The sequence below is a fragment of the Pseudomonas promysalinigenes genome (genome assembly GCF_014269025.2).
Classification (GTDB): Bacteria; Pseudomonadota; Gammaproteobacteria; order Pseudomonadales; family Pseudomonadaceae; genus Aquipseudomonas; species Aquipseudomonas promysalinigenes.
Genome location: NZ_CP077094.1, coordinates 2,854,829 through 2,966,657, shown reverse-complemented (window position 1 = coordinate 2,966,657; position 111,829 = coordinate 2,854,829). Strand labels below are relative to the sequence as shown.

Annotated in this window: 107 protein-coding genes, 1 tRNA gene and 6 pseudogenes (2 of these 114 cut by a window edge); 56 read left to right on the top strand and 58 right to left on the bottom strand. The window is 56.8% G+C overall.

From position 1 onward, the window contains the following. The 3 genes from speB (HU725_RS13550) to HU725_RS13540 all read right to left on the bottom strand — a co-directional run. Positions 1-400, bottom strand: partial view of an agmatinase gene (gene speB / locus HU725_RS13550; protein WP_186478139.1) — the 5' portion only. 515 nt of this gene lie to the left of the window's left edge; 400 of the gene's 915 nt are visible here — the first part of the coding sequence; its start codon is at positions 398-400; its stop codon lies beyond the left edge, outside the window. Positions 401-636: 236 nt separating this feature from the next. Beyond that, positions 637-1,758 (bottom strand): aminotransferase, encoded by a 1,122-nt coding sequence (locus HU725_RS13545; RefSeq protein ID WP_186478140.1) that lies wholly within the window; start codon positions 1,756-1,758, stop codon positions 637-639. A 36-nt stretch (positions 1,759-1,794) separates the two neighbouring features. Next, complete coding sequence (locus HU725_RS13540) at positions 1,795-3,186, bottom strand: amino acid permease (RefSeq protein ID WP_186478141.1); 1,392 nt, start codon at positions 3,184-3,186, stop codon at positions 1,795-1,797. Between the two features lie 301 nt (positions 3,187-3,487). Between HU725_RS13540 and HU725_RS13535 the strand changes: the two genes are divergently transcribed. The 3 genes and pseudogenes from HU725_RS13535 to HU725_RS23175 all read left to right on the top strand — a co-directional run bounded on the left by HU725_RS13535 (position 3,488) and on the right by HU725_RS23175 (position 5,870). Then, positions 3,488-3,844, top strand: coding sequence for a RidA family protein (locus HU725_RS13535; RefSeq protein ID WP_186478142.1), 357 nt, complete (start codon positions 3,488-3,490; stop codon positions 3,842-3,844). Between the two features lie 142 nt (positions 3,845-3,986). After that, positions 3,987-5,012: pseudogene (locus HU725_RS23180) on the top strand (HAMP domain-containing protein); the annotation flags it as partial. An 18-nt stretch (positions 5,013-5,030) separates the two neighbouring features. Continuing rightward, positions 5,031-5,870 (top strand): methyl-accepting chemotaxis protein, encoded by an 840-nt coding sequence (locus tag HU725_RS23175; protein WP_437180335.1) that lies wholly within the window; start codon positions 5,031-5,033, stop codon positions 5,868-5,870. Positions 5,871-6,048: 178 nt separating this feature from the next. Here HU725_RS23175 and HU725_RS13525 read toward each other — a convergent pair whose 3' ends face one another. The 13 genes from HU725_RS13525 to speB (HU725_RS13465) form a co-directional block, all read right to left on the bottom strand. Beyond that, positions 6,049-6,834 carry an SDR family oxidoreductase gene (locus tag HU725_RS13525; protein ID WP_186478144.1) on the bottom strand — a complete coding sequence of 262 codons (786 nt, stop codon included), beginning with the start codon at positions 6,832-6,834 and terminating at the stop codon, positions 6,049-6,051. Between the two features lie 106 nt (positions 6,835-6,940). Further along, positions 6,941-8,425 (bottom strand): aldehyde dehydrogenase, encoded by a 1,485-nt coding sequence (locus HU725_RS13520; protein WP_186478145.1) that lies wholly within the window; start codon positions 8,423-8,425, stop codon positions 6,941-6,943. 32 nt (positions 8,426-8,457) lie between these two features. Next, a complete protein-coding gene (locus HU725_RS13515; RefSeq protein ID WP_186478146.1) occupies positions 8,458-10,068 on the bottom strand; it encodes a 5-guanidino-2-oxopentanoate decarboxylase in 1,611 nt (536 codons plus the stop codon). Between the two features lie 39 nt (positions 10,069-10,107). Further along, entirely contained in the window at positions 10,108-10,839 is a 732-nt protein-coding gene (locus tag HU725_RS13510; RefSeq protein ID WP_273014253.1) for an amino acid ABC transporter ATP-binding protein, read from the bottom strand. 10 nt (positions 10,840-10,849) lie between these two features. Next, positions 10,850-11,590 carry an amino acid ABC transporter permease gene (locus tag HU725_RS13505; protein ID WP_186478147.1) on the bottom strand — a complete coding sequence of 247 codons (741 nt, stop codon included), beginning with the start codon at positions 11,588-11,590 and terminating at the stop codon, positions 10,850-10,852. Positions 11,591-11,614: 24 nt separating this feature from the next. Next, entirely contained in the window at positions 11,615-12,433 is an 819-nt protein-coding gene (locus HU725_RS13500; RefSeq protein ID WP_186478148.1) for a transporter substrate-binding domain-containing protein, read from the bottom strand. A 78-nt stretch (positions 12,434-12,511) separates the two neighbouring features. Next, complete coding sequence (locus HU725_RS13495; protein ID WP_186478149.1) at positions 12,512-14,047, bottom strand: purine-cytosine permease family protein; 1,536 nt, start codon at positions 14,045-14,047, stop codon at positions 12,512-12,514. 230 nt (positions 14,048-14,277) lie between these two features. After that, complete coding sequence (gene speB / locus HU725_RS13490; protein ID WP_186478150.1) at positions 14,278-15,228, bottom strand: agmatinase; 951 nt, start codon at positions 15,226-15,228, stop codon at positions 14,278-14,280. 26 nt (positions 15,229-15,254) lie between these two features. Continuing rightward, on the bottom strand, positions 15,255-16,574 hold the full coding sequence (locus tag HU725_RS13485) for an aspartate aminotransferase family protein (RefSeq protein ID WP_186478151.1): 1,320 nt from the start codon (positions 16,572-16,574) through the stop codon (positions 15,255-15,257). After that, the gene (locus HU725_RS13480; RefSeq protein ID WP_186478152.1) at positions 16,571-17,638 is read right to left on the bottom strand and encodes a phosphotransferase; all 1,068 of its coding nucleotides are present in this window, start codon (positions 17,636-17,638) and stop codon (positions 16,571-16,573) included. Before HU725_RS13480 ends, HU725_RS13485 begins: the two co-directional genes overlap by 4 nt. A gap of 137 nt (positions 17,639-17,775) precedes the next feature. Further along, on the bottom strand, positions 17,776-18,501 hold the full coding sequence (locus HU725_RS13475) for an MBL fold metallo-hydrolase (protein WP_186478153.1): 726 nt from the start codon (positions 18,499-18,501) through the stop codon (positions 17,776-17,778). Positions 18,502-19,088: 587 nt separating this feature from the next. Further along, the gene (locus tag HU725_RS13470; RefSeq protein ID WP_186478154.1) at positions 19,089-20,573 is read right to left on the bottom strand and encodes an aldehyde dehydrogenase; all 1,485 of its coding nucleotides are present in this window, start codon (positions 20,571-20,573) and stop codon (positions 19,089-19,091) included. A 382-nt stretch (positions 20,574-20,955) separates the two neighbouring features. Continuing rightward, entirely contained in the window at positions 20,956-21,915 is a 960-nt protein-coding gene (gene speB, locus HU725_RS13465) for an agmatinase (protein WP_186478155.1), read from the bottom strand. Between the two features lie 419 nt (positions 21,916-22,334). Between speB (HU725_RS13465) and pdxR the strand changes: the two genes are divergently transcribed. From pdxR to HU725_RS13445, 4 genes and pseudogenes are all read left to right on the top strand, one after another. Beyond that, a complete protein-coding gene (pdxR, locus tag HU725_RS13460) occupies positions 22,335-23,798 on the top strand; it encodes a MocR-like pyridoxine biosynthesis transcription factor PdxR (protein ID WP_186478156.1) in 1,464 nt (487 codons plus the stop codon). Between the two features lie 111 nt (positions 23,799-23,909). Further along, entirely contained in the window at positions 23,910-24,794 is an 885-nt protein-coding gene (locus HU725_RS13455) for a DMT family transporter (RefSeq protein WP_186478157.1), read from the top strand. A 2-nt stretch (positions 24,795-24,796) separates the two neighbouring features. Continuing rightward, a complete protein-coding gene (locus HU725_RS23040) occupies positions 24,797-25,183 on the top strand; it encodes a helix-turn-helix domain-containing protein (RefSeq protein WP_186478158.1) in 387 nt (128 codons plus the stop codon). A gap of 87 nt (positions 25,184-25,270) precedes the next feature. Continuing rightward, positions 25,271-25,501: pseudogene (locus tag HU725_RS13445) on the top strand (transposase domain-containing protein); the annotation flags it as partial. Positions 25,502-25,854: 353 nt separating this feature from the next. Here HU725_RS13445 and HU725_RS13440 read toward each other — a convergent pair. Then, positions 25,855-26,199, bottom strand: a complete 345-nt coding sequence (locus HU725_RS13440) for a YuaX family protein (RefSeq protein WP_496197686.1) — start codon at positions 26,197-26,199, stop codon at positions 25,855-25,857. Positions 26,200-26,358: 159 nt separating this feature from the next. Here HU725_RS13440 and HU725_RS13435 point away from each other — a divergent pair, with 159 nt between their 5' ends. Further along, positions 26,359-27,138 carry a CHAD domain-containing protein gene (locus HU725_RS13435; RefSeq protein WP_186478160.1) on the top strand — a complete coding sequence of 260 codons (780 nt, stop codon included), beginning with the start codon at positions 26,359-26,361 and terminating at the stop codon, positions 27,136-27,138. A gap of 270 nt (positions 27,139-27,408) precedes the next feature. Here HU725_RS13435 and HU725_RS13430 read toward each other — a convergent pair whose 3' ends face one another. Further along, positions 27,409-27,639 (bottom strand): hypothetical protein, encoded by a 231-nt coding sequence (locus tag HU725_RS13430; protein WP_186478161.1) that lies wholly within the window; start codon positions 27,637-27,639, stop codon positions 27,409-27,411. A gap of 197 nt (positions 27,640-27,836) precedes the next feature. On the opposite strand from HU725_RS13430, the gene HU725_RS13425 reads away from it, so the two are divergent. Continuing rightward, positions 27,837-28,259: an arsenate reductase ArsC gene (locus tag HU725_RS13425; RefSeq protein WP_186478162.1), complete on the top strand. Its 423-nt coding sequence runs from the start codon at positions 27,837-27,839 to the stop codon at positions 28,257-28,259. A 478-nt stretch (positions 28,260-28,737) separates the two neighbouring features. Here HU725_RS13425 and HU725_RS13420 read toward each other — a convergent pair whose 3' ends face one another. From HU725_RS13420 to HU725_RS13400, 5 genes are all read right to left on the bottom strand, one after another. Continuing rightward, positions 28,738-29,352 carry a helix-turn-helix transcriptional regulator gene (locus tag HU725_RS13420; RefSeq protein ID WP_186478163.1) on the bottom strand — a complete coding sequence of 205 codons (615 nt, stop codon included), beginning with the start codon at positions 29,350-29,352 and terminating at the stop codon, positions 28,738-28,740. A 177-nt stretch (positions 29,353-29,529) separates the two neighbouring features. Continuing rightward, a complete protein-coding gene (locus tag HU725_RS13415; RefSeq protein ID WP_186478164.1) occupies positions 29,530-30,504 on the bottom strand; it encodes an ornithine cyclodeaminase family protein in 975 nt (324 codons plus the stop codon). A gap of 112 nt (positions 30,505-30,616) precedes the next feature. Next, positions 30,617-31,399 (bottom strand): ABC transporter substrate-binding protein, encoded by a 783-nt coding sequence (locus HU725_RS13410; RefSeq protein ID WP_186478165.1) that lies wholly within the window; start codon positions 31,397-31,399, stop codon positions 30,617-30,619. Between the two features lie 77 nt (positions 31,400-31,476). After that, entirely contained in the window at positions 31,477-32,604 is a 1,128-nt protein-coding gene (locus HU725_RS13405) for a succinylglutamate desuccinylase/aspartoacylase family protein (RefSeq protein WP_186478166.1), read from the bottom strand. Positions 32,605-32,739: 135 nt separating this feature from the next. After that, complete coding sequence (locus HU725_RS13400) at positions 32,740-34,011, bottom strand: HAD family hydrolase (protein ID WP_186478167.1); 1,272 nt, start codon at positions 34,009-34,011, stop codon at positions 32,740-32,742. A gap of 340 nt (positions 34,012-34,351) precedes the next feature. Between HU725_RS13400 and HU725_RS13395 the strand changes: the two genes are divergently transcribed. Continuing rightward, on the top strand, positions 34,352-35,131 hold the full coding sequence (locus HU725_RS13395) for an SDR family NAD(P)-dependent oxidoreductase (protein ID WP_186478168.1): 780 nt from the start codon (positions 34,352-34,354) through the stop codon (positions 35,129-35,131). Positions 35,132-35,534: 403 nt separating this feature from the next. On the opposite strand, the gene HU725_RS13390 is transcribed toward HU725_RS13395, so the two are convergent. Beyond that, the gene (locus tag HU725_RS13390) at positions 35,535-36,623 is read right to left on the bottom strand and encodes an asparaginase (RefSeq protein WP_186478169.1); all 1,089 of its coding nucleotides are present in this window, start codon (positions 36,621-36,623) and stop codon (positions 35,535-35,537) included. Between the two features lie 443 nt (positions 36,624-37,066). Here HU725_RS13390 and HU725_RS13385 point away from each other — a divergent pair, with 443 nt between their 5' ends. The 3 genes from HU725_RS13385 to HU725_RS13375 all read left to right on the top strand — a co-directional run bounded on the left by HU725_RS13385 (position 37,067) and on the right by HU725_RS13375 (position 40,613). Then, positions 37,067-37,435, top strand: coding sequence for a histone-like nucleoid-structuring protein, MvaT/MvaU family (locus HU725_RS13385; protein ID WP_186478170.1), 369 nt, complete (start codon positions 37,067-37,069; stop codon positions 37,433-37,435). A 653-nt stretch (positions 37,436-38,088) separates the two neighbouring features. Beyond that, positions 38,089-38,589 (top strand): hypothetical protein, encoded by a 501-nt coding sequence (locus HU725_RS13380; RefSeq protein WP_186478171.1) that lies wholly within the window; start codon positions 38,089-38,091, stop codon positions 38,587-38,589. A 281-nt stretch (positions 38,590-38,870) separates the two neighbouring features. After that, on the top strand, positions 38,871-40,613 hold the full coding sequence (locus HU725_RS13375) for an ATP-binding protein (RefSeq protein WP_186478172.1): 1,743 nt from the start codon (positions 38,871-38,873) through the stop codon (positions 40,611-40,613). A gap of 99 nt (positions 40,614-40,712) precedes the next feature. Here HU725_RS13375 and HU725_RS13370 read toward each other — a convergent pair whose 3' ends face one another. The 3 genes from HU725_RS13370 to HU725_RS13360 all read right to left on the bottom strand — a co-directional run bounded on the left by HU725_RS13370 (position 40,713) and on the right by HU725_RS13360 (position 43,255). Next, positions 40,713-41,309, bottom strand: a complete 597-nt coding sequence (locus tag HU725_RS13370; RefSeq protein ID WP_225915486.1) for an HNH endonuclease family protein — start codon at positions 41,307-41,309, stop codon at positions 40,713-40,715. Next, the gene (locus HU725_RS13365) at positions 41,299-42,633 is read right to left on the bottom strand and encodes an AAA family ATPase (RefSeq protein ID WP_186478174.1); all 1,335 of its coding nucleotides are present in this window, start codon (positions 42,631-42,633) and stop codon (positions 41,299-41,301) included. Before HU725_RS13365 ends, HU725_RS13370 begins: the two co-directional genes overlap by 11 nt. A gap of 247 nt (positions 42,634-42,880) precedes the next feature. After that, positions 42,881-43,255: a hypothetical protein gene (locus HU725_RS13360; RefSeq protein WP_186478175.1), complete on the bottom strand. Its 375-nt coding sequence runs from the start codon at positions 43,253-43,255 to the stop codon at positions 42,881-42,883. A gap of 39 nt (positions 43,256-43,294) precedes the next feature. On the opposite strand from HU725_RS13360, the gene HU725_RS13355 reads away from it, so the two are divergent. Genes HU725_RS13355 through HU725_RS13340 form a run of 4 tightly spaced genes read left to right on the top strand, consistent with a single transcriptional unit; the run spans position 43,295 to position 48,734 of the window. Further along, complete coding sequence (locus HU725_RS13355; RefSeq protein ID WP_186478176.1) at positions 43,295-44,587, top strand: site-specific integrase; 1,293 nt, start codon at positions 43,295-43,297, stop codon at positions 44,585-44,587. Then, positions 44,581-46,293 carry a hypothetical protein gene (locus HU725_RS13350; RefSeq protein WP_217872346.1) on the top strand — a complete coding sequence of 571 codons (1,713 nt, stop codon included), beginning with the start codon at positions 44,581-44,583 and terminating at the stop codon, positions 46,291-46,293. The genes HU725_RS13355 and HU725_RS13350 overlap by 7 nt, the downstream gene beginning before the upstream one ends. Next, entirely contained in the window at positions 46,286-48,280 is a 1,995-nt protein-coding gene (locus tag HU725_RS13345; protein ID WP_186478178.1) for a hypothetical protein, read from the top strand. The genes HU725_RS13350 and HU725_RS13345 overlap by 8 nt, the downstream gene beginning before the upstream one ends. A 1-nt stretch (position 48,281) precedes the next feature. Continuing rightward, entirely contained in the window at positions 48,282-48,734 is a 453-nt protein-coding gene (locus HU725_RS13340; RefSeq protein ID WP_186478179.1) for a hypothetical protein, read from the top strand. Positions 48,735-49,002: 268 nt separating this feature from the next. Here HU725_RS13340 and HU725_RS13335 read toward each other — a convergent pair. Beyond that, positions 49,003-49,293, bottom strand: a pseudogene (locus HU725_RS13335) (asparaginase domain-containing protein); the annotation flags it as partial. On the opposite strand from HU725_RS13335, the gene HU725_RS13330 reads away from it, so the two are divergent. The 8 genes and pseudogenes from HU725_RS13330 to HU725_RS13295 all read left to right on the top strand — a co-directional run bounded on the left by HU725_RS13330 (position 49,292) and on the right by HU725_RS13295 (position 56,610). Next, positions 49,292-49,576 (top strand): hypothetical protein, encoded by a 285-nt coding sequence (locus HU725_RS13330; protein ID WP_186478180.1) that lies wholly within the window; start codon positions 49,292-49,294, stop codon positions 49,574-49,576. The pseudogene HU725_RS13335 and the gene HU725_RS13330 overlap by 2 nt on opposite strands. Before the next feature lie 79 nt (positions 49,577-49,655). After that, on the top strand, positions 49,656-50,612 hold the full coding sequence (locus HU725_RS13325; protein ID WP_186478181.1) for a sugar ABC transporter substrate-binding protein: 957 nt from the start codon (positions 49,656-49,658) through the stop codon (positions 50,610-50,612). Positions 50,613-50,632: 20 nt separating this feature from the next. Next, positions 50,633-52,186 carry a sugar ABC transporter ATP-binding protein gene (locus HU725_RS13320; RefSeq protein WP_186478182.1) on the top strand — a complete coding sequence of 518 codons (1,554 nt, stop codon included), beginning with the start codon at positions 50,633-50,635 and terminating at the stop codon, positions 52,184-52,186. Further along, on the top strand, positions 52,183-53,178 hold the full coding sequence (locus tag HU725_RS13315; protein ID WP_186478183.1) for an ABC transporter permease: 996 nt from the start codon (positions 52,183-52,185) through the stop codon (positions 53,176-53,178). The genes HU725_RS13320 and HU725_RS13315 overlap by 4 nt, the downstream gene beginning before the upstream one ends. A 4-nt stretch (positions 53,179-53,182) precedes the next feature. Next, positions 53,183-54,205: a LacI family DNA-binding transcriptional regulator gene (locus HU725_RS13310; RefSeq protein ID WP_060480477.1), complete on the top strand. Its 1,023-nt coding sequence runs from the start codon at positions 53,183-53,185 to the stop codon at positions 54,203-54,205. A gap of 11 nt (positions 54,206-54,216) precedes the next feature. Beyond that, positions 54,217-55,125 (top strand): ribokinase, encoded by a 909-nt coding sequence (gene rbsK / locus HU725_RS13305; protein ID WP_186478184.1) that lies wholly within the window; start codon positions 54,217-54,219, stop codon positions 55,123-55,125. Beyond that, complete coding sequence (rbsD, locus tag HU725_RS13300; RefSeq protein WP_186478185.1) at positions 55,122-55,520, top strand: D-ribose pyranase; 399 nt, start codon at positions 55,122-55,124, stop codon at positions 55,518-55,520. The genes rbsK and rbsD overlap by 4 nt, the downstream gene beginning before the upstream one ends. 84 nt (positions 55,521-55,604) lie before the next feature. Then, positions 55,605-56,610 (top strand): annotated as a pseudogene (locus HU725_RS13295) (nucleoside hydrolase). Here the strand turns inward: HU725_RS13295 and HU725_RS13290 are convergent. Further along, positions 56,582-56,794: a hypothetical protein gene (locus HU725_RS13290; RefSeq protein ID WP_186478186.1), complete on the bottom strand. Its 213-nt coding sequence runs from the start codon at positions 56,792-56,794 to the stop codon at positions 56,582-56,584. The pseudogene HU725_RS13295 and the gene HU725_RS13290 overlap by 29 nt on opposite strands. 260 nt (positions 56,795-57,054) lie before the next feature. Between HU725_RS13290 and HU725_RS13285 the strand changes: the two genes are divergently transcribed. Then, positions 57,055-57,375 carry an I78 family peptidase inhibitor gene (locus HU725_RS13285; protein WP_186478187.1) on the top strand — a complete coding sequence of 107 codons (321 nt, stop codon included), beginning with the start codon at positions 57,055-57,057 and terminating at the stop codon, positions 57,373-57,375. Positions 57,376-57,466: 91 nt separating this feature from the next. Here HU725_RS13285 and HU725_RS13280 read toward each other — a convergent pair whose 3' ends face one another. Further along, on the bottom strand, positions 57,467-57,679 hold the full coding sequence (locus HU725_RS13280) for a cold-shock protein (protein ID WP_003250656.1): 213 nt from the start codon (positions 57,677-57,679) through the stop codon (positions 57,467-57,469). A 158-nt stretch (positions 57,680-57,837) separates the two neighbouring features. Continuing rightward, the gene (locus HU725_RS13275) at positions 57,838-58,140 is read right to left on the bottom strand and encodes a hypothetical protein (RefSeq protein WP_060480250.1); all 303 of its coding nucleotides are present in this window, start codon (positions 58,138-58,140) and stop codon (positions 57,838-57,840) included. A 336-nt stretch (positions 58,141-58,476) separates the two neighbouring features. Here HU725_RS13275 and thrS point away from each other — a divergent pair, with 336 nt between their 5' ends. From thrS to HU725_RS13230, 9 genes are all read left to right on the top strand, one after another. Then, a complete protein-coding gene (thrS, locus tag HU725_RS13270; protein ID WP_186478188.1) occupies positions 58,477-60,399 on the top strand; it encodes a threonine--tRNA ligase in 1,923 nt (640 codons plus the stop codon). After that, positions 60,399-60,950, top strand: coding sequence for a translation initiation factor IF-3 (gene infC / locus HU725_RS13265; RefSeq protein WP_186478189.1), 552 nt, complete (start codon positions 60,399-60,401; stop codon positions 60,948-60,950). The genes thrS and infC overlap by 1 nt, the downstream gene beginning before the upstream one ends. 62 nt (positions 60,951-61,012) lie before the next feature. After that, complete coding sequence (gene rpmI, locus HU725_RS13260; RefSeq protein ID WP_003250667.1) at positions 61,013-61,207, top strand: 50S ribosomal protein L35; 195 nt, start codon at positions 61,013-61,015, stop codon at positions 61,205-61,207. 27 nt (positions 61,208-61,234) lie between these two features. Then, positions 61,235-61,591 (top strand): 50S ribosomal protein L20, encoded by a 357-nt coding sequence (rplT, locus tag HU725_RS13255; RefSeq protein ID WP_003250671.1) that lies wholly within the window; start codon positions 61,235-61,237, stop codon positions 61,589-61,591. A gap of 109 nt (positions 61,592-61,700) precedes the next feature. Then, entirely contained in the window at positions 61,701-62,717 is a 1,017-nt protein-coding gene (pheS, locus tag HU725_RS13250; protein WP_054887103.1) for a phenylalanine--tRNA ligase subunit alpha, read from the top strand. Between the two features lie 31 nt (positions 62,718-62,748). Continuing rightward, the gene (gene pheT / locus HU725_RS13245) at positions 62,749-65,130 is read left to right on the top strand and encodes a phenylalanine--tRNA ligase subunit beta (protein WP_186478190.1); all 2,382 of its coding nucleotides are present in this window, start codon (positions 62,749-62,751) and stop codon (positions 65,128-65,130) included. A gap of 4 nt (positions 65,131-65,134) precedes the next feature. Then, positions 65,135-65,437, top strand: a complete 303-nt coding sequence (gene ihfA, locus HU725_RS13240) for an integration host factor subunit alpha (RefSeq protein ID WP_003250679.1) — start codon at positions 65,135-65,137, stop codon at positions 65,435-65,437. Further along, positions 65,418-65,774, top strand: a complete 357-nt coding sequence (locus HU725_RS13235) for a MerR family transcriptional regulator (protein WP_008100384.1) — start codon at positions 65,418-65,420, stop codon at positions 65,772-65,774. The genes ihfA and HU725_RS13235 overlap by 20 nt, the downstream gene beginning before the upstream one ends. Before the next feature lie 112 nt (positions 65,775-65,886). Beyond that, positions 65,887-65,963: transfer RNA gene (locus HU725_RS13230), tRNA-Pro, on the top strand. A gap of 82 nt (positions 65,964-66,045) precedes the next feature. Here HU725_RS13230 and HU725_RS13225 read toward each other — a convergent pair. The 3 genes and pseudogenes from HU725_RS13225 to HU725_RS13215 form a co-directional block, all read right to left on the bottom strand. Continuing rightward, positions 66,046-66,618, bottom strand: a pseudogene (locus HU725_RS13225) (tyrosine-type recombinase/integrase); the annotation flags it as partial. A gap of 9 nt (positions 66,619-66,627) precedes the next feature. After that, positions 66,628-67,368 (bottom strand): annotated as a pseudogene (locus tag HU725_RS13220) (IS3 family transposase); the annotation flags it as partial. Further along, a complete protein-coding gene (locus HU725_RS13215; RefSeq protein ID WP_437180297.1) occupies positions 67,369-67,995 on the bottom strand; it encodes a GNAT family N-acetyltransferase in 627 nt (208 codons plus the stop codon). It lies immediately after the preceding pseudogene. Positions 67,996-69,041: 1,046 nt separating this feature from the next. Between HU725_RS13215 and HU725_RS13210 the strand changes: the two genes are divergently transcribed. The 4 genes from HU725_RS13210 (at position 69,042) to HU725_RS13195 (ending at position 73,861) form a co-directional block, all read left to right on the top strand. After that, on the top strand, positions 69,042-69,371 hold the full coding sequence (locus HU725_RS13210) for a YceK/YidQ family lipoprotein (RefSeq protein WP_060480247.1): 330 nt from the start codon (positions 69,042-69,044) through the stop codon (positions 69,369-69,371). A gap of 343 nt (positions 69,372-69,714) precedes the next feature. Continuing rightward, positions 69,715-69,945, top strand: coding sequence for a hypothetical protein (locus HU725_RS13205; RefSeq protein WP_186477995.1), 231 nt, complete (start codon positions 69,715-69,717; stop codon positions 69,943-69,945). A 150-nt stretch (positions 69,946-70,095) separates the two neighbouring features. Then, a complete protein-coding gene (locus tag HU725_RS13200) occupies positions 70,096-71,349 on the top strand; it encodes an HDOD domain-containing protein (protein WP_186477994.1) in 1,254 nt (417 codons plus the stop codon). A 28-nt stretch (positions 71,350-71,377) separates the two neighbouring features. Beyond that, complete coding sequence (locus HU725_RS13195) at positions 71,378-73,861, top strand: sensor domain-containing protein (protein WP_186477993.1); 2,484 nt, start codon at positions 71,378-71,380, stop codon at positions 73,859-73,861. 75 nt (positions 73,862-73,936) lie between these two features. Here the strand turns inward: HU725_RS13195 and HU725_RS13190 are convergent, their stop codons facing one another. The 3 genes from HU725_RS13190 to HU725_RS13180 form a co-directional block, all read right to left on the bottom strand. Continuing rightward, on the bottom strand, positions 73,937-74,281 hold the full coding sequence (locus HU725_RS13190) for a type 1 fimbrial protein (RefSeq protein WP_186477992.1): 345 nt from the start codon (positions 74,279-74,281) through the stop codon (positions 73,937-73,939). Between the two features lie 428 nt (positions 74,282-74,709). After that, a complete protein-coding gene (locus HU725_RS13185; protein ID WP_186477991.1) occupies positions 74,710-75,531 on the bottom strand; it encodes an amino acid ABC transporter permease in 822 nt (273 codons plus the stop codon). Further along, entirely contained in the window at positions 75,528-76,349 is an 822-nt protein-coding gene (locus tag HU725_RS13180) for an ABC transporter substrate-binding protein (RefSeq protein WP_060480242.1), read from the bottom strand. The genes HU725_RS13185 and HU725_RS13180 overlap by 4 nt, the downstream gene beginning before the upstream one ends. A 103-nt stretch (positions 76,350-76,452) precedes the next feature. On the opposite strand from HU725_RS13180, the gene HU725_RS13175 reads away from it, so the two are divergent. Next, positions 76,453-77,349, top strand: coding sequence for a homocysteine S-methyltransferase family protein (locus HU725_RS13175; protein WP_186477990.1), 897 nt, complete (start codon positions 76,453-76,455; stop codon positions 77,347-77,349). A 94-nt stretch (positions 77,350-77,443) separates the two neighbouring features. Continuing rightward, on the top strand, positions 77,444-77,668 hold the full coding sequence (locus HU725_RS13170) for a hypothetical protein (protein WP_060480240.1): 225 nt from the start codon (positions 77,444-77,446) through the stop codon (positions 77,666-77,668). Positions 77,669-77,749: 81 nt separating this feature from the next. Here the strand turns inward: HU725_RS13170 and HU725_RS22970 are convergent, their stop codons facing one another. Further along, positions 77,750-77,884, bottom strand: a complete 135-nt coding sequence (locus HU725_RS22970; RefSeq protein WP_261743581.1) for a hypothetical protein — start codon at positions 77,882-77,884, stop codon at positions 77,750-77,752. 87 nt (positions 77,885-77,971) lie between these two features. After that, complete coding sequence (locus HU725_RS13165; protein WP_186477989.1) at positions 77,972-78,691, bottom strand: SOS response-associated peptidase family protein; 720 nt, start codon at positions 78,689-78,691, stop codon at positions 77,972-77,974. Positions 78,692-78,793: 102 nt separating this feature from the next. On the opposite strand from HU725_RS13165, the gene HU725_RS13160 reads away from it, so the two are divergent. The 4 genes from HU725_RS13160 (at position 78,794) to HU725_RS13145 (ending at position 81,694) form a co-directional block, all read left to right on the top strand. Continuing rightward, the gene (locus tag HU725_RS13160; RefSeq protein ID WP_060480238.1) at positions 78,794-79,222 is read left to right on the top strand and encodes a LexA family protein; all 429 of its coding nucleotides are present in this window, start codon (positions 78,794-78,796) and stop codon (positions 79,220-79,222) included. Beyond that, complete coding sequence (locus HU725_RS13155; protein WP_186477988.1) at positions 79,212-80,486, top strand: Y-family DNA polymerase; 1,275 nt, start codon at positions 79,212-79,214, stop codon at positions 80,484-80,486. The genes HU725_RS13160 and HU725_RS13155 overlap by 11 nt, the downstream gene beginning before the upstream one ends. Before the next feature lie 81 nt (positions 80,487-80,567). Beyond that, positions 80,568-80,864 carry a hypothetical protein gene (locus HU725_RS13150; protein WP_186477987.1) on the top strand — a complete coding sequence of 99 codons (297 nt, stop codon included), beginning with the start codon at positions 80,568-80,570 and terminating at the stop codon, positions 80,862-80,864. 125 nt (positions 80,865-80,989) lie between these two features. Then, complete coding sequence (locus HU725_RS13145; RefSeq protein ID WP_186477986.1) at positions 80,990-81,694, top strand: lipopolysaccharide kinase InaA family protein; 705 nt, start codon at positions 80,990-80,992, stop codon at positions 81,692-81,694. 27 nt (positions 81,695-81,721) lie between these two features. Here the strand turns inward: HU725_RS13145 and HU725_RS13140 are convergent, their stop codons facing one another. Next, positions 81,722-82,885: an AAA family ATPase gene (locus tag HU725_RS13140; RefSeq protein ID WP_186477985.1), complete on the bottom strand. Its 1,164-nt coding sequence runs from the start codon at positions 82,883-82,885 to the stop codon at positions 81,722-81,724. Positions 82,886-83,256: 371 nt separating this feature from the next. Here HU725_RS13140 and HU725_RS13135 point away from each other — a divergent pair, with 371 nt between their 5' ends. Then, positions 83,257-83,769, top strand: coding sequence for a ProQ/FinO family protein (locus HU725_RS13135; protein ID WP_186478003.1), 513 nt, complete (start codon positions 83,257-83,259; stop codon positions 83,767-83,769). Between the two features lie 109 nt (positions 83,770-83,878). Here the strand turns inward: HU725_RS13135 and HU725_RS13130 are convergent, their stop codons facing one another. Beyond that, positions 83,879-84,070: a hypothetical protein gene (locus HU725_RS13130; protein ID WP_225915485.1), complete on the bottom strand. Its 192-nt coding sequence runs from the start codon at positions 84,068-84,070 to the stop codon at positions 83,879-83,881. Between the two features lie 167 nt (positions 84,071-84,237). Continuing rightward, entirely contained in the window at positions 84,238-85,620 is a 1,383-nt protein-coding gene (locus HU725_RS13125; RefSeq protein WP_186477984.1) for an aminotransferase-like domain-containing protein, read from the bottom strand. 121 nt (positions 85,621-85,741) lie between these two features. On the opposite strand from HU725_RS13125, the gene HU725_RS13120 reads away from it, so the two are divergent. Together HU725_RS13120 and HU725_RS13115 are read left to right on the top strand one after the other, a co-directional pair. Next, the gene (locus HU725_RS13120; protein WP_186477983.1) at positions 85,742-86,608 is read left to right on the top strand and encodes a DMT family transporter; all 867 of its coding nucleotides are present in this window, start codon (positions 85,742-85,744) and stop codon (positions 86,606-86,608) included. Between the two features lie 113 nt (positions 86,609-86,721). After that, positions 86,722-87,426, top strand: a complete 705-nt coding sequence (locus HU725_RS13115) for an SDR family oxidoreductase (protein WP_186477982.1) — start codon at positions 86,722-86,724, stop codon at positions 87,424-87,426. A gap of 76 nt (positions 87,427-87,502) precedes the next feature. Here the strand turns inward: HU725_RS13115 and HU725_RS13110 are convergent, their stop codons facing one another. From HU725_RS13110 to HU725_RS13095, 4 genes are all read right to left on the bottom strand, one after another. After that, positions 87,503-88,201: an anti-sigma factor gene (locus tag HU725_RS13110; RefSeq protein WP_186477981.1), complete on the bottom strand. Its 699-nt coding sequence runs from the start codon at positions 88,199-88,201 to the stop codon at positions 87,503-87,505. Beyond that, positions 88,198-88,746 carry a sigma-70 family RNA polymerase sigma factor gene (locus tag HU725_RS13105; RefSeq protein WP_186477980.1) on the bottom strand — a complete coding sequence of 183 codons (549 nt, stop codon included), beginning with the start codon at positions 88,744-88,746 and terminating at the stop codon, positions 88,198-88,200. The genes HU725_RS13110 and HU725_RS13105 overlap by 4 nt, the downstream gene beginning before the upstream one ends. Positions 88,747-88,846: 100 nt before the next feature. Next, entirely contained in the window at positions 88,847-89,374 is a 528-nt protein-coding gene (locus tag HU725_RS13100; protein ID WP_186477979.1) for a DUF3455 domain-containing protein, read from the bottom strand. Between the two features lie 178 nt (positions 89,375-89,552). Continuing rightward, a complete protein-coding gene (locus HU725_RS13095) occupies positions 89,553-90,440 on the bottom strand; it encodes an alpha/beta hydrolase (protein WP_186477978.1) in 888 nt (295 codons plus the stop codon). A 200-nt stretch (positions 90,441-90,640) separates the two neighbouring features. Here HU725_RS13095 and HU725_RS13090 point away from each other — a divergent pair, with 200 nt between their 5' ends. Further along, entirely contained in the window at positions 90,641-91,198 is a 558-nt protein-coding gene (locus HU725_RS13090) for a GNAT family N-acetyltransferase (RefSeq protein WP_186477977.1), read from the top strand. A gap of 134 nt (positions 91,199-91,332) precedes the next feature. Here HU725_RS13090 and glsB read toward each other — a convergent pair whose 3' ends face one another. The 3 genes from glsB to HU725_RS13075 all read right to left on the bottom strand — a co-directional run bounded on the left by glsB (position 91,333) and on the right by HU725_RS13075 (position 94,886). Beyond that, positions 91,333-92,241, bottom strand: a complete 909-nt coding sequence (glsB, locus tag HU725_RS13085) for a glutaminase B (protein WP_186477976.1) — start codon at positions 92,239-92,241, stop codon at positions 91,333-91,335. Positions 92,242-92,500: 259 nt separating this feature from the next. Further along, a complete protein-coding gene (locus HU725_RS13080) occupies positions 92,501-93,829 on the bottom strand; it encodes an MFS transporter (RefSeq protein WP_060478466.1) in 1,329 nt (442 codons plus the stop codon). 79 nt (positions 93,830-93,908) lie between these two features. Beyond that, positions 93,909-94,886: a hydroxyacid dehydrogenase gene (locus tag HU725_RS13075; RefSeq protein ID WP_186477975.1), complete on the bottom strand. Its 978-nt coding sequence runs from the start codon at positions 94,884-94,886 to the stop codon at positions 93,909-93,911. Positions 94,887-95,105: 219 nt separating this feature from the next. Here HU725_RS13075 and HU725_RS13070 point away from each other — a divergent pair, with 219 nt between their 5' ends. Further along, complete coding sequence (locus HU725_RS13070; protein ID WP_186477974.1) at positions 95,106-95,783, top strand: RraA family protein; 678 nt, start codon at positions 95,106-95,108, stop codon at positions 95,781-95,783. 85 nt (positions 95,784-95,868) lie between these two features. Further along, positions 95,869-97,095 carry an MFS transporter gene (locus HU725_RS13065; RefSeq protein ID WP_189658044.1) on the top strand — a complete coding sequence of 409 codons (1,227 nt, stop codon included), beginning with the start codon at positions 95,869-95,871 and terminating at the stop codon, positions 97,093-97,095. A gap of 3 nt (positions 97,096-97,098) precedes the next feature. Here the strand turns inward: HU725_RS13065 and HU725_RS13060 are convergent, their stop codons facing one another. Both HU725_RS13060 and HU725_RS13055 read right to left on the bottom strand, forming a co-directional pair. Continuing rightward, entirely contained in the window at positions 97,099-98,433 is a 1,335-nt protein-coding gene (locus HU725_RS13060; RefSeq protein ID WP_186477973.1) for an MFS transporter, read from the bottom strand. Between the two features lie 48 nt (positions 98,434-98,481). After that, positions 98,482-99,402: an SMP-30/gluconolactonase/LRE family protein gene (locus HU725_RS13055; protein WP_186477972.1), complete on the bottom strand. Its 921-nt coding sequence runs from the start codon at positions 99,400-99,402 to the stop codon at positions 98,482-98,484. Positions 99,403-99,860: 458 nt separating this feature from the next. On the opposite strand from HU725_RS13055, the gene HU725_RS13050 reads away from it, so the two are divergent. Further along, on the top strand, positions 99,861-100,577 hold the full coding sequence (locus HU725_RS13050; protein WP_186477971.1) for an IclR family transcriptional regulator: 717 nt from the start codon (positions 99,861-99,863) through the stop codon (positions 100,575-100,577). 132 nt (positions 100,578-100,709) lie between these two features. On the opposite strand, the gene gstA is transcribed toward HU725_RS13050, so the two are convergent. The 4 genes from gstA to HU725_RS13030 all read right to left on the bottom strand — a co-directional run bounded on the left by gstA (position 100,710) and on the right by HU725_RS13030 (position 105,451). Beyond that, entirely contained in the window at positions 100,710-101,315 is a 606-nt protein-coding gene (gene gstA, locus HU725_RS13045; RefSeq protein ID WP_186477970.1) for a glutathione transferase GstA, read from the bottom strand. Between the two features lie 108 nt (positions 101,316-101,423). Continuing rightward, positions 101,424-102,725 carry an ABC transporter ATP-binding protein gene (locus HU725_RS13040; RefSeq protein WP_186477969.1) on the bottom strand — a complete coding sequence of 434 codons (1,302 nt, stop codon included), beginning with the start codon at positions 102,723-102,725 and terminating at the stop codon, positions 101,424-101,426. A 9-nt stretch (positions 102,726-102,734) separates the two neighbouring features. Beyond that, positions 102,735-104,456, bottom strand: coding sequence for an ABC transporter permease (locus HU725_RS13035; protein ID WP_186477968.1), 1,722 nt, complete (start codon positions 104,454-104,456; stop codon positions 102,735-102,737). A gap of 224 nt (positions 104,457-104,680) precedes the next feature. Next, complete coding sequence (locus tag HU725_RS13030) at positions 104,681-105,451, bottom strand: SDR family NAD(P)-dependent oxidoreductase (RefSeq protein ID WP_186477967.1); 771 nt, start codon at positions 105,449-105,451, stop codon at positions 104,681-104,683. A 149-nt stretch (positions 105,452-105,600) separates the two neighbouring features. On the opposite strand from HU725_RS13030, the gene trbK reads away from it, so the two are divergent. Then, a complete protein-coding gene (gene trbK, locus HU725_RS13025; protein ID WP_186477966.1) occupies positions 105,601-105,780 on the top strand; it encodes an entry exclusion lipoprotein TrbK in 180 nt (59 codons plus the stop codon). Here the strand turns inward: trbK and HU725_RS13020 are convergent. Further along, complete coding sequence (locus HU725_RS13020) at positions 105,768-106,805, bottom strand: 5'-nucleotidase (protein WP_225915484.1); 1,038 nt, start codon at positions 106,803-106,805, stop codon at positions 105,768-105,770. The two genes, trbK and HU725_RS13020, sit on opposite strands and share 13 nt — an antisense overlap. A 365-nt stretch (positions 106,806-107,170) precedes the next feature. On the opposite strand from HU725_RS13020, the gene HU725_RS13015 reads away from it, so the two are divergent. Then, a complete protein-coding gene (locus HU725_RS13015; RefSeq protein ID WP_186477965.1) occupies positions 107,171-107,980 on the top strand; it encodes a formate/nitrite transporter family protein in 810 nt (269 codons plus the stop codon). On the opposite strand, the gene HU725_RS13010 is transcribed toward HU725_RS13015, so the two are convergent. Then, complete coding sequence (locus HU725_RS13010) at positions 107,977-108,963, bottom strand: D-2-hydroxyacid dehydrogenase family protein (protein WP_186477964.1); 987 nt, start codon at positions 108,961-108,963, stop codon at positions 107,977-107,979. The genes HU725_RS13015 and HU725_RS13010 overlap by 4 nt on opposite strands. Before the next feature lie 112 nt (positions 108,964-109,075). Continuing rightward, positions 109,076-109,987, bottom strand: coding sequence for a LysR family transcriptional regulator (locus HU725_RS13005; RefSeq protein WP_186477963.1), 912 nt, complete (start codon positions 109,985-109,987; stop codon positions 109,076-109,078). A 94-nt stretch (positions 109,988-110,081) separates the two neighbouring features. Between HU725_RS13005 and HU725_RS13000 the strand changes: the two genes are divergently transcribed. Together HU725_RS13000 and HU725_RS12995 are read left to right on the top strand one after the other, a co-directional pair. Next, a complete protein-coding gene (locus HU725_RS13000) occupies positions 110,082-111,266 on the top strand; it encodes an MFS transporter (protein ID WP_186477962.1) in 1,185 nt (394 codons plus the stop codon). Positions 111,267-111,455: 189 nt separating this feature from the next. Continuing rightward, positions 111,456-111,829 carry the 5' portion of a YebC/PmpR family DNA-binding transcriptional regulator gene (locus HU725_RS12995; protein ID WP_060478451.1) on the top strand. The gene runs 337 nt beyond the window's last position, so the window shows 374 of its 711 coding nt (coding positions 1-374); its start codon is at positions 111,456-111,458; its stop codon lies off the right edge, out of view.

Below are 111,829 nucleotides of genomic sequence, written 5' to 3'. Positions count from 1 at the left end.
CATCGAAATGTATTATTCGTACAGGTTTGCCAAGCCTCTTTTTTAGCGCTCTGAGGAGCGCCAGACTAATGCCATGGTCTCCGCCCAGAGCAATCAAATGCTTGATTGGGTGTGCCTGGGCCTCGATGAGTTCGAGACTTTGAACAACCTCACCCAATGCGATGTTAAAATCGCCTGCGTCTGCGAGAGCGAGGTTCAGCGGATCGAAGCCCGTTTCAGGATGTCCGCCATCTGCTAGCATCCGGCTGGCGCGACGTATCGCTGAGGGTGCCTCTCGGGCGCCGCCTCTATTGACGGTGGCGATATCGAGCGGCACACCCGCGATCACGTAGTCTGCATCAATATCCGTGCGTCTGACGCCAAGAAACGTGGGTAACAAGGAGAAAGTTGGCTTACTCATTTTTGCGCTCTACTTTGAGTGATGTCGGTAAAATTAAGCGTATTTTCTTGATGGTAAAAGATGATTGTCATCAAATAAATTGACAAGCTAACTCGTTGGAACGCCATCAAGTTGTAGGGGTAGGCGCAAGAGTGAGCAATCTTGATGAAGCGACGCCTACTGCTTGGGCGGCGCAAAGTGAAATGGGGTCGTAAAGATGAATGAAAGCCCGGAGGTTATCCGGGCTTTCATCTGGATCAGCGCAACTCGCGCAAGAATTCAGAAACCTTTTCCAAGCCTTCTTTCAACACCTCAGTGTTATTTGCATACCCAATCCGTACATAGCCTTCGATATCGAGCGCACTACCTGGAGTGAACATCACGCCTTTGGCATCCAGCAAGCGGACGCAGAAATCACGAGAAGAGATATCAGCATCGATCTTTAGCAGGGCAGTGGTGCCGGACTTGGGTTTGACGTATGAAACCTTCGGCTCGTCTGCAACCCAGGCGTCAAGAATCTCCAGGTTCGTACGGGTGAGAGCATGGTTACGAGCGAGGATCTTGTCACGGTTCTCCAGTGCGATGCAGGCAAAGTGGTCATCCAGCATGCCAACACTGATGGTGTTGTAGTCTCGGTGAATCGAAACGGCGTGGATCAACTCTACGGGGCCAACGATCCAGCCCAGGCGCAGGCCAGCGAGCGAATATGCCTTGGACATGCTCGCGGTGCTGATTCCTTTCTCGTACAGGTCAGCGATGGATACTGTGTAGCCATTTCCCACTTGGTCAGTCCCGCGGTATACCTCATCGCAAAGTAGCCAAGCGTCAACCGAACGTGCGACCTCGACGATCTGTTCAAGCATCGCGCGATCCATCAACGAGCCTGTAGGGTTGTTAGGATTATTGAGTGCGATCAATTTGGTGTTCTTGCGAACCATGCCACGGAGTTCTTCCAAGTCGGGCAGGAATGCATTTTCTTCGCGCAAGCGCAGAATCGAGACGTCGGCGCCGTAGCTTTCCGGAATCGAGTAGTGCTGCTGGTAGGTAGGTCCAACCGAAATGACATGATCGCCAGGCTCGACCAGCGTCTCATGCACCAGAGCGTTCGCGCCAATTGCCCCGTGAGTGATGATGACATTCTCGGGCGACTGGTTGTCGTAGAGCGATGCAACAACGTTGCGCAGACGGTCGGAGCCTTCGATTGCGCCATAAGTCATTTTCATCGGAAGCAGTTCAGAAAGGATGGTTTCTTTCTTGCCGGCAAAATCCAGCAATTGCTCGATGGTGATGGACTCGACGCAGGTTTCGGCCAAGTTGTATTTGCACTTGGTTTCGTAGGCGTTCATCCAGATTTCTACGCCGAACTCTTTAATCTTCATAGTGTGCTCTTATGATTTTCAGGGATGGTTGGGGGTTCAGGACACTGTGTCGCGGGCGTCGCTCAACGAGCGTGTGTTGTGCTTGGCTGCAACCCAGTTCTTGTACAGCTGAGTGGCGTAATAACCACCGTAACAAAGGGCAATGAAAGGCAGGCTCACGTACAACGCGATGCGCTGCTCAGGGTCAAAGCCGATCCCGATGCATGCTCCCAAGCAAGAGATCAGGGCGATTACAGGGACAACCGGGTACCAGCGCACGCGGTAACTCAGGTCTTCGACCTTGCCCCCGCGGCGGATGTGGTCTCGACGGAATAGGATTTGGCAGACAGCGATGCTGACCCACACCGCGACGATTGCGAATCCGCCGATAGATACCAGCACCAGATAGACCGTCTCAGCTGCCCATACGCTACTCATCAGTGCCGCGATTCCGCCAACCATGCTGAAAAGAATTGCAGTTGTAGGAGTGCCGCGTCGGTTCAGTCGGGCAAAGCTGCGGGGCAGTTGGCCTTGATCACCGAGTGTCCACAGCATGCGCGCAGCGGCGTAGAGGCCAGAGTTTGCAGCCGATACAAGCGCAGTGATGATTACGAAATTCATGATGTCAGCTGCGTAGGGGATGCCAATTTTGCTGAACACCACGACGAACGGGCTCTCGGATACGCCAGCCTGCTCTCGCGGTAGCATCATGCAGATGACTAGGATGGTCCCGATGAAGAAAAGCACCAGCCTCAATACAGTTCCATTCAGTGCACGAGGGATGGTGCGCTGTGGGTTTGCCGTTTCGCCAGCAGCAATGCCGATCACCTCGGTGCCCGCAAAACCGAATGCCACAGCCAGTAGCACGAGCCCGACGGAGCTGAAGCCAGTTGGGAACCAGCCTTCCCTAGTGAAGTTCGCCAGGCCTGTCGTCTGCGGGTCGCCGCCGGAGATCACGCCACTGATCGCCAGACCACCTACGACAATGAAGACGATTACCGTGATGACCTTGATCAGGGACAGCCAGAACTCTGTTTCAGCGTAGGCCCTCACCGAGGACAGATTGTTGACCGTGATCACCACTCCGAACATTGCCGCCCAGGCCCAGACGGGAACTCCGGGCAACCATCGTTCCATCAATACGCCTGCTCCCAGCAGTTCCGAGCCAATGGCAGTTGCCCAACTCAACCAATACAACCAAGCAACCGCGTAGCCCGAAGCAGGACCTACGAACCGTGTGGTGTACGCACTGAAGGAGCCTGTTTCCGGCATGTGCACGGCGAGTTCACCTAGACAGCACATGACGCAATAGACCATCACCGCGCAAATGACATATGCGATGACTGCACCTAAAGGCCCTGCTTGACCGACGGTAAAACCGGAAGCAAGAAACAACCCGGTACCGATGGTGCCACCGATGGCCAACATGACCAGGTGACGAGTCTGCATATCCTTTCGGAATTCATTCTTACGAGGAGGACGTTCGAGGGGACTTGTCATTCTTGTTTTCTCACGCTTGAGCTGCTGCTGGAGCGCCAGGTTGCTCAGTCGGCCCGCTATCGGCCATGGCCTGACGCGTTGATCGTTGTTGTGGGTTCATTTATATCCTAAAAGTCCAAGGTAGACAATAATTCCATTTGAAGGTAAAAAGTGGCTACCCCCGGCGGTGGCTGTTCTCACCTTCACCACAGCTGACGCTGGGCTGGTCTCATGAAATCGAGCTAGATCAACAAGATAAGGAATGACACGAATGGGTATTGAACGCCTGCACACCGACAAGCGCATGAGCTTGGTGGTGAAGCACCAAGGCACCGTCTATCTGTCCGGCGAGGTTGCGAATGACTTCCAAGCAGGCATCGCGCAGCAAACCCGGGAAACGCTGCAAAATATCGAGCGACTGCTGGATGAGGCTGGGACCGACAAGAATCACGTCCTGTCCGCGACTATTTATCTGAAGGACATCGACGCTCATTTCGGCGGCATGAATGATGTCTGGGATCAATGGGTGCCTGCCGGTAAGGGCCCTGCGCGTGCAACTGTCGAAGCGAAAATGTGCGAGCCTGGCATTCTCGTGGAAATCTCGATCGTTGCAGCTTTGCCAGCCTGACGGTCTTGCTGGGGCAGTAATCGGTAGGCGATCACTGCCTCGGTCGTGAAGACAAGAACAACAAAATCTCCGTTGCCCGTATCGGGTAGCTCAAGATGCCCGCCGACGGCAACGTTTCCGCATTCTTATCGGATCCTAAGGTATGGGCTTACATCTCAGGTTCGGGCACAAAATCGTGCTCGCGGCATCGGCGATCGTGCTCGTTGTGTTTTCATCGTTCGCCGTCATCAGCGAATCTAGACAGCGCGATGAAATCCGTAAAAGCGTTCAACAGTTCCTTCAGGCAGTAGGGTCGGATTCCGCCTCAAGCATCTCGCATTGGATATCGGGCAGGACATTGTTGGTAGAGAACCTCGCCCAGGCAGCTGCTCTGTCCCCTAATTCTCAGGCCGTGGCGCCATATCTTTCCTTGCAGTCAATGAAGCAAACCTTCTTAGCCTCGTTCGTGGGTTGGCAGGACGGTGCATTCGTGACGTTTCCGGATGACCCAATGCCAGTTGGGTACGATCCACGGTTACGACCGTGGTACGAGCTGGGCATGGCAGCATCTGGTGTGGCTATCACCGAGCCTTACGCAGACAGCATTACGCGTGAGTTGCTGGTATCGATCGTGGATAAAGTCCAGATCGGGGGACAGGTTCTGGCGGTCGCTGGAGCGGATGTGGCGCTCAAAAGTGTTGTAGACATCATCAACGCAGCAGATCTCAAAGGCATGGGGTACGCCTTCTTGGTGAGCGGTGACGGGAAAGTGCTAGTGCACCCTGACCCTTCCATGTCCATGCGTCGTCTTGAAGATGTGATCCCTGAAGCTCAAGCATCGTTGTTGGACCGTCTCCAGGAAATTTCGGGTGGTGATGAGCTATTGATGTTCATACCTGTACGAGGCCTTCCATCCCTGGATTGGCGCATTGGATTGGTAGTGGATAAACAGAAAGCTTACGCACCAGTAGAGGCTTCTAGAACCGTTACATACATCACTCTGATGGTGGCCGTTTTAGTCGTGATAGCCCTGTTGGGTGCACTGGTCCAAAGGTTGCTGCTGCCGCTGCGCACAATGAGTAATGCTATGCACGACATCGCTCAAGGGGAGGGGGACTTGACCGTCAGGTTGGTTAGCCGGAGCAATGATGAGTTCGGCGCACTCGCTCAATCTTTCAACCGATTCGTAGGCAGGGTTCATGAGTCCATGCAGCAGGTGGCCAATGCAACGAAGGCGGTAGATCAAGGCGTGCGTGCAGTTACGCAGGCGTCGGAAGCGTCGCTCAGTAGTTCATCCGAGCAAAGCACCCGGACAAGCAGCGTTGTGACTGCAATCCAACAGCTAGGTGCTGCTACACAGGATATTGCTCAGAATGCAGCGCTTGCGTCTCAACGAACTGTCAGTGCTCGCGACCAGGCAGAGTCTGGTTATGCAGTACTGACGGACACGATCGAAGCGATTGATCGTTTGACCCAGCTGATTGGCGCCTCTGGTAACAGCATCGACTTGCTTCATGCCAAGACGGCAGGCATTGGGCAGATACTCGATGTGATCACGGGTATCTCCCAGCAGACAAATTTGCTGGCTCTCAATGCTGCAATTGAGGCTGCAAGAGCTGGTGAGGCCGGACGCGGCTTCGCTGTTGTTGCCGATGAGGTTCGCAGTCTTGCGCACCGCACACAGGAATCTGCTCGCCAGGTGCAGCACCTCATTGAGGAGTTACAGGAAGAGGCGCAGCGCTCGGTTGCACAAATGCAGGACAGTCAGCATTACGGAAAAGAAAGCATCGACATCGCGCAGAAGGCTGGCGTCCGCCTTGGGAGCATCAATACAATTGTCGGTGAGATCGATGGCATCAATCATTCAGTTGCAGCTGCGACCGAAGAGCAGAGTGCTGTGGCTGACGTGATCAGTTCCGATACGACTGAACTGGATCTACTGAACAGGAGGGGAGTCGAGAACCTGCGTGAAACACTTGATGCTTGTGCGCGGTTACAGCAGCAGGTTGAGTGCCTCCGCGGGCTTGTGTCCGGCTTCAGGCTTTGATGTGAGAGAAGGAGGAAGGACGCAATTGGTGGCCGATCCTTCTGAAACCATGTGCAGATGTGTGCCCATCGACGACAACCTGGTCGGGAACCAGATGCGCCATGGGCACTCGGCCATACGACCGGTTTGTTATCTGGATTACTGCGCAGCCATATCCCATCCACTAACGCCATCGGGCTCAGGCGGTCCTGCAAAGGCCTCCATCAATTGCAATGCGTACGCCGGTGATGTATCCCGCCAGTGGGCTGCTTAGAAACGCAACCAGAGCGCCTAGCTCCTCCGGGGCGCCATAGCGACGCATTGGAATCTGTAGACTTTCTTCCGCCTCCAGTGCAGCAAGAGTGCGGCCAGATTCGATGGCAGCTCGGGTTAGCAGGTCGCGCGTACGTGCAGTGTCGAACGATCCGGGGAGCAGTGTATTCACCGTAATGCCGAAGGCCGCCAGTTCATTGGCCAAAGTCTTTGCCCAGTTGGCCAACCCTGCTCTGAGGCTATTCGACAGGGCCAAGCCCGGAATAGGCTCGACTACGCTAGTGGAGGCAATTAATACTACTCGGCCGAAGCCTTGCGCTTTCATCTGCGGCACAAAGGCATTCGCCATGGCAATGGATGACAACAATTGGCCTTCGACTTCCCTACGCCACAGGGCTGCATCGAAGGCGGCCGCTGCTGCTGGTGGAGGCCCCCCATTGTTCAGCAGCAAAATATTTGGCGTGCCCATTGCCGCGTGAATGGCATCGACGGTTGCCTGAATGGCATCTACATCGTAAAGGTCAGCCGCTACACTGACCGCGACGCCGCCACTCTCACGAATCTGGTCGACCGCCTGCCGCAGCTTTACCTCGTCACGTGCGACCAGGCAGACCTGCACACCTTCAGCCGCGAGTGCTTTGGCTGAGGCCAGCCCAAGCCCTGAGCTGCCGCCACCTATCACGGCCCGCAGACCTTCGAGCTTCATGTCCATAGATGATCTTTCCGGCGTTAGATTATTGGAGTACTCATCACCCCAGAGCGCTCGACGAACGCTGCGGAGGCCATCGTGATGGGATTGCGAGAAGAGAGCGGTTTAGCTAGTCGAGGTTGATCCAGGTGGCCTTAAGTTCACTGTACTTGTCGAACGCATGCAGCGACTTGTCACGGCCATTTCCCGATTGCTTGAAGCCGCCAAAGGGCGCGGTCATGTCGCCGGCATCGTATTGGTTGACCCATACGCTACCTGCTCGGAGCGCTTTAGCGACCCGATGCGCTCGTCCGAGATGAGTCGTCCACAAGCCTGCCGCGAGGCCGTATTCGCTGTCGTTGGCGATCGCAATCGCTTCGCTTTCATCTGTAAAGGTCAGCACGCTCAGCACCGGCCCGAAGATTTCCTCGCGGGATATGCGCATCGCACTGCTCACACCGTCGAAGATGGTCGGCATCACGTAGGTACCGCCTGTTTCGGCCATGGTCTGGACACCGCCGCAGCTCAACTGTGCGCCTTCATTCTTGCCGATCTGCACGTATTCGAGGATCTTTTCCATTTGCTGATGATCGACGATGGCGCCGACGCGGGTCTGCGGATCCAACGGGTGGCCCGGTTGCCAGGCTTGCAGTGCCTGATGCACTTTCGCCAGCAATTGATCCTTGACCGATGCGTCCACCAGCAGGCGAGAGCCTGCGGTACACACTTCGCCTTGGTTGAAAGCGATGCCGGCAGCGACGGCCTCGGCGGCACGGTCCAGGTCGGCATCGGCGAAGACGATGTGTGGGCTCTTGCCGCCGGCTTCTAGCCAAACACGCTTCATGTTGGACTGGCCTGCGGCTTCAAGCAGTACCTTGGCCACGGCAGTGGAGCCGGTAAACGCCAGCACGTCGATATCCTGGTGCAAGGAAAGTGCTTTGCCGACGCTGTGACCAAAGCCTGGCAGCACGTTGAACACACCATCCGGGATACCCGCCTGCTTGGCCAAGGCGGCGATACGAATGGCGGTCAGCGGCGACTTCTCCGAGGGTTTGAGAATCACCGAGTTGCCCATGGCCAGCGCCGGTGCAATTTTCCAGCACGCCATCTGAAGCGGAAAATTCCAAGGCACGATGGCGGCAACCACGCCCGCCGCCTCGCGGGTTATCAGGCCGAGTTGGTTGGTGGGGACCGGCGCAACCTCACCGTAGACCTTGTCAATGGCTTCGGCGGTCCAATCGATACACTCCCAGGAGCCGGGTATATCCAGGGCCAGGGAGTCACTGATGGGTTTGCCCATGTCCAGCGTTTCCAAGAGTGCCAGCTCCTCGGCGCTTGCCTCTATCAGTCGAGCGAGGCGTTGCAAGATTCTCTTGCGCTCGGCTGGCGCTGACTGACTCCACTCACCGCTGTTAAAGGCACGACGGGCAGCTACTACAGCGATCTCGACATCAGCCTGATCGCAGCTGGCGACCTGGGTCAACAAGCGGCCATCGACAGGACTGTGACAGGCAAATTGCTGGCCGCCCACGGCATCGAGGTATCTACCGTCGATGAATGCACGGCCTTCAAATTTCAAGACGGATGCTTTGCGTTGCCATTCACTTAACGACATTTGAACTCCTATTTTCAGCAACGATGCTCGACTTACTGCGCGGTGGCGAATGGTGCGGCTTCACAGACTTCAATAAGGGTCGGCACGCGACTTTGTGCGGCCTCGACCAACAAGCTAGAGAGGTCCTGGTGATCGCTGGCACGAACAGCCTTCCAGCCGAAGCCCTGGGCGATGGCTTTGAACTCTGGGGTGTAAATATCCACACCCAGTGGTTGGACGTCTCGGCGCTCCATCGCGGTCTTGATTTCGCCATATCCGTTGTTGTTCCAAAGCAGAACGATGATGGGGGCATTGGCTTCGATGGCGCTGCTCATTTCGCCCAATGTGAATTGCAGGCCGCCATCCCCAATCAGACAGACCACTGGCGATTGCGGGTCGGCAATCTTGGCGCCGATGGCAGCAGGCAATGCATAACCCAGCGTGCCGTAGCCTGTAGAGGCATTGAACCAGCGACGCGGGCCGTCTAGCTCGACCAAGTGGTTGCCGCTGTAGACGGTCTGGGTCGAGTCGCCAACGTAGCGCGCATCGGGGAGAGCCTGGTTGATCACGTCGAACAGGTGTGTGTAATCCGCCCACCCCTGTAGATCTTGGAGAATTTCTTCGCGCACAGCTGCTGCGCGCTGGGCGCCAACGCTTTCGTGGCTCAGGGTACGGACCGGCAAGTGCTTGAGCAGCGCATCGATGGCCAGCTCGGCATCTGCCGGCAGCGCGATGCTCGGCACGTAGTTGCGATTGAGCTGAGTCGGATCGACGTCGATACGGATGATCTTTCCATTTAGCTTGAAACCGCCGTTGAAGACCACGTCATAGTCGGTTTCTGCCAGTTCGGTGCCGATTGCGAGAATCACGTCGGCTTGGGCGGCAAGCCTGCGCACGGGGTCTAGTGACTGGTTGCTGCCTAGTGCCAATGGATGGCCGTTGGGCAGGACGCCCTTAGCATTGATCGTGCAAGCAGTAGGCGCATCGAGGGCAGCTGCCAGTAGGCGGACTTTCTCGAATGATGCCTGGCAGCCGCCCCCAACCAGCAGCAGCGGTCGCTCCGCGCTGAGCAACAGCTTGGCTGCTGCGCTGATCAGCTCGGGATCGGGGGCCAAGCGGCCTTGGCGCGGCAGTTCGAGAATCGGCAGGTGGCTGGCGTCGAGTTCTATCAGGTCCAGAGGGATCTCGATATGCACCGGCTGCGGGCGGCCGCTTCTGAACAGGCTGAAGGCTTGCAACAGAACCTGGGGCAATTGTTCGAGGCTCAGCACGGTATGACTGAACGCGGTAACACCCGCGATCAGATTGCGCTGACTTGGCAGCTCATGCAGGTAGCCATTGCCTAATCCCAATCGGCTGCGCTCGTTGACGCTGGAAATCACCAGAATAGGAATTGAGTCTGCGTAGGCCTGGCCCAATGCTGTGGCGATGTTAGTCATGCCTGGGCCGGTAATGCAGAAGCACACGCCAGGTTTTCCGGTTACTCGGGCGTAGCCGTCGGCCATGAAGCCGATGCCTTGCTCATGGCGTGGGGTAACATGGCGAATGCTGCTTTTGGGCAGGCCGCGATATAGACCAATGGTGTGCACCCCGGGTATGCCGAATACAGTGTCGACGCTCCAGGCCTGCAATTGATTAACCAAATACTCCGCACAGGTTGTCATTTGAATCTCCGCTTGGAAAACAGCCGCAACGGGCTAGGGTCAGTGGTGTATTTGCGACAGGAATGCGCGAGCGCGTGGGCTTTGCGGGGCTTCAAAAAAGGTTTTTGGAGGGGCGGTTTCAACGATCCGGCCAGCGTCCATGAACACCACTCGATCAGCTACCTTGCGAGCGAAGTCCATTTCATGCGTTACGCACAACATGGTCATACCGTCCTTCGCTAGACCGGTCATCACCTCCAGCACCTCACCGACCATTTCCGGGTCCAACGCGGAAGTCGGTTCGTCGAACAGCATCACCTTAGGACTCATGCACAATGCCCGGGCGATAGCTACGCGTTGTTGCTGGCCACCGGACAGTTGGCACGGCTTCTTGTGTGCATGGGTACCGATATGGACACGGTTCAGGTAACCCTGGGCCAGTGCTTCGGCGGCATCACGCGACAGGCCGCGGACTTTCATCGGCGCCAAGGTGCAGTTGTCGAGCACCGACATGTGCGGGAACAGGTTGAAGTTCTGGAAGACCATGCCTACTTCGCGTCGGGCGAATTGGCTGCCCCGGCTTTTGCTGATGTCGTGACCCTCGACGATGATCGTCCCGCTGTCGTGCGGTGCCAACCGATTGATACAGCGGATTAGGGTCGACTTGCCTGAGCCGGAGGGCCCGCAAATGACGATCTTCTCACCCGGTTGCACAGTCATTTCGATGTCCTGGAGGACATGGAAGTCGCCATACCGTTTGTTGACTTGGTGGAGCAGGATCATTTCGCTCATGCTGTCATCCTCATGCGCGCCGTAGGCGAGCCATGGTGCGTTGAACAAAGCTCACGCGAGTTATCGCTTCGGTGGGTGCATCCCAGGCCATGCGCCGTTCCAGGCGAGCTTGCAAGCCGCTCAGCGTGTAGACCATGACCAGGTAGTAGACCAATGCCACCGCGTAGTACTCCGAGAACTGGAACGTGGTGGAGACCGTCTGTGAAGTGACCGCCATCAGCTCTTGCAGGGAAATCACCGAGGCCAGCGAGGTGATTTTCAGCAGGGTGATGAACTCGTTGGCGGTCGGCGGAATACCGATGCGCGCCGCTTGCGGCAGAATCACATGGCGCAGCGTGTGCCAGCGCGAAAGCCCCAGCGCATGACCGGCGCTGTATTGCCCCGGATCAATCGCTTTGAGTGCCGCCCGGTTGATCTCAACTTGGTACGCCGCCTCATTCACGCTGAGGGCGATCCAGGCCGCGATGAATGGGGTGAACCACGCCTGCTGCAAAACGGGAAAGAACTGCGGCAGGGCGTTCCACACGAACAGCAGTTGCAGCAGCGTAGGCGCCCCACGGAAAACGCTAAGTACCGAGCGCAGCGCCGTCCGCCAGACTGTCGGCGGACCGTCCAGTGCCAGCGCGGCTGGGATCGATAGGGCGATCCCCACCGAATGTGACAACAAGGCCAGCGCTAGGGTGATGCACGCGCCCTTGAAGAACGCGTAAGAGGTCAGAGCGCTGATAAAAACATCGAAGTCGAAATGCATGGTCAATACCTCTCTTCGCCGAAGTTACGGGTTCAGTTGCTCCACGTTGACGCTGGGCAATTTCCATTTTTCGGCGATGGTCTTCATCTCACCTTGGCTGCGTAGCGCTGCCAGGGCTTGTTCCAGCGCTTTGACGTTGCCTTCGATCGGCCGGATGTAGACGCCGAAAATCTGCTTTTCCGGGAAGGTGTACAGGGTTTGTAACTGGCCTGGGTTCAACAGGTCGCGGTAGGCGTATTCGGTCGCTTGAGAGATTGACGCGGCTGCGCGGCCCAGCAGCAACTGCTGGATGGCATCGCTTTGTTTGGGATAGGTCTGGACGGTGGCCTGAGGTTTGCCGGCAGCAGCCAGGCGGTTGTTCAGCTCACTCATGATCTTGACGTTATTGGTACCGGACTGGATCGCCACGACCTGGCCACTGAGATCCTCAAGACTGGTCATTTTCAAGGTCGACTTGCTCGACCCGATCACCACATTGGATGTCGCCAGATAGCCAACCGCCTTCAGCTTCTGCGTCCGTTCTGGAGTGATCAAGGTCCCGCTGATCACGGCATCGCAGCGATTGGCCTCAAGCCCTGGGAGCAGTCCGGTAAACTCGGTTACGAAGAAACCTGGGCGGACGTCCCAGTGCTTTGCCAGGGCTCGCACCATATCGGCATCGAACCCGATGGGGTCTTTGTCGCCGGCCTTCTCGAAAAACTCCAGGGGCGGAAAGGATGGGTCCGAACAGACCTTGAATTCACCATCTGCGATGAAATCTGGTTTCAACATCTCATTGGCGTAAGCGCTGCCAAAGCCACTGACAATCGCGAACATGGACAAGGCAAGAGTGATTTTGCGCATGGATTTTTCCTCTGAGTTCGTAAGCCCAGTGCCGGGTCGGCACCGGGAGATCTGGGCAGACTTGAAGATGCAGGCTTTTCAGCGACCGATATGGCGCATTATTGTTTTTTGAGCATTCGGACTCAGGACGTCCGGTGATGGCAGGCCAAAGGGGCCTTTCGGGCCATACACGACAGAGGGTTCGGGGAAAAACATCAGCAATGTCCAGTAGAGAGCCGCCGAAAGCAGCAACGACACTGGCAGGCTGATATCGATATCGCCGGCCAGGCCTGCCAGCGGTCCTACGAACTGACCGGGGATGTTGACGAAGCACAGTCCAATGATTGCGCTTGGAATCCAGGCGCCCAGGCCGCGCCAGTTCCAGCCGTTGTGGAACCAGTAAGCACCGCCGCGAAGTCCTCGGGTGAATACTTGCAAGTCGTCAGCGTGATAGAAGCCCCTACGCACGATCAGCCCTAGGCCCAGGACAACCATCCATGGCGTAGTACAGGTGACGATCAGCACGGCAAAGGTCGAAACGCTCTGTACAAGGTTGAAGCCAAAGCGGCCGACGAAGATGAACGCTACCGCCACAAGGCCAATCACCAACGTGGCTTTGGCGCGGGTGAAAATGTTCGGCACCAGGCTAGACATGTCGAGGCCAACGCCATACAGGGAGGCCGTGCCGGTGGAGAAACCACCGATGAAGGCAATCATGGCCAGCGGCAGGAAGTACCAGCCAGGGGCTACGGCCAGCAGCCCTCCGATATAGTTGTTGTCTGCCATGTACTGCGGCGCGTGCTCCGCGACGATGCAAGCTGTGGCCAGGCCGAACAGGAAGGGTGACAGTGTCGCTAGTTGAGCGAGGATGGTTGCACCGATGATGCGGTACTTTGGGGTGGTGTCGGGAATGTAGCGCGCCCAGTCACCAATGGAGGCGCCGAACGAGATCGGGTTGCTCATAGCCAACAAAGTAGAACCGATGAAGGCTGGCCAGAAGGTGTCAGGATGCACCAACGATACGGTCCCGGCGAAGTCCGCATTGAAGGTGTCCTTGAAGGCAAAGATGCCGACGAAGAACAGGATTGTTGCGCTCCAGACCGCGATCTTGTTGACCCACAGCATGAACTGGAAGCCATAGATGCAGATCACCAGCACCAGTAGTGCAAAGAAGGCATAGATGGTGGCCAGTACCCAATCCGATTCCGGCAGGCCGATCATTCGATGGAGTGCGCCTAACAGTGCATCGCCGGCGCTCCAGACTCCGATCGAGAAAAACGCGATCGCTACCAATAGCGCCAGGAACGAACCCACGACACGACCGTGAACACCAAAGTGTGCGCCGGAGGAAACTGCGTTGTTGGTACCATTGATCGGCCCTAGCAGTGACACTGGCGATAGAATTATCGAACCCAGCAATACGCCGATTACGATGGATGCGGCCCCAGCCCAGAAGGACAAACCGAACAGAACCGGGAATGCACCCAGCATGCAAGTTGCAAAAGTATTGGCTCCGCCGAAAATCATTCGGAAGAGGTCAAACGGCGTAGCGCATCGCTCATGATCGGGAATGCGTTCAACACCAAAGGTCTCGATCTGGGTCAGCGAGACGTGACTATCCTGTTGATGCGACATGGGTCACCTCAAAGTGTAAGGGCAGATGTTTGTACAGACGCGCTTACGGCTCTGTGGCCGCTGGGCGTCTTGCGGTCAAAAAGGCAGTGTCAAAAAGGTTTTGCCTTCAAACGCGGGCGTGAAAACATCCAGCACTGAGGTGTCAGGTCGAACATTACGTGCCTTTTATTCTTGTACATGGCATGGGTTTCCTGATTGAAGGGGGGGCGCGTAACGCTCCCCGGCATGGACTACCGACGGATTACGCCTGGCAGTACACAAAGCATTTCGTAGAGCAGGTTGGCTCCCAGAAGAGACGTGTTGCCAGTCAGATCGTACGGCGGCGAGACTTCCACAACGTCACATCCGACCAAGTCCAAACCGTTGCAGCCACGAATAATTTCCATGGCCTGGATAGTGGTAAGGCCGCCGATTTCTGGAGTGCCTGTACCTGGCGCCCACGCAGGGTCGATGCCGTCAATGTCGAAGGACAGGTAGACCGGCCCACCGCCGACTTTTGCTCGGACTTCCTCCATCAGCGGCGTCAGTGATTTGTGCCAGCATTCCTCGGCCTGAACCACGCGAAAGCCCTGTTTGCGGCACCAGTTGAAGTCTTCGGCGGTGTAGCCTTGGGCACGCAGGCCGATCTGCACCACGCGATCGCAATCAAGTAGGCCTTCTTCCACCGCTCTGCGGAAGGTAGTGCCGTGGGCTAGCTTTTCACCGAACTGCTCATCGTTGACGTCGGCATGCGCGTCGATGTGCACCAGGCCGACCTTGCCATGCTTTCTGTGGATGGCACGGAGAATGGGCAGGGTGATGGTGTGGTCGCCGCCCAGCGTCATCGGAATGATGTCGTGCTCCAGGTAGCCGTGGTATGCCTCTTCGATGATTTTCACGGCGGCTGGAAGGTTGAACGTGTTGATCGCCACGTCACCGATATCAGCGATGCTCAAAGAGTCGAAGGGCGCGGCACCGGTGGCCATGTTATAGGGGCGGATCATCACCGATTCTGCGCGAATCGAGCGTGGGCCGAAGCGGGTGCCTGCCCGCAAGGATGTGCCGATATCGAGTGGCACACCGATGAATGCTACATCCAAGCCCTCGGGGGTTGGAAAATGTGGGAGGCGCAGCATGGTGGCGATGCCTCCGAAGCGTGGCATCTCGTTACCGCTGAGCGGTTGATGAAAAGTCTTGGTCATCGCGAGTGTTCCCCAGGGAAGTTGGTTTAAGGCAGTTCGCGCAGCACATGCTCCAGCGTTTCGATGAACAGGTCGGCGTGCTCACGCTGGAAGATCAGTTGTGGGCGTACCTTCAGGATGTTCTCCATGGGGCCGGCGGAACTGATCAGTACACCTCTATTGCGCAAGCCGTTTACAACTTGCGTTGTCGCCTTCGCTGCGGGTGCTTTGCTGGCACGGTCTGTCACCAGCTCTACACCGATGAAAAGACCGCTGCCGCGTACATCGCCGATTACGGGGTAGCGCAAGGCGAGTTCTGCAATACCGGCTTTGAGGTAGGCGCCAACATTTGCGCAGTTTTCCAACAGTCCTTCGTTCTCGATGACTTCCAGCACCGCGTTGCCAGCGGCACACGACACTGGGTTACCGCCAAAGGTATTGAAGTAGCGCGCCGTGCGACCGAACTCTTCGACAACTTCGGTGCGCATCACTGCTGCCGCAATCGGCTGGCCATTGCCCATGGGTTTACCCATGGTGACGATGTCAGGTTTTACTCCGTGGCGTTGGAAGCCCCACATGCTGGAGCCGGTCCTGCCAAAGCCTGATTGCACTTCGTCGGCGATGTACAGGAGGCCTTCGGACTGTGCAAGTTCGACTGCCTCCTTGGCGAAGCCAGCGGGATCGGATAGCACACCGTCGCTTGCAAAGATCCCATCAAACAGCAGGGCCGCAGGCTTGATGCCTGCACTGCGCATGTCGTCGATTGCTCTGCGCACGTCTTCGGCAAAAATCCGTGAGACATTTTCTGCACCTAAGCGATAAGCATCAGGGGCTCGCACGGTACGCACGCACTGGCCGAGAGGCACACCGGCGCCAAGTGAAGGTGATGTCGCTGCAACCTGCTCAGTGATTCCGTGGTAGGCGAGTTGAGTCACGATCACGCCGGTACCACCGGTGTATTGCCGGGCAATTCGCAGCGCCAGATCGTTTGCTTCGCTGCCTGTGCAAGTAAACATTACGTGATTCAGTTCGGCAGGGAACGTCGCCAACAGCTTCTCGGCGTAATCGAGAATGCCTTCGTGAATGTAACGGGTGTGGGTATTGAGCACGTGCGCCTGATCACAGATCGCTTTGACCACATGTGGGTTGCAATGCCCGACCGATGCGACATTGTTGTACGCATCCAGGTAACGTTTGCCCTCGGCATCATAGAGCCAGACGCCATCGCCCCTGACAATGTGCAAAGGGCGTTCGTAGAACAACCGGTAGGCAGGGCCCAGTGCGCGCTCTCGGCGGGCCACCAGTTCACGTTCTGACGCAGGCAGGCGCTCGGCATCTGCTGCGGTGAATCCGTTAACCATGGTCATTGCTGTGCCTCCTGAGCGCAGATTTGACGAATTTTCTGTTGTGCAGTCTGACGTGGAACCTGTCTGAATCTGCGCAGTGCGCTCCACGCCAGTGGCGCGTTACGTAGGATGTAGGCACTGTTTTCGGGGTACATCGAGGCGCGCCAATTGGTGATGACGACGGTCATCACCAAGCGTGCGGCAATCAGGTCAAAGAGAATTTCCTGCTCAATTTCTTCAAGTGGGCAGACGGTGTGGTAGGCCTGGATGAATGCAATGGCCTGGTCCAGCGGATCGCCCGTCTGACCCAACTGGTAGGATGCTGCAACTGCTAGATCGTTGATCAGTGGGGCGTGGACCATGTCGCCGAAGTCGAGGATGTTTCGAATGACTTCTGCGTTGTGGTCGTCGACGATGACATTATGAAAGTTAAGGTCGTTGTGAATAACCTGAGCGCGCAAGCGTTTGAGATGTGGCAGGGCATACTGCTCGAAGTTATCGAGGAAGTGCTCTGCAAGCTGGCGATCTTCGACATTCTCGATGTGCTCGACCAACCCCTTCAAGCGCGACGAATGCTTAATGTCCCAGAGCAGCTCATGGCCGGCAGCGGGATGGAAAAAGCCACGCAGGGCTATCCCGAGTCGAGCCAGATGATCGCCCAGCCCACTGCGAAGTTTCTGGCTCGGATGCTCGACCTTGTTCAGCGGTGTTCCTACAACGAACGAGAACAGGCGTACCAGAACGGTTTGGCCATCGAGGCTTACGAACACTTGATGAAGACCAGTAGTGGTCGGGTGGATTCGTTGGACAGGCAGCTCAGGGGCAGTGTGCTGAATGTGGAGCAATGCCTTGTTCTGGAAGTCGGTGACGTTTGGGTCTTCTGCCGGATTGGAAATCTTAAGCAGAAACTGACGGTCGTCGTCGCATCGCAGGTGGAAATTGAGGTCTCGCTCGCCAGCGAGTAACGAAGCGCAAGCACTCAGGCCATAGTGCAGCTTGGCGATCGCGCAGGCTTGCTCGTCAGAGGCATGGGCGCTGGCGGCTGTGAGGACATGATCCAATGCGGGTTTTGTTTGAATCGTCACTGAACAATCACTCTGTCGGTGGCATCGATAGCGGGTGATGTACCCGTCAACATGAGACCGACGATAGGGCAGAATGGCGGTATCACATATAGCCAGAAACGAGCATGTTATAAGTCCACTTTGCGCGGGAGGACTAACTAGCGATGACTTTCCAGCCACTGACCTATCAATGTTTTGAGCCGACTGCCAGAAAAGCTCGGGAAATGGCCACCGTGCACCGTCGTGACCGGCAGCTTTAGAAGCCGCTCCAGGCTCATGAGGTAGTCGTCTAAATTACTGTGGTAAGCATCTTCGATCAGAGGGCCGTCATAGATCACGTCGCCGCTGAATAGCGTTTGCGTGGAGCGCTCCCACAAGCTGATGCCTCCCGGAGAGTGCCCGGGGGTGTGTAGCACTTCAAGGACCCGGTTTCCGAGATCGATCACGTCACCCTCCTCAATCATTCGAGTCGCGGGCGCAGCGTTGACGCGATATTCGGCGTAGCACAACGGGCATTCTGGGTGGGCATCGAACATCTCATCGCCGACAAATTGCCTAGCCAATGTGTTGTCGGGATTGGGGTGGGCTAACACATGAGCTTCATTGCGATGGACCACTCGCTCACTGAATTCGTGATGGCCGGCGATATGATCGAAGTGAGTATGGCTAGCGATAGCGCATACGGGACGTTCCGTGAGCAGAGGTATCTGTTCGCGCAGGCTTACCAGCCCTGATCCGCTGTCGATAAGTGCGCCTTTGTCGCGTCCCAGGACATACCACATGTTGCAACGATAGAAAGGCTTGATCCAAGGTTCGTGGATCAGGCTAATACCGTCGGCCATATGTTGCAGCTCGAACCATCGATCTTGGCTCACGATTTTCATGATGACTCCACTGATCTCGGCCTGACCGCGAGTCGGTCAGAGAGCAGCAGACATTACCGGTTACTGGATGCAAGCTATAAGGCCAGATCAAGACCATATTTGAGTCCACTTAGTACGGCCGGTTTTGCCGATTTGCTTGTCAGTCAACTCACACGCAGTGGCAAGGCGACTTCACCGCGTCAGTTACATCGGCTCATTCATGCGTGGGTGCTTGAAGGGAATTTACCCATTGGCTACAGGACCCCATCGACGCGTATGCGGCCGATCTGATTGCAGGCCTTGCGTACCCCTGGTCATTGAACGGCGTTCGGGGGAGGGGGATAGCCGCATCAGGATCGAAGAGACTGGTTCTGCGGTAAGGCGGCTGCGATACCTTATGCGTCGGTCACGGGTTGATCACAATTCCGGGCTTGTTTCGCAGGCGTCTGGCGGTCACACCTTGCATGCCTGATTGTGGCAAGCAGCACCATTATCCAGGAAGTGCGTCAGCGGTAGGTGAGTTCGCCGGACGTATGCATTTTCGTGGGTGAGCGGCCCCCGAGGTAGCTGGCGGCCACCTTGAGGGTGCTCAGTTGTAACCTTCGGGATTAGTCGAGGCTGATCCAGGTTGCCTTCAGCTCGCTGTACTTATCGAAAGCGTGCAGAGAGCGGTCACGACCGTTACCTGATTGTTTATAACCACCGAAGGGAGCGGTCATGTCACCGGCGTCGTATTGGTTGACCCATACACTCCCGGCACGCAATGCCCGCGAAACACGGTGTGCTCGGGCGAGATCGCGCGTCCAGATGCCTGCGGCGAGTCCGTATTCAGAGTCGTTGGCGATGGAGACGGCTTGTGCTTCATCATTGAAGGAGATGACGCTGAGAACGGGGCCGAAGATTTCCTCGCGAGCGACACGCATATCTCCATTGGCTGCCTCAAAAATGGCGGGGCTAACGTAGGTGCCACCACTCTCGGATAGCACTTGGCATCCGCCTTCACGCAGCTTGGCGCCTTCTTGTTTGCCGATCTCCACGTACTCCAGGATTTTCTCCATTTGCTGGCGGTCGACAATTGCACCGACTCGCGTCGAAGGATCCAGCGGGTTACCTGGTTGCCAGGCGGTCATGGCGCTCGAAATTTTGTCCAGCAGCGCCTCCTTGATGGATTCATCGACCAGCAACCGGGATCCCGCAGTGCAGACCTCACCCTGATTGAATGCGATACCCGCTGCGACTGCCTCCGCTGCGCGATCTAGATCTGCATCGGCGAATACCAGATGTGGACTCTTCCCGCCGGCTTCCAACCAAACCCGCTTCATGTTTGATTTGCCTGAGGCTTCCAGAAGCTTTTTGGCAATCATGGTCGAGCCGGTAAAAGCCAAGACATCAACATCATTGTGGATGGCGAGGGCGTTGCCGATGGTGTGGCCAAAACCGGGAACCACGTTGAAAACACCACTTGGGATACCAGCTTCCTTGGCCAAAGCGGCAATGCGGATTGCGGTCAGCGGGGATTTCTCAGAAGGCTTCAGGATGACCGAGTTGCCAAGTGCGAGCGCTGGCGCGATCTTCCAGCAGGCCATTTGCAGTGGAAAGTTCCACGGTACGATTGCGGCGACTACACCGGCCGCCTCTCTCGTGATCAGGCCAAGCTGGTTCTCTGGAACCGGAGCGACTTCTCCATACACCTTATCGATCGCTTCGGCTGTCCACGCAACACATTCGTAAGAGCCAGGTACGTCCAGGCTCAGCGAATCACTGATTGGCTTTCCCATGTCCAACGTTTCGAGCAGCGCCAATTCTTCGGTATGCGCTTCCATGAGTTGTGCAAGACGCAGCAGCACTTTCTTACGCTCCGCAGGAGCCATACGACTCCATTCGCCACGTTCAAAAGCTTGTCGAGCAGCACTGACTGCCAACTCTGCATCGGCATCGTCGCAACTCGCAACCTGGCAAAGCAGGCGTCCGTCAATTGGACTTAGGCAGTCGAAGACCTCGCCGTTCAGGGCATCTCGGTATTCACCATCGATGAAGGCTCGCCCTTCGATGTTCAACGCTAGTGCCATTTTTTGCCAATCATGTACGGTCATGTGTACTCCTATCGAAAGTGGTCATTGGCTGAAGGATGTAAATTTTTTGCTTATAGGTAGAAATCAAGGCAGGTCGATTTGTCTTGCGAGCATCATTTTTCGCCGGGTGTGATTGGTGCTTGGCGGGCTCTGGGCATTTGGGGCCTTACACCTCCCCAGGCTCGGGTAACGTGACCAGAAGTAACCAATAGAGGATGGCGGGCGTGAACGATGAAGCTGACAGGCTGATATGGGCTGGGCCGGCCAGATTCGCGAGAGGATCGACGAATTGCGCAAGCCGAGCGCTGCACTTGCAGCCATCCGCCTAGTCCTCGCCAAGTCTTCTATTTCTGTACATGGCACGGCCTTCTACAGAAAAAGGGAGGCAGAGCCTCCCTTGTGGTTAACGGCGAATAACGCCCGGTAGTACGCAGAGCATTTCGTAGAGCAGGTTTGCTCCCAGAAGGGAGGTGTTGCCGGTGGTGTCGTAAGGCGGGGAGACTTCGACGACGTCGCAACCGATAAGATCGAGGCCGTCACAGCCGCGGATAATTTCAATCGCTTGAATGGTTGTCAGGCCGCCAATTTCTGGAGTGCCTGTGCCGGGTGCCCAAGCAGGATCGATCCCGTCGATATCGAAGGACAGATAGACCGGCCCACCACCAACCTTTTCGCGTACCTCGGCCATAAGAGGTTCAAGGGACTTGTGCCAGCACTCTTCGGCCTGAACCACCCGGAAGCCCTGATTGCGGCTCCAGTTGAAGTCGTCTGCGGTATAGCCCTGTGCTCTAAGGCCAATCTGCACAACACGGTTGCAATCCAAGAGCCCTTCCTCAGCCGCGCGGCGGAAGGTTGTGCCATGAGCGATCTTCTCGCCGAACATCTCGTCGTTGACGTCGGCATGAGCATCAATGTGGACGAGACCAATTTTTCCGTGCTTTTTGTGGAGCGCGCGCAGAATGGGCAGAGTGATTGTGTGATCCCCGCCCAAGGTGAGGGGAAGGATTCCATGACCCACGATTCGGTCGTAAGACTCCTCGATGATCCGCACCGCTTCTTTCAAGTTGAAGGTGTTGATTGCTACATCACCGATATCCGCTACGTTCAGCGAATCGAACGGAGCTGCCCCTGTTGCCATGTTGTACGGGCGGATCATCACGGATTCTGCGCGAATCGATCGCGGGCCGAATCGTGTTCCCGAACGCAGTGATGTACCGATGTCCAAAGGTACGCCAACGAAAGCTGCGTCCAGCTCCTTCAATTGCTCAGGGGATTGAATGTGCGGCAGGCGAAGCATGGTTGCGATGCCACCAAAGCGGGGCATCTCATTGCCGCCCAAGGGCTGATGTAGTTTTCTTGTCATGGATCTCTCTCAGGCTGGAGGTATGTAAACGTCTAGCGGACTCAATCTGTTTGCATCAGGAACATCCCATCACCTTGATGAGCGCGCAGTTGTGCCGAGGTAGCGCTTGCGCCGACCCTCTCACTCATGGGTCATAGCTGATTGGGCAGGAGATTCTAGGTATATTTATATCCTAAATGTCTACAGTGGACAATAAGTCCACATGATAGAGTCTCTATGCTCGCTTGGGGACGCCTGGAAAGACCTTGCTTGAAGGGCCCTGCCAGGCTGAAGAGTGGTCAGAATCCGGAGGATGGATCTATCTGTTGCGGCCATAACGGTGCAGTTGATAAGGCCGCTTTGAGCGGAAGGCGAGGCTGACTGCCGCGGGAAACGGCTTTATGATCGTGTCCGTTTAAGGTGAGAGTGGTGAGACCAAAATGGCGGTATTGCTACACGACTTGCTGCTTGGCTCGCTGGATCGCCAAAGTGGTATCAGTCTTCAGCGGCAAATCTACGAAGGGATCCGGGAGGCGATCCTTCAGGGACACCTGCCGGTCGACGCCCGTATGCCCTCTACTCGCGCCTTGGCTGAGCACCTAAAGATTTCCAGGGTGACTACATCGCTTGTCTATGAGCGGCTCACCACAGAGGGCTATCTCTACTCAAAATCGGGGAGTGGTACTTACGTGGCAGACACGCTGCCGCGGACTTTCCATCGTGACCCCGGTACTGACGAGTCTTTGGAAGCTGATCGCCTACTCTCCAGTCGCGGTGCTGAAATCACACGCCGTGTTACAGGGCTTGCCAAGGCAGGAGGGGCATTTGTTCCAGGTGTTGCTGATACAGAATTCTTTCCATTTCACATCTGGCGGCGTCTTCAGAATCGCTATCTGAAACGGAACCATGCCGAACTCACCGGGTATGTTGAGCACGGCGGATATAGGCCGTTGCGGGACGCCCTCAGTGCCTATCTGTACACATCGAGAGCAGTGAGATGCAGCCCTCAACAGGTGATCATCACTATGGGGACCCATCAGTCGCTCGACCTGATTGCAAAGCTGTTAACGGACCCTGGTGATGCAGCTCTGATTGAAAGCCCATGCCATTGGGGGGCCCCAGTCGTGCTCTCGGCCGCAGGCCTTGAATGTCGCCCACTTCACCTTGATTTAGAGGGGGCCCGCATACCTGAGGCGGGTGTGGCGGAGGGTTCGCGTCTAGCATTTGTCACGCCATCCCATCAATACCCCACGGGGAGCATCATGACCTTGCAGCGTCGGCGTGAATGGCTGTCTTTCGCAGAGGCGCAAAACCTATGGTTGATTGAGGATGATTACGACAGCGAGTTTCGTTATGACATTGATCCTTTGCCCTCTATGCAGGGTTTGGGTAACAAGAACCGAGTGATTTACCTTGGGACGTTCAGCAAGGTGACATTTCCCGGTTTGCGGTTGAGCTACCTTGTCGTTCCAGAGGCATTGGCAGATGCCTTTAGCAAAGGGATGACCCAGCTTTACCGACCTGGATTTCTGACGCTTCAAGCCGCGATGGCCGATTTCATCTTGGAAGGTCATTTCGCCACACACATCCGGCGAATGCGAGCAGTCTATGCCCAGCGCCGCTCTCGTCTGCAATCAGCTCTCGACGCCTATTTTGGTGGGGACATTCAATACTCACCGGGTCAGGCCGGTTTGCACCTGGCAGTGAAAGTCGGTCCGGAGGGTACGGCGAGCAAAATGATCAGCGCGGCGGTCGATCATGGGCTCACATTGCGCGGCGCGTACGCGTTAGATCCTCGGGCTGGTGACGATAACCTGCTGGTTCTTGGCTATGGAGGCATTAGGGATGCTGAGGTGGAAGGTGCGGTTAGGCGATTGCGATGTCTCTACGATGCTGTGAGATAGGAGGGAATTGAGCCTCGCAAGACATCGTGGACTGGATATCTACTGTGGAATGGATTGACGTAATCTGGTTATCATCGGCCCTCCTTGAAGAGCCAGGCAACTGAGGTTTATGTGAATTCGAACAAGACGTGGACCGCAGCGCTGATTGGGATTACTGCGATTTGGGGGTGGAGTTTCGTTGCGAAGCAGCAGAATCTGCACAGTATGAGCGCTTCGGCGCTGAATGCTTGGATTTTTCTGCTGGGTGCTATTGCACTTCTTCCTTTTGCTTGGCGACGGTTACATGCGCTCACCGCTAAAGACTGGCTTGCCGGTTCGCTAGCCGGCGTGGTCTTGTTCATCGCTTTCGCTTTTCAAACGAGTGGGCTGGGTCACACGACCCCTTCCAATGCTGGTTTCATCACGGGGCTTTCGGTAGTACTTACCCCATTTTTCCTGTTCTTGATCAATGCTGAAAGGCTTTCGTTGAAGCAGGCGTTGGGCGCCTTAGTAGCTTTGGTTGGTCTGGCTCTGCTAAGCCTCAATGGTTACGCAATCCACTCAGGTGATCTGCTTATCCTCGGCTGCGCCATCTTCTTCGCCATACACATCGTGGTCCTGGCCAAGATCAAATTCAGCTCTTCTTCATTGGTGCTCGCGTTCATCCAGCTCCTCGTTGTTGGCTTGTTGTCGTTGGTCTGGAGTGTTGTGGCGGGGGAGTTTTCGGTCCCGGATACTGCACCATCTCTAACAGTTACTTTGGTGGTAGCGGTGTTTGGTACGGCCCTGGCCTACTTCGTTCAGACCCGTGCTCAGGCGGTGCTTTCTGCTCAGAAGGTGGCATTGCTGCTGATCTGCGAGCCCATTTTTGGAGCGCTCTTTGGCTATCTGCTTGCAGGAGACAGGTTTACGGTCATGAACATCATTGGGGCGGTGATGATCATCTCGGGCATGCTGATCAGTGAGCTTCGACTGCCGCGTCTGCTTCGGAAATCTTTGACCGTGGCTGTAGACTAAAAATGGAAAAATTCAGTGGGTTACCACGTTCTGTCGGTTTGAGATTGCGTGAGGAGCGTCTGCGATTTGGTCTCAGTCAGACGGACTTCTCGAAGATGCTAGGTGTGTCCCGGAGAACTCAGACTCTCTATGAAAATGATGGCAGAGACCCTGGGGGGCTGTACCTGTACAAAGCTCAGGAGTTTGGGGTAGACGTGCACTATGTACTGACAGGACGTCGGGAGTCGGCCCCACTAGAGGAGCTGAGCGGCGAGGCTAAGGAGTTGTTGGCGATCTTCAACTCACTGGTTGATCGGGACAGGGACTTTATACTGAGGATTGCTGAGACTCTTACCAAGACTTCACGGTCAGCTAATCCTCACTCCGCACACCAGCATGAAGATGGGTAGTGCGCCTCTCAAGGGGCGTTGTGAGTAGCCGGGCCGGCGAGCATGCGCGTAACTTCCTGCAAGTCTAGAAGGTTAAGCTGGTCTGCGATACGGCCTTGGGCGCTAGGGCGCAAGAACTGGCTCTTCGCTGGGTCGCTAAGCAGCGGCACACGCGCCGCGGCGATCATGAGTTTGATTCAGTCGGCCTGGAACAATCTACACGATCCGTATGCCTATATAAAAGATGTTCTGACACGGCTACCTACACAGCGCGCCAGTGAGATAGGAAAACTGCTGCCGCATCGGTGGAGACCAACCGGGGGTATGCCTGGTGGGTAGGCCTAGACTCGGAGCGTCAGACACTTGGTCATGCATGCCTCAGCAAACGCGTTCCAGTACACCTGAAACACAAGAAACACGGAGAGCCCTTTATGAGTTGCTTGGTGTGCGCCGGTAATGCATCTGTCATTAAGTGTCAGGGGCTCGGGAAGAGCGGGATTGCCCGGCTTGCGGTCACTACCGTGTTGCTGATGTACTCATCCTGACGCTCATGGAGCAGGGACAAATCTTCGATGTTGAAAGGACTCGAGATTGGCTTGCGCAGTAGCGTAAGGATCATCCCGTCCCCTGCATCGAGCCTCATGATGTTCTGCTCGCTTTGTAAGCGAATGGGCGATTATCCGACTCCAGCGTCAACGGCTGCCTCGAACAATACTGCACACTTTGGCAACTGCGCGAGCAATAGCAGACATCTGCCTTGTCTGTAGCCCAGCGCCCTGCGACATGATCACCTTATGCTGAATGCTTTCCAGGTACTGAGCTTTCAGTTGATCAACCATCGGTGCAAGCACTGAATTCCCTTTGAAATTGGCCAACAGCTCGTCAATGACTACCAAGGTTTCCTTGATCGCCGTCTCGACGGCGGAAGGTGAGGCTGGGTCGAAACGAATTGCCTCCAACCGCAGATCAAGCTGCTGAAGCGCAGTCTCGGCTTCCCGCATTTGGGCACACGCTGCGTCTAGCTCAGACTGTATCATCCACCGTCCTTCGGGCTGAACGCAGCCCCCGACTCATCACCGAAACAGAATTGTAGGTCATTGCCGACAAGGAGCGCAGCTGCTGTGTCGGGCGATGCAATTGATGTTGCGAGTTTGCTGCTAGCCTACTGGAGAACTCTGATAGTAAGAGATCCTACTATGCCGTTCACGGACAGATTTGTAGCGGAGATCGTGAGCCTTCAGGTCAGACTGTATAGTGCGCGCGCACGCCTTGAAGCCCGCACGGACGGCGAAGCACTGCATGATCTTCGGATTGCCGTCAGACGTATCAGGAGTCTGCTGAAGCCCTTACGCTCGGTTGCGGAGATGGGCGCGCTGAGCAAGGCGGCAGCAGACGTAGGCCAGCAGACTACCCCGGCGCGTGATCTAGAGGTGCTCATCCACGAACTAGAAAAGCGGACATACTCCAACCTCGCTCAATCCAGGCGTAGCCAGCTCAGCCACAGCTATGATGCCATCCTCACAGGCTCACCGCTTAGACGGTTGATGGTAGCTCTCGATGAGTGGCCGGCAGAATTTAGGGCAGTCGAATTCAACCACGGCTGGGCTAGGATCCAGTCGCGTATTCGCAAGGCACTCCACAGGCAAGTTGACCGGCTCCATGAAGCGATAGAGGACAAAGCTTATGACCGCCATCAGTTAAGAGTGCTGGTCAAGCGCACTCGCTACCTGACAGAAGCTTTTCCAACACTGTCCCCACTGTCGAAAAATGAAGCCAAGATTTTAAAGGAGCTGCAATCCGCTCTGGGAAATTGGCACGACCATTACCAATGGAGCCTGAAAGCACAAACCGAAAAGGATCTCCATCCGTTGAGGAGAGTCTGGGAGGGAGGCGCAGATTCTGCGTTGGAAGAGGCGGAAGCACTGTTGTTGAAAGCGACAAAACTGCTGCCGAAGTCAAGCAAGAAGGCTGCTTGATTGACAGTGACCTGTATACGCGACGTGCCGGTTGCCGACGTGAACTTGTCCAAGGTCAGCTTGATGGCAATACTGCATTCGAGCCGAGAATTTTCGGCAATGCGTGTGGGCATTGACCCGTTCCGTTAGCCTCTCCACGAAAGCTATGGCTTCACCATAGTTCCTGAACCTGATTCGCCAGGAGTCGAGTATGACGTTGCACCCAATGTTGGAGTTTGCTTTTTCAATCTTTATCAACATCAGCGATCTCCTCCACAGAGCAACCCTGAGCTAACTTTCTTTGTAGATGCTGCTGTCCAATTGTTTCAGGGCCTCGATTCTCGTTCTTATACGCTCAGCATTTACATCAATGGTTGATACCGCGCCTAGAATGGTGCTGGAGGCTTCAGTGCCACCGCGTTGGTCAATCCACAGCCCCACTGATTCGACGGCGTCCGCCAAGGCGAGCTGGTTTTCGTGCAACGCTTCAAGGATGTCACATAAAAGATTTTCGGCTGGCATGACGGCCACCTCATCGAGACCTTACTGAGTTTAGCACTCGCTGCTCACTGTCATGCCAGATGCCAGTGATGAGCTTCCGCATACCCATGGCCTAGCTGAACACTGTAGCCGTTTGCCACCCTGCGGCTATACTCCAAACGCTACTGTTATGAGTGAAATCCTAGCTATCACTGCAATTCGCTGCATATGGAGGGGCCATGACTGAGAAGTATCGTGTGCTTTTTTTGTGCACCAAAAACGACGTGCGCTCATTGATGGCTGAAGCTCTTTTGAGGCACATCGACTCCACTCACTTTGAGTCGTTCAGTGCTGGACTGACTGCGGGAGAGGTCGATGAACGTACCCTGCAAACACTTGAGCACATTGGCGTCAATACGAACGGATTGCGCAGTAAATCTGTCATGGAATTCCAAGGACAGGATTTTGACTATGTGATCACGCTCTGGGAAATTTCAGCAGACGGGCCGCTGCTGACGCTCTCCGCAGGCGAAGCCATAACGTGGCACTTCGAAGATCCAGCCGCTAGCGAGAAACCTGAGGCATTCCGCCATGCCGTTCAGGAACTCCATGAGCGCATCAAAATGTTTGTGACAGTCAAGACACGCCACACGGAGGCGTAGGCTTCCATTTCTTCTTCATATAGTGCTAAGGCCGTGTCGCTTCATCTCACCACGCCGCCGCCGCCGATCACCCATCATAATTCTTTCACTTTACTGTCAAGACTGTCGCCTAGGGTGTCTTCGCCAACACGCTCGGGGGGCTTATGGTGTCTTTTCAGCCAAAAAACAGACGTCTTTCCGCCAATGTCAGTTTGCGCGAGAGCATGATCACTACAAGCGCGGGCAAATTTTCGAGGATTGACACCGTATCTCTTCAATCGACGCTTGAGCGACGTTACCCGTTGGGTTTGCTGAGCACGGAGGAAATTCAAGCCCTCCTAGAACCGTTCAACAGAGGTTGAGACCTGACCATACGCTTACCGTTGTGACAGGCTAGCATTAGGCCCGCGTGGTCCAGCGGGCCAACGACCGCTCCTCAAGCGAGGAGGCATTCAAGCTAAAAAACGTCCTGCTGGTAGTGGTAGGTAGCGGAGCTTTTTTAGGCTTCCTCTCTCAAGGCTCTAAGGTACTTGTAGACTGTGGCTCGGCCCATGTTAAGAACGTTAGCAATGTAGTCTGCGCCGCTACGACCATCAAATGCACCCTCTGCGTACAGCGCTTCGACGAGGGCACGCTTAGTCTTCATATTGAGCGTGTTCAACGACAACTGGCGCTCGTTGAGCCAGGCGTGAAGGAAGGTATTGATGCGCTCCTGCCAGTCGTCCTTGAACAGAGCATCTGGTTGAGGAATCAAGCGACTAACTTGGAAGAACGCGTCAAGCGCAGCTCGCGCCTGCTCCAAAACAGAAAAGTTTAGGTTGATGCATAGCAAAAACTCAGCTTCGCCGCGGGCGTTTTTGAGGACGCTTGTGATCGAGCGAATGTTTTGGCCATTCCAGTTGAGCTTTTCGTACGGGCCCAAGCTGGTCACCTCAGCTATATCACCTGGAAGCTCGTCAAGGGCAGAATCATCTCCTAGCTTTCGCTTGGAAAAATTGTTCGCGATATGAACGACGGTTTGGGTCTTCACCTCATGGATAATGACCTCGGCATGAGGGAATAGCAGAGTAGCGATGCCGTCTGCGATGACCTTGTAGTTTTCCAGGCTGCTCATAGCGACGTGTTGCGTCCTTGTTGACCGTGGTGAGGGATCTGGAGCGGGCAAGCAGAAAGGCTCGCTTTTCCTGTCATCCCAGCTGAATCGATGAATAGTCGGTGATCCGGGTCCGATATTCTACAGCTTGTTGATGCTGCGATGCTTGGCATCGCAGCGATGAGTAGTATCCTGTGTTTAAGCCTCGGAGGGGAGTCTCTGGAGGTGCAGTGAATACAGCTCCATCGCGATGGCGACATCTTCCAGGCCTAACCCGACCGAGCGGAAAAATACGTTGCGGCTGTAATCAGGCAGCTTGGCTTTTCCTACCACGAGTTCAGACAGGTCACCGGCTAGCAGACTTGCATCCCATTGCGACGTCTCTCGTGCGATGATCATTTCGCCGGCAGCGTCAGGCGTGGTCTTGCGATAGTCGCAATAGACATCCATTTTTTTCAGGTCGCTCGGGCTAACCTCGTGAGCCCTGGGAGCATTGGTGCTTATCGATGTGATCAGCGCCGAATTGCCGAGCAGTCCCAGATCTACAACGGGTTTTGCTGAGGATGTACAAAGCAGGATGACGTCAGCTTTTGCCAGTGCTTTCGACTGAAGCTCGCAGAGCTGCACGCGCTCATCCATTCTCTCAATTTCTTGCCGTGATGCGTCATCCATCGCGCCAAGGTTTGGCGAAAAAATCGAGATCCGTTCCCATTCCCTTAGACTGCGAGCATATTTCAGGTGGGCCAGCGCTATCGGTCCAGTACCTATGATCGCTAGTCGTTTGGCGTCTTTTTTTGCAAGGTGCTCGACCGCTAGCGCAGTTGTGGCTGCTGTGCGCTGAATCGTAAGGTACCCAGCATCTGTCAGCATGATGGGTTGGCCGCTTTTGCTGGACATGAGCATGGTCCAAGCGGTCACGATAGGCTTATTTTGAGTTGGGATATATGGAGAGGTCTTCACACCGTAGACCTGCTCCTCGTTTAGGACGCCGAGATAATTGATGAAATCACCGCCGTTAGCGAGTCCGATCTGCTGCTGAGGTGGCTGAAGAGCGGTTCCTTTAGCGAGTGAAGCGAACATTTTGCGCATTGCGCCGATCGCATCAATGCTGTGGCTCAGGGCCTTTACTTCGTGGTCGCTATAAATGGCGAGCGAGCTTAAGTTTTCATGCATGTTTCAAGTCTCTCAGGTATTCGAACGGCACTCCTTCCTGGAAATTGGCCGTTTTTCTAGTTTTGTTGTAGCGGGAAGGAGCGTGAAGGTTTGCTTCACTAGGAGCCTAAAACTATTCTTCTCCGTAAACGTCGAAGTCAAAATACTTTGCGTTAATCTCCTTATAAGTACCGTTTTCGAGGATCTCACCAAGCGCCTTGTTGAATGATTGTGCCAAGGCGCTATCACCTTTACGCACTGCGATTCCGATACCATCCCCGAAATATTTTGGGTCGGTAAAGGTCGGGCCTACAAAGCTGAAGCCTGCACCGACGGGCTTCTTCAAAAATGTCTGATCGAGAATTACGTCGTCCGCCAAGGTGCCGTCCAGACGGTTAGCTTGCAGGTCGAGGTAGATCTCATTCTGCGATGTGTAGCGCACGATTTCGGCGCCTTTGGCCTCAAGCATTTGACTGGCGAACCGATCATGAATACTGGAGCGCTGGACCCCGATACGTTTTCCAGCCAGCCCTTCCAAGTTGTCACTCACCTTGGTCCCTTCTTTCATTACCAGGCGAGCTGCGCTTCGATAGTATCTGTTCGTAAAATCAACTGACTTTTTCCGATCCTCTGTAATCGAAAGTGAAGCAAGAATTGCGTCAATTTTTCTAACCTTAAGCGATGGGATTAGGCCATCATACTCCTGCTCGATCCACCTACACTTAACCTGCATCTGCTTGCAGAGAGCGTTGCCTATATCGTAATCGAACCCGGCCAGCTCGCCATTAGGTTGCTTATAAGCAAATGGAGGGTAGGCAGCTTCAATACCTATCTTCAACTCCTTCTCTGCGGCATGAGCCATAGAGAAACTCAAGCCGATAAAAATCCCCGCAATCAAGCGCTGTTTATTGTTCATGAACCTTACCTCTGTATAGTTTTTTTGTGAGCATTACACTCGATGGGTCAAGGCAGTAAAGGTGGATCAGCGTTTTCTTATATACCCATAAGCTTGCCGGTTCGCCGGTGTGCTAATGGGGTGGTGCCAGCCAACATGCCTAGTTTTTGCCCTTGGCGAGTCAGCTTTACATGGTGACGTGCGACGAGAATGCCTTTGAGGTTGCTGAGTACTGGGATTCTGGAGGAGCCAGGAGTGAGGTCGATTGGGACAACCTCGGCGATAAGCTCACCTTCGGCGACCGGATCTCCCGGCTTTTTTTTCCATGCCACAACGCCGGTAGCAGGAGACTTGAGATGGGTTACGCCTTCAAGAGGATAGATTTTTGCGGGCTCAGCGTTCGCCAAATTACAGCCGCCGGCAATCACTCCCTCATGCTTCAAAAATTCGATGATTCCTGCCGCGTCTACCGCAGCCATCTCATCATCAACGTCAATTTGGCCCCGCAGTTCCAGCGTTGCTGAGAAGCCCAAGTGCTGTGTATCCACAAGGCCGAGGTGGTGCGCCTCTTTCCATGCCTTTGCATACGCTTCGTCCAAAGGGAACCCACCAGCTTCATCCTCCAAGAACACAGCTTCTACATGAGTGGCCGCAGCCAGAGCGAGCGCTCGCGCCTGTTGATTCCAGTTGGAGTAAATGTGAAGGATGCTAGAGGTGTCACAGTGAAGGTCGATCAGGATGTCATGTTTCAGAGCTTGCTTGAGAAGCCAAGCCTTGCCCGCATCGACTGCGCCATCTACCGCTATGTCTTCAATGGCCTCGGCAAAAATTGCCTTCAGCCTGTGTGTATCGTTTGGAGTAGGAGGGCATTCTTTGAGGGCCCGCCGGACCTTCTCGGTGATATCAGGGAAGCTACGGTTGAAATTTTCACCGTTAGCCATGTTGTATCGCCCTGGCATCTGGCCAAAGAGCTGCTGACCAAGGCCGATAGGGTTTGCATACGGAACGATTTCGATGCGTCCGACGATCTGACCGCTTTGTTCCAGCTCGATCAGCAGCTCCATCAGGTGCTGAAGAACTAACAGTCCGGGATGCTCATCTGCGTGCGTCGCCGCCTGGAGATACGCGCTACGACCTCTGCCTGGCACACCGAAACTATGCTTGACGAGCTGGTGGCTAGCGCCGGGCGAAAACGAAGGGAGAACATAGATTTCGGATGAGGGCATGAACGTGCTCAGCTTTTCGTGTACTATAAATCCATGGTGGACTCAATTTGCTCGAAATTCAAGACCGCTTTGAGGTCCCGGCTTCATCTGGGGCGCATGCTTGGGCCGATCTCTTGTGAGATCGGCCCTCTGAGACTATTTGGGAGAGACTAAGTAGGCTTGGGTGTCGCCTACTTTGGTGGTGGACTCTGTCGGGCTCCACAAGCCAATGTTCTCGTCGACGCCTTGCAAGACCCACCGAGCGTCCGGGCGACCCAGTGTTTTTGCCGCTTCAGTTGAGACCCGGCCGAAATCGCCAGTGCTCAGATGATTCACGATCAAGCCAAGAGACACCCCTGGAAGCATGCTGAAATTTCCGAAATCGGAGTTGCTGTCTCCGGCTACAAATATCGGATCGCGGCCCTCTCGCCGCGGCGCGATGTATTTGCGAATGACTTCCGGTTTGCCTTCGCGATAGGAAATTGGATGCCCTTTCTTGGCTTGGGCAAGGTATTTGCCGGCCGCTGAGGTTTCGAGCCTTAGACCGTAGACCTGATTAGAAGGAATGTTGTAGCCGAATTCCGGTCTCGTCGCGATAACCTTCACGAGCGGCTCAAAGCCCGCGGACACAACGAAGACATCGATCCCATTGCGTTGAAGGGTGTGCATCAGGTCAGCGATTTCTGGAACAACCCGCATGCCTTCCACGTAGCTGACTTTGACCACGCCAGTCTTGCCTGGTCTTGAGTGAGGGCTTTCGAGAGTGGTTTTGACGATGCCAGCTTGAAGGCTATGGCGGACAGAGCTAAGGGCAAGGTCCTCAACATCCTGTTCAGTCATGTTGCTACAGAAGAAGACCTCCCAGGGATAAGCCACTTTGGCGCCATGGGTGTCGATGATGGCCTGGAACAGGAAATACAGCTTCGTCTTGAAGTCCCTGAACTCGTCCGTGCTGAAGATCGCGGCGTCGCGCTGTCCGGCGGGCTTACTGATGTAGTTCTGATACAGAAACTCATAGTCATTGCCGAGATCGTTTGTGAGCGCACCGAATGCAAGAGGATGACCATCGCTGGAGTGAGCAATGGTGTCGCCTGGCTTGCTTGGAATGTTGGTGATCAGCACCTTCCGAAATTCATCGGGAGTCAGCTTAAAGGCAAGATTGTCGATCTGATACAAGAAAAATTTGTCGGTAACATCGTTGATTATGCTCGTATCATCCCAGTCGAAGGAGGCATACGGGCGTTTCGACTCCGGCGTATTCACGGGGACGCTGTTGGCGGCGATGAGGCGCTCGATTGCATGCCGGGTGTTTGGTGCCCATTTCCCTTGGTCTAGGAGATGTTCTCCGGAGGGCTGGGATGCGCTCGCATTGAGTGCTAGGCCAGCAAGCAGGGTGGTCCACAAGAAAGCGCGGGAAGGTCGGTTCATCTCCACTCCGTATCGTTTTGTTGAAAAGCGTGATGCTTCGTGGACTTATAGTCTATAAAATAAATTTTGTCTGCAACTCTTGGGGCGGGACCTCAACCTGTGACAATGGCGTTGCGAGGAATCGCAATGAGTACATCTGTACTCCTTGTCTGATGTGCCTTACTGAATCGCGCCCTGCATTATTTAATTTGCGTGCACAAGGCAGCTCTTTATAGAGTCACCTTTCCTACAAGAGGCCGGTGCCTGGTAGAAACCGCAGACGAAGCTCAAGACTCGCCCGCAAAACCTTGTTTTTTGACATAGACTCAACCCGCGTCAGACCTTCTCAGGCGGAGTTTTCATGTCGATACAACGGGCATCTCAAGTCGCTTTGATCAGCGGTGCGGGCAGTGAACAAGGGATAGGTATCGCCATAGCCCGTCGTCTAGGCCAAGGAGGAATCAAGCTCATCATTACCGCTAGTAGTTCTCGTATCCATGCGCGAGTAGCAGAGCTACGCGCCGCTGGCTTTGATGTTGAAGGCCGCGTGGCAGATCTGACGGATGAGGATCAGGTCGTGCGACTGGCACGATGGGCTCTGGAGATCTGGGGGCACGTAGACATTCTTGTTAACAACGCAGGCATGACTGCCCAAGGTAGCCCTGAGCCCTTCGCAGCGCTTGCAAATATGAGTTTGCCTATGTGGGAGCAGTCGCTTGCCAGGAATTTGACGAGCGCCTTTCTTCTGACCCGCGAGCTAATACCTGCGATGCAAGCACAAAAGTACGGGAGAGTGATCAATATCAGCTCAACCACGGGTACGGTGGCCAGCAACGTAGGCGAATCCGCTTACAGCGCCGCCAAAGCTGGGATGGTGGGTATGAGCATGAGCCTCGCACTGGAGATGGCACAACAAGGCATTACTGTCAATACGGTTGCGCCCGGCTGGATTGCTACTGCGTCCAGCACCCCTGAAGAATTGGCAGCCGCTGCTCACGTACCAATTGGACGACCAGGTCGTCCCGAAGAAGTTGCCGCTGCTGTCGCCTTCCTTGCCTCTTCAGAGGCCAGTTACGTCACAGGAACAACGCTGCTCGTCGATGGAGGAAACTGTTTGCAGGAGAATAAGTCCCGCTTCTGACTTGCCAGAGTCTTTGGCTATTGGCGAAGCAAAAGTTTCCTTCTAGTAGAGCATGCGGCTTAGAGGACCGCTATTGGCCCAGGCTGTGTGAAAACATCTCGACTAATTTGACTGCTCAAAAAGTATCCTGAAAATCGCGCGCTTAAGCAAAATCTTGGGCTGGTTAAGCCCCATCTCTTTTCAGATTTCATGTAGGAGCGCGATTATCGAAAGCTAGCGGGGCGGGGGCACACAGCCCGGGTCGATAGTGCTTGAGTGAGGTGCCTGAATAAAAATACATCCCTCAAGCATTGCTTCTAGCTTTCCGCTTTTCTCCTACCCAAAGGAAGATATGTGCGGCGCTGAAAAAGCAAAATGCTCTCAGTTTTTGAGAGCTGAGAGCATCAATCCCACGTGTTATGAATCAGTATTCCCAGAAGATGCGTTGCAGCTCCTTGCTGTCCTGGGTCTTGGTCATGGCGACCATGGCGAGAATCCGCGCCTTCTGAGGGTTTAAGTCATGCGCCACTACCCAGTCGTACTTGTCGTCTGGCTGCTCGGCGTTGCGCAATACGAAACCACCCTGGTTTACGTGGGACGAGCGAATGATCTGCACACCGTTTTTGTGCAACTCCTGCAAAGCCGGCACTACCCGAGACGAGACTGAGCCATTGCCGGTCCCTGCATGGATGATTGCTTTGGCGCCACTCTGTGCCAGAGCCTTGTAGGCCGTGTCGCTGACGTTGCCATAGCTGTAAGCAATATCCACCTGTGGCAGGCTGCTGATTTGCTTGATGTCAAACTCCGATAGGGTGGTGTGACGTTTGGCGGGGAGGCGGAACCAGTACGACTTACCTTCTACTACCATGCCCATCGGGCCCCAGGCGCTCTTGAAGGCTTCAGTCTTGATGTTGACGGACTTGCTCACGTCGCGACCAGACTGAATCTCGTCGTTCATGGTCACCAATACGCCTTTGCCACGCGACTGCTTGTCGCTGGCTACGGCCACGGCGTTGTAGAGGTTGAGCATGCCGTCGGCGGACATGGCAGTACCTGGACGCATCGAGCCAACCACCACGATCGGTTTTTCGGTTTTTTCGACTAGGTTGAGGAAGTAAGCGGTCTCTTCCAGGGTGTCAGTGCCGTGGGTGATGACGATGCCGTCGACATCGTTGCTGTCGGCTAGCTCAGAGACCCGCTTAGCAAGCTTCAACAAGTCCACATTCGTAATGCTCTCGGACGCAATTTGCATCACCTGCTCGCCGCGCACATTGGCGAGATCCGCTAGCTCCGGCACACCGGCGATGAGCTTGTCGACGCCAAGCTTGGCGGCTTGGTAGGTGGCGCTATTGGCAGCGCTGGCCCCGGCGCCGGCAATAGTCCCGCCAGTTGCGAGGATGACCACGTTGGCCAGCTTCTGCTGGGTTTCTGCTTCTTTAGCAGAAGCCGCGGTTGGCACGATAAGCAGCAGCGCCAATGCGCTGGGTGCGAAGGTTTTCAAAGCAGCATTCATTGTTTTGTCTCTCTTCCTGATGAGATTGGTTGCTGTGTTGCGCCTACTCCAAGGCAGGTTTCGTACCAGTGTCTGCCTGGCGCATCGAAATTGTAGACGACCCTATATCTGGGCAGTTTCAGAGGGAGAGGGCGTCACAGAGCGATCCCCTTATCCGGAATATCGAACAATCAAACGTGTCCCTGTTCGGTTTTCCGGCGCGCAGAACCCCACGGCTGTTCATCTTCAGGGCCAGCTGCTGCATGGGTTTCTGCTTTTTGACTAGCTGTAAAAGAATTGCAAAGAAGAGGCTGAGTCCTATTCCGGAAAAAGGCGGAAGGTGATGTGGTGTCTCGTGATGCTGCGAGCCCTTAGTCTCTTCATGTCAAAAATAGAGGGAGGTGCAGCAGGGGGGCAAAGCGACTACCATTCGGATTTAGCACACACAAAAAGGAACGGTTTCGATGTCTAGACTCGCAGAGTTTCGGGAACTTGAGCGGAATTTGGCTGCCCAGCTTGCAGAGCTGGAAAATCTGAAAAATGACGCCGGCTTGAAAAAGGAGATGGAGTTTGAAGAAAAACTTCGTGATTTGCTGGCGAGCTATGGCTATAGCCTTCGTGACGTCATCAATATTCTAGATCCTCAAGCTGCTCGCCGCGCGCCTACTGTAGCAGCGTCTAACGCCGCGCAGCGGAAGCCCCGAGAAGTCAAGGTCTACAAAAATCCTAACAATGGTGAGGTGATTGAGACAAAAGGTGGTAACCATCGCCTCCTCAAGCAGTGGAAGCAAGAATACGGCGCTGACGTCGTGGAATCTTGGATCGCTCGCTGAGTGTGGACTAGTTCGACACTGCTCTGCGTCGGGCCGGCTTGTCGAGGTCACCACTAGACCGCCCCCTAGATAGGCTGCGTGAGGCGGGTCGGCGAGCCGGTCCCGCTTCGCGTGCTCATTATGAATCTCCAACATCCAAAATGTGAGGTGCCCCCACTCAGGACTTCTCATGCTCTGGGTCATGCGGGCATCTACCAAATGGTGTACTCGATAAATAATAGAGCGTAGTAGAGGGGTTCAAATGATTAAGCATGCGGCTCAGTGATTTGGATATTTTCTGTCCGCTATGTTCTCTCCGCTCTATCATCGATTTGACTGCTTCCGTGAATTCATTTTGGTGTGGGGGTAATTGTTCTTTCATTTCTCACGCTCCTCGCTCGAATTTTTGGTTGGTACCATGCAGACTATAATGCAACTATAGTTGTGCTGATTCGTCAAGCGGGATTTTAGCTGTGAGGAGAGGGGCCGTAGTGGTTTTTGTGATTGTCATCATCAGTTCAGTTTTTTGAGGGTCATATATATTATTGGCTTATCTTTGTTGGTTTGGTAAGTGTCATAAACACAAGCATTATCTAGGCCATTCTACATTCGTTTTTTGTGTTTTTTTTAGCGCTGAGAGCTTGCTGTTTTTCATCGGTTGGTTGATCTTTTAGATGAATGTCTATGTCGAGGTCAGTGCTATGGAATCGCAGTCAATAAAAGCCGTGCCAGCCGTCAAGGCTTTCACTAGTGAGCAACGCCTTAGGCTGGCGTCATACTTAAATGAGAGAAGTGACTTGAAACAAATGGCGTTGTTATCTCTCTTGGCCAACGGTTATCGTTACAATGAATTGGTGTCAGCGAAGGTTTCGAAGACTCGGCAGGATTACTGCTACTTTGCAGAGATCAGCAAGAGCAAGTGCCGGACTGATCAGCCCCAGCTTTATTTCGGTAAGCACGTGACTGATTGGATCGCTTTCGCGTCTCTGAAGCCAGGTGCATTATTATTTTCTAGTGAGAGATTCAAGAAAAAACCTATGAGTCGGGTCGTGCTCACGAGAATGGTTAAGAGCTGGCTTGTTGTAATGGGGTGTGAAGATGAAGTCGACTTAGGGGCGCTACAGCTGTTCCGAAGAAAGGCGCTGGCGACAAGAAGAACTGCGTTTCGTACATGATTGTTGAGTGAATTTGAGTGGGCGCAATCGCTACCATCGGCTGGCCCATTTATTCACTGAAGTATGACTGATGATGAATCTTCGGGCTATCAGGTGGCCATGAGGCAGGAGTGAGGTGTCAGGAAGATCTGCGACCAGCTTCTTGGAGTCGCAGATCGTAGGCCTTTTCGGGAGTGCTTTGGCCCGAAGAGCAGTACTAATCCCTAAGGTGATCGAAGGCTAGTGACACGGCCCCCTTGCAATATTAAATTGCCATCCTTGATTGGATCCAAGGATGAGTCATGGAGCAAGCGAATTTCCAGGTCGATGCGCGCCTGGCCACGCTGTTAGGGCAGGGGTATTCGTCGACAGAAAAGGCTCTTAAGGAGCTGGTAGACAACGCGTGGGATGCCGACGCAGAAGAAGTGATTATCGTCCTACCAGAACCACTGAGCGATCAGCCCATCTCCGTCAGCGATAACGGCAATGGCATGACTGTGATCGAGCTAAAATCTCAGTACATGAAGATCGCATCCGACTGCCGCTTGAGGCGGGGAGAGCGGACTCTCGGAAAGCAAAGGGTTATCAAAGGCCGAAAGGGCATCGGCAAGTTTGCAGGGCTGATGGCTGCATCGGTGATGACCTTAAGCACTCGCGCCCGCGGCCAGTCTGCGTCATTTACACTGAGCGTCGACAATCTCCAGCAGGCTGCTGACATTGAGCATCTTCCCATCGACATAGCGGTGTCGAGCTGTGGAGAGGGCGATCATGGAACCTCGATCCAGCTGACGCATCTCCGGCAAGATCTGAGCTATCCGAATCCGGTCCAGCTCAGACAAGAGCTGATCAAGGAGTATGGCCGGCAGTCTGGATTCACCATCATCATCAATGGAAAGCCTCTGGGCATTGATGATCTCGAAGGCACCTATAAGGAAGAATCCGAGACGTTGTCATCTGCGGGTGACGTAGCGCTGAGGTTTTCAATCAGCAACAAAAAGACAGGCTTACGGGAGCCAGGGATCACATTGCTCGTCGATGGTAAGGCCATTGGTAAACCGGGGTTCTTTGGGCTGGATGGATGTGACGATGTACCGCCTAAGTTGCTGCGCAAACTCTACGGTGAGATCAGTGCTGATGGACTGAGGGACTACATCACGGCTGGCTGGGATTCCGTGATCGAGAACAGCGAAAGCTACCAGCGGGTCGCTGAATACGTCCAGCAGACAGTGAAGGAGGCGCTCCATCTAACTCATGCCCAGGAGATGCAGCTTGCGCACGCAAGGTTGAAGAAGGCACTGAACCTGAGCATGTCGAAGCTCCCTGAGCACAAGCGTCAATTTGCTGAGGAGGCCATCAAAAAGGTCTTGGACAAGTACTACGACGAGCCTGAACACAAGGTGGAGGCAATCGCGTTTGTGGTGCTTCAGGCCATTGAGCGCTCCGACTACGCAGCCGTCATCGAGCACCTGGCTGAAGCGAAGAAGGCAGACGTAGCAGCAGTCGCTGAGGCGCTTGAGCAGTTCGGCCTAGCGGATATGGCAATTCTCGTGGAGCAGGCAAAAGCCCGAATGGCTTTCCTGGACTGGTTGGAAAGCCTGGTAGAAAATAAGGCCTGCCTTGAAGTCGCGGTTCACCGCGCTATCGAGAAGGCTCTCTGGGTCATCGGAGCTGAATTCACCGCGTTCAGCTCCAATGAAGGGCTCAAGAAACAGGTCGAGGAGTATTTAGGTGTCAAGTACCAGGGGAAATCTGGTGCAGATCGACCTGACCTTCTGCTCAATGAAAATTTGAATGGTGAGTACCTGCTCATAGAATTCAAGAGGCCCTCGCATGGCTTGAACCATGAGGATTACCAGCAGGCCACAAGGTATCGGCATGAGTTTGCAAAATACACAGCAAAGCCGATAACTGTATTGTTGCTCGGTGGCCGGCGATCCACTGATTTCCCCGTGCAGTATGTCGAACCGAATGTGAGGCTTCTCTTATTCTCAGACATCATCGCAACGGCGCGCCGTCAACTTAAATGGCAGCTGGAAAAGGTATGATCTTGAGTTTGGCGCTACGTGAGGCAGGCGCGCCAACCAAAAAAACCGAAAAACCGCCCCTAGTACCCAGGTGCGGCGGTTTTTCGATTGCTAGAGGCGCTACTGCAAGTCAACCACACCCTCTTCATGAAATCGCTCAGCCTGCTGGACAAGAGCGATATCATTGACGAGTTCGTCACAGCGCCCGAACCGGCGGTAGAAGCGGTTGAGGTTGCAAGCGTAGATCGTATAGCCGCCTTTTTCCGTCAGGTCCACATAGAGTCGTTCGAACCGCCCAATGTGCTCGCTATAGGTATCGAGGTGTGGATGCACGATGCGATACAGCTGTGAGTTCTCTGGGTAATTGACCCGTGGCGCTCTCAAAACCGGATCGACAAGCGCTTCGTGGTTCGATTTGTACTCGTTGCAGTCTGCGCACACCACACACAGGTTTTTGGGCTCAAACATGAAGGCCAAGTGCTGGGATTTCGGCACAATGTGTTCGATTGGAGATCCGGCGGCTGAACGGGTACATACAGGCCCTTGGCAGTAAGCACACACCAAGCGCTGCACGTTCCTGTAATGCTCCCGGATCTCCCTGCGTACCGGCTGTAGATCGTCATCCCCCCAGCTGGTGTGCGAGAAATCAGCAGAGCGTTTCTTCGCCTCAATTAGGTCTAGAGCTGCCTCACTTAACACCACGGGATTAGTGATCATCGGCATAGGTTTCACACAGCATGGCAACAGAGCGGATCAGCTCCTTCACTGGATCTTTGCTTTCGAGCTGCTCGTCGAATTTCAGCAGCCTTTTCAGGTCGTCACGAGATGTGTCATCCAAGGATTTGCTGTGCTTCACCTTTGCCAGCAGGTTGAAGGCCAGCCGTGAGATGTACTCGTTCATGATGCCAGGGGCATCAAAAAGCTCTGCCAGCTGGAAATCGGCTGATTTGTCATGGAAGTCCGCTGCGTCATAAAGCTCGCCGCGGGATAGAGACACGATGTAGCAACCCTCACCTCGGAGCCTAGCTATGATTTGAGGGGAATGAGTGGCGATAACGAACTGGCAATCCCTGTATCCAGAGAAAGAATCTATCAACAATTCCATAAATTCTTCCTGCCATCTAGGATGTAGACTGATTTCCGGCTCATCTATCAAAACTAACGATTCGTCACAGATGTGACCAGCGATGCCGAGAATGAGTACTAATAGGCACTGCTCGCCTGAGCTGGCCTTCTTTAGCGACAGCTGTCCAAAACCTTGTTTCTCCAGAACAAGGTCCATAAGGCGAACCAATCCCGCCTCCATAAGAACCAAGATCGCTCGTATGGTAGCGCTGCTCGTAGTTTGACCGTCGACAGAAAGTGTGGACGCTGTAAAGTTTGCGCTCAACTCAATGGCACGTTTTGAGGTGAGAACCTCATTGACCTTTACCATCGAATCGAGAACCTCTAGCCTTCGACCGAGCGATAGGTTCTGTAAAAGTTCGAAATATCTTTCATCGACGTGAATGTCATGTTCACGTTCGAGCCGACGTAGCTCAATTGCTAGGCTGCTACCCTCAATGAGCGCCACCTGAGACTCTTTTCGTTTCGATCTCAAGTAGCTTGGCTTTAGCAAAAAAACAGCTGAAGGCTCGAATTGCAAAGACTGAAAAACCGCGTTTAGATCATGGCTGCCTTCAGTCTTTGATAGCTTTTCAAGCAGCCCCTTTGCAGCAGAAGAAATTAGCGATACCGAAGACGATGATTGGTAAATGCTCTCAGTGCGCATGCCAACGTAACGGTATGAGGGACTTATAATCAAGCTTGGGCGTTTAGCGCTAGGGAATTTATCAAAAGGGCTGGTGGAAATTCCAATAATTCTTTTGAAGTCGCGTCTTACGCTTCCTGCCCTAACTAAATCTGCTAGTAGCCGGCTTTTACCGATGCCGTTCTTCCCAATGATCACAGTGTAGTAATTTCTGATCGCAGAGCTTACTTCCGAGGGAGTGATATCTATCCACTCCCCATCAAATTTCACATCTACTAACCTTTTTACCATCAATCAACTCCTTGTATGCAATCGTTTCGAGCGTCTGCTTAACCTTAATCACACTTTGACAAAGGTCTGATGGGAGGCATCGGCGGTCCGGTTAAGCCGGATCTCCGTTTTAGACCATCAGGTGATCTTACAGCAAGTGGCTTTCTGATGGCATGGCTCAGCGGCGAGGTTCAGAGTCTCGCTTGTTATCTCTATTGGAGGCTTGATTTTCACTTGCCCTGGTCGGGTAGCCGATGACTACCGTGCGTCAACCTTGGGCGAATCGAGTACCGCCTAGCCCGAAAAGGTCAGTAACCAGGCAGGGGCAGTACCCTTCGAGATACTGCTCACGGCCAGTTTTGAAGCCAAGATCGGCAGTTAATGCAGGAGTGAGGAGGGGCTTGTTACAAATTTTTTTGGCTTTTTTCAGACGTTCATTGAGTAAGCCTGATTGACACTGTGACAAGAAATTCGAGTTTGAAAAACAGTCGAACAAAAAAATCCCAAGGTTTTCGGGCGCTTGATTTTTTGTGCGAGTTTGCTGCGTTGACATGCTGTTAATTAAGTGTGGATATAACAGTTTTTTGTTGGTTTTGTAATCGGGTCTTGATCGGTCAAGTGCTGGACAGTTGCTGACGGACATGCTTTTATTTTTCGAAGTCGCTTGGCATTCGGAGTTAAAATGGCAACTGTAAGTTTCATAAATTACAGACCTGCTGAGGTCTCTGTACAAAGTGGTGAAGTAGTTGAAGTCGCCTACAAGGTTTCAAAAAGTCGCGGCGGAGTTATTTATGGTCTACCACAGCTTTATTGGTCAAACGGTTCTCCATGGGAAGTGGCAAATTTCTGGCTGGCCACTTTTTATACGCAAGTAATGCTGGGGGGGACCGCCCTTGAAACGATTGTAAGCTTAGCTTATTGTCTTAGGCATTACATGGCTTTTTTGGAAAGAATGAGACTTTCATGGATGTTCTTTCCTCTGATTCAGGCGCGTCGTTGTTTGTTTCTCTATCACGACGAGTTGCAGGCCCTAAAAAAGCAGGGGGCTATATCTTATAGCTCAGCGCGGGGGCGAAGTAAGGCTGTAATAAGGTTTTATAAAGCAGTAACTGATTATAAGCTGCTTTCCATTTCGCCAGATATCTTTGATGACGTAACGTTGAGGTCGCAGATTGAAGCTCTTCCAGGGCTGGAGCGTACGCTGGCTGTAAGCAAGGAGCAACTAAAGATTAGAGGGGGCAAGGATTCAATGCTCAAGGTGGAGGATGGACTAACTCCCCTAAATTATCAAGATCAGGCACTGGTTCTTGATATCGCATACGAGTACTGTTCGCCTGAAGTTTATCTAATGCTGGTTCTCGGGTTTTATACGGGTATGAGGCTTGGGACGATCTGTGATCTTAAATTATTGACATTGAAGTATGCTAGGTTGTCGGATGATGGTAGTTACTATTCACTATCCGTCGGGCCTACAGTTAAGTACGCTCCAGTCTCAACTAAGTTTGGTGTGAGTGGGGAGGTTTCAATGCCTGCTTATGTATATCATATGTTGATTTCGTATGTTGGCTCTCAGAGGCGGTTGCTACGGGCTTCAAAGGCGGAAGTAAGTGGAGTGGAGCAGCTAATTTTTATAAGTAAAAGCGGAAGATCTTACTGTCGGCCGGGTAGGGATCGTAGTAGCTCAGTAAATGTTGAAATGTCTAAGTTGCGCCAAATAGCGTTGCAGCGCGGTGTTTCTCTAAAATTTAACTTTCATGAAAGCAGGGCGACTTTTGGGACGAACTTTGTTATGGAGAACTTAAAGATTCCAGGAGCGCGGCTCGATTCTATTGTGGGCGTTTTGAGGGATCTGATGTTGCATAAGTCAGAAAAAACCACGATGACTTACATTAAGTATGTACAGGATCACAAGGATCGCGCGAAGTGGCAGAGCATTTATTTCCGTAAGTGTGAAGAGCTTAGGAGAAAATGGTGATTCGCACCAAGAGTGAGTTTGAGTTAGGATTTGAGCACTGCGATCTAAAAAGCAACAAGCCTTTGCAGAATATGCGGTACTTGCTATACCTAGGCGGAGCTGAAAGTAATCAGTGTTCTGTGGAAAGGAAAATAGCGGCTGGGGGATTGGGGGAGGCGAGATTAGGCCGGCAGCAGCTTGTTAGTATGTTTCATTGCTATTTTGAGGGGCAGTTCAAACTCAATGCAAGGAGAACTATATACAATTATGTTCGTGCGTTGAGGGCCTTATATGCGGAGTACGATAGGTTAGGAGTGGATCTGTCGCTGGAAAATATCGTGGAGTGCTATGAAAGCTACAGTCGCATGCGATGGGAGCAAGTGCTGCGAGGGAGTTTTCATGGCTCAGCTGATAATGCATATACTCTTGATCTAGATATGCAAAAGGCCATCAAAGGCGCGTTAGAGCTACATCCTGGTAGTCTTAAGTCTGCTTTCGAATATCCAGAACTTAGGCGGAGAGGGCTGCTGCGTAAGCCAAAGGTTGATAAAAGCAGTTTGAGTGAGGGGTTTCAATTCGGTGCTGACATGATGGATATCATTGATGCGCTTAGTGTCACAGCTTGTTTCGGTGAGCTGCCTATAGCTATAAAATTTAGCGACGGAAGTACCTATGATTATTGGGGAGGGCTCTATACGCCAGAGCAGCATCTGATAAGAAGCAAAACCCGCGTCGCTACCAAGTGTCCAAGGGCAAAGAAAAGAACGGAGAAAGCTACGGAAAAGAGGCGGGTATCAGGTGACGCTAAAACCCGTGCTCTTGTTGTGAGTATGAGGGTGCACGCTGAGTTTAATTTTTTTCTATCTCAGACCGGACTCAACGTATCTGTTGCCTATAATTTGCCTTACGAAGATTACCGCTGTACTACAATTGAAGGTGGATGCAGGATTGTAGCGTACAAACCTAGGAAGCAAAGCGATGTTGAGATTTTTGTTTATGCAGAATACAAAAATCATTTTCTAAATTATTTGCGTTTTTTGAAGGAGGTTTATCCTGACGGTTGCGAATATCTTTTTCCACTTCAGACTAAAGGTGCCAAAAGAGTCGAGGAATACGTGCAGGTAACTTTCGCAAAATTTATGAAGCGGGCTGGCCGGGTGTGCCTTACCGCGGATTCGCTGCGAAAGAAGCGTGTCAATTGGTTGTTGAGAGAAACACACAATCCAAGCTTTGTGGCAAGTGATGCTCAGCACACAAAAAGAACTCTCCTGGAGCAATATTCGGCGCCCAGTCAGGAAATCGCTTTCAGCGAGTGGGCGGATTTTTTCTCTAAGAGGAAGCTATCTCGTGACGCAGTTCTTGAGGGACAGTGTATTCCTGTTAGTGCTGTGCCTATAGCAAGTGATGTCGTTACGCCTGACTGTATGAATCCGACAGGGTGCCTGTTTTGTATATACTATCAGGGCGTAAAAACACTCGATTATATCTGGTCCTTAGCGACTTTTAGGTTCCTCAAGTACTCTGAGTTTATGCTGATTCCAATCAATAGGGATCTTGCTGGCTCACCTCAAAAAGCTGTCGTCGACCGGATTGATCTGATTATGGATGCCTTCTCTCGTCAGGATGACGCCTGCTGGGAATGGAAAAAAGAAGCTGAATTAAGGATTCTGGAAAGAAATTTCCATCCAAACTACAGGGGTCTGATAGAGGTTAGATTCAATGAGTAATCGTATGGTTTCCAACGTCAGGCGGGAAAATTTTTCCCTAGAGTTCGTGAATGACGAATTACCCTCATTTCCCCCGCCAGATGATTTTCCTGTCTGCGTAGATGAAAATGGGTCTGTATTGGCGCGATTTTGTGATGATAGCTGGCCCATGCAGCAATGGCTTAGAAAAAGTTGTGCATTCACTTTCGGGATGAAAACCTCCAAGCGAAGCCGGCCATGGTTGACACAGGGGGAGTCTTATTTGTTTCGATTGCTTTTGATTCTGATTATGTGGGTTACACCTGACCGTATGGAACCCTCGACCTTGCAATCGCGGTACAATAACATTAAAAGGATTTTCAGGTTTTGTTCTAACAATAAAATTTCTGTGGCGGATCTTCACAGGTATCCTCAGTTGGTACTGGAGTTCACTGCTGCAATTTCGAAATTCGCAGCGAATTATATTTATATTTTTCGCACGATATATGAGTATGAGGGTTTGCTAGGCTTCAAAATTCTTAATTCTGCGCAGATTTATGATTTGTACTGCGTCAGCAGAAAAAATCATTCCACTCAAACGCCGTATATACCATCGCGCCTGTCTAATCTGCATTTGGTGCGCTCACTGGAATTGATTAGAGACTATAAAAGGTCTTCCGCTGCTTTTGAGGGTTTATTTGATTATGTGTGGCAGGAGTATCAGGCTAATAATAAAGGCTGGGTTCGAGGCTCTAAGTTTATTTCGCCATTTAGTAGTCGTGCGTCTAGGAATCTCATCTATCGAGGGCCGTTCGAGCAGGTTGCTGAAGAGTATGGTGTTAAGGATGTGTTAGATAAATGGATGTTTGGTTCGGCGCGAAGGCCATGTCGCGGAATGACTGTGTCAACCCTATCCTCATTTTTTGGTGCTATTTCTCTAGTCGGTGCTACTTGTATTGCGAGCATGAGTGGCATGAGGCGTGGGGAGATAAACGAGCTGAGGGTTGATTGTTTTGATGTCGCGGAGTTGGATGGAGAAACTGTATATGTCTTACGGGGTGAGACAACCAAGACAATCAAGGATGATGATGCGAGATGGATTACATGCGAAGACGTAAGGGATGTGATTGCAGCCATGTCTTCAGTTGCTAAGTTGCGTATGAAGGTGGCGATCGCGCTTGGGGTCAGTCACGAAGAGGGCGAAGTAGATAATCCGTATTTAGTATTGCGCTCCTATGAGCCATGGTCGACAGGATATTCAGAGGCTATTGCTATCCCCACAAGTGTCAGGAAAAGCATTGATGCAATATCTTTAGATGCTCAGTGTCCTTCGCTTTTTTTGCCAGGAGATTTGATCATCACTGATGACGATTTTAAAGAGGCGTTGAAGGTTAATCCCGACCTGAACGTTAAAAGGTTTGCTGTAGGCAAAGACTGGGTATTTGCTTTCCATCAATTTCGAAGAACGTTGATGGTAAATGCCTGTCATTCGCAACAGGTGTCACCTCAGTCTTTGCAATATCAACTGAAGCATTTGTATCTATCAATGTCTATGTACTATGGTCGTAATGCATCAGCATTGGCTTTCAATTCTAAGGTCAGGGATGAATATATTAGTACTGCTTATGAGTCTATGGGTAGAACAATAATGGATTTGAAAAGCCCAAATTTTGTCTCCCCGATAAGTACCGTGCACAAAGAACGCGCAGTAAATTTTTTGGAGGCTAAGGCTCTCAAACAGTTGGTTGCGCAAGCTAAAAAAGGGATGACTTTCATCAAAGAGACGATACAAGGCGTTTGTCTAAGTACAGAACCTTGTGAGTACGGTAGCGCTGATTACGTGCTTGCTTGTAAAAATTGTGTTTCGGGGCTTGCGTCTAAAGAGAATTTACCTGTGATCACTCGCGTTAATCATTGGCTAGAATCTCAGTTGGAGCATGCCCCTCAGGAAGGCCCGCGCAAAGATGCGTTGTTGGCTCAACATGAGTATACGCAACATCTGATTAACGTGATTTTGGTGGAGGAATGAAATGAAGGATAGTGCTGAAGCGGAGTATCGAAAAGCATTCAGGCGGATAGTAGAAGGCAAAGCTGTCAGAGTTGAGAAAGGCTCTAAACCAACGCTAGCCAACATAGCGCGGGAGGTGGGTAGAGATCCCTCCGCTCTCAAAAAGTCACGCTATCCTACATTTGTAGCGGAAGTGGAGGCTTATGTTGAATCTTGCGGCTCAGTTCTGGAGCCAAGGGATCGTTCGTTGAGCACCCAGTTAGCCTCGGCCAGAGCTGAAAATAAGGCTCTGCGCCAACGCTGTGCGATCTTGACCGATGAGAGGGATGCGGCTCAGTCTAAAGTTCTCAATCTGCAAATGTCTTTGGTCGAAAAAGCTCATCTTCTTGAAGGCTTTGAAGGGCCATCTAATGTAGCTAGTTTCGATCAGCGTGTTCGTCAGAAATTTCTACAGCGTGATCGGTATGAGGAGTAGGAGCCGCTGTTATGACATAAATTCCGAGGGATTAACCTTGTAGTGATTCAAGTATTTGGTTACTCCAAAAATCCACTTCTGCGCAAAAATTCCCCTTCATGTGTGCCTTGCTGCTGCGCTCGCTTCCTGTGGGTGCGCCTGGCAGCGCGTCCGTCGGCAGATCAAAAATCGAAAAATCGATTAGGCACGGACATTGATCTCTTACACGCAAGCCCGCGTGGATCGCGGTCTACATGCTGGTCCGTCCATCGCCGACAAACCTGTGTGCGTTGGTAATGCTTTCGGAGGCAATCTGCATCACCTGCTCACCGCGCACGTTGGCAAGTTCAGCCAGCTCTGGAACACCGGCAATCAGTTTGTCGACGCCCAGTTTGGCCGCTTGATAGGTTGCGCTGTTAGCAGCGCTTGCGCCGGCGCCGGCAATAGTGCCGCCGGTAGCCAGGATGACGACATTGGCCAGTTTTTGCTGGGTTTGGGCTTCTTCGGCCGATGCGGCGGCGGGCAGGATCAACAGGAGCGCCAGGGCGCTGGGAGCGAAGCTCGTTAGTGCAGCATTCATGTTTATTGTTCTCTCTCTTCCTAATGAGATGGGTGCTGAGTCGCACACGGCAACACGCAGATTCCGTACCAAGTGGGGTAAATCAGGCAGCTGTCGCTGTAAAGCCGATCTGGCCGTGATGCAGCGGGCCATAGGCTTCGCTAGTGGTGCGCAGCTCAAGCCCGGTGGCAGCGGTATCTATTCGGCACCCCGAACGCTTGTGGAAAAGTCGTTCGGTTTTTCGGAGAAATCCCGGATAATCGAATTCATCATCCTCTTGCGCCAGCCAGCAAAACTGATTTGACAAATCTGTGTCTTGTTTCCATAGTTATTCAACGCAAACGTTTGCGACCCGATAAAAAAACAAGATTCGGAGTCAACTCATGAAGCTGCCCCTTCCCGGTCGTCTGCTGGCCGCCGCCCTTGTGTCCTCGCTATCTGTCACCGTTGCGGTTTCTGCTGTGCATGCAGAAGAAAAACCCAAAGTTGCACTGGTGATGAAATCGCTGGCCAATGAGTTCTTCCGCACCATGGAAGACGGCGCCAAAGACTATCAAAAAGCCCATCCCGAAGATTTCGAACTGGTTGCCAACGGCATCAAGAACGAGACCGATACCGGCGAGCAGATTCGTATCGTCGAGCAAATGGTCAACTCTGGCGCCAAGGCCCTGGTTATAGCTCCGGCAGATTCCAAGGCGCTGGTCTCGGCCGTGAAAAAGGCCATGGACCAAGGCGTTGTCGTCATCAACATCGATAACCGCCTGGACCCAGACCTGCTCAAGAGCAAGGGCATCAGCGTACCCTTCGTCGGCCCCGACAACCGTAAGGGCGCGCGTTTGGTCGGCGAATATCTGGCTAAGCAAAAGCTAACCGCTGGTGATCAGGTTGGCATCATCGAAGGCGTGTCGACCACTACCAATGCTCAGCAGCGTACTGCAGGCTTCAAGGATGCAATGGACGCCGCGCAGATGAAGATCGTTTCGGTGCAGTCCGGCAACTGGGAAATCGACAAAGGCAACGCGGTCGCCGCCTCCATGCTCAACGAATACCCCGACATCAAGGCCTTGCTGGCCGGTAATGACAGTATGGCCCTGGGCGCTGTCTCGGCCGTGCGCGCCGCAGGCAAAGCTGGCCAGGTTCAAGTGGTGGGGTACGACAACATCAAGGCGATCGAGCCGATGCTCAAGGATGGCCGTGTGCTCGCCACGCTCGACCAGGCTGCCAGCCAGCAGGCGGTGTACGGCATTCAGGCTGCGCTGAAGATGTTCAAGGGCGAGAAACCTGATGTGGATGCCGACAATGTCATCCAGACTCCGGTAGAACTCATCACCAAGCCCTGATCTGAGCAGGAGAACTGGCCATGTCTGTATCGGCCAATGATGTGGTACTTGCCGCCAGCGGGTTGGGTAAAAGCTACGCGCAGCCGGTGCTTACCTACGTGAGCCTGTCCTTGCGCGCCGGCGAAGTGCTGGCACTTACCGGCGAGAACGGGGCAGGCAAGAGCACCTTGTCCAAGCTTATCTGTGGCCTGGAAGCACCCACTACAGGCCATATCACCTATCTTGGCCGAGCCTATGCACCGGGCAGCCGCAGCGATGCTGAAAGCCTGGGTGTGCGCATGGTGATGCAGGAGCTGAACCTCCTGCCGACCCTGACCGTGGCGGAAAATCTATTTCTCGACAACCTGCCTAGCCGCTTTGGCTGGATCAGCCACAAGCGCCTGCGCCAGCTGGCCACGGCTGCCATGGCCCAGGTCGGCCTGGATGCGATCGACCCGGACACACCGGTAGGCGAGCTAGGTATCGGCCATCAGCAGATGGTCGAGATCGCTCGAAACTTGATCGGTGATTGCCGGGTGTTGATCTTCGACGAACCCACGGCAATGCTCACCGCTCGCGAGGTGGAGCTGCTGTTCGGCCAAATCCAGCGTTTGCGCGAGCGCGGTGTGGCGATCGTTTACATCTCCCATCGGCTGGAGGAGTTACAGCGTGTAGCTCAGCGAATTGTGGTGCTGCGTGACGGCCAATTGGTGTGTGATGAGCCCATCCAACGCTATACCAGCACCGAGCTTGTCAACCTGATGGTAGGCCGTGAAATTGGCGAGCATATCGACTTGGGTCGGCGCACGCTCGGCGCGCCATTGCTTAAAGTTGACAAGCTGTGCCGGGGCGACAAGGTGCGCGATGTTTCGTTACAGGTGCGGGCTGGGGAAATCTTCGGCGTATGTGGCTTGATCGGGGCCGGGCGTACTGAGTTGTTGCGGTTGATATACGGCGCAGACCGCGCCGACAGCGGTAGCATTGCGATTGGCCAGCCGTTGGCAACGGTCACCATCGACTCGCCCAAGGCTGCCGTGAAGGCGGGCATTGCGCTGATTACCGAAGACCGCAAAGGTGAGGGCTTGCTGCTGACTCAATCGATCAGTGCCAACATCGCCCTGGGTAACTTACCGGCCGTATCCCGTGCCGGCGTGCTCGACCGTGGCGCGGAGTACAGCTTGGCCGAGCGCCAGATCAGCGCCATGCGCATCCGTAGCGCCGGGCCTGCTCAGGTGGTCGGTGAATTGTCTGGCGGCAATCAGCAGAAGGTGGTGATCGGCCGCTGGCTGGAACGCGATTGCCAGGTGCTGCTGTTCGATGAACCTACCCGAGGCATCGACGTCGGCGCCAAATTCGACATATACGGCCTGCTGGCCGAGCTGGCGCGCCAGGGTAAGGCCCTGATGGTGGTGTCCAGCGACCTGCGCGAGCTCATGCTGATTTGCGATCGCATTGCCGTGCTCAGCGCTGGCCGCCTGATTGATACCTTCGACCGCGAACACTGGAGCCAAGACCAGCTTCTGGCCGCCGCCTTTGCCGGCTATCAAAAACGCGATGCCCTGCTGCACGAAGCAGCGCCCAGGATGGATGCATGAAAACCACACCCCTCGACTCTCCAAGAGGCGCATCTGTGCGCCGCAGCGGTAGTTACTTCGGCCTGGGCACCTATCTGGGCCTGGCCGGCGCCTTGCTGGCGATGATCGTGCTGTTCTCGTTCCTGAGTAGCCACTTCTGGTCATACGCCACGTTCAGCACCTTGGCCAATCAGATTCCCGACCTGATGGTGCTGGCCGTGGGCATGACCTTCGTGCTCATCATCGGCGGTATCGATCTGTCGGTCGGTTCGGTGCTGGCCCTGGCGGCATCCACCGTCAGCGTAGCGATCCTGGGCTGGGGCTGGGGCTTGCTGCCCGCGGCCTTGCTCGGCATGGCGGTCGCCGCCATGGCTGGGAGTATCACTGGAGCCGTCACGGTTGCCTGGCGCATTCCTTCGTTCATCGTATCGCTAGGTGTGCTGGAAATGGCCCGTGGCCTGGCGTATCAATTCACCGATTCGCGCACCGCCTATATCGGCGATGCCTATGCCTGGTTTTCCAATCCACTGGCCTTTGGCATCTCGCCCGCATTCGTCATCGCCTTGCTGGTGATTGTGCTGGCCCAGTTGGTGTTGACCCGCACTGTGTTCGGTCGTTACCTGATCGGTATAGGTACCAACGAGGAGGCCGTGCGTCTGGCTGGCATCGATCCGCGGCCCTATAAGGTGCTGGTGTTTGCCTTGATGGGCCTGCTTGCCGGGCTCGCTGCACTGTTCCAGATTTCGCGGCTGGAGGCAGCCGATCCGAATGCCGGCTCTGGTATGGAGCTGCAGGTGATCGCCGCCGTGGTGATCGGTGGTACAAGCCTGATGGGCGGGCGTGGCTCGGTAGTCAGCACCTTCTTCGGGGTGCTGATCATATCCGTGCTGGCCGCAGGATTGGCGCAGATTGGCGCTTCGGAGCCCACTAAGCGCATCATCACCGGGGCGGTCATCGTCATCGCCGTGGTGCTCGACACTTATCGTAGCCGGCGAGCAGGTCGGCGGAACTGACAACATGGCAACTATCAAAGACGTCGCGGCCCTTGCGGGCATTTCCTACACCACGGTGTCTCATGTACTCAACAAAACCCGCCCGGTCAGCGAACAAGTACGGCTCAAGGTCGAGGCGGCCATCAGCGAGCTCGACTATGTGCCCAGCGCCGTGGCTCGCTCGCTCAAGGCCCGCAGTACTGCCACTATCGGTCTACTTGTACCCAGCAGCGTCAACCCGTACTTCGCCGAGCTGGCCCGGGGCATCGAGGATGCCTGCGAGCGCAATGGTTACTGCGTGATCCTGTGCAATTCCGATGACAACCCGCAGAAGCAGCGCAATTACCTTCGCGTATTGCTGGAAAAACGCATCGATGGGCTAGTGGTGGCTTCGGTCGGGGAGGATGCCGACCTGTTGCAGAGCCTGGCAGGCGTGCGCACACCAATGGTGATCGTCGACCGTGAGCTTGAGGGCGTGGATGCAGACATGGTGCGCATCGACCACGAGCTGGGCGCCTATTTGGCGACATCCCATCTACTAGAGCTGGGCCATCGTGATATCGCCTACATTGGCGGCCCTGCGCAGACGGGCGTTACCCAGTTGCGTCTGAGCGGTTTTCGTCGAGCGATGGCGCAAGCCCAGGCCCCGGTAGAGGCGGGGAGGGTGTTGCATTGTGATTTCACCAGCCCCGGTGGCCATGCCGCCGCTACGCAATTGCTCGACGGCGAGCGGCCGACGGCGATTTTTGCCGGCAACGACATGATCGGCGTCGGCGTGCTGCGCGCCGCCGCCGAGCGCAACATCAACGTCCCCGGTGAGCTGTCGGTCATCGGCTTCGACGATATCGAGCTGAGCCGTTACGTGTATCCGCCGCTGACCACCGTCGGCCAATCGATCCGCGAGCTGGGTGAAAGTGCTGCGGCTCTGCTGCTGTCGCGGATAATCACGCAAGGTCGTGATGCGCCTTGCCAGCGGATTGTCGCGCCGCGCATCGTGCTGCGTGAGTCTACCGGGCCGCGCCCGGACCTGTTCAACGATTACCGCTAAGGAATTGCTAGATGAATGCCAAGGTAGTGGTGGTCGGCAGCCTCAATATGGACCTGGTGGCCCGCGCCCCGCGGCTGCCCCGGGCGGGTGAAACCCTGGCCGGCGATAGCTTTTGCACGGTGCCGGGTGGTAAAGGTGCCAACCAGGCTGTGGCGGCCGCGCGCCTGGGGGCCGGCGTGGCTATGGTAGGTAATATTGGCGACGATCCTTACGGGCTGCAGCTGCGCCAAGCTTTGGAGGCAGAGGGTGTGGACTGCCAGGGGGTTAGCGTGTGCCCTGGCGTGTCCAGCGGGGTTGCGTTGATTACTGTCGACGCCGCAAGCCAGAACTGCATCGTCATCGTTCCAGGAGCCAACGGGTTGCTGTCGCCTGAGGCGGTGCAGCGCTGCGATGCCCTGCTGCAGGCCGCCGAGGTGATCATCTGCCAACTTGAAGTGCCGCCTGAAACCGTGGCCTGGACACTTGCCAGGGCGCGCTCGCTGGGTAAGCGGGTCATCCTCAATCCGGCACCTGCCGTTGGGCCCTTGCCGGCGCACTGGTTCGCCAATATCGACTATCTGACGCCCAATGAAAGTGAAGCACAAGCGCTGACGGCGATGCCGGTCAATGACTTGGACAGTGCCCGGCGCGCAGGCGAGCGTTTGCTGCAATTGGGCGCTGGCAAGGTGATCGTCACCCTTGGTGCGCAAGGCGCCTTGTTGGTCAGCCGTGAGGGCAGCCAGCATTTCCCGGCGCCCGTTGTGCAGCCGCTGGACACCACGGCGGCTGGCGATACCTTCATAGGCGGTTTCGCCGCAGCGTTGGTGCAAGGCCAAGAGGAGGGCGAAGCCATCGCCTTCGGTCAGCGCGCGGCCGCATTGTCGGTCACCCGTGCCGGTGCCCAGCCGTCCATTCCTTATCTGGTGGAGCTGGCCCCATGAAAAAGACCACGCTCTTGAACATTGCGCTGTCGCGGACCATCGCCGGCATGGGGCATGGCGATATTCTGGTGATCGGCGATGCCGGGTTGCCAGTGCCGCCAGGCGTAGAACTGATCGATTTGGCAGTGACCACGGGGATGCCGGATTTTGCCAGCGTTCTGCGCGCTGTCTTAAGCGAATTGCAGGTGGAGCGCCACGTGCTGGCTGAGGAGATGCAGACGGTGGTGCCGCCGGCTTTGGTAGAAATCGAGCGCCTGAAGGGCAAGTTGGGCAAGCGTGAATGGCTAAGCCATGACGCCTTCAAAGTGCTCACACGTAACGCGCGGGCTGTGGTGCGCACGGGTGAATGCCAACCGTACAGCAACATCGCATTGATAGCCGGCGTCACGTTCTGAACAACTGAAAATTTACCTGCGCTGTGGATCCTTCAAGCGATACGCGGTGCTCTGCGATGATGTTGACGGCAACAGGAGTGCCTTATGCTCAAACCTTTGTTAACAGGGCTCACCCTTATGGCTGCAGTCGCCACTACCCACCTTCAGGCCGCTGCCCGTGACCTGATCATCGACACCGACCCTGGCGCCGACGATGTGGTTGCACTGTTCCTGGCAATGGCTTCTCCCGAAGCATTCAACATCCGCGCGATTACCACCGTTGCCGGCAATGTGCGCCTGGACAAGACCTCGCGCAACGCCCGCTTGGCGCGTGAGTGGGCTGGCCGTGAAGACATTCCGATCTACGCCGGAGCGGGCCGGCCGCTGGTGCGCGCCAATCTACGCCGCCGATGTGCATGGTGAAGAAGGCCTGACTGGTGTGCAGGTGCACGAGCCGAAAAAGCCCCTGGCCGAAGGAAATGCCGTGCAGTACCTGATCGACACCTTAGGTAATGCCAAGCCTCACAGCATCACCTTGGCCATGCTCGGCCCTCAGACCAACCTTGCGCTGGCGCTCATTCAGCAACCGCAGATTGTCACCGGCATCAAGGAGGTGGTGGTCATGGGCGGCGCGCATTTCAACGGTGGCAACATCACGCCTGTGGCTGAGTTCAATCTCTATGCCGACCCGCATGCTGCGCAAGTGGTGTTGGCCAGCGGTGTGCAAATTACCTATCTGCCGCTGGATGTCACCCACAAGATCATCACCAGCGAGGCCCGGCTCAAGCAACTGGCAGCTGTCAATAACTCCGTCAGCAAGCAGGTAGTCGACATTCTTCTGGCTTATATCAAGCACGACATGGATGTATACGGGATGCCTGGTGGGCCGGTGCACGACGCCAGCGTCATCGCTTACCTGCTCAAACCTGAGTTGTTCAGCGGCAGGCGCATTCATATGAGCATCGATAGCCGGGAAGGCCCGACGTTCGGCCAGACGGTTGCCGACTGGTACGGCGTACTTAACCAGCCAGCCAATGTGCTATGGGTCAATCAAGGTGACGCTCAGGGCTTCTTCGACCTGCTCAGCGCCCGCCTGGCCCGCCTGCAATGACCGCATGGGGCGCGTAACGCTCGATTACCTGGTCGATGAAGCTGCGCGCGGCTTCGCCGCCGCGGTCGCGTACCAGCAGGTCGATTGCAATCAGCAGCAGCTCTTCGGGAGTGCTGGGGCTATAGGCGCTCTGGCCCTCCGCCCATTTGACCTTGATATCGGCGTCGATGCTGTGGCTGCTCATGGAAGGCTCTCGCTTGGGCCCGGGACGGAGGGGCGAACACCGGATCCTGGTGCTCGAAGAAGGCATTGTGCCTTCAATTTCTAAAGTAAATCATGACTTTGCGGCGCAAACCAAGCGACTCGTCGGGCGAGCGGTAAAATTCGGTCACGATTGCTTTTGCCTCGCATGTCTCGAGATCGGGCAGACTTGTGCGGTTTTGCAACGATTTCAGGGTGGAGTTGTCGGATCAGGCAATTCCCAGATCGATTTTAGGAGGATTCATGTTCCGTACCCGTGCGTTCCTGGCAACCCTGGCGGTGGCATCAGTCTTGGCCGGTTGCAGCACCGACGGCAACTCGGGGGGAGGCAAGGCTGCTCAGGCGTCGGTGGGCAGCGATGGCCGCTGTCAGGCCAGCGGTGCCGATTTCGCCATCGGCAAGCAGGGCAGCGCCGAGTTGCTCGAACAAGCGCGCAAGGCCAGTGGTTCGCAGATAGCTCGCATTCTCAAACCACACGATGTGGTCACCCTCGAATACCGCTCCGAGCGCCTCAATCTGAACGTGGATGAACAAGGGGTGGTGACGCGCGTTAATTGTGGTTGATCGCATTTCAGGCTGTGCTTGAGCATTGCGGCTGTTCAACGCCCCAAAAAAAACCCGCCACAAGTGGCGGGTTTTTTTACAGCTGCCCGAATTACTCCGGACGAACCTGCGCAGCCTGCATGCCCTTCTGACCGCGCTCGGCGACGAAGGAAACAGTTTGGCCTTCTTTCAGGCTCTTGAAGCCGTCGGATTCGATGGCTTTGAAGTGTACGAACAGGTCGTCGCCGCCGCCTGCTGGGGTGATGAAGCCGTAGCCTTTCTCATCATTGAACCATTTGACGGTGCCTTGTTGGCGATTGGACATGGGGTGAATCTCCAGACATTTTAATTTTCAGTAGTGCAATGTGGCCGAGGCTACGGAGCACGGGTGACATCATAGTCTAATTCTGCGCATCTAGCGCCTTTTACCTTCGCAGGATATTGATCCAAGGCAAATAACGCCTCAATCACCCTGTCCATGGCTCATTTGGGCTTGCACGCATTTTGTACGGCAGTTTGCGCCCTCTGCATCAGCTTGGCATCAACGCCGTCGGTGCTGTCCAGGTCTGCGATCTCCTTATCGGTGAAATTCTTCTTGATTGCCTCAGCGCCGCAGGTGCAGTGCTTTTTCGCGGTCGCGGCGTCAACGCCCTGTCCGCTGGCCACCTGTTGGCATTGGGTCATGTAGTGGGCCTCCTTCCCGGCAGGGAAGTTGCCAGCGTTGGCAGCCACAGGCAGCAGCAGGGCGCCAGCGGCCGCCAGGGCCAGAAGGGACGGTACTCGCATAACCAGTTACTCCTTGGGTTAAGGTCACAGCAAGAGTAGGATGCTTCCCAAGGTCTGATAGGAAAGTTTCTGCGTTAGTTCACCGCACCTGCCTAATTTCCAAATAATTCTGCGTGGCGTGCAAGCCCCGTGCTAGCATGGCCGGCTTGCAGCTGACGTGTCGCAGCTCGCAACTATCTTTTTCTTTCCAGTCACTCTGGTTCGTCCCTTGCAAGCCGAAAGGCTTCTGCCACTGTGAGGCAGGCTTCCTTGATCAGAAGGCAGGTCGGATCTTGTACTGGCTCATCCCAACCCACGTGACCTTTGGTAGGGGTCACCACTAGGAGAGGAGGCGCCATGCCCGTTATTACTCTTCCCGATGGCAGTCAACGTTCGTTTGATCACGCCGTATCCGTTGCCGACGTCGCCGCATCCATCGGCGCGGGCCTTGCCAAGGCCACGGTGGCCGGCAAGGTCGACGGCAAGCTCGTCGATGCCTGCGACCTGATCCAACACGACGCTACGCTGCAGATCATCACCCCTAAAGATGAAGAGGGACTGGAGATCATTCGCCACTCGTGCGCCCACCTGGTTGGCCACGCTGTGAAGCAACTGTACCCGACGGCCAAGATGGTGATTGGCCCGGTGATCGACGAAGGCTTCTATTACGACATCGCTTACGAGCGCCCCTTCACCCCAGAAGACATGGCTGCCATCGAAAAGCGGATGATGGAGCTGATCGAGAAAGACTACGACGTGGTCAAGAAAATGACCCCGCGCGCCGAAGTCATCGAAGTTTTCAAGGCCCGTGGCGAGGATTACAAGCTGCGCCTGGTCGAGGACATGCCGGATGAGCAGGCCATGGGCCTGTACTACCACGAAGAATACGTTGACATGTGCCGTGGCCCGCACGTGCCTAACACGCGTTTCCTCAAAGCTTTCAAGCTGACCAAGCTGTCCGGCGCCTACTGGCGCGGCGATGCCAAGAACGAGCAGTTGCAGCGTGTGTACGGCACCGCCTGGGCCGACAAGAAGCAGCTGGCTGCCTACATCCAGCGCATCGAGGAGGCCGAAAAGCGCGACCATCGCAAGATCGGTAAGCAGCTTGACCTGTTCCACCTGCAGGAAGAAGCGCCTGGCATGGTGTTCTGGCATGCCAACGGTTGGACCGTGTACCAGGTACTTGAGCAGTACATGCGCCAGATCCAGCGCGCCAACGGCTATCAGGAGATCAAAACCCCGCAGGTTGTCGATCGTATCCTCTGGGAGCGGTCTGGCCACTGGTCGAACTACGCCGAAAACATGTTCACCACTTCTTCTGAAAGCCGTGACTACGCGGTCAAGCCGATGAACTGCCCATGCCATGTGCAGGTGTTCAACCAGGGCCTGAAGAGCTACCGCGACTTGCCACTGCGTCTGGCCGAGTTTGGCGCATGCCACCGTAACGAGCCATCGGGCGCCCTGCATGGCATCATGCGCGTACGTGGCTTCGTGCAAGACGATGCGCACATCTTCTGCACCGAAGACCAGGTGAAGAAAGAAGCTGCCGACTTCATCAAGCTGACCCTGGACGTTTACAAGGACTTCGGCTTCACCGATATCGCGATGAAGCTGTCGACTCGTCCGGCCAAGCGTGTGGGGTCCGAAGAGCTGTGGGACCGTGCCGAAGGCGCGCTGGCCGATGCACTGAACGAGTCGGGCCTGGAATGGGAATACCAGCCGGGCGAGGGCGCGTTCTACGGCCCGAAGATCGAGTTCACCCTGCGCGATTGCTTGGGCCGGAACTGGCAGTGCGGCACTCTGCAATACGATCCGAATCTGCCAGAGCGTCTGGATGCCAGCTATATCGCCGAAGATAACAGCCGTGTTCGCCCTGTGATGCTGCACCGCGCGATCCTCGGCTCGTTCGAACGCTTCATCGGCATGCTCATCGAACACTATGCAGGTGTGTTCCCGGCCTGGCTGGCACCGACCCAGGCTGTGATCATGAACATCACCGACAAACAGGCCGATTTCGCGCTCGAAGTGGAAAATGCCCTGAACGGTAGCGGATTCCGTGCCAAGTCGGACTTGAGAAATGAGAAGATCGGCTTTAAAATCCGCGAGCATACTTTGCTCAAGGTCCCGTACCTTTTGGTTATAGGGGATCGCGAAGTCGAAACACGAACCGTCGCTGTGCGTACTCGCGAAGGCGCAGACCTGGGCTCCATGCCCGTCGCCCAATTCGTTGAGCTTCTGACACAAGCGGTTTCCCGGCGTGGTCGCCAAGAATCGGAGTAATGACTATTAAGCGTGAAATGAGAAACGATAAACGAACTGCACCGAAAGCCCCGATCAACGAGAATATCTCGGCACGCGAGGTTCGGTTAATTGGCGCTGACGGCGAGCAGATTGGCATCGTCTCGATTGATGAAGCGCTTCGTATCGCTGATGAAGCGAAGCTGGATCTGGTAGAGATCTCTGCGGACGCGCAACCGCCCGTCTGCAAGGTCATGGACTACGGCAAGCACCTCTTCGAGAAAAAGAAGCAGGCCAACGAAGCCAAGAAAAACCAGAAGCAGATCCAGATCAAAGAAATCAAGTTTCGTCCAGGGACGGAAGAAGGGGATTACCAGGTAAAACTACGCAACCTGGTACGTTTCCTTACCGATGGGGACAAGGCCAAGATCTCTCTGAGATTCCGTGGTCGTGAGATGGCCCACCAGGAGCTGGGCATGGAGCTGTTGAAGCGGGTCGAAGTCGACCTTGCCGAATACGGCACCGTTGAGCAGCATCCTAAGATGGAAGGACGCCAACTTATGATGGTCATCGCCCCCAAAAAGAAGAAGTAATCTCCCGGGCACGGCAGGCCTGATGATTATTGTGTAATTTTTATCGAATGCGGAGTTCCAACATGCCAAAAATGAAAACCAAGAGCGGTGCTGCGAAGCGCTTCCTGAAGACCGCTTCCGGCTTCAAGCACAAGCACGCTTTCAAGAGCCACATCCTGACCAAAATGTCGACCAAGCGTAAGCGTCAACTGCGCGGTGCCAGCCTGCTGCACCCGTCTGACGTGGCAAAAGTCGAGCGCATGCTGCGCGTACGTTAATTCTGGTTTAGATAGAGGAAGTTACTCATGGCTCGTGTTAAGCGTGGCGTCATCGCTCGTAAGCGTCACAAGAAAATTCTGAAACTGGCTAAAGGCTACTACGGTGCACGCTCGCGCGTATTCCGCGTTGCCAAGCAGGCTGTCATCAAGGCTGGTCAATATGCCTACCGTGACCGTCGTCAGAAGAAGCGTCAGTTCCGCGCACTGTGGATCGCTCGTATCAACGCCGGTGCCCGCACCAACGGTCTGTCCTACAGCCGTCTGATTGCTGGCCTGAAAAAGGCTTCGATCGAAATCGACCGTAAGGTTCTGGCCGATCTGGCAGTGAACGAAAAAGCGGCGTTTGCTGCGATTGTCGAGAAAGCTAAAGCCGTTCTGGCTTAAGTACCCGCGACAATCACCCGGCGGCGCTCGCGGCGCTGGGCATTGAACGTCATCGATAGGGGAAGAGCCTTCAAAGCTCTTCCCCTATTTTCGTATCTGGAGTCTGTACATGGAAAACCTGGATGCGCTGGTCTCCCAAGCCCTAGAGGCCGTCGAGCGCGCTGAAGACATCAATACCCTGGAACAGATCCGGGTTCAGTACCTCGGCAAAAAGGGCGAACTGACTCAGGTGATGAAGACCCTGGGCAACTTGCCGGCCGACGAGCGCCCGAAAGTCGGTGCGCTGATCAACGACGCCAAAGAGCGCGTCACTGTCGTGCTCAACGCACGCAAGGCAGCTTTCGAAGAAGCCGAGCTCAGCGCTCGCCTGGCTGCCGAATGCATCGACGTCACCCTGCCAGGCCGTGGTCAGACCACTGGCGGGCTGCACCCGATCACCCGTACTCTCGAGCGCATCGAGCAGTTCTTCACCCATATCGGCTACGGCATCGCCGAAGGCCCCGAGGTCGAAGACGACTATCACAACTTCGAAGCGCTCAACATCCCTGGCCATCACCCGGCCCGGGCTATGCACGACACCTTCTACTTCAATGCGAACATGCTGCTGCGCACCCATACTTCGCCGGTACAGGTGCGGACCATGGAGTCCACTCAGCCGCCCATCCGCATTGTTTGTCCGGGCCGTGTGTACCGCTGCGACTCCGATATCACCCACTCGCCGATGTTCCATCAGGTCGAAGGGTTGCTGATTGACCGTGGCATCAACTTCGCTGACCTCAAGGGCACCATTGAGGAATTTTTGCGGGTGTTCTTCGAAAAAGAACTGGCCGTGCGCTTCCGTCCATCGTTCTTCCCTTTCACCGAGCCGTCCGCTGAGGTCGATATCCAGTGCGTGATGTGTTCCGGTAAAGGCTGCCGGGTGTGCAAGCAGACCGGCTGGCTGGAAGTCATGGGCTGCGGCATGGTGCACCCGAATGTGCTGCGCATGTCTGGCATAGATCCGGAAGAGTTCCAGGGCTTTGCTTTTGGCATGGGCGCCGAACGCCTGGCCATGCTGCGCTATGGCGTCAACGATTTGCGTCTGTTCTTCGATAACGACCTGCGGTTCCTGGCGCAATTCCGCTAGGCCCAATCGACGCACTTTCTAGGAGAACAGCATGAAATTCAGTGAACAGTGGCTGCGCGGTTGGGTAAACCCGCAAGTCTCCCGTGATGAATTGGTTGCCCGCCTGTCCATGGCTGGCCTTGAAGTCGACAGCGTGACACCCGCTGCCGGCCAGTTCACCGGCATCGTGGTGGGTGAGATTCTCGCCACCGAACAACACCCGGACGCCGATAAACTGCGCGTCTGCCAAGTGAGTAATGGCCAGGAAACCTTCCAGGTCGTTTGCGGCGCGCCTAACGCTCGTCCAGGCATCAAGATTCCTTTCGCCATGATCGGGGCCGAGTTGCCCGGTGACTTCAAGATCAAGAAGGCCAAACTGCGCGGTGTCGAGTCGTTCGGCATGCTGTGCTCGGCAGCCGAGCTGCAGATCAGCGAAGAAAATGACGGCCTCTTGGAGCTGGCTACCGATGCTCCGGTGGGGCAAGACATCCGCCAGTACCTGAGCCTGGACGACGCCAGCATCGAGATCGGCCTGACTCCGAACCGTGGTGACTGCCTGTCCATCGCCGGCTTGGCTCGCGATGTCAGCGCCCTTTACGACGTGCCAGTCACCCGTCCTGTGGTGCCGGCCGTTGCAGCTGCCCACGATGAAGTGCGTCCAGTCGAGGTCAGCGCACCAGCGGCCTGCCCGCGTTATCTGGGCCGCGTCATTCGCAACGTCGACCTGAGCAAGCCGACACCGCTGTGGATGGTCGAGCGCCTGCGTCGCAGCGACGTGCGCAGCATCGACGCTGCCGTCGATATCACCAACTACGTGATGCTCGAACTCGGCCAGCCAATGCACGCCTTCGACCTTGCCGAGATCAATGGCGGTATCCGCGTACGCATGGCCGAAGAGGGCGAGAAGCTTGTCCTGCTCGACGGCCAGGAAGTCGCCCTGCGTGCCGATACGCTGGTCATCGCCGACCATACCCGCGCGCTGGCCATCGCCGGCGTCATGGGGGGTGAGCACAGCGGCGTGAACACCGAAAAAACCCGCGACGTGTTCCTGGAAAGCGCCTTCTTCGAGCCGATCTCCGTCGCCGGTAAAGCCCGGTCCTACGGTCTGCACACCGATGCCTCGCACCGCTATGAGCGCGGCGTCGACTCGCAGTTGGCCCGCGAAGCCATCGAGCGCGCTACCCAGCTGGTACTGGACATCGTCGGCGGTGAAGCAGGCCCGGTGGTCGAGGCTGTCAGCGAACAGCATCTGCCGAATATCGCGCCTATTACCTTGCGCGCTGAGCGCATCGATCAGATGCTCGGCATGCAGATGGATCCGGCCCAAATCGAGCAACTGCTCAATGCTCTGGCGCTCAAAACCAGCCGCAGCGGGGAAGGGCAGTGGACGGTAACTGTGCCAAGCCACCGCTTTGACATCAGCCTGGAAGTCGACCTGATCGAAGAACTGGCCCGTCTTTACGGGTACAACAATCTGCCTGTGCGTTATCCGCAAGCCCGCCTGGCGCCGCAAGCTCGCCCGGAAACTCGCGGCGAGCTGCCGAATCTGCGTCGCTTGCTGGTTGCCCGCGGTTACCAGGAAGCCATCACTTACAGCTTCATCGACCCGAAGTTGTTCGAGTTGTTCAGCCCAGGCATAGAGCCTTTGCTGCTGGCCAACCCGATCTCCAGCGACATGGCCGCTATGCGCGCCTCGCTGTGGCCGGGGCTGGTCAAGGCTCTGCAGCATAACCTCAACCGCCAGCAAGACCGCGTGCGCCTGTTCGAGAGCGGCCTGCGCTTCGTCGGCCAGCTGGATAGCCTGCAGCAGCAGCCAATGATCGCCGGGGTCGTCACCGGCAGCCGTTTACCGGAAGGCTGGGCCAACGGCCGCGATGCCATTGACTTCTTCGACGTCAAAGCCGATGTCGAAGCTCTGTTGGGCTACAGCGGCGCGCTGAGCGACTTCACCTTCGCTGCTGGCAAACACCCAGCCCTGCACCCAGGCCAGACCGCTGTCATCCAGCGCGACGGCAAGGACGTCGGCTATCTTGGTGCCATCCACCCGGAACTGGCCAAAGCCCTGGACCTGGATCGCCCGGTGTTCGTCTTCGAGCTGGTGCTGGGCGATGTGGTCGAAGGTCGTCTGCCTAAATTCAGCGAGCTCTCCAAGTTCCCTGAAACCCGTCGTGACCTGGCTTTAATCGCAGGACGTGATGTGGCTTCTCAAAGTGTGCTTGAAGTAATTCGTGACAATGCAGGCGAATGGCTCACAGACCTCAGGCTGTTTGATGTCTACCAAGGTAAAGGCATTGATCCTGATAGAAAAAGCCTTGCGGTCGGCTTGACCTGGCAGCATCCATCGCGCACTCTTAACGACGATGAGGTGAACACTACCCTGCAAAATATCCTCACCTCGCTCGAACAAAGGTTGAACACCACGTTAAGGAAATAACGGCATGGGTGCTCTGACGAAAGCTGAGATGGCCGAAAGGCTGTACGAGGAGCTGGGGCTTAACAAGCGTGAGGCCAAGGAGCTGGTCGAGCTGTTTTTCGAAGAAATTCGGCACGCACTTGAAGAGAACGAGCAGGTCAAGTTGTCCGGTTTCGGCAATTTCGACCTTCGGGACAAACGCCAGCGGCCCGGTCGCAACCCCAAAACAGGGGAAGAGATCCCGATCACCGCAAGGCGCGTCGTCACCTTTCGTCCAGGGCAGAAGTTGAAAGCCCGGGTTGAGGCCTATGCTGGAACCAAGCCATAACGACGAACTGCCCCCCATACCGGGCAAACGCTACTTCACCATTGGTGAGGTGAGTGAGTTGTGCGCGGTCAAGCCACACGTGCTGCGGTATTGGGAGCAGGAGTTTCCTCAGCTCAACCCTGTAAAGCGGCGGGGCAACCGGCGGTATTATCAGCGGCAGGACGTACTGATGATTCGCCAGATTCGGGCCTTGCTGTATGACCAGGGGTTCACTATCGGTGGGGCGCGGTTGCGGCTTTCCAGTGATGAGGTGAAGGATGAGTCAAGCCAGTACAAGCAGTTGATTCGACAGATGATTGTCGAGCTGGAGGATGTGTTGGTAGTGTTGAAGAAGTAGCCTGATTGTTGGTAAACGAAATTTTTTTTGAGAAAAAGGTTTCATTTATCAGGAGGTTAGGGTACATTCTTCAACGTTCTCGGTAGCATTGAGAACATGCTTCAAGCCCAGTCGGGGCGTAGCGCAGCCCGGTAGCGCACTTGCATGGGGTGCAAGGGGTCGAGTGTTCGAATCACTCCGTCCCGACCATATATTTCAACGACTTAGCCACCTTCGGGTGGCTTTGTTGTTTTCGGGCATAGTGACTTTTCGAGTGACTTCGCATTTTTCTTCATCCGATTCTCCTTTTCAGAATCGTCAGCACCGGCCCGCGTGAGTCAGTTGCCGACACCTTGTTCGCTGCATCTATCAGCTGACCAAGCTGTGCGCCGGAGTAGTGACTGGTCACGCTTCCGTTCTTATGGCCCAATAACGACTTGCGGTCCTCTTCAGTGACCCCTGCTGCTTTCAGCCTCCTGCCGAAAGTATGTTTGAGGTCATGGATGCGTATGGACGCGAACCCTGGGTGTGCCGGCCGTAAGTGTTGCTCCTGCCAGAGCTTCGCCGCGCGCACCCGAGCTTTCTTCCAGGCTGAGTCGTTCATGCGATGCATAGCCGTGCCGTTGTATAGGAAAACCCACTCACGGCTGATGCCTCGCTGACTATCGATGACCGACTTCGCCACGCTGTTCAGCACTACCAGGCGCTCGTCCCGGTTCTTGACCCCCGAGTTTTCGTGTCGGCCGCCAAATTCGGCCGGTATCAGAAACACGCTAGTGCCAAGCTCCGGTACGAAGATTTCCCAGTCCCACCTCAGCTTGCAGACCTCTTGCTCGCGGCAGCCCGTGTTCACCTTGAACAGGGCCTGTAGTGGTCAACTCATCCCGGACACGGTTTTGAGTTTTTCTTCTGCTTTCGCTGGAGCCAGCCCATCGTTGAACTGATGAGGCCGGATCCAGTTGTAGTGGCCCATCAGGTATTGGCCAATGTCTCGTTGAGCTTGCTGCCCGGTCAGGTAGCCCGTGGTCGGTATCCACTCTGATTTCAAGCTGCGAAAGACTCGTCCCATCGGTGCATTATCCCAACAGTTGCCTCGGCGGCTCATGCTCTGGCGCATACGGTAGCGCCACAGTCTCTGGCGGAACTGACGGCTGCCATATTGCGATCCCTGGTCGGAGTGGAACAGGAGTCCTTGAGGCTTTCCACGTTGTTCGTAGGCGACGTCCAGTGCTTTGACCACCAAGTCTCCATCCGGCTTTTCTGATAAGGCCCAGCCAACCACTCTGCGTGCATAGAGATCCAGGACGACTGCCAGATAGTGCCATTTGCCCTGTGCCCAGACGTAAGTGATGTCTCCACACCAGACCTGATTTGGAGCTTCGACATCAAACGCTCGGTTCAAGGTATTCGGTATATCTGGCCGCTCCACGGTGGCCTTTTTGTACGCATGTGATCCTGGCTGCTTGCTGATCAACGCCAGCTCTCGCATCAGGCTGCGTACCTTGAACCGCCCGGTTTGCTCACCCTCTTCTTGCATCATTGCCATGATGGTACGGCTGCCGGGCGCACTTCGACCTCGCGTGAACAACCCATTCACTCGACTACGCGACCGTAGTCATTCACCGTCCAGAGTTCGCCTTTTGTGACGATGTGCGTAGTGGATCGGTGTGTCGTCCTCCAGCAGAGCTCGCCCCGCCGGGTCAGAGGCCAGCAGGCTGTACTGGTGCAGGCTGAGGAAGCGCCCGTTCTTGTATTCCACATCTCTTAGGGTTCCCTCAAACACGAAGCCGACCCGCTCCAGCAAACGAATGCTGGCGGCGTTCTCCGGCTCAACATCTGCGTGAATGCGATGTACGCCAAGGGTACCGATGGCGAAGCGGAGGATAGTGGGCAGGCAGTCTCGCATCAGCCCTTGGCCCCAGTGTTCCGGCATCAGCCAATAGCCGATATCCAGGCTCCGATCAGAGTGTGACCAATCGTTGAAACCACAAGCGCCTATCAGTTCGTCCCGTCCCGGGAAGGTAATGCCCCACCAAATGCCACGGTGCTCTTCCAGCAGAGCGTCATACCAGCGCATCTGCTCGTCCGTCGCTTCGAGGGTGTCGTAAGACACGCCGTAGTGGGCAACAACCTGCGGGTTAGAAAGCCCGGCAAAAATCGCCTCGGCGTCAGTGCGATTAATCCGCCGCAGCGTGCAACTGGGCAGGAAGAACTCGGGAAACTCGATAGCTAGGTCCATCATAAAAAAATCCGCAGGGCTGGGTCAGTGCAACAATGGTCGCAGCAAAAGGGGGCGGGAGTAAAAGGACAGTCAGGAAGCTATTAGGCGGAACAGTCCAATAGAGTAATTAGGTTATTACTGGCAGGGCGGGTAGCCAGTTGGTGCTATTGGACACCGGCACTACGGGTCGAAAGCGGACAGCCAACGGAGACTACCAGGTGATACCAATTTTGATACCACTGACACTGAAATTAGGGGGTGAAGAGGGAAGATTTCGCCCAATAAAATCAACTCTTTAGCACCGCTCAACAACCCTAAAATACTGCATGCTGATGTTGGCGCTAGAGATCAAGCGTCCTTGATGCGAGCCCTAGGCCTGGCTCAAATGGTTCTCGCATTCGGCTGAAGGCTGACTAGTCGCCCATTCATGCATTCAGCACTGTATGCCGTAGAGGTAACGCTCGTTAGGCTGCGCAAAACCCAGGCTGTAAGCCCCGTGTTTTCGTTTGCAAAAAGCTCGAAAAGTAAAGATTTTGAGCTGCGTTATGATGGTAAATATCTAACAAAATCACATGGTTATGTGGGTCTCGTCCACTGCATGGGGTGCAAGGGGTCGAGTGTTCGAATCACTCCGTCCCGATCATTATATTCAATGACTTAGGCCATCTCCGAAAGGGGTGGCCTGAGTTTTAGGTAGTTCTCCCGGTTACTACCAGTGCCCCTCGCCAGACCTCAGCCCCGGGGATGAATATTGGCAGGCACATACTCGCGGCCGCTGCGCCTCTTAGGCGCCATCCCGCTTCGCTAGGGCTTCCAGCGCCGTACTTCCTCAAGCTTGTATCATGGCTCCGAATCTCACCCCGGGAGCCGAATCTCACGGTTTTTTCAGATCCGTCTTATTTGCCAGTGCCACACGCTCCATACACTTATGGAGTTCGTCAGCGTCATTGCTGGCGTCCTGTTCCCTTCTCAGGCAGATTGACCGCAAGGGAGTTATGCCTCGCGTGCCCTGGCCACCCGATCATTTTCGCGTCCGAAGTCGGTACGCCAGCAGTTGGAGTCATAGAATGAGCAGATATGGTGTGGCCCTTGCGGCATTAAGCTTGTTGCTGTCAGGTTGTGGAACGATCAATACGGTTTTCAGTTCGGACGAGGAGACGGCGCAAGGCCTGGCTTCTGCTCAAACACGCTGTGAAGCACTACCTCGCGTTTATAGCGGTGTGTTCTACAACCTGTGCATCCTGCACGGCCCGCCCCAGGTGGCAGAGCAGGTTCCCGGAGCGCCCGCGGGAATCCCATTGAGACTGATCGATTTCATCCCTTCCGGGGTGTTCGACACGTTGTTATTGCCTTACACCATTTCCGTTCAGGCTACCGAGGGTAGCCTGGAGCTGTGAGGCGCCGCGCGTTGTCAGCGAATTCTCCTGCGGCTTGACGCACGTTCGTTCCCTGCGCCATGAAATCTTTCATGTTCAAACGGACACAAAGATGTCAATCTGATGGCGAGATAATGGCGTCAATAATCGGTGATGAAACGATTCTTTGGTATTAAGGTAGCGCTATCTCAGGCAATCCGCTCTTTAAGATCGGTCCTATTCGAGTCGCATCCGTTCTCGCGTAGCTTGTCGAACCTTGGTTTTGCAAGCATCAGCGCGGTGTGAGGTGGCCAAGCGCTTGCGACATTTTCGTGAGCGCTGGGAGGTGCTTCAGTAAGGCGCATCACGAGAATGAGGAGTGCTGATGGGCACGATATTGGACCCCACTAGGCATTGGCTTGGTGGTATGAGGGCGTTGGCCACGCTCTGCGGCGCGCAGTTGGCGCTCACGGTGGTGTCGCAGCCGCCAGACGATGTCGCAGCTTTTGTATTTGCAGGCATTGGTCTGACTGACACGATGGCTGGTTTAATGCTGTCGACATCCGCAATCGATGATGCGATGTGGCTTGGGGTGCTTGTAGATGCACTGCTATAACCCGTTCGTGGTTGCCACCGACGCTGTTTACCACGTGGCCGAGCCTTGGTGCTCATCGCTTCACCTTGTGCCGGCTGTGGCAATAACGCCCTGGGTGGCTATGGACATTTTTGAAGCTCCACGACATGCCCGTTTCATTGAGAATTGCCCGTGAATGCAACAGAACGCTTTTCACCCAGAGTCGTGATTGCCGAAAGCGACCCGTGGGTGCGCGAAATGCTGCGCGAAATCGTTCGCAGCGTGCGCTGCGACGTTCGTCTCAAGGTTTGCAGAGACGGCTCTGAGGCTCTTAGTGCACTGGCCATCAAGGCGGATCTGGTCATTGCTGGGCGAGAGTTGCCCGACATCGATGGCTTGGACTTGCTGCGAGAAGTACGCACTAGGGGCGATGAGATGCCTTTGCCCTTCATCTTGATGAGTGAGCGCAGTGACATTGCCAGCGTGCGTGAAACGCTGCCATACAACCCCACTGCCTACCTGAGCAAGCCCCTTGATCTTGCTGGCTTTCGCAAGCGCCTGGAGCATCTTTTGCTTGAGCCCGGCGAGCAGATCCAGTGCCCTGCGCTGTCTGCGCAGCCAAGCGTCAGCTTGTCGGTTTTTCTCAAGCAAAGACGCGCTTTGGCCGATGGCGGCGCGTTGTTCGTCGATGTGCAGACAGTGCTGCACCGCGCTTCGATTGGCAATGGGCTGGACTTGCGCGAACTGGAAGAGCAGTTACGCAATGACCCGCAGATATCTGGCGTGCTTATCGCCGCCGCCAACAGTGCCGCAATGTACCGCAATGCCCCAGTGCAGCGCCTACCGCAAGCGCTGAACGTGCTGGGCGGTGTCCACAGCCTGAACCTGATTTTGGGCCTTGCCCTTAACCGCAGTGCGCACCTGAGCGATCCGCTGTTAACGCATTACGCCCAGCATTTCTTGGATATTTCGCTGCAGGTTGCCGAGGCGGCCCAGGCCTTGGCTCGGATGCTGAATCTGGACCAGGACCGCTGCTATTTAGCAGGCCTGCTGCACCGCCTGGGCGACTTGGCGGTACTTCGCAGTTTGCAGGAGTGGGGTATGGCCGGCGGCGAGCTCGATGACGAGCTGGTGCAGTTATCGCTCCAAGAGCATGCGGCGCCTTACGGTTCTGCATTGCGGGTGCGCTGGCGGGTGCCACATCAACTGCGACAGCTGGTCGCTGCCATCTATCATTTGGGCGGTGGGGTGTATTCGCAGGAAGTCCTGGTAATGAACCTGGCGGCTCAACTGGCAGGCTCGGTTCCCACTGAGAACAACGAGCAGATCGCCGGCAGCGTAGCAGCGCGGTTGCTGAAGATCAGCCTGGCGGACCTCGATTCGCTACGCGAACCGCCCACATTGTCGGCCGTTAACGAGCAAGGGCAAGGCCAGCTTCAATCTTGAATGGCCCTACAGGGCGAGGAAACAGGTTATGTCGTTAGTTGCAAGCTCCGATGCCATGTATCGGTTGTTGGTGCAGAGTGTGATGGATTACGCCATCTACCTGCTCACCCCCGAAGGCTTGATCGCCAACTGGAACCTCGGTGCTCAGCGTGCGAAGGGTTATGAGGCCAGCGAGGTTATCGGGCAGCATTACTCGATTTTCTACAGCCAGGCCGATCGCGATGCAGGCAAGCCGGCAGCCAACCTGGAGCAAGTCCGACGCACTGGCCGCCTCGAGGATCACGGCTGGCGCGTGCGCAAAGATGGCAGCCTCATGCGTGCCCATGTCGTGATCGAAGCTGTGCGGGACGATAACGGCGTGCTGGTGGGGTTTGCCAAGATCACGCGCGATTGCACCGAGCAGTACTATGCCGAGTTGGCTCGGCGTGAGCATGAGCGGCATTTCCGCTTACTGGTACAGGGCGTTCAGGACTATGCCATCTACATGCTCGATACCGGTGGTCACGTGATCAACTGGAACGCCGGGGCGCAGCGTGCGAAGGGTTATACCGCCGACGAGATCGTAGGCCAGCACTTCTCGGTATTCTATACCCCACAGGATCGCGCTCTAGGCCTACCCGAACAGGGGCTGGAAACCGCCCGCCGGGAAGGCCGCTTCCAGGCTCAAGGGATACGCCAACGCAAGGACGGTTCGCATTTTTGGACCAGCGTAGTAATCGAAGCGATCCATGATGAAGACAACGGGCAGTTCATTGGCTTTGCCAAAATCACTCGCGATATCTCCGAACAACATCGCTATGAGCTGCAACTGCTGCAAGCCAAAGAATTGGCTGAGCAGTACAGCCAGGAAATGAGCAACCTGTCGCAATTCCTCGACTCGGTGATCTCCAATATCCCGGCCTGCGTCGTTGTTCAGGACCTGGCCAGCGGCAAAGTCTTGCTGGCCAACAATCATGCTGATCGACTTTTCTGTGGCGAGGCAGGGCACTTGATTGGCGGGCTACCCCGCGAGTGCGCGCTGCCAATCACGGGCGAGTTTCTCGAAGAGCAGCTGGCCCGCGGGGCGCGAGCTGCCCATGGGTATGCAGCACAGACCTGTGTGCAAACCGCCATTGGGCCGCGCACACTGCGAAGCCGAGCACTGCTAGCGCAAAACGCCGGCGGCCGGGCCGACTACGTGTTGTTCATTGCCGAGGATGCCACGGATGAGCTCGCGGCTCAGGCGCAGATCCACCACATGGCTCACCATGATGCGCTTACCGGGTTGCCCAATCGCATGCTTTTCAATCAGCGCCTGAAAAAGGCGCTGGCTCAAGGCGAGCAGTGTGGCAAGTTGACAGCCACGCTGTGTCTGGACCTTGATAATTTCAAGAACATCAATGATTCGTTCGGCCACGCCTTCGGCGATAAATTACTACGTGCACTGGGTACCCGCTTGCGCAATGAGCTACGCGAGGCTGACACTTTGGCTCGACTGGGCGGCGACGAGTTCGCCGTCGTGCTGGCAGAGCTGGATAACCCAGAGGCGGCCTGCTGTACTGCGCAACGCTTGATCGACGTCATCTGCCCGCCGTTCCAGATCGAGGGTCATCAGTTCTCGGTCGGCGTCAGTATTGGTATTGCCTACGCGCCGCACGACCAGGATAACGCCGAGCAGTTGCTCAGTTTCGCCGACATGGCCCTCTACGAAGCAAAGCGCAACGGCCGCAACCGCTACGAGTGCTTCCATGCCGGGCTCCGTGCCGAGGCGCACAGGCGCCGGCTGGTGGAAACAGAACTGCGCGCCGCATTGCATCTGGGTCAGTTGCAGCTGCATTACCAGCCGATTGTAGATGTACAGAGCAACCTTATAACCGGCTACGAAGCACTGTTGCGCTGGGAGCACCCAAGCCGAGGCATGATCATGCCGATGGATTTCATTCCGATTGCCGAGGAAACCGGAATCATTCATGAGATCGGTGCTCGGGTGCTGAACCTCGCCTGCCAGGAAGCCGCAACCTGGGAAGGGCAAGAAACGGTCTCGGTCAATCTGTCGGCGATTCAGTTCAAAAATGCCGGGCTGGTGCGTACCGTGACCCTTGCCCTTTCGGATTCGGGGCTGGCGCCGCAGCGGTTGGAGTTGGAGATCACAGAGTCGGTACTGCTGGGCAACAATGAGCAAAATGTGCACATCCTGCGCGAGCTGAAAAGCATGGGGGTGGCGATTGCGCTGGATGATTTCGGTACCGGTTATTCCTCATTGGGTTACCTGCGCTCGTTCCCATTCGACCGTATCAAGATCGATAAATCGTTCGTCCATGATATGTGCGAAAGCGCCCAGGCGATGTCGATCATTCGAGCCATTACCGAGCTCTCTACCAGCTTGATGATCAAGACCACTGCCGAGGGGGTCGAGTCGATCGAACAGATGCAGCGGCTAGCGGCCGAGGGCTGTTCGCATGTTCAAGGTTACTTGTATGGTCAACCCGAGCCTGCCAGCGCGCTTAAAGAAAATTGGAAAAAGCGCCGGTGACTAGCCTGCTATTACCGCAGGTCGGATGTGTCTGCGTCGGTTGCCATAACTGCGACTCTTAGGTCGATCAATCCGTCATTGCAGTGCTTGGGTGATGACATACTGACCCCGGGTGATAGGGTTGCCAGCTGAGCCAACCAGTATGTACTTTTGCTCGCTTTCATCGCCGCGCCTTGATTGGGGCGCGGCGCTGATGCTTATCCCCTCAGTTGTACCCACTGGCTTGACGCTCAGAGTCTGGTGCACGGCATCCTCGGGACAACGCTCGGAAAGGCCATGTTCGGCGTTACCGCTGAGGGTACAAGTACTGCCTACCACCGCTCCGGAGAAGTGGATGGTGCCATGCAGCGGCATTTCCTCTGCGGCGAGGCAGAGATTGGAGACAGCGCATAACAGTGTTGCAGCGGCAAAGCCTTTCATGGGTGACGTTCCGATTCGAGGTGATAATCGGCTTATCGGCTTGACCGCACAAAATCTGATTGCTGAATCGTTTTTTTCGACAAATGGTAGCGCTATTTTGGCGGAATCTGCGGGCAGCGTTGGGTTTTCCTGATCATCGCCGCTGCAATGGCCAGGCCCTGGATCGATACGCTCGGCATCTACTCAGGAACCATTGCCCTGTTCGCGCATTCACATCTCAGACAGTACTTGTGAGGGCAATACCATGACACATCACCAACAAGACCCGCAGCAATCCGAGGTCCCTGCTCACTCGACGGAGGAGGAAAAAGCGCGGCTCAAAGACAAGAACAAGGACGGTATTCCACCAGGCGCGGAGTGATCGACTCGTCGATCATATGGGCCGCTGTGCGGCCCATTGGCCAGTGAACCTGCGCCTATTGGTGTGCTCAGCGCTGATAGGCCTTGCCGAAATGCCTTTCAAGCCGCGCCTGTACTAGCTCCAGCAAGATCGACAGTACCCAGTAAATCACTGCTGCGGTGGTCAGCATCTCAAGGTAGCGGTAGCTCGAGCGCCCGTACGACTGCGCCAAAAACATTACCTCCCAAACCCCCATCACCGAGATCAGCGACGAGTCTTTGAGCATCGAGATGAACTGGTTGGCCGTAGGCGGAATGATCACCCGCATGGCTTGAGGCAGCACGATGCTGCAGAAAGTCTGCACTGGCCGCATGCCAAGCGCCACGGCAGCCTCGCGCTGGCCGCGAGCTACGCCAAGAATACCAGCGCGGAAGATTTCGCTCAGGTACGCACCGTAGTTCAGCGACAACGCAATAATGCCGGCACTGATGGCTCCAGGCACCAGGCCCACCTGCGGCAGGCCCAGATAAATGAGCAGAATCTGGATCAGCAGCGGCGTGCCACGAAAGAACGAAGTGTAGAAGCTGGCGATGCCCACCAGCACTGCGCTCTTAGACAGCCGCGCAAGCGCAGCAGCAAAACCCAACATCACTGACACGACCATCGAGCACAGGCACAGGAACAGGGTCAGCGCTGCACCCTGCAGAAAACCATTGGGTCCTAGCTTGAAACCGGCGAGGTTGGGAAACTTTTCTACGATGATCGCAAACTTCAGGTCGAAGCTTAGGAAAAACGCTACGAACAGGGCGAACAGGGCCAGCCAGGTCAGATACAACCGGGTACGAAAACCGAACAGGCCGGTGGTCTTGCTGCGGGCCGCAGGTTTGGGTGCGGGAGGGAAGTTGCTCATTTGCTGATATCGGCGCCGATCCATTTCTGCGAAATCTTCGCCAGCGTGCCATCAGCTTTCAGCTCGGCGAACACCTGACGCACCTTGGCGTCCCATTCTGGGTCGCCTTTCTCGATGGCTACCGAGTTCGGCTCTTCATACAACGGGGCGCCGGCCAGCTTGAAACGCTTGTCCTCATCCAGGCGCGGCTTGGCGGTTACCAGGTTGGTGAGGATGGCGTCCAAACGTACGCCTGCACCTAGCCCCAAGTCCTGGAAAGCGACATTATCGGTGTCGTAGGGGGCTACCTGCACGGCCTCGAACGGGTAGTCGATCTGACGGTCCTCGTCGCCTTCGATCACCAAATTCTTGTTCAGGTAGCTTTCATAACTCGACGCTGCGGTCAGGCCTACCTTGCGGCCATTCAGATCCTTGGCGCTGTGGATGCGTTCATCGTTGGCATTGACCACGATGACAGCAGGCGAGGCGTAGTACTCCACTGGGAAGGCGAAGACCTCAGCGCGTGCTTTGCTCGGAGTCATCGAGCAAATGCAGATGTCGTAGCGCCCACTCCAGCGGCCGGCGGCGATCACGTCCCAGGACGGAGTTTCCAGGCGCAACTTGACCCCAAGTTTCTGCGCCACCGCCCTGGCCACGTCGACATCGAAGCCGTCGAGCTGGTTCTGATCGTTGAGGAACGAGAACGGCGGGTAGCTTTCCATCAGCACGTTCACCATTTCCTTATTCGACTCGACGCGCTCAAGCGTAGTGCCGGCGAGGGTTTGAGTAGCGGTAGCGAGCAATAGAAGGCTCGCGCCGAGCAGGGCGGGGATGCGCATACAAATACCTGAAAAGTTGGCCAAAACTGAATTTGCGTATTAAATAGTTATAAATCATTCATACCTAGTGAATTTTATTCATAAGAACCTTCAGAGTAGTTATATGAAACAACGAGCGTTGGTAGTGCTGGATGGTGGCATGGGCCGGGAATTGCAGCGTAGCGGCGCGCCGTTCCGTCAGCCCGAGTGGTCGGCGTTGGCCCTGAGCGAGGCGCCCGAGGCAGTAGTGGGGGTGCATGCTGCATTCATCGCCGCCGGTGCGCAGGTGATCACCAGCAATAGCTATGCGGTGGTGCCATTCCATATCGGCGAAGAGCGTTTCGCTCAGGAGGGCCTGAAACTGGCCACGGTGGCAGGCCAGTTGGCACGCCGGGCGGCTAATGCCAGCGCGCAGCCAGTTCAGGTAGCGGGGTCGTTGCCGCCGCTGTTCGGTTCTTACCGGCCGGACCTGTTCCAGCCGCAGCGAGTGGCTGAAGTGCTCAAGCCGCTGCTGGAAGGGCTGGCGCCAAATGTGGACCTTTGGCTGGCGGAAACCCAGAGCTCGATTGCCGAGGTGCGGGCCATCCATAGCCATCTGCCTGCCGACGGCAAGCCGTTCTGGGTATCGTTCACCCTGCAGGACGAGGATGTCGACAGCGTGCCGCGCCTACGTTCCGGCGAGCCGGTGGCCGATGCTGTCGAAGCTGTGGCGGAACTGGGTGTTGCAGCGCTGCTGTTCAACTGCAGCCAGCCAGAGGTGATCGGCGCGGCGCTGGATGTTGCCCGTTCGATCATCGAGGCACGCCAGGCGGACATCGCCATTGGCGCCTATGCCAATGCCTTCCCGCCGCAATCGAAGCAAGCGACTGCCAACGATGGCCTCGACGAACTACGTGAAGACCTGGACCCGCCGGGTTATCTGGCATGGGCTCGCGATTGGCGCGGGCGAGGGGCTAGCTTGATCGGCGGCTGCTGTGGCATCGGCCCGGAGCATATCACCCAGATCAAGCTCAACCTCTGAAAAGGTGGCAGCCGGGCTTGAACTTGAGCGGACCTGAATTATTTCCTGTCCTGCCGGTCAGGTATTGAGTCTTTTCTCTACCTTCGAGGTGCTCATGCCTGTATATACCGTTCGCTACTGCCACGACGGCCAGCCGTCCACTCACACCTTTGACCTGAAGCAGCCTCGGTTGCCTGTTCACGAGGCTGCGCTGCATGTGATGCTGCTGCATTTCGGCGATGGTGAGAATAGCCTGGTGATGCCGCCAGCCGATGCTAGCCCTGAGCAGATCCTGGAGCAGGCTGAGGTCCTTGGATTTTCAGATATACAAGTTGTCTGAAACCATGGTCCGGCATTTATACGCCTGACACAAAAGGGCCGGCGGTGGAGCGTAGCTCCAAACCGCCGGCAACCGGTTTTTTTATTCTACGATGCAGATCCAACGGTGGTTGTGCCGGTACGGCGCCCTGGTGAATACCACATCGGTTACAAGGGTCATGCCGCGCTCTTGGAGAGCTTCGGCAAGTTGAGCGAGTGTCTCTGCTTGGATAGTCATTGCTGTCACCTCGTCAGATTTACTACGTTCATAAATCCTGACCGATCGGGCAATTGACTGATTCAATTTTTTTACAGCCTATCGCGCTCAAAACTCGAGTGTGCCCTGTTGACACGCGTCATCGAGCGGTTCGATCAAGTCGGCACCCTGGTTTTTCACGTTCCCCACGGCCTTGGCAACGGGGAACCAGCGAAAGTCCGTGGCTGGGCTGCAGCCCGATGCCACTATCTGCGCTGCGCGGGCGGGCGCGGTGGCGGGGTCCAGCCACTCTCTGGCCAGGTCGGCCGTGAGCACCAATGGTTTGCGGTCGTGCACGTCTATCAAACCTTGGTCCGCTGCGGCCGTGATGATCACGAAACCATCGCGCTCGTTGCCTTCGATGCCCGGCTGCACCTGTGCCAGCGCTGCGAAGTAAAGTGGCTCGCCGTTCACCCTGGTGATGTAGTAGGGCTGTTTCTGCCTGGGGTTGCCGGGGGCAGATACCCATTCGAACCACCCATTGGCTGGCGCCAGGGCCCGGGAGAATGGCCACAGCTCCTTGAAAAACCGCCCTGTCATCACCGTTTCTGCCCTGGCATTGATGGGGGCAGGGCGTTTGCTCTTTGCCCATATGGGTGACCATCCCCACTTGACTCGATCCACCCGCAAGCCCTGCTCGACCTGGTGAATCAGCTCGACACGGGTTGCCGGCGCGACGTTGAAGCGATTGATCGGTTCATGGTCATATCCATTGATGACCACCAGATCGAGGGCCAGCTGCTTCAGGTAGTGGTCCATGGATTCATAGATCGAGTAGCGCCCGCACATTTTTCACCTCTCGTCCGTCTGAAATCTCATTGTTCAGCATTGACCGTCTGCGCGATGAACGATTAACTGTATATGCATACAGTTTGCATCGGACTTCCTCCCATGACCATCACAATTTTTAGTACGCCGCCTGAAGGCTCTGAATCCCATGCGTTATACGGCTTCAATGTTCCAGCCGGCTTTCCCTCGCCTGCAGCGGACCATCTGGAAGGCCACCTTTCCCTTGATGAGTTATTCGACATCCGCGCGCCCCATGTGTATCTGGTGAGAGTGGAAGGCGACAGTATGCAGGGTGCCGGTATCTATTCTGGCGACCTGGTCATTGTGGACCGTAGCAGGGAGGCCGCGCATGGCGATATCGTGATCGCAGCCATCAATAGCGAGCCGGTGTGCAAACGCCTGCATCGGCGCGATGGCGTGGTGATCCTTAAATCGGAGAATACCGCCTACCCCCCGCGCTATGTGATGGAGGGTGACGACTTGATGGTGTGGGGCGTGGTGCGTTACAGCGTGCGTGATCATGCGCAATGATCAGGTGTTCGCGCTTATCGACTGCAACTCATTCTATGCCAGTTGCGAGCGCGTATTCCGCCCAGACCTCGCCAAGACGCCTATCGTGGTCTTGAGCAACAACGATGGCTGCGTGATTGCCCGGTCATACGACGCCAAGCCTTTCGTGAAAATGGGTGAGCCGTATTTTCAGGCCAAGGAGAAGCTCCGCCGCCATGGAGTCGTGGCGTTCAGCAGCAACTATGCGCTGTATGGCGACATGAGTGAACGCGTCATGACGCTCATCGAGTCGATGGTACCGGGCACCGAGGTGTACAGCATCGACGAATGCTTTGCGGATCTGTCCGGCATTCAAGAGAACTTGACCAACTTTGGCCATGGCCTGCGCTTACGCATTATGCAACGCACGGGCATTCCGGTAGGGGTGGGCATCGCGCGTACCAAGACGCTTGCGAAGCTGGCCAATCATACCGCCAAGCGGCTGCTCAGCCACACGGGCGGGGTGGTCGACATTACCGAGCCGGTAAAAAGGGATTGGGTTCTGCGCAACACCAAGGTCAAGGAGGTATGGGGTATCGGCCGGAAGATGACCGCGCACCTCGAAGCCATGGGGATCATCACGGCAATGGACCTTGCCAAGGCGGATGCCTGGACGCTGCGACAGAGATTCAGCGTGGTGGTTGAGAAGACCGCGCGGGAGCTGGCCGGTACCGCTTGCCTGGACCTCGATGAAGTCGAGCCGCCCAAGCAGGAAATCTGCAGCAGTCGAATGTTCGGCAAGCGCTTGAGCGAGCTGGCGCCCATCAAGCAGGCAGTGGCCACCTACGTAGGCCGAGCCGCTGAAAAGCTACGGGCCCAGGGTTCGGTGTGCAAGCGTATGCGAGTAAGCATCCGCACGGGTATGTTCAATCCGGATGAAGCCCACCACGCTCAGGGCGCTCTGGTGGAGTTGCCTTACCCCACAAGTGACACGTTGCTGATGACAAGGCTGGCTACGGATGCCGTCGCGCGCATTTTTCGCCCCGGCTACCGGTACAGCAAGGCTGAGGTGCTGCTACTGGACCTGAGGCAGCCGGGTGAATTCTCGCAAGATCTGTTTGCCCTTAAGCAGCCGGTATCTTGTGACCGACTGATGCAAGTAATGGATGACATCAACCAGCGCTGGGGTAGCGGAACGATGCGTGCCGCTACGGTACCGGCGGCCCCAGATTGGGGGATGAAGCGCGAGATGATGAGCCAGTCCTATACCACGCGGATAGACCAGCTGTGGACGATCAAAGGTTGAACCCTCCGACAGGCGTCGGTGGCGGCCAGTATGGATGTAGGCTTTGATTGAGAGTCTGTTGTTCTGTTCAGGGAGCATGGAATGAAGCGTTTACTGGTGTGTGTTCTGTTTGCCGCCTCCAATGTCGCCTATGCGGGCATCCCGCTGTTGAACGCCACATGCCCAGGGAACATTGTGGTCCACGCCGACCAAGGTGGCCCCATCTATATCAATGGTAAGGAGGGGAAGCTTAAGAAGTTCAACGATAACTACTTCGAAGCCAAGGGCGGTGGTGTGACGATCTCGCTGTCGATCAATCCGGATGGCTCGGCGGATGTTTCCTATACCGGTAAGAACCGAGCTAACGGTGTATGCCAGGTAAGTGGGGCTGATTCCTGAACCTCTGCGAGGGATGCCTATTCGGAGCAAGCAGCGCAATTGCAGATAAAAAAGGTATTTTCGGCAATTTGCTTACTATATTCTGAGACTTCAGGCTAATTAGCCACTCAACCAGCAGGTTCCCCATGACTTACAATAATTCGAACGACTCAGGGCCTGGCCAGCCGGAAATGAAGGATATTCTCGACGCAGCAGGGGTGTGGGTTGAGCCCCCCAATATCCGTAGAGGTGGTGAAAGCGGCGTTCTGAAGGTGGAGCTTCAGGGTTTGACCTTTTACAAAAAGCAGCAGGTAGGGCATGTCTATCGCAGCTTGCGCCATCCTTTCGGCTACCCAACGGTGGCTCGTGAGGCGAAGGCTATGCGTGCCGCAGCATCGCTGGGCGTAGCCACGCCGTCCCTGCTGCACAGCGATGTCCGTAAGGACCATGGCGAATGGAAAGCGGTAATGGTGACTGCAGCACTCGAAGGCTATGTGTCGCTAGAAGATTTTTATGCGCAAGGCATGCGTGAGTCCATCGGCCAGCGGCGCTATCACGAAGTGTTGGAAGCCTACGGCAGCCTGTTGGCTAAGTGGAATTCTGGCCGATGGCAGCATGGTTGCCTGTACCTCAAACATGTCTTCATCGACTTTAGCGAGCCGAACATAAAGGTCGCGTTTCTCGATTTCGAGAAAGCCCGCCGGCGGCTGACCGCTGTGAAAGCCAGCAGGCATGATTTAAGGCAGGTCAAGCGTCGATCCGGGTGGGGGAATGAAGAATGGGAGGCCTTCTGCAGAGGTTATAGGTATTCGTTCGGGACGAATGCCGAGCGGCTTCTCGTGGCGTGTTGAGCGGCGCCTGTTTGCAAGTGCTGGCCTTCAGTCCATCCATCGCCACAGCGGTTCGTCCAGCAGTCCAACGCCTCGTAGCTGGGTTTGCCCTTGGTGCTTTTCCAGCTCCAGCACATTGCATCCTTCGCACGCCGTCAACGCGTCAATGAGCACTCGGCTGTGTGACACCACCCATACCTGGCTACGCCGTGATGCGCGGATAATAAGGCGAGCCAGTGCTGGGAGCAGGTCTGTATGCAGGCTGGTTTCCGGTTCGTTGAGCACCATCAGCGATGGCGGGCGCGGCGTCAGCAGCGCGGCCATCAGCAGCAGATAACGCAGTGTCCCATCCGACAACTCGGCCCCGCTAAGCGGGCGCAGCAAACCGTGTTGGTGCAGCCGCACGCTGAACAGGCCGCCCGCTGGCGCATCGATCGCTAGGCGGCTGCCTGGAAACGCATCTTCCAGGGCGGCGAATAGGTCTTCCACATCGCCGATTTCGATGATGGTCTGCAGCGCGGAGGCTAGGTTACGGCCGTCGTGGTGCAGCACTGGGGAACGGGTACCCAGTTGCGGGTGGCGGCATGGCGCATCCCGGTCGATTCGAAAGTGGTCGTAAAACCGCCAGCCGTTGATGAACGCCCGCAGCTCGCCGATCTCCGGTGCTTGCCGGGTTCGCCCTACGATGTTGAAAAAACTTTCGCAGCTATCGGCATGTTGATCGAGCACTGTCCAGCCGTGCCCATCACGGGCGCGCACCATGGCGTTTCTGCGCTCGACCAGCAACGAGGCTGGCCGATACGCCCCGCCTCCCCAGATGCCTTCGCTCTTGATCTCGGGGTCGAGCATGAATGCAGTGGGGTAGGGTACGGGTATGGGCAGGCCAAGCGAAATGGCAAAACCGAAATCCTCAGTGGTAAAGCCTAAGCGCAGGCGTTTGGCTTCGTTCGGTTGCTGACCCTGTATGGGGACGTCACCGCGCTGCATCCGTGCACTCATTTCGGGCCCGGCCCACCAGGTCGAACCAAGCCCGCCTTCACGGGCGAGTGCCTCGATGACAACCCCCTGGGCCGTTTCGGCCAGTAGACGAAGTGCTTTGTACAGGTTGGATTTACCGCTGCCGTTAGCGCCAGTCACCAAATTGAGTTGGCCCAGGGGCATTACCATGTGCTTGATCGAGCGGTAGTTGGCGATGGCGAGAGTAGTGAGCATCGGTGCTCCAGTCGATACGTTGATAACGTAGGCGCAGGTATGCGATCGGGCTTGATGAGCGCAGTGGGGCGACAGCGACACAGAGCCTAGATTTCCCTGGTGAGGCATGCAACGAAAATCAGGTGTCGGCGGCATTTTTAAGAAATGTCTTAGTGGAACGGGTGAAGTGAAATTTCACCTCGTGGGGTAATGGCAGCAATGCCAGCTTGGGCGGCATGGCGGCCTTGGCAGGTGATATTCACAGTGGTTTTGCCTGCATCAGTCATGCTAAGGCACGAAATCACGGACAATTCATACTCTTTCTGCTGCTCGAAAGCGCTGCATGGCTTATCCTTGCATCACGCAATCAACGTAGAAGCAGTGAATTAACGATGGGTTTTGAACAACTAGCTGAATTACGTGACCGCCTGCGGTCTGAAAAAGCGCAGCAGGCAAAAGCCGACACCCCGCGCCCCGCCAAGCGTAAGCCTGCCTCCCAGGCCAAGGTGCGCGAGCAGGACCCGGCGGTGGAGGCCATCTGGCCATTGCAAAAGCATTTCCCGTTGGCTTTCCCGGTGAACCCGGCTCCGAAGGTTCCGCTCAAAGAGGGCATCTTCAAGGATGCCGAGCAACACCTGGAACTGCTGGGTATCACCAGCGAGCAGCTTAAGCTTGGCATTTCGACGTGGTGCCGAGGCAACCGTTACTGGTCCAGCATGGTCGAGAATGCCCCGCGTCTGGACCTTAACGGCCAGCCTGCTGGTGTAGTTACGGCAGGCCAGGCACTGTATGCCAAGCAACAAGCCTCGCGCCAGCGCGGCCAGGCTCGCAAGAACCGCGCCAAGGCGAAAGCGGCGGAACCTGCACCGGCCGTTCAAAACCCTGTAGAGCAGGCGGCAGACTAAGTTGGTTTTCGCGCTCGGCCCTGCGTCTTCGCTGGCACAGTGCCGCAGTATGTTCAGGGCCAGGGCAAGGTGTTTGACCCTGGCATCTGCAAGCCGGCGCTTAAGGCTACTAGCCGGTTTTCAGTTGCGATAGCTGGACTTTGAGGTCGGCCATCAGACGCTGGCCTGCTGCTTCGAGCAGGTCGCCATAGAGTGCGATGGTGTTGCAGCGGTGGCATGTCAGGACAGACTTCCTGTACAACCGTCGCGGCTTGGTGAACTCCTCACCTTCGCATTTGAGGCATCTCAACGTAACGCTCATGACCGTTCGCTCCATGAAAATTCTGCAGAATCCATCCTGCCCTTCGCCGCTCGAGAAACGCGCGACGGTAGATTGAGTCGCCGGGAGCGGTAAACGTTCATTTTGGTTGACCTGAAAAGTATCAACCAAGTCTCAGATGAGCCGAGGCCGCGCAGTGCCGGTGCGATCTACGCGTTGAGCGCCCGTTTCAACACCTCGTAAATGGTGCTGTCAGCTGACTGAGCAACATTGAAACGCATGAAGTCCTTTGCCGCCATGGCCTGGCTGAACGCGTTGCCAGGTGCCAGGACCAATCCTTCTCGTAGGCAAGTTCTGGCCAGCATTGCCGCATCCGTGCCTTCTGGCAATTGGCACCACAAGTACATGCCGGCTCGGGGCACGATCCAAGGTTTGATGCCGATGGCTTGTAGCTGCACCACTGTTTCATCCATTGCCTCGGTCAACCTCAGGCGTACGCCCTCCATGTGCTTTCGGTAGCCGCTATCGGTGATAGCGTGATGAACGATGTCTGCGGCCATGCGCCCGCCGCCGAACGTCGTGGCGATCTTGAGGTCGACCAGCGCTTCGATCCAGTCGCTGCGCGCGGCAATGTAGCCGCAGCGGATCGACGCCGAGATGGTCTTTGAGAAACTGCCGATTTGGATCACTTGCTCCAGGCCATCGAAGGCCGATAGCCGTGGGGCAGGGGTATGCTCGAAATCACTGAAAATATCGTCTTCCACGATCACCAAGTTAGTGGCATCGGCCAGCTTCAGCAGCCGATGAGCCGTGACCGCAGACAGGCTAGCGCCGGTTGGGTTGTGAATACCGGAATTGGTGATGTACAGACGAGGCTCGTGTTCGAGCAGTGCTGCGCCGAATGCAGTGATGTCCGGGCCTGTCGGGGTGTAAGGGACACCGACGATATTCACCCTGTGGGCTTTGAGCAAAGCGTGAAAATTGAAGTAGCAGGGGTCATCGACCAGAACCGTGTCACCGGGCTGCAGCAGAAAGCGGCAGATCAGGTCGATGGCGTGAGTACCAGACTCGGTCAGCATGACCTGCTCAAGCGGGGCATCGATCCCGATCCCTCCCAGCCGTCGCGACAAGAATTGCCTGAGCGGGATATGGCCAAGTGGTTGCGCATACTCAGCCAGATTCATGGTGTCGGAGCGGGCAGCCACACGTAGCGCTTTGCGCACGCCGGCTTCGTACATCCAGGAAGCCGGCAGCCAGCCGCACCCCGGCTTCAGGGCGTCACTGCTGGTTTCCAGCGATTGGCGTGAGATCCAGAGTGGGTCCACCTCACGATCGAGTTTTGGGCCAAGCTCGGTGAGGGCCAAAGGTGCGACTGGCCCTCCCACGAAAAAACCTGAGCCAGGCCGCGAGGTCAGTACACCTTCTGCCATCAAGCGCTCATAGGCTTCCAGGACCGTAGACACCGAGACCTGGATGGCCTGGGCCATCGCCCGCACCGACGGGATGCGGGTGCCAGGGGTATAGGTCCGGGAGGCGATCCTGGCCTGTATCACTCCCATGACCGCTTTGATTCGCGTGCCGTCGCGCTTCATTGCACCCTCGACTGTGCTGGATTCAAATGCATAACAGTTCGGTTGAACCGTACTGGACTGTACATGGTCCTGGTCTGCCTGTCAGTGCTGTACTGAGCACTGACAGGCAGAGGACTCATTGATGGAAAAGACAACCAGTGGCTGGCTCAATGGCTTGATGGGCGTGGCAATATTCGCCGGCTCATTGCCAGCAACTCGCATGGCGGTAAGCGCTTTCGAACCCACGTTTCTGACCTGCGCCAGGGCTACCATCGCGGCCTTGCTGGGCGCGTGTTGTTTGATGGTGCTGCGCCAGCCTCGGCCCAAACGCTCGGATGTGGCGTCGCTGGCAGTTACTGCACTTGGCGTGGTAATAGGTTTTCCCCTGCTCACCGCTTTGGCCTTGCAGCATGTCAGCTCGGCGCATTCCATCGTTTTTGTCGGTTTGTTGCCAATGTGCACTGCAGGGTTCGCCGTACTGCGCGGCGGTGAACGCCCTGGGCCGTTATTCTGGCTATTTTCAGTTGCAGGTGCCGGGCTGGTGGCGGGCTATGCGTGGTTGAGCGCGAGCAACGGTTCGATCCTGGGTGACCTGCTGATGATGGCAGCCGTAGTGGTATGCGGGTTGGGTTATGCCGAGGGTGCGCGCCTGTCGCGCAGATTGGGCGGTTGGCAAGTGATCTGTTGGGCGTTGCTGGTAGCGTTGCCATTGATGCTGGTGCTGACGATAGTCAATTTTCCAGCTCCTGAAGCCTTGACCAAGGCTAGTGGCGCCGCCTGGTTAAGCTTTGGCTACGTTTCGTTGTTCAGCATGCTGATCGGCTTCGTATTCTGGTATCGAGGACTGGTGCAGGGTGGGATTGCGGCCGTAGGCCAACTGCAACTGCTGCAGCCGTTCATGGGGCTGGGGTTGGCGGCGCTGCTGTTGGGAGAGCACGTCAGCACGATAATGCTTGCTGTAACCCTCGGGGCTGTGGTCTGCGTTGCCGGAGCGAAGAGGTTCGCTTAATGAAAGGCCTGCATAAAATCTACTGGCTGATAGAAGCGTTGTTGTCTCTCTCTGGTGAATGGGTATTGCTAGCCTGATCACGTACATCGTTCAACAGCATTTCAGGGGGATATATGTCAGCAGAGAAGGTTGCAATCGTTACCGCCGGCGGTAGCGGCATGGGTGCAGCGGCGGCACGTCGGCTGGCGGCTGAGGGGTTCAAAGTCGGTGTTCTTTCATCCTCGGGCAAGGGCGAAGCGCTGGCGCAGCAGCTGGGAGGCGTCGGCATCACTGGCAGTAATCAGTCCAACGAAGACCTGCAACGTCTGGTTGACAGAGTCATTCAGAAGTGGGGGCGGATAGACGTCCTGGTAAATAGCGCGGGCCACGGCCCCCGAGCCCCGATACTGGACATCAGCGACGAGGATTGGCACAAGGGCATGGAAACCTACCTGCTCAATGTGATTCGCCCAACCCGTCTGGTCACGCCATACATGCAGCGTCAGGGCGGTGGTGCGATCATCAATATTTCCAGTGCGTGGACATTCGAGCCAAGCGAGCTTTTCCCGACATCGGCAGTGTTCCGCGCAGGCCTTGCGTCGTTCAGCAAGATCTTCGCTGACCAGTATGCAGGTGACAATATTCGCATGAACAATGTGCTACCGGGTTGGATCGACAGCCTCCCAGCCACGCAGGAGCGCCGCGACGCTGTGCCGCTCAAACGCTATGGATCCAGTGAGGAAATCGCCGCCACCATCGCCTTCCTCGCCAGCCAAGGAGCTGCGTACATTACCGGGCAGAACATAAAAGTAGACGGCGGCGTTACCCGCAGCGTTTGAGTGCACAAGGGCCGGGTGCTTGATTGTGATTCTGGTGCAGCAAGGATGCTCGCGCTAAACATGATTTGTGTGCGGCTCAGATCACTTTCACAGCACGGCCAATGAACTTCACTGGCCCCGTCGGAAGCCCGGTGGATGAACCGCCGGCCTTCTCCAGGGTGAGCTCGAACAATTGGTTGGCCTCCAGCGGCGGCAGGCTCTGCAGCGGTAGCCGGTAAAGCTCTCCAGGCTTGACTAGGCCCAGCGAAACCGGTGCGCGCCACTGGTTGCCCTTGGTCCAGAACTGTAAGGCCATACCCTCGGGGATCGCCTCATTGCCAAGCGGAATCAGCTCGATCATGCGGCTGTCGCTGGCCTGTACCACCCAACCGGGCGCCTGAGTGCTCGGTGCCACCAGCACTACCATAAATTGAGGAGTGGGCGGCGGCGTGGTGAGCAAAATGAACGCCAGCAACACGCTTGCGACCAGCCCCGTAGCGCTCAGCGCTTGCCACATGCCAAGGCGTTGCCACCACTTGACCCGTGGCAAGACCTGGGGGGTGATGCGTTCATTCAGGCTGCGTTGGATACGGCCCCAAAGGCGGGCGCTCGGTGGGTGAGGTGTAGCTAGTGCGGTCAGCTCGAGCAGACGCGTCTCCCAGTCATCTACCATGGCGCGCAAGGCCGGATCGTGCTCGAGGCGCTGGAGCACTGCGGCGTGTTGCTCTGATGACAAGGTACCCAGGACGAACTCGCCGGCCAAGGTATCCATCGCTTGGGCATTATCCGGTTTCATCCCAGGCACTCCCGCAGCGCCTGGAGGCTGCGCTTGATCCAGGCTTTGACGGTGCCCAGTGGCGCGCCCAACAGGGCAGCAATCTCGGCGTGACTGCAACCGTCCACATAAGCGTGCAGGATGCAGCGCTGTGGCGCGGGCTGCAATTGTTCCAGGCAACGATATATTTTCGCTGAGCCGGACCACAGGTCGATGTCATCCAGGCCATTTTGCAAGCTGCTTGAGATATCGACGGCCCCATCGTCCAGCACGGTTTCACGCCGGGAATCGCGAATGGCATTGAGGGCCAAGTGGCGCACGATGCTGTAGATCCAGCCCTGTGCCGAACCGCGCGCAGGGTCGAAGCTACCCGCACGGGTCCAGATGCGGATGAAAGCATCGTGGACGATGTCTTCAGCAGTTGCATTGTCACGGGCGATACGCCTGGCGACGCCCAGTAGCCGCGCGCCTTCGTGGTCGTATAGCGCTTGCAGGGCTCGTCGGTCGCCCTGTGCACAGGCCTGCAGGCAACGACCGAAGTCAAAAGGGGTGACCGGCGAGTTCAACGTCTGTGGCTTCCTTGTGTCATGCAAGGTGCCCCGGCCTTGAAGCCGGGGGCTTGCCAACGAGCGTAGATGAACAATCGCAAGGTGTCTGTTCAACGTATTACTTATGTGTCCAGAACACGTAGTCGGCCTGGTACTGCACCACCTGCTTGGCACCTTTGTTTTGTACGGTGCAGTCACTGGCTGGAGCCACGCCGCCGCGGGTGGCCAGGCGCTGGATATAGCTCACGCCCTGCATGGCGCCTTTGCCTTCGGCAGGGTTGGCCTTGACCAGTTGGTAGGGCAAGGCGCCCTTGTCCGCTGGCGCTACCGCAAGCTGAGTGCCGGTGACCTTCGAGCCATCTTTGGCCTGCCAGGTGGCGGGTGGGCCGAAGTACTCGCCAACCTGCTTGCCGGCACGATCATTGAGCACGGCCTTGGGACCGACGAAGGTCCATTCGGTTTGGCCGGGGCTGTTGCTCTTGTCGCGGCATTCATAAGTGACCTCGCCCACGCCGACGGTCTCGAGCAGAACGCGATGGCCATCGGGCACCTTGACCGCATCTGGCAGCGCGGTTTGGCCATGTGCGGGTTGCAACGCCAGGGTGATGCTGAAGGCAAGCAGGCAGGCAGAAAGTTTGCGAGTCATTGGGAGTGCTCCTGACAGGTCATTAGGCAGGGCGGTCACAAGCCGCCCATTAGCAATACCCGCCAGCGCCAGGGTTGGATGCACTCAAAGAGAAAAAAATATCGGCTGCGTTAGCTACAAAGCCAATCCGCGCAAACGCAGGCGCTGGCGCGCTGTAACGTAGCCTGGGCACACTGCCTCATCGCTCGTGAGAATCTATCGGCGCTGGATCTTGCCCATTGATGAATGTCACCACTTCATCCAAAACCGGCGCCAGCCAACGCATCGGGCGCGCGAACGCTGCCACCAATGTCCCGTGCCCAGGCTTGGAAAAATAGAGTTCGCGCACCGACACACCCTGCTCTCGCAAGCGCCGAGCCATGCCTGCGGTGTTGCGCTGGGGATTGACCAGCGAGTCGTCCTGCGCCGCCATCAACAGGGCAGGGGGAGAATCGGGGCCAACATGGTTGATCGGTTGGGAGTCCGGTGGGGAGTCCGGGAAAAAGAAAATCGGTTTCACTTCTGGGTTTTCAATGGGCAGAAAGTCGTACGGCCCGGCTAGACCGATCCAGCCACTGAGCATTGACGGCTGCATGTTCACCGCTGCCAGCCATTGAGGATCTAGAGCGATCATGGCGGCGTTGTAACCGCCTGCGCTATGCCCCATCACATACAGCCGCTTGGGATCGCCACGGTATTGGTGGATATGTTGGCGGGTCCAGCCAACCGCCTGCGCACTGTCTTCAAGAAAGCCCTGATAGTGAACCTGCGGGTAGAGGCGATAATCGGCTATCACGGCAACGATGCCACGCGCTGCCAGAGCCTCACCGACGAAACCGTAGTCACTGCGTGAGCCGCGGGTCCAGCTGCCGCCATAGAAGAAAACCACCACCGGTACGTCGCTGGTGAGGTTGACCGGCGTGTATACATCCAGTTGGTTGCGCGGGTCGTTACCATATTTGAGATTGGATGCTTTGGTGTAGGTGCCGTCTGGGGTAAGGAGGTTCAACACTTTCAGAGGTGAACAGCCCACCAACAGGCCCAGCAGTGCGCCAACTAAACCGATGCGTAAGGCTAACCTGATCATGGTGCGTACTCGGAGGCTGTGTGCTTTTGAGACTGCGAGCTTGCGTTGAAATTCAGCTATTGATCGGGTGCTTGGCGCACCCCTAGCTGAATCCATTGCCCGCAGCGGAGGTTCAGATTGGCCAGCCGCGAAACGATCGACACAATAAAACTTCAGTACACATAATCGAAACCTCACACGGATGGCCAGGAACGACCGACATGGATCGCTTTGCAACATTGACTACAGACCGCCTGCTATTGACGCCGCTGCAGCTGGAGGACTCAGACACCATTCAGCAGCTCTTCCCTTGCTGGGAGGTTGTTCGCTATCTGGATCGGCGTGTGCCATGGCCGTATCCCGATGATGGGGCACTGACCTACGTACGAGACGTCGCGCTGCGGGGGATGGCAGAGGGACGTGAGTGGCATTGGATGATCCGCATGCGCGACGATGCCGATTGCACCCTGGGCAGCATCAGTTTGTATGACCAGCCGGGCAACAACAGGGGGTTCTGGCTCGCACCACAATGGTGGGGCAGGGGCTACATGCGCGAGGCCTGCAGGGCTATCAACGCGTATTGGTTCCAGACCCTGGCTCGCCCGGTCATGCAGGTTCCCAAAGCGGTTGCCAACCACGCATCACGCAAGGTGTCGGAACATGAGGGCATGCGCTTGGTAGACGTCAGGGAAGGCGACTTCGTGGCTGGGCAGATGGCCGTCGAAATATGGGAGATGAGCCGTGCAGACTGGGTGGCTATGTCGGTGTCAACACGCTGACCGTCGCGCAACGGGCGCTGCTCAGAGCGTCCATTGCCGATAGGCCTGTTGGAGCGGATGAACCCGCTCCTGCAACAATGTGCTTTTGCTTGATAGGGGGATCGCCCCTCGAACCCTGAGCCTTGCGGCCAGTGTCAGAAGACTGACCAGCCGATGCGCGAGCTGAGCAGCTCCAGCGCGGCCATGCCCGCATAGGAGTTACCTGCCGAGTTCAGCTCAGGCGACCAGACACACACGGTGAACTGCCCCGGAACGATGGCTACGATCCCGCCCCCCACGCCGCTTTTGCCGGGCAAGCCCACCCGGTAAGCAAAGTTACCGGCTTCGTCATAAAGCCCGCTGGTGGCCATGATCGAGTTCACCTGCTGAGTCTGACGCCGGGTGAGGATCTGCTCGCCACTGTGCTTGCAGAACCCGTCGTTGGCCAGGAAGCAGAAGGCGCGCGCCAGGTCCAGGCAGCTCATCTGCAGCGCGCAGTAGCTGAAGTAACTGCGCAGTACCGTTTCGACTTCGTTGTGAAAGTTACCGAATGATTGCATCAGGTAAGCCATGGCCGCGTTACGCGCGCGGAACTGGTATTCCGAATCGGCCACGCGTGCGTCGATTGCAATATGCGGGTTACCCGACAACCGCCTTACGAAATCGCGCATCGACAGGGTGGGCGCGGCGAAGCGCGACTGATTGATATCGCAGATCACCAGTGCGCCGGCATTGATGAAAGGGTTGCGCGGGCGGCCGCGTTCGAACTCCAGCTGTACCAGGGAGTTGAAAGGTTGACCCGAGGGCTCGTGGCCCAGTCGCTCCCAAATGGCTTCGCCTGAATGGCCGATCGCCTGGACCAGGCTGAAGACCTTGGAAATACTCTGCACCGAGAACGGTACCAAGGCGTCGCCTGCGCAGTGGTAGCTGCCATCGTTGCCGTAGACAGCAATGCCCAGTTGCTGCGCCGGCACGTCGGCCAGAGCGGGTATGTAGTCAGCGACTTTGCCCTTGCCGATCAAGGGGCGTACTTCTTCGAGAATCTCGTTCAACAGCGTTTGCATGGCGGGCTCTCTTGTCACTTCCCAGCATGACTGCCGGGGTAGGATCTCAGACGCAAGCGCGGCGGCAGAGATCACAAATCGATGGCCAAGTGTTGGGCAGGCCGCCTGCATGTGGCCCGATCTGCAGCCGTTCAGATAGGCGCCTGGGAGGGTTCGATGACGAAAGCTCGACATGGATCTTGCCGAGTGTGATGCCGTGAAACGACGATGCCCACATTCCTGAGACAGGAAGTGGGCATCGAGGTGCTGCACTTCCGGATTATTTCGCGCCGACGACTCCGGCCGTTTCAGCTTGTTGGTGTTGGCGCTTGCGGCCGATCACCAGTACGGCCACCCCGGCAACCAAGCACAGTGCGGCCAAGGGCATCAGCGCCAAGGCGTAGCTACCGGTGGCGTCGTGAATCGCACCATAGGCATTGACCATCAGACCTCCCCCGATCAAGTTGGCCATGGCGCCTACGGCAGCAAGGCCAGCTGCGGCGGTAGAGGATGACAACCAGCCTGATACCAGTGCCCAGAACGGCCCTTTCATCGAATACGCACCCACCAGCACCATGGTCAGCATCACCACAGTCGCCGGTAGCGACGAGGTGAACAGCGTCATCAGCAGCCCTGCCGCGATCAGCAGCATGGTCATTGCCGTGTGCCAGCGACGCTCGCCGGTACGGTCAGAACTGCGGCCCCAGATGATCATCAGCACTGATGCGATGCCGTAAGGAATGGCATTGACCATGCCGATTTCCATGGCACTCAGGCCGAAGGTTTTCAGCAGTTGAGGAGCCCACACGCTCATGGTGCTGCCAGCAGCCGAGGCGCCCGAATAGATCAGCGCCAATACCCAGATATCTTTGTGGCGCAGCAGCTTCCACAACGAGATATGGCCAATGGCGGTTTTCTTCGACGCCTCATCCGCCAAGCGCTTGGTGAGCCAGCCGCGTTGCTCGTCAGTCAACCATTTGGCCTGCTCGGGGCGATCGGTGAGGACGAATAGGCAGGCGATACCTAGAAAGACGGCAGGGATACCTTCGAGGATGAACAGCCAGTGCCAGCCGCGCATGCCCATCCAGCCATCCAGGCTCAGCAGCAAGCCCGACAGCGGCGATCCGATGAAGTTGGCAGCAGGAATTGCCACCATGAACAGCGCCACCATCCGTGCCCGGTAAGCCGACGGCAGCCAGTAGGTGAGGTACAGCAGGACACCTGGGAAGAACCCAGCCTCGGCTGCGCCCAGCAGAAACCGCATTACGTAGAGGGAATTGGAGCCCTGAACGAAGGCTGTGCCTGCCGAGATCAGGCCCCAGGTAATCATGATGCGGGCGATCCAGATACGGGCCCCGTAACGTTGCATGGCCAGGTTGCTGGGTACTTCGACCAGAAAGTACGCAAAGAAGAAGAGGCTGCTGGCGAAGCCGAATACCTTGGCCGTGAGCTGCAGGTCCTCGTTCATCTGCAGCGAGGCCATGCCGATGTTGCCGCGGTCGATGATCGCGATCAGGTAGCAGATGATCAGAAAAGGCAGCAGGCGCCAGGCGACACGGCGCATGGTGCTGCGTTCGAGTTCATCCGGCAAGGACGTTGCTGAATTCATGATGCTCTCCAATTGTTGTTTTTCTGGAGTGACGCGTAGTGAAGGCCCCCAGGCGCACGGGGGCAGCCGGGGCATGCAATCAGCTGGCGAACAGATGGCGATTGACCACGCAGCGCGGGTCCAGAGCTTTGCCCGCCCAGACATCCAGGATCTGGTTCAATGCCACCAGGGCCACCCGGTCACGGGCCTCGCTGGTATTGGCGCCCACATGCGGGGTGGCAACCAAACTGGGCAAGCCCCACAGTGGGCTGTCGGCAGGCGGCGGTTCGGGGCTGAAGGTGTCAAGGCCAGCACCGGCGATGCGTCGCTCGCTAAGCGCTTTGACCAAAGCGTTGGAGTCGATCAGCTCACCACGGGCAGTGTTGATCAGGATGGCGCTGGGGCGCATACGTTCAAGCTGGGCTGCGCCAATCAGGTTGTGATTGGTCTCGGTCAGCGGGCAATGCAGGCTGATGATATCGCTTTCAGCGAGCAGGCGATCGAAATCCGCTTCACGTTCGACGTGCGGGCGCTCCGGCAGCTGTTTGAGGTAGGGGTCAAATACCTTGACCTTCATGCGCAGTGGCGCCACCAGGTCCATGAGGATACCGCCAATGGACCCTAAGCCAACCAGGCCCAAGGTTTTGCCAGCCAGCTCGATGCCGTTGGCCGAGGATTTGTCCCAGTGCCCATCACGCATACGCGCATCCAGCAATGCGGTTTGACGGGCCACGCTGAACATCAACGCGAAGGCCAGCTCTGCCACAGACTGCGCATTGGCGCCTACGGCGATCGAGACCGGGATGCCGCGGTCTGCAGCGGCTTGGATATCGATGGTGTTGTAGCCCACACCGTGCTTGGCGATCACCTTCAGGTTAGCCGAAGCGTCGATCATGGCGCGGGTCAACGCGCCCTGGCGGACCACGATGGCATCGGGCTGCTCTGCGCGAATGATGGCTTCCAGCTCTTCGGCCGGCAGGTACGGGGTGGTGGGAACGACTCTAATGCCTTGTTCGGCAGCCAGGTTCATAGCCTCAGCAGCGAGCTCGGGGCCGGTCAGCACAATGGTTCGTGACATCGTGAATACCTTGTTCTTGTGGGGGCAGTCAGCCGCCATAGCGGCATGATTGGAACCCTAGCATAATGAAACGCTGTTGCAATAATAAAATTTCAGCCAACGATAAAACGCATTTGGCGTGTGTAAAAAGTGATTGCAACGACAATTATGAAATGACATTCTAAAAATAGATTCGGCAGCAGTCGATGACATCGAATAAATCCAATAGAGGTATGTCACATGAGCATTGGCTTCCAAGTGCTTGAGCGCGCACGTAAAGTCGGCGATGAGTGGGTTGCACGGTACCGCGAGGTGCCGGTTGCCAATGTCAGCGATTCGATGAACCGCATGACGGCAGGCGGTGCCCGCCTGCGTCCTATGCACCGAGAAGGGGTGCTGTGCGGCCCGGCGGTGACTGTCAAGGCGCGTCCAGGTGACAACCTGATGCTGCACTACGCGCTCGACATTGCTCAGCCAGGTGACGTGATCGTGGTCGATGCCGGCGGCGATCTGACCAATGCACTGATCGGCGAAATGATGGTGGCTTACGCAGTCAAGCGTGGCGTGGCCGGCATCGTGATCAACGGCGCCATCCGCGATGCTGCCAATATCAGCGCGGGTGACTTCCCGTTGTTCGCGGCCGGGGTTTCGCACCGTGGCCCTTACAAAGACGGCCCTGGCGAGATCAACGTGCCGATTGCCATTGATGGTATGGTGGTCCAGCCAGGCGACCTGGTGATTGGTGATGACGATGGCCTGCTGTGCGTGCCTTATGACCATGTCGCTGAGGTATATGCCGCGGCCACCGCCAAGCACACTGCCGAAACCGCACAGATGGAAAAAATTGCCCAAGGTACCAATGACCGTTCCTGGGTTCTGGACTCCTTGAAGAAAAAAGGCTGCCTGCTTCCAGGCTGATCTTCCATGCGCTGCGCACCTTGCGATGGGGTGCGCAGCGGCTGAAAGCTCGGTGCCGGTCGCGGGTCTATTGAGGTTCGCAGACTTGTACGATTCATCTTCACCGCATCGCAAACGCTGGCCCGCCGCTGTGCGGGCGTTGGCTCATCGTAACTTTCAGATCTATTTCGTCGGCCAGGGGGTTTCTACGCTGGGCAAGTGGGTGCAGCAGGTTGCGTTGGCCTGGCTTGCGTATCACTTGACTGGTTCTGCCGTCTTGCTCGGGTTGATCACCTTTCTATCGCTGGCCCCGCAACTGCTGGTCGGTCCTTTGGCCGGCGCCTGGATCGACCGCCACGACAAGCGTCGGCTGCTGATCATCGTGCAAATGGTCCTTATCGGTCAGTCCGTGGCACTGGCGGTCGCTACTTGGCTGGGCTTGATCGACGGTCCACTCATTGCGGCCATGGCGTTGTTGCTCGGCTTGCTCAATGCTTTGGAAACGCCCTTGCGCCAGGCACTGATCGGCAGTTTCGTCGACGATCCAGCCGACCTTCCGAACGCGCTGGTGCTCAATGCCATGCTGATCAATGCTGCACGGTTTGTGGGCCCGCCACTGGCTGGCGGGCTGATTGCGCTAGCTGGTGAGGCCGCCTGTTTCGCCCTCACAGCTGTGGCTTTTCTAGCCTTGCTGGGGGGGTTGCTGAAGGTGCGCGGCACAGCTGCCCCCAGAGCCAGCGGTTCGACCGCCCAAGTGTTTCGCGAAGGGCTGGTGTATCTGTGGCAAACCCGCAGTGTTCGCCAGTTGCTGGTCAATGTGATCATGGTCAACCTGCTGGCGTCCTGCTACGCAGCATTGTTGCCCATCCTGGCCAGGGCTGTTTTCGCTGGTGATGCGCGAGTGCTGGGCTGGTTATGGGGGGCGGCTGGCGCTGGCGCATTCGTGGCTACACTGGTGCTGGCGTTCGGGGGTGCCTTGTCTCGTCTGCGGCAATTCACCGATGCAGGGGCACTGCTGTGCGCGTTTGCGCTGCTCGGCCTGTGTATGGCCGGAGCACTGCCACTGGCACTGTTTGCGTTGGGTGTATTGGGTTTTGGGATCACGCTTAGCAACGTCAGCACCAACATGCAATTGCAAAGTGGCGCCCCCAGCCATTTGCGTGGCCGGGTGATCGCGTTCTATATCGCCATGCGCTTTGGTTTCGAGGCCTTGGGCGGTATGGCTGCGGGCTTGGTTGCGGCACGCTGGGGGGCGCCAGCGACCTTGGGGGTCGCTGGCGGGGTTCTGGTAGTGGGGTTGTTGGGGCAATACAGCACGCGCCGTGGTGGCTGAGCGTCAGGCCGGCTGGCCTTGGCCTTGCAGGGTCTGTTTCTTTGCCGGATCGCCCAGCCAGAGCATCAGGCAGGTGCCTACCAGCAGAATGGATGCCACGGCGAAGAAGGGCATGCTGAAGCTCTGAGTGCTGTCTTTGATAAGGCCTATCAGGAACGGGCCGGTGAAGCCGCCCAGGTTGCCGATCGAAACGATCATCGCCAAGCCCCCGGCGGCGGCGCGCCCGGTCAGGATGGTCGAGGGTATGGCCCAGAACGTGGCCTGGAATGACAGGATGCTTGCCACTGCCACGCACAAACTGGCGATTTTCAGCACTGGCTGGTCGAGCAGGGCGGCTGCTACCAAGGCCACCGCGGCCAAGGCCAAGGCGCTGACCACGTAAGGCAGGCGATGAGTGCTGCGGTTGGCCAGGCGTGCCCAGATTGTCATGCACAGGGCGCCAACCACATAGGGCAGTGCAACCACAAAGCCCACAATGCCGCTATCGATGCCCAGCCCTTTGATGATCTGCGGTAGCCACATCCCTATGCCGATCGAACCGACGATGCAACAGAAATTGATGGCTGCCAGGGTGAACACCTTGGGGTTGGTCAAAGCAGCCCGCAGTGTGTTGCCGTGGGATGCGCCAATCGACTGCTGCTCTTGGCTAAGGCGCTGGTTGAGCCACGCTTTCTCGCGCACGCTCAGCCACTTGGCCTTGGCAGGGGTGTCGACCAAGATGAAAAGGCACGCGATGCCCAGCAGCACAGCTGGCATCGATTCGGTGACCAGTAGCAGTTGCCAGTTTTTCAGCCCCCATACGTCATGTTGCTGCATCAACCAGCCAGACAGGGGTGAGCCAACGATGTTGGCCACAGGAATACCTAGCAGGAACGCTGCAGTGGCTTTTGCCCGCCATTTGCCGGGGAACCAGTACGTGAAGTACAGGTACACGCCCGGTGTGAAGCCTGCTTCGGCAAGCCCTAGCAAAAAGCGCGCGATGCTGAAGCTGATCGGCCCCGTGGCGAAGGCGGTCGCCATGGAGATCAACCCCCATGTAATCATGATCCGCGCAATCCATACCCGCGCGCCGAAGCGCTGCATCAGCAGGTTGCTGGGGATTTCGAACATGAAATAGCCGAAGAAGAACAGGCCGGCTGCCCAGCCGAACATCGTTGCGGTCAGGCCCAGGTCCTGGTTCATGCTGATGGCGGCGAAGCCTACATTGGTGCGATCCAGGTAGCTGATCACGTAGCAGATGAAAATGAACGGCACCAGGCGCCACAATAGGCGGCGCATCAGGCGTTCGCCCTCGGCATCGCTTAGCGGCGCCTGGGCTGCGGGGTTTTCGTGGGTCATGTCGTCGTTCTTTTGTAGTTGTTGTGTGCCCTGACAGGGGGGGCTGGGTCAGCTGTGGGAGTACATGGGCAGCCCAGGCGCAGTGGTGCGTACCTGCAGGATGCTGCCGGTTTCCGATTCGGTGATGTACAAGGTCTGCCCGTCGTCGCCGCCGAAGGCCAGGTTGGTGTTGCTGATACCTGCGCACGAAACGATGCGCTGCAAGGGTTCGGCGACTTTCGACAGCTTCCACACCGAGCCGAATCCGGTATGGGCGATGTACAGGTTGCTGTTGGCATCGAGCGCCAGGCCGTCAGGCCCGCCAAGGCCGCCGTGCAACTGGGCGAAGACACCTACCTTGCCAAGGATCGAGCCGTTGCCCAGCGGGATGCGCCAGATCTGTTGGGCCCTTGTCACTGCCACCAGCAGGTGGTTGAGGTGTGGGTCATAGACGATGCCATTAGGGCTTGGGATGGTGTTCAGCAGGCAGGTCAGGTTGCCGCTTGCATCAAGCTTGTAGACGCGGCCGCTGGCATCCTGCAGCCCAGTCTGGCCTTGATCAGTGAAGTACAGGTCGCCGTTGGGTGCGAATACCAGGTCGTTGACCCCTTTGAAGCTTTCGGAACCTGCCGAGTCGAGCACGGCCTCGATGGCGCCGGTCTCTGGGTCCAGCTGCATGATCCCGCGCTTATAGTCGGTGATGAAGATGCGCCCGTCATGGTGAATTTTCAGGCCGTTGGGCCAGCCATCGTACTGGCAGACCATTTCCCAGTCGCCCTGCGGTGAGATGCGAAAAATTCTGCCGTTGGGAATGTCGGTGACGTAGAGGCGCCCTTGACGATCAAACGATGGGCCTTCCAGGAACGAGTCGATGGCTCGGCCTTGGCGGTTGGCATTGGCCCAGGCAGTAGGTCGCGGGTCGCGAAATTGGTCAGGTAGGCGGGTAAAAACCGTGGTTTCCACGGTGGGCGGGGCAGCGAAGAAGCTCATAAGCGCTCCTGGGGTCTGGGTGGGCGGCTAAGCGTCCAATTATTGTTGTGACTTGTTTAATGCAACGCCGTTGCAAAATAAACCATAATCGGACGTGAGGTGAAGCATAAACTCAATTTTAAGCCCGATTTTTTCTTGTTATCCGCTGCATGCTGTACATTTTGAGTTGCCGCTTGACGAATAATGGAAATGGCATTTCAAAAAAACCATGCCAGTCGTGCCTTTCTGATCAGCGTTTTGCTGATAAGCGCCAGTCGGAATTCGCCCGCCAGCAGCGGCCGCGCTGCCTGGCAGTTGCGGTTGGCAAGTGCGTACGCCAATTCATCTCCCGAGCCTTCCTGGTTTTTTATCCGTGCGATGGCGCATGCTACGTTGGCGGGGGCAGGCCATTGACGGATAATGCTGTTTTTGGGCCCTTGCCCTGAATTGAGGGTGTCAATCTGTGAGGTTTTGCAAAAATGGTTAAAGCGCGGCCGCGTCCGGCGGTGAATGGAGTGGCATCGGCAGACCGTGTTTTGACTGTGCTGACGGCGTTTCAGATAGGCGATTCAGCCCTCAGCCTTGTAGAGCTGGTCGAGCGTACTGGGTTGATCAAGAGCACCATCATGCGCTTGATGGTGTCCCTGGAAAATCATGGTTTCATCACTCGCATGGCCGATGGCAGATACCAGTTGGCGAGCGAGGTCATGCGTTTGAACACCGTGTACCAGGAGGCGCTCGACCTGGAAAAACACGTGATGCCACGTCTGCACCACTTGGCGGAGCAGTCGGGTGAGACAGCATCCTTCTATGTGCGCCATGGCGCGTATCGGATGTGCCAATACCGAGTCAACTCTTCCCATCGGCTGCGCTTGAATCTTCAGCCCGGCGATATGCGGCCTATGGATGAGGCCGCAGGCGCCCAAGCATTACGTGCGCCTTACCCGGTCGGAATCACATTGGATAAGCCATTTTATTCCAAAGGCGCGACCGATCCGCATGCCGCTTCAATGGCCCTGCCCATCTACGGCGCGCAGCAGAAGCTCATGGGGGCGCTGGTGATTTCCGGGCCGGCCAGCCGTTTGACGGAAGACTATGCCGAGAGCCTCAAAGCGATGTTCTTTGAAGCGGCAAATGACCTAATGCGAAGCCTGGGCTACAAGCCTGCGTCTTCAGAGCCCAAAGCGATTGAGTGACCGGGCGACGGGCACCGCGGTAAACGGGGTGCGATCGCCAACGGATCTTTTCATGCCAGGCATGCCATGCCTAGGCCACGAGTTGGCTTGCTCTGGGCCAGCCAACCCCAAGCCACCCCTTGCGCGTGCCGGTCAGCTCAGCCCTTCGGCCTGTAGGGTTTTCTGCACGGCCGGCCGGCTGGCTACCCGCTTGTGAAATTGCGCGACCGCCGGCCAAGGTGTCAGGTCGATGCCTAACATCGGCGCCCAGTTGACGATGGTGAACAGGTAGGCGTCGGCCACGCTGAAGTGTTGTCCTGTCAAAAACGCCTGGCTGTGCAGGGCCGTGTTTACCAGGCCCAAGCGTTTGCCGAAGGTATCCAGGGTTTTTTGCTTGGCCTGGGGGCTGATGCCTGGGTTGAACAGCGCAGCAAGCGTCTTGTGCAGTTCGGTGCCAATGAAGTTGAGCCATTCCTGCACCCGCGCGCGCTCCAGTGAACCCGCCGGGGGCAGCAGGTTGGCCTCGGGTTTCTGGTCGGCCAGGTACTGAACGATGGCAGGGCCCTCGGTGAGCACTTGGCCGTCATCCAGTTGCAGGGCTGGTACATAGCCCTTGGCATTGACCGTATAGAAGTCGGCCCCGCTAGCTGTGGTATGAGCCTTGAGGTCGACTTTTTCGGCGGTGTAAGGCAAGCCCAGTTCGTTCAGCACGATGTGTGGCGAGAGTGAACAGGCACCTGGTGAGTAATAAAGCTTCATGATTGTCTCCCATTGAGCAAAGGACGGGGCGCAGCAGCGTTAACGTTATGCCACCTACGTGCGATCTCAAGTACGGTGATGACCAAAGGTCGATGATCGCGCTGGCGCTTACGGTTCACCGAGCGTTTCGCGTGCGGGGGTTAGACGGCGGGTATGGAAGTCGTACTCGAACAATTCAGCATAGCGCCCCCACTCGATGGCTACTTTGAGTACGCGTTCGGCTTCTTCGGCATCCATCGACTCTGCCAGGCGTTCGAGCACTGCTTTTTCCAGCAACCCCGCAGGCTCCAGGCGCAGGCTATCGAGGATATAGCCGATCAATCTCACGTGGCCCTTGCACTGGCGCGCGAACAAATCCTGGCGCCGTGCCTGGCGTGCAGTGACGTAGTTGCGCCCTTGGCGGGTAAGGCGGATGTCGCCCTCGACGACCTGGGCCAAGCCGAGCAGGCCAAGGGCCTCGTAGATCGGGAACAGCGCCTCGTCAGGCTGCTCGGCTTCCTCGGCCAGGTGAGGCAGGTCGGCTTCGCCGTTGAACGGCTCGCCAGCAATCAGTTCCAGCACGCTTTCCATGCGCGCGATGTCGGCATCAGGTAGCCGGTAGCCCAGTTCAACGGTTGACGGGGCGCCTGCGGCGGCTATTTCTTCGGGGCGTTGGGTCATCAGTGCATAGACCTCGTCGACCAGCCCGCGAACCTGGGCCGAGTCAGCGTTGCGCGGCCGGGGCAGGTCGATGTGCAGCTCGGAGCGAACGCGCCCTGGGTCGCTGGAGAGAATAAGGATGCGGTCAGCCATCATCACGGTCTCCTCGATATTGTGCGACACCACCAGAATGCCGCGAGTGGTGATGCGGCGCTCTTCCCAGAGTTCGAGCATGTCGTCGCGCAAGGTTTCGCCGGTGAGTACATCCAGCGCCGAGAACGCTTCGTCCATCAGCAGCACTTCTGGGTTCATCACCAAGGCACGGGCGATACCCACGCGCTGGCGCATGCCGCCAGACAGCTCACGGGGCAGGGCGCCACCAAACCCGGACAGGCCGATCAGCTCCAGTGCAGCGTTGGCCAGGCGCTCGCGCTCAGCTCGGTTCACGCCCTGGGCTTCCAGGCCAAGCTCGACGTTTTGCTGCACGGTCAGCCATGGGAACAACGCAAAAGTCTGAAAGACCATGGCTACGCCGTCGACCGGGCCGTGGATCGGCTGGCCGCGGTAGCTGACGGTACCGCGGTCGGTGCCAACCAACCCGGCGATGATCCGCAGCAGCGTCGATTTACCGGAACCGGAGCGGCCGAGCAGGGCGACGATCTCATGCTCGCGCAGTTGGAAGTCGACGCCTTCAAGAATGGTCCGCGGCGTGCCATCGCTGGCCCGGAAGGCCTTGCTCACGCCCTTGAGTTCGATCAGCAGTGGTTTCATGGCAAATCCTCAGCGGCGGCTCTCGGCAAGCACATACAGGCGGCGCCAGAAAAACCGGTTCAGCAGCATCACATAGATGCACATGACCCCTATGCCCAAGGCAATGCGGTGAAAGTCACCGGCGTCGGTCATCTGCTTGATGTAACTGCCCAGGCCGTCGGCGACCAAAGAAGTGTCGCCCCAGCTGACATACTCGGCGACGATGCTGGCATTCCACGAGCCGCCGCTGGCAGTCATGGCGCCTGTTACGAAACTGGGGAGCACCGCCGGCAGGTACACACGGCGCCACTTCAGCCAGCCACGCAAACCCAGGTTGTCTGCGGCAAGGCGCAGCTCGTAATGGATGGCCGTCGCGCCGGCGACCACGTTGAACAGGATGTACCACTGGGTGCCGAAAACCATCAGCGGGCTCAGCCAGATGTTTGGGCTGAGTTGAAAGTGCACCAGTGCCATGACCACCACGGGGAATAGTAGATTGACCGGGAAGGCAGCGAGAAACTGGGCCAGCGCCTGGACTTTCTGCGAGTAGCGCGGGCGCAGGCCGATCCACACTGACAGCGGCACCCATATCAATGAGGCAAGGGCAATCAGCAGCATGACCCGGCACAGGGTGATCAAGCCCAGGCCCAGTACATGCAGTGCCTCGCCCCAGCCGACATCCTGGTGCACGAACAGCCCCAAGCGCGCGAAGGCCAATGCACAGGCAAGCACCAAGATGACGTCCCAGGCCTGCGGCCCCCAACCCGGCAGGCGCAGCCACCGGCGCGGCGCTGTACTGCCGTCGCGGCGCACAGGGAATGCGCCGGTAGCCTGTTGTATGCCTTTGGCTAACCACTCGCTCAATGCGCTCAGCCAACGGCTGCGCCGGGCAGCGTCGAGCACCCAGGAGCGCTGCGCGGTGTCGCCTTGTGTGTCTTCGAAGCGAAAGCGGTCGGCCCAGGCCAGCAGGGGGCGAAAAAACAGCTGATCGTAGAGCACGATGCCGGTGAGCATCGCACCGATTGCCCAGGCAATGGCGCCCAGGTTGCGTTGGTCGATGGCCACGGCGATGTAGGAGCCGATGCCAGGCAGCTTGATATCCTGCCCGGCCACCGAGATGGCCTCGGCGGCTACCAGAAAGAACCACCCGCCGGACATCGACATCATCATGTTCCACAACAGGCTCGGCATCGCGAACGGCAGCTCCAGGCGCCAGAAGCGCTGCCACGCCGAGAGCCGCAAGACACGTGCCGCCTCGTTCAGCTCCGCCGGCACGCTTCGCAACGCCTGGTAAAGGCTCAGCGCCATGTTCCACGCCTGAGAGGTGAAGATGGCGAAGATCGCCGCGCACTCGACGCCCAGCAGGTTTCCCGGAAACAGCGCGATGAACGGGGCAATGGCGATGGCCTGAAAGCCCAGGATGGGCACCGACTGCAGTACGTCCAACAAAGGAATCATGGCCTTTTCAGCGGCACGGTACTTGGCGGCCAGCGTGGCGAACACGAAGGCGAACAGCAGCGAGATCCCCAGTGCGATGAACATCCGCACGATGGTCCGCATCAAGTAGTAGGGCAGGTAGGCCGGATCGAGTGAAATTGGCAGCGATTGGCCGACCACGAACGGCCGACTCATCTGCATGGCGGTATACGCGGCAAGCACAAGCACCACCAGCACCAGTGGCAGCAGAACCCAGTCCCAGCGATTCGGTACGCCATTGCGCAGGCCTGGCGACGGGTTGAACAGGCGGGCCATGTACAAATCTCGAGCGTCAGGGTGTGGGAGGGGCCGGTGCCATCACATGAGCCAGTATGGTTCAGGTGGGTGACAGTTCAATGTGCCCAAAGGGTCGGCCACAGGCAGAGGAAAGTCACGTGAAGGCGCGGTGCCCTTGGGTAACTTTTTTGATAGGTTCGGGCCGCTTCAGAGCCTGCCTAAGGGGCCTATCGGTGGCCCAGCGAGAGGCACTGACCCAAGCCTTACCACTCGATCGCTTGGCCGTCCCATGCCCAGAAGCCCCCGCTGTCTGCGGGCCCAAATCTTTGTACCTGTTCGATCACGCACTGTGCGGCGAATGCCGGGTCGAACAGCTTGCCCGCCGGTACATTGCCTTGAAATGGGCGCGATAGATCGGTGTCGGTTGTGCCAGGATGCAACGCCATTATCGTGGCTGCCGGGTTCAGGCGCCGCAGCTCGATACTTGCGGTGTGCAGCAACTGGTTGAGCGCAGCCTTGCTGGCCCGATAGCTGTACCAGCCGCCCAGGCGGTTATCGCCGATCGAACCCACCCTGGCCGATAGTGCAGCGAAGGTTGCCGGGTTGTTGCGCAAGAACGGTAGCAGGTGTTTGAGCAGGAGTATGGGAGCGAAGGCGTTGCTGGCGAAGCTCGCCTGCAGGCTGGCCAAATCCAACTGGGCCAGTGATTTTTCGGGCTTGGCGCCGTCCTGGTGGAGGGTACCCAGCGTACTGATGACCAAGTGAAGGTGGTCGCATTGCGCCTTAAGCTCAGTGGCCATTGTTGCAAGTGCCTGTTCTTCGCGGGCATCGCAATCGATCAGCACCAAGCGCTTGCCATGCTGCGTGGCCAGGCGTGCCAGCGCGTCATTGTGGGTCGCATTGCGCGAGATGGCCCAGAGCCTGGCCACCTCATCGCTTGCCAGCAATGTGCTGCAGAGGGCCAAACCGATGCCACGGCTGGCGCCTGCTAGCAGCACATTGGCTTGGCCATCAAGGTTGGGTATCAAGGGCATGGGGCACCTCTTGCAGTTGTAAGCCACTGAGCTTAGCACCGGCCGAACCGTGCTGGCCTGGCATTGAACTCGCGAAACGGCGCGCTACGCTTTGGGCAGCGATGCTTTGTTCTACAGCCTTTGCCCCCGTCCATTGAGTGAGTGCGCAGATGATTCGCAGCTACCTGCTAATGCTGGTCGCCGCTGCCTTGTTGGCGGCCTGTGGCGACGACTCCTCCCACTACGCAGTCTCCGATGAGCATTGCCAGCCCGATCGGCTGAAAACGCTGCCCAACAATCCCAGCCGGGATAGCTTGGTGGAAAAGTGCATGCCGCGTCAGTCGCCCTGAGGCTGTAACTGCGTGCCTGGGGCAAACCGATCTTCAGGTCGCTGTTCGACGAGCGAATCGTTGTGGCGCCTGCTTGGGGCCAATGGCGGGGCGGCAGGCACCTTGTTCGCTATGCCAAACGGCACATGGACCATTGGCAGGTCACCTGCGGCCGAGAACAAATGGCTGCGTTGATCGTCGAAGAACATATGTGGCTTCAAGATCTGAAGCACGCGAGCCTTCTCCATGCCGCCGAGGAAGAATGACTCGTCTGGCGAAACGCCCCAGTTTTTAAGTGTTGTCACCACTCGCTCATGGGCTGGAGCGTTACGCGCCGTGACCATCGCGATACGCAGAATCCGCTTGTACTGCGGGTCCTCTGCCAGCTTGCGGTCTTCGAGCTGGCGTATCAGCGAGAGCTTGCGATACAGGTCTGCCAGGGGCCCAGGTTGGTGTGGGATGGCCTTGCGGTCGCGCTCATGGGCCTGGAACTCACCCAGATCAAGGTGCTGTTTGTACACACTCTCTGCCTCGTCATCGGCGATGACGCCATCGAAGTCGAAGGCCACGCGTAATTCGGAGTCGATTTCGTCATCATAGATGCGCGTGGGCAGCACAAGGCCAGCAGGGTAGTCGGCATCGATGGCGCGCTGCACGTCGCCCTCGTGGGCGCTGAGAAACAGCGAAGCGTTGAACGCGGGGATGTACTCGTAGGGTGAGCGCCCGGACATGAACGCTGCCCGGGTGATATCCAGGTTGTAGTGGTTGATCGAGCGGAACACCCGTAGCCCCGTCTCTGGGGAATTGCGCGAGAGTAGCACCACCTCGACCGGCAGTTGTTCGGGGAAGGCTTGGTTGATGCTCAGGAAACGCCGGATGAACGGAAACGCCACGCCTTTGGGGAAGGGCACGTCGAGGTTTTGTTCCTGATGCAGGCGGTACGCTTCGACGCCTTCGGCTTGATAAATGTCGTCGGACACCGTCAGGTCGAACAGAGCGCTGGAGGCGACGCCGACGACGAGTTTCTGCTCGATGGGGTAGGGCATGGATTGTCCTGGGAAAAACGGCAACAGGCTCAATCATAGGCCAATGCCCCTCCAGGATGGGCGATTTCATATCGGCGCTGCTCGCTGCGCCGCCGGTGCTAAATGACGGTGGGCGAGCCATCCAGATCGCGACGGGCCCTGGCCCGCTCGGCTGAGTCATCAACGCTGTCTATCAACCCATCCACGCTATCAATTTGACTGCGACAACCTGCCTCAGTAACTTGCCCCGCTGTTCGCTGCAACCCAGAGATCATCCGCTTTGCCTTCCTCCTGACCTACCGCCGCCACACCCCCGCAAACCGTAAATTCACGATCTTCGGCATGCCTTCTGGCATCGCTGTCGTCCCTGCGTTCGAGCCTTTCAAATGTCTGTCAATGCACCCTCCCAGATCACCGAACTCGTTATCGAGGCCGGTACCAAGAAAGCCCAGTTGCCCGCCCGTGCCTTGCTGATTCTGGGGTTTCTCGCCGGCGGCTTCATTTCGATGGGCTTTATCCTGGCCATCCATGTCAGCGCCATGATTCCCGGGCAGTGGGCCTCGCTGGGCAATCTGCTGGGTGCGGCAGTGTTTCCCATCGGCCTGATTCTGGTGATCCTGGCCGGAGGTGAGCTGCTGACCGGCAACATGATGAGCCTGCCTTTAGCCATGTTCGCCGGGCGTATCCGCGTGGCGGCCGTGGCGCGTAACTGGCTTTGGGTGACGTTGGCCAACTTGCTGGGGGCCTTGTTCGTGGCCTACTTCTTCGGCCACCTGCTGGGCCTTACCGAAGGTGCCTACCTGGACAAGACGGTGGCCGGGGCCACGAGCAAGGCCAGCGCCGACTTCGTACATGCCTTCGTTTCCGGCATCGGTTGCAATTGGCTGGTGTGTCTGGCGGTTTGGCTGGCCTACGCAAGCCGGGAGATGAGTGGCAAGGTCCTGGGCATCTGGTTCCCGATCATGGCGTTTGTGGCCATCGGCTTTCAGCATGTGGTGGCCAACATGTTCCTCATCCCTGCTGCAATCTTCGCCGGTTACCTGAGCTGGGCCGCCCTGCTGCACAACCTGGTGGCGGTATTTCTCGGCAACGCGGTGGGTGGGGCGATTTTCGTGGGCCTTGCTTACTATGTATCGTTCGGCGCCGCTGCCAAGCACCAGGCAACGGCGCAGTCATCTCAGGCCCCCGCGAGTTAAGGCCCAGGGCGAGATGTGTTGAGTGCGTGGGGATTGGCCACGTTCTTCGGAGTGCCCTGGAAAAAGGCCAGTAGGTTGTCGAACGCATCGCCGAAATAAAGCTCGTAGCCGTTCCTTTCCACGTAGCCAAGGTGCGGTGTGCTTAGCACCCGGGGGTGGGTGAGCAGCGGATGGTCAGTGGCTAGGATCGGTTCCTGCTCGAAGACATCCACTGCTGCGAAGCCTGGCCTGCCGGCTTCGAGCGCCTGCAGCAGCGCCCCCGGAGCGATGAGTTCGGCACGGCTGATGTTTACCAGCAGGGCATCGGCCTTCATGCGTGACAAATCGGCGAAGGTCACAGCATGGCGCGTGGTATCTGACAAACGCAGGTTCAGGCTGAGGATATCGGCCTCGGCGAAAAAGGCCTCGCGCGACGCCGCCGCCCGATGCCCGTGCGCCTGTGCCGCAGCCCGGCTGGCTTCGCTGCCCCACACCAGTACCGGCATGTCGAATGCCTGGGCGTAGCGGGCCAGGCGCTGGCCAATCTTGCCGTAACCCCAGATGCCCAGTACCTGGCCGGCCACTGCCTGGCCCAGATTGACCTGCCATTGGCCTTGTTTGAAGGCTTCGATCGCCGGCACCAGTTGGCGCCGGGCATTGAGGATCAGCGCCCAAGCCAGCTCAGCCGGTGCCACCGGCGAGCCACGCCCCTCGGTGACGACGATGCCGCGGGCGGTGCACGCTTGAAGGTCAAGGTGCCCCGCGACCTTGCCGGTTTGGCTGATCAGCTTGAGGTTGGGCAAGCGCTCGAGCAGGGCTGCGTCGATACGGGTGCGCTCACGGGTCAGCACCAGGGCGTCGGCGTTGGCCAGACGTGCAGCCAATGCCTCCAGTGAGGCAGGCTGCCTATCGTGAAACACGCTCACCTCATGCCCTGCCAGGCGCTTGTAGCAATCGAGTGTGCGGATCACGTCCTGATAGTCGTCTGGAATGGCAATGCGCATTGTCGTAGGCCCTGGGGTTGGTCGTGGCGATGGTGCTGAGAGTTGCGGTTCTGCCACACAGAAGTCAACCATGACCGCCTACGGCCGATGGCGCGTTCAAAGGGCAGCTTACTCAGCCCAATGCCTGGGGCCAGGCTTTGTGGTGCTCCACCAGAAAGTCCACGAACACCCGCACCCGCGCTGGCATCGCCGACCCGCCCACGAACACGGCGTGCAAAGGCTCCTGGTCGCAAGGGTTGTAGTCCTCAAGAAGCGCCACCAGCTGGCCGCTTTTCAACTCATCTGCCACGGTGAATGTACCAATCCGGGCGATGCCTGCCCCCAACCTGGCCAACTGCGCGAGCGCTTCGCCACTGTTGCACTCGATGTTACCCGTTACCTTCATTGAAAAATGCGCTTGCCCGCGACGAAAAGGCCAATCCGGCGCCGCGCGCCGGAAGTTGAAGCGCAGGCAGTTGTGCTTTTCCAGGTCCTCAGGCACTTGTGGCGTACCGCAGCGTGCCAGGTACTCGGGCGATGCCACCACTACCTGGCCAGTGTGGCCTATGTAACGTGCAGTAAGCGAGCTGTCTGGCAGCTGGCCAAAGCGCAGCGCGACATCGGCTTGCCCGCCATGGATGTCAGCGATTTCATCGCTCAGGGCCAGGTCCACCAGCACCTGTGGATACTGGGCGCTGAATGCCGTCAGCAAGGGCACTAGGGTCTGGCGTCCGTGGCCGAGTGCCGCACTGACCCGTAAACGCCCCCGTGGTACCCCTTGGTCGGTGATCGCCTCTTCGACCTCCAGCAGGTCTGCCAGGATGCGCCGGGCGCCGCGCAGATAGGCCTCACCCTCGGTGGTCAGGTTGATCGCGCGTGTGGTGCGCAGTAGCAGGCGAGTCCCCAGGCGCTGCTCGGCACGGGCAACGATGCGGCTCACCGCTGACGGTGTAAGGCCCAGCGCCCGTGCGGCGCCCGACAGGCTGCCGCTTTCGACCACCTTGCAGAACACCTCCATTTCCCCGGATCGACCGTAGTATTCCATTTGTGCCTCCAGCGCAAAGGTGATTGCCAATAAAGCTGTCTAGTGCGCAAAAGGGAGTGATCGTAGCATTCGCGTCATAGATAAGGAGCCTCTCATGCGAATCAATCCCCCTCTTGTGGCACTGGCCATCGGCGCCTTCGGCATCGGTGTCACCGAGTTCGCCCCCATGGGTATGCTGCCCGGTATCGCCGCCGATCTTGGCGTATCCATCCCGGCGGCAGGCCTGTTGGTCAGTGCCTACGCCTTGGGCGTGCTGATCGGTGCCCCCTTGATGACCCTGGCTACCGGCAAAATCCCGCGGCGTTATTTATTGATCGGGCTGATGGCCATTTTCACCCTGGGCAACGTGATGTCGGCGATGGCTACCGACTATCAGAGCCTGCTCTTGGCGCGGGTGGTCACCTCGCTGAACCACGGTGCGTTCTTCGGCGTGGGTTCGGTGGTAGCGGCCAGCGTGGTACCCCCGGACAAGCGCGCAGGCGCAGTGGCGGCCATGTTCATGGGCCTTACCCTGGCGACCATCGGCGGCGTGCCTTTGGCCACCTGGTTTGGCGAACTGCTCGGTTGGCGCACGGCGTTCTGGGGCATTGCCGGCCTTGGCCTGGTAGCGATGGCGTCGCTGTGGTTTGCGCTGCCCGATGTGCCGCTGCCCAAAAGTGCCGGCGTAATGGCCGAAATTCGAGTATTGGGCCGCGGGCCGGTGCTGGCGGCCTTGACGCTCACGGTGGTGGGCTCCAGCGCGATGTTCACTGTGTTCACATACATTGCGCCGATACTGCACAGCCAGGCACAGGCTTCGACGTCCTTCATCACAGCCATGCTGGTGCTGTTCGGCATCGGCCTGACCCTCGGTAATGTGTGGGGCGGCAAGGCGGCGGATCGCTCGGTCGATCGGACCTTGATCGTTTCGCTGCTGGTGCTGATCGCGGTGCTGCTGGTGCTTCCAGCGACGTTTGGGTGGTCGCTGCCCACGGCACTGGCGATTCTGCTCTGGGGCATTGCCAGTTTTGCCTTGGTGCCGCCCCTGCAAATGCGGGTGATGGATGCGGCAAAGGACGCACCCAACCTTGCATCGGCGGTCAACATCGGAGCCTTCAACCTGGGGAACGCGATCGGTGCTGCGCTGGGTGGCGCGGTGATCAACGCCGGGTTGGGGTATTCGGCGGTCGCTTTCGCCGGCGCTTCGATGGCCGCGTTGGGCTTGGTGTTGACCCTGGCCTGGCGCAACCGCCCGGTCGTCCCCGTTGACCAATCGGTACAGCCCTACAGCCCCTCCTGAACCCTTTGCAGGAAGGTGGCCACCATCGGGCGTGAGCGCTGCAGCACGCCAGGGCGGTGACACGTTCGCCTAAGGCGGGCGCGTGCTGGCGATGAGATTACTTGTCGATCCACTGCCTGAGGGCGTATAAACTGCTCCCACTTTTGGCCGGTCGCTTCCTGAACCGGCCGCGGAAACAAGAGAGTCGACATGGGCGCACAGTGGAAAGCCAAGCATAGAGAAACAGCTGCCAACGCCAAAGGCAAGATCATGGGCAAGCTGGCCAAGGAAATTCAGATCGCCGCCAAGTCCGGCGCCGACCCGGACATGAACCCGCGCCTGCGCCTGGCCATCTTCCAGGCCAAGAAAGCCTCGATGACTCGCGAGACCCTTGAGCGCGCGATCAAGAAGGGCGCAGGCCTTGACGGTGAGTCCGTGCAATACCACGCCGTCAGCTATGAAGGTTTCGCCCCGCACCAAGTGCCGCTGATCGTCGAGTGCCTGACCGACAACGTCAACCGCACCGTTGCCCAGATTCGCGTGCTGTTCCGCAAGGGCCAACTGGGGGCCAGTGGTTCGGTAGC

What these genes read in the sequence shown, in the direction of transcription:
- speB (WP_186478155.1), bottom strand. Translation starts at nt 21,915, where the DNA reads ATGACAAGAAAACTACATCAGCCCTTGGGCGGCAATGAGATGCCCCGC.
- pdxR (WP_186478156.1), top strand. Translation starts at nt 22,335, where the DNA reads ATGGCGGTATTGCTACACGACTTGCTGCTTGGCTCGCTGGATCGCCAA.
- HU725_RS13405 (WP_186478166.1), bottom strand. Translation starts at nt 32,604, where the DNA reads ATGCCCTCATCCGAAATCTATGTTCTCCCTTCGTTTTCGCCCGGCGCT.
- HU725_RS13515 (WP_186478146.1), bottom strand. Translation starts at nt 10,068, where the DNA reads ATGACAACCTGTGCGGAGTATTTGGTTAATCAATTGCAGGCCTGGAGC.
- HU725_RS13180 (WP_060480242.1), bottom strand. Translation starts at nt 76,349, where the DNA reads ATGCGCATCCCCGCCCTGCTCGGCGCGAGCCTTCTATTGCTCGCTACC.
- HU725_RS22970 (WP_261743581.1), bottom strand. Translation starts at nt 77,884, where the DNA reads ATGACTATCCAAGCAGAGACACTCGCTCAACTTGCCGAAGCTCTCCAA.
- HU725_RS13020 (WP_225915484.1), bottom strand. Translation starts at nt 106,805, where the DNA reads ATGCCCTACCCCATCGAGCAGAAACTCGTCGTCGGCGTCGCCTCCAGC.
- HU725_RS23175 (WP_437180335.1), top strand. Translation starts at nt 5,031, where the DNA reads ATGCAGCAGGTGGCCAATGCAACGAAGGCGGTAGATCAAGGCGTGCGT.
- HU725_RS13185 (WP_186477991.1), bottom strand. Translation starts at nt 75,531, where the DNA reads ATGAGCAACTTCCCTCCCGCACCCAAACCTGCGGCCCGCAGCAAGACC.
- rbsK (WP_186478184.1), top strand. Translation starts at nt 54,217, where the DNA reads ATGAATGCCAAGGTAGTGGTGGTCGGCAGCCTCAATATGGACCTGGTG.
- HU725_RS13355 (WP_186478176.1), top strand. Translation starts at nt 43,295, where the DNA reads ATGGCAACTGTAAGTTTCATAAATTACAGACCTGCTGAGGTCTCTGTA.
- HU725_RS13155 (WP_186477988.1), top strand. Translation starts at nt 79,212, where the DNA reads ATGCGCAATGATCAGGTGTTCGCGCTTATCGACTGCAACTCATTCTAT.
- HU725_RS13115 (WP_186477982.1), top strand. Translation starts at nt 86,722, where the DNA reads ATGTCAGCAGAGAAGGTTGCAATCGTTACCGCCGGCGGTAGCGGCATG.
- HU725_RS13035 (WP_186477968.1), bottom strand. Translation starts at nt 104,456, where the DNA reads ATGGCCCGCCTGTTCAACCCGTCGCCAGGCCTGCGCAATGGCGTACCG.
- HU725_RS13110 (WP_186477981.1), bottom strand. Translation starts at nt 88,201, where the DNA reads ATGAAACCGGATAATGCCCAAGCGATGGATACCTTGGCCGGCGAGTTC.
- HU725_RS13005 (WP_186477963.1), bottom strand. Translation starts at nt 109,987, where the DNA reads ATGGAATACTACGGTCGATCCGGGGAAATGGAGGTGTTCTGCAAGGTG.
- HU725_RS13425 (WP_186478162.1), top strand. Translation starts at nt 27,837, where the DNA reads ATGACTGAGAAGTATCGTGTGCTTTTTTTGTGCACCAAAAACGACGTG.
- HU725_RS13535 (WP_186478142.1), top strand. Translation starts at nt 3,488, where the DNA reads ATGGGTATTGAACGCCTGCACACCGACAAGCGCATGAGCTTGGTGGTG.
- HU725_RS13315 (WP_186478183.1), top strand. Translation starts at nt 52,183, where the DNA reads ATGAAAACCACACCCCTCGACTCTCCAAGAGGCGCATCTGTGCGCCGC.
- HU725_RS13495 (WP_186478149.1), bottom strand. Translation starts at nt 14,047, where the DNA reads ATGTCGCATCAACAGGATAGTCACGTCTCGCTGACCCAGATCGAGACC.
- HU725_RS13525 (WP_186478144.1), bottom strand. Translation starts at nt 6,834, where the DNA reads ATGGACATGAAGCTCGAAGGTCTGCGGGCCGTGATAGGTGGCGGCAGC.
- HU725_RS13140 (WP_186477985.1), bottom strand. Translation starts at nt 82,885, where the DNA reads ATGCTCACTACTCTCGCCATCGCCAACTACCGCTCGATCAAGCACATG.
- HU725_RS13075 (WP_186477975.1), bottom strand. Translation starts at nt 94,886, where the DNA reads ATGTCACGAACCATTGTGCTGACCGGCCCCGAGCTCGCTGCTGAGGCT.
- HU725_RS13040 (WP_186477969.1), bottom strand. Translation starts at nt 102,725, where the DNA reads ATGAAACCACTGCTGATCGAACTCAAGGGCGTGAGCAAGGCCTTCCGG.
- HU725_RS13540 (WP_186478141.1), bottom strand. Translation starts at nt 3,186, where the DNA reads ATGCAGACTCGTCACCTGGTCATGTTGGCCATCGGTGGCACCATCGGT.
- HU725_RS13050 (WP_186477971.1), top strand. Translation starts at nt 99,861, where the DNA reads ATGGTTAAAGCGCGGCCGCGTCCGGCGGTGAATGGAGTGGCATCGGCA.
- HU725_RS13500 (WP_186478148.1), bottom strand. Translation starts at nt 12,433, where the DNA reads ATGCGCAAAATCACTCTTGCCTTGTCCATGTTCGCGATTGTCAGTGGC.
- HU725_RS13485 (WP_186478151.1), bottom strand. Translation starts at nt 16,574, where the DNA reads ATGACCATGGTTAACGGATTCACCGCAGCAGATGCCGAGCGCCTGCCT.
- HU725_RS13100 (WP_186477979.1), bottom strand. Translation starts at nt 89,374, where the DNA reads ATGACTCGCAAACTTTCTGCCTGCCTGCTTGCCTTCAGCATCACCCTG.
- speB (WP_186478150.1), bottom strand. Translation starts at nt 15,228, where the DNA reads ATGACCAAGACTTTTCATCAACCGCTCAGCGGTAACGAGATGCCACGC.
- HU725_RS13415 (WP_186478164.1), bottom strand. Translation starts at nt 30,504, where the DNA reads ATGCATGAAAACTTAAGCTCGCTCGCCATTTATAGCGACCACGAAGTA.
- HU725_RS13385 (WP_186478170.1), top strand. Translation starts at nt 37,067, where the DNA reads ATGTCTAGACTCGCAGAGTTTCGGGAACTTGAGCGGAATTTGGCTGCC.
- HU725_RS13420 (WP_186478163.1), bottom strand. Translation starts at nt 29,352, where the DNA reads ATGAGCAGCCTGGAAAACTACAAGGTCATCGCAGACGGCATCGCTACT.
- HU725_RS13520 (WP_186478145.1), bottom strand. Translation starts at nt 8,425, where the DNA reads ATGTCGTTAAGTGAATGGCAACGCAAAGCATCCGTCTTGAAATTTGAA.
- glsB (WP_186477976.1), bottom strand. Translation starts at nt 92,241, where the DNA reads ATGCAAACGCTGTTGAACGAGATTCTCGAAGAAGTACGCCCCTTGATC.
- gstA (WP_186477970.1), bottom strand. Translation starts at nt 101,315, where the DNA reads ATGAAGCTTTATTACTCACCAGGTGCCTGTTCACTCTCGCCACACATC.
- HU725_RS13325 (WP_186478181.1), top strand. Translation starts at nt 49,656, where the DNA reads ATGAAGCTGCCCCTTCCCGGTCGTCTGCTGGCCGCCGCCCTTGTGTCC.
- HU725_RS13150 (WP_186477987.1), top strand. Translation starts at nt 80,568, where the DNA reads ATGAAGCGTTTACTGGTGTGTGTTCTGTTTGCCGCCTCCAATGTCGCC.
- HU725_RS13370 (WP_225915486.1), bottom strand. Translation starts at nt 41,309, where the DNA reads ATGATCACTAATCCCGTGGTGTTAAGTGAGGCAGCTCTAGACCTAATT.
- HU725_RS13375 (WP_186478172.1), top strand. Translation starts at nt 38,871, where the DNA reads ATGGAGCAAGCGAATTTCCAGGTCGATGCGCGCCTGGCCACGCTGTTA.
- rpmI (WP_003250667.1), top strand. Translation starts at nt 61,013, where the DNA reads ATGCCAAAAATGAAAACCAAGAGCGGTGCTGCGAAGCGCTTCCTGAAG.
- pheT (WP_186478190.1), top strand. Translation starts at nt 62,749, where the DNA reads ATGAAATTCAGTGAACAGTGGCTGCGCGGTTGGGTAAACCCGCAAGTC.
- HU725_RS13440 (WP_496197686.1), bottom strand. Translation starts at nt 26,199, where the DNA reads ATGATACAGTCTGAGCTAGACGCAGCGTGTGCCCAAATGCGGGAAGCC.
- HU725_RS13080 (WP_060478466.1), bottom strand. Translation starts at nt 93,829, where the DNA reads ATGAATTCAGCAACGTCCTTGCCGGATGAACTCGAACGCAGCACCATG.
- HU725_RS13280 (WP_003250656.1), bottom strand. Translation starts at nt 57,679, where the DNA reads ATGTCCAATCGCCAACAAGGCACCGTCAAATGGTTCAATGATGAGAAA.
- HU725_RS13235 (WP_008100384.1), top strand. Translation starts at nt 65,418, where the DNA reads ATGCTGGAACCAAGCCATAACGACGAACTGCCCCCCATACCGGGCAAA.
- HU725_RS13060 (WP_186477973.1), bottom strand. Translation starts at nt 98,433, where the DNA reads ATGACCCACGAAAACCCCGCAGCCCAGGCGCCGCTAAGCGATGCCGAG.
- HU725_RS13390 (WP_186478169.1), bottom strand. Translation starts at nt 36,623, where the DNA reads ATGAATGCTGCTTTGAAAACCTTCGCACCCAGCGCATTGGCGCTGCTG.
- HU725_RS13365 (WP_186478174.1), bottom strand. Translation starts at nt 42,633, where the DNA reads ATGGTAAAAAGGTTAGTAGATGTGAAATTTGATGGGGAGTGGATAGAT.
- HU725_RS13125 (WP_186477984.1), bottom strand. Translation starts at nt 85,620, where the DNA reads ATGAAGCGCGACGGCACGCGAATCAAAGCGGTCATGGGAGTGATACAG.
- HU725_RS13095 (WP_186477978.1), bottom strand. Translation starts at nt 90,440, where the DNA reads ATGATCAGGTTAGCCTTACGCATCGGTTTAGTTGGCGCACTGCTGGGC.
- HU725_RS13470 (WP_186478154.1), bottom strand. Translation starts at nt 20,573, where the DNA reads ATGACCGTACATGATTGGCAAAAAATGGCACTAGCGTTGAACATCGAA.
- HU725_RS13545 (WP_186478140.1), bottom strand. Translation starts at nt 1,758, where the DNA reads ATGAAGATTAAAGAGTTCGGCGTAGAAATCTGGATGAACGCCTACGAA.
- thrS (WP_186478188.1), top strand. Translation starts at nt 58,477, where the DNA reads ATGCCCGTTATTACTCTTCCCGATGGCAGTCAACGTTCGTTTGATCAC.
- HU725_RS13120 (WP_186477983.1), top strand. Translation starts at nt 85,742, where the DNA reads ATGGAAAAGACAACCAGTGGCTGGCTCAATGGCTTGATGGGCGTGGCA.
- rplT (WP_003250671.1), top strand. Translation starts at nt 61,235, where the DNA reads ATGGCTCGTGTTAAGCGTGGCGTCATCGCTCGTAAGCGTCACAAGAAA.
- infC (WP_186478189.1), top strand. Translation starts at nt 60,399, where the DNA reads ATGACTATTAAGCGTGAAATGAGAAACGATAAACGAACTGCACCGAAA.
- HU725_RS13410 (WP_186478165.1), bottom strand. Translation starts at nt 31,399, where the DNA reads ATGAACAATAAACAGCGCTTGATTGCGGGGATTTTTATCGGCTTGAGT.
- HU725_RS13475 (WP_186478153.1), bottom strand. Translation starts at nt 18,501, where the DNA reads ATGAAAATCGTGAGCCAAGATCGATGGTTCGAGCTGCAACATATGGCC.
- HU725_RS13435 (WP_186478160.1), top strand. Translation starts at nt 26,359, where the DNA reads ATGCCGTTCACGGACAGATTTGTAGCGGAGATCGTGAGCCTTCAGGTC.
- HU725_RS13175 (WP_186477990.1), top strand. Translation starts at nt 76,453, where the DNA reads ATGAAACAACGAGCGTTGGTAGTGCTGGATGGTGGCATGGGCCGGGAA.
- HU725_RS13330 (WP_186478180.1), top strand. Translation starts at nt 49,292, where the DNA reads ATGTTTATTGTTCTCTCTCTTCCTAATGAGATGGGTGCTGAGTCGCAC.
- HU725_RS13190 (WP_186477992.1), bottom strand. Translation starts at nt 74,281, where the DNA reads ATGAAAGGCTTTGCCGCTGCAACACTGTTATGCGCTGTCTCCAATCTC.
- HU725_RS13160 (WP_060480238.1), top strand. Translation starts at nt 78,794, where the DNA reads ATGACCATCACAATTTTTAGTACGCCGCCTGAAGGCTCTGAATCCCAT.
- HU725_RS23040 (WP_186478158.1), top strand. Translation starts at nt 24,797, where the DNA reads ATGGAAAAATTCAGTGGGTTACCACGTTCTGTCGGTTTGAGATTGCGT.
- HU725_RS13030 (WP_186477967.1), bottom strand. Translation starts at nt 105,451, where the DNA reads ATGCCCTTGATACCCAACCTTGATGGCCAAGCCAATGTGCTGCTAGCA.
- HU725_RS13170 (WP_060480240.1), top strand. Translation starts at nt 77,444, where the DNA reads ATGCCTGTATATACCGTTCGCTACTGCCACGACGGCCAGCCGTCCACT.
- HU725_RS13505 (WP_186478147.1), bottom strand. Translation starts at nt 11,590, where the DNA reads ATGCATTTCGACTTCGATGTTTTTATCAGCGCTCTGACCTCTTACGCG.
- HU725_RS13215 (WP_437180297.1), bottom strand. Translation starts at nt 67,995, where the DNA reads ATGATGGACCTAGCTATCGAGTTTCCCGAGTTCTTCCTGCCCAGTTGC.
- ihfA (WP_003250679.1), top strand. Translation starts at nt 65,135, where the DNA reads ATGGGTGCTCTGACGAAAGCTGAGATGGCCGAAAGGCTGTACGAGGAG.
- HU725_RS13010 (WP_186477964.1), bottom strand. Translation starts at nt 108,963, where the DNA reads ATGCGCATTGCCATTCCAGACGACTATCAGGACGTGATCCGCACACTC.
- HU725_RS13000 (WP_186477962.1), top strand. Translation starts at nt 110,082, where the DNA reads ATGCGAATCAATCCCCCTCTTGTGGCACTGGCCATCGGCGCCTTCGGC.
- HU725_RS13135 (WP_186478003.1), top strand. Translation starts at nt 83,257, where the DNA reads ATGGGTTTTGAACAACTAGCTGAATTACGTGACCGCCTGCGGTCTGAA.
- HU725_RS13090 (WP_186477977.1), top strand. Translation starts at nt 90,641, where the DNA reads ATGGATCGCTTTGCAACATTGACTACAGACCGCCTGCTATTGACGCCG.
- HU725_RS13210 (WP_060480247.1), top strand. Translation starts at nt 69,042, where the DNA reads ATGAGCAGATATGGTGTGGCCCTTGCGGCATTAAGCTTGTTGCTGTCA.
- HU725_RS13275 (WP_060480250.1), bottom strand. Translation starts at nt 58,140, where the DNA reads ATGCGAGTACCGTCCCTTCTGGCCCTGGCGGCCGCTGGCGCCCTGCTG.
- HU725_RS13285 (WP_186478187.1), top strand. Translation starts at nt 57,055, where the DNA reads ATGTTCCGTACCCGTGCGTTCCTGGCAACCCTGGCGGTGGCATCAGTC.
- HU725_RS13310 (WP_060480477.1), top strand. Translation starts at nt 53,183, where the DNA reads ATGGCAACTATCAAAGACGTCGCGGCCCTTGCGGGCATTTCCTACACC.
- HU725_RS13350 (WP_217872346.1), top strand. Translation starts at nt 44,581, where the DNA reads ATGGTGATTCGCACCAAGAGTGAGTTTGAGTTAGGATTTGAGCACTGC.
- HU725_RS13165 (WP_186477989.1), bottom strand. Translation starts at nt 78,691, where the DNA reads ATGTGCGGGCGCTACTCGATCTATGAATCCATGGACCACTACCTGAAG.
- HU725_RS13380 (WP_186478171.1), top strand. Translation starts at nt 38,089, where the DNA reads ATGAATGTCTATGTCGAGGTCAGTGCTATGGAATCGCAGTCAATAAAA.
- pheS (WP_054887103.1), top strand. Translation starts at nt 61,701, where the DNA reads ATGGAAAACCTGGATGCGCTGGTCTCCCAAGCCCTAGAGGCCGTCGAG.
- HU725_RS13205 (WP_186477995.1), top strand. Translation starts at nt 69,715, where the DNA reads ATGGGCACGATATTGGACCCCACTAGGCATTGGCTTGGTGGTATGAGG.
- HU725_RS13015 (WP_186477965.1), top strand. Translation starts at nt 107,171, where the DNA reads ATGTCTGTCAATGCACCCTCCCAGATCACCGAACTCGTTATCGAGGCC.
- HU725_RS13320 (WP_186478182.1), top strand. Translation starts at nt 50,633, where the DNA reads ATGTCTGTATCGGCCAATGATGTGGTACTTGCCGCCAGCGGGTTGGGT.
- rbsD (WP_186478185.1), top strand. Translation starts at nt 55,122, where the DNA reads ATGAAAAAGACCACGCTCTTGAACATTGCGCTGTCGCGGACCATCGCC.
- HU725_RS13290 (WP_186478186.1), bottom strand. Translation starts at nt 56,794, where the DNA reads ATGAGCAGCCACAGCATCGACGCCGATATCAAGGTCAAATGGGCGGAG.
- HU725_RS13430 (WP_186478161.1), bottom strand. Translation starts at nt 27,639, where the DNA reads ATGCCAGCCGAAAATCTTTTATGTGACATCCTTGAAGCGTTGCACGAA.
- HU725_RS13070 (WP_186477974.1), top strand. Translation starts at nt 95,106, where the DNA reads ATGAGCATTGGCTTCCAAGTGCTTGAGCGCGCACGTAAAGTCGGCGAT.
- HU725_RS13395 (WP_186478168.1), top strand. Translation starts at nt 34,352, where the DNA reads ATGTCGATACAACGGGCATCTCAAGTCGCTTTGATCAGCGGTGCGGGC.
- HU725_RS13195 (WP_186477993.1), top strand. Translation starts at nt 71,378, where the DNA reads ATGTCGTTAGTTGCAAGCTCCGATGCCATGTATCGGTTGTTGGTGCAG.
- HU725_RS13055 (WP_186477972.1), bottom strand. Translation starts at nt 99,402, where the DNA reads ATGAGCTTCTTCGCTGCCCCGCCCACCGTGGAAACCACGGTTTTTACC.
- trbK (WP_186477966.1), top strand. Translation starts at nt 105,601, where the DNA reads ATGATTCGCAGCTACCTGCTAATGCTGGTCGCCGCTGCCTTGTTGGCG.
- HU725_RS13360 (WP_186478175.1), bottom strand. Translation starts at nt 43,255, where the DNA reads ATGTCCGTCAGCAACTGTCCAGCACTTGACCGATCAAGACCCGATTAC.
- HU725_RS13510 (WP_273014253.1), bottom strand. Translation starts at nt 10,839, where the DNA reads ATGAGCGAAATGATCCTGCTCCACCAAGTCAACAAACGGTATGGCGAC.
- HU725_RS13130 (WP_225915485.1), bottom strand. Translation starts at nt 84,070, where the DNA reads ATGAGCGTTACGTTGAGATGCCTCAAATGCGAAGGTGAGGAGTTCACC.
- HU725_RS13145 (WP_186477986.1), top strand. Translation starts at nt 80,990, where the DNA reads ATGACTTACAATAATTCGAACGACTCAGGGCCTGGCCAGCCGGAAATG.
- HU725_RS13345 (WP_186478178.1), top strand. Translation starts at nt 46,286, where the DNA reads ATGAGTAATCGTATGGTTTCCAACGTCAGGCGGGAAAATTTTTCCCTA.
- HU725_RS13340 (WP_186478179.1), top strand. Translation starts at nt 48,282, where the DNA reads ATGAAGGATAGTGCTGAAGCGGAGTATCGAAAAGCATTCAGGCGGATA.
- HU725_RS13400 (WP_186478167.1), bottom strand. Translation starts at nt 34,011, where the DNA reads ATGAACCGACCTTCCCGCGCTTTCTTGTGGACCACCCTGCTTGCTGGC.